The 115,343-nt window shown below is 59.1% G+C and carries 98 protein-coding genes and 1 pseudogene (1 of these 99 running past the window's edge); 55 read left to right on the top strand and 44 right to left on the bottom strand.

What is annotated here, in order from left to right; genetic code table 11:
- Nucleotides 1-2,075, bottom strand: a pseudogene (locus tag DFS28_RS25330) (hypothetical protein); the annotation flags it as partial.
- A 483-nt stretch (nt 2,076-2,558) separates the two neighbouring features.
- Here DFS28_RS25330 and DFS28_RS25335 point away from each other — a divergent pair.
- Complete coding sequence (locus DFS28_RS25335; protein ID WP_111451929.1) at nt 2,559-2,930, top strand: DUF6124 family protein; 372 nt, start codon at nt 2,559-2,561, stop codon at nt 2,928-2,930.
- A gap of 145 nt (nt 2,931-3,075) precedes the next feature.
- Here the strand turns inward: DFS28_RS25335 and DFS28_RS25340 are convergent, their stop codons facing one another.
- Nucleotides 3,076-3,435, bottom strand: coding sequence for a PilZ domain-containing protein (locus DFS28_RS25340; protein WP_074879553.1), 360 nt, complete (start codon nt 3,433-3,435; stop codon nt 3,076-3,078).
- Nucleotides 3,436-3,676: 241 nt separating this feature from the next.
- Nucleotides 3,677-4,054, bottom strand: a complete 378-nt coding sequence (locus DFS28_RS25345) for a tol-pal system YbgF family protein (RefSeq protein WP_111451930.1) — start codon at nt 4,052-4,054, stop codon at nt 3,677-3,679.
- Between the two features lie 157 nt (nt 4,055-4,211).
- Here DFS28_RS25345 and pyk point away from each other — a divergent pair, with 157 nt between their 5' ends.
- Nucleotides 4,212-5,663 (top strand): pyruvate kinase, encoded by a 1,452-nt coding sequence (gene pyk / locus DFS28_RS25350; RefSeq protein WP_111451931.1) that lies wholly within the window; start codon nt 4,212-4,214, stop codon nt 5,661-5,663.
- A gap of 284 nt (nt 5,664-5,947) precedes the next feature.
- Here pyk and DFS28_RS25365 read toward each other — a convergent pair whose 3' ends face one another.
- The 5 genes from DFS28_RS25365 to DFS28_RS25385 all read right to left on the bottom strand — a co-directional run bounded on the left by DFS28_RS25365 (nt 5,948) and on the right by DFS28_RS25385 (nt 11,648).
- Entirely contained in the window at nt 5,948-7,186 is a 1,239-nt protein-coding gene (locus tag DFS28_RS25365) for a hypothetical protein (RefSeq protein ID WP_111451933.1), read from the bottom strand.
- A 66-nt stretch (nt 7,187-7,252) separates the two neighbouring features.
- Nucleotides 7,253-8,518, bottom strand: a complete 1,266-nt coding sequence (locus DFS28_RS25370; protein WP_158539698.1) for a hypothetical protein — start codon at nt 8,516-8,518, stop codon at nt 7,253-7,255.
- A gap of 317 nt (nt 8,519-8,835) precedes the next feature.
- Nucleotides 8,836-9,585 (bottom strand): enoyl-CoA hydratase-related protein, encoded by a 750-nt coding sequence (locus DFS28_RS25375; RefSeq protein WP_111451935.1) that lies wholly within the window; start codon nt 9,583-9,585, stop codon nt 8,836-8,838.
- 28 nt (nt 9,586-9,613) lie between these two features.
- Entirely contained in the window at nt 9,614-10,549 is a 936-nt protein-coding gene (locus tag DFS28_RS25380) for an iron-sulfur-binding ferredoxin reductase (protein ID WP_111451936.1), read from the bottom strand.
- Nucleotides 10,542-11,648 carry a GGDEF domain-containing protein gene (locus DFS28_RS25385; protein ID WP_111451937.1) on the bottom strand — a complete coding sequence of 369 codons (1,107 nt, stop codon included), beginning with the start codon at nt 11,646-11,648 and terminating at the stop codon, nt 10,542-10,544. The genes DFS28_RS25380 and DFS28_RS25385 overlap by 8 nt, the downstream gene beginning before the upstream one ends.
- Before the next feature lie 469 nt (nt 11,649-12,117).
- Here DFS28_RS25385 and DFS28_RS25390 point away from each other — a divergent pair, with 469 nt between their 5' ends.
- The 8 genes from DFS28_RS25390 to DFS28_RS25425 all read left to right on the top strand — a co-directional run bounded on the left by DFS28_RS25390 (nt 12,118) and on the right by DFS28_RS25425 (nt 29,616).
- Nucleotides 12,118-13,641 (top strand): fumarate hydratase, encoded by a 1,524-nt coding sequence (locus DFS28_RS25390; protein WP_008156025.1) that lies wholly within the window; start codon nt 12,118-12,120, stop codon nt 13,639-13,641.
- 236 nt (nt 13,642-13,877) lie between these two features.
- A complete protein-coding gene (locus DFS28_RS25395; protein WP_111451938.1) occupies nt 13,878-18,413 on the top strand; it encodes a SpvB/TcaC N-terminal domain-containing protein in 4,536 nt (1,511 codons plus the stop codon).
- A complete protein-coding gene (locus DFS28_RS25400; RefSeq protein WP_111451939.1) occupies nt 18,410-21,202 on the top strand; it encodes an RHS repeat domain-containing protein in 2,793 nt (930 codons plus the stop codon). Before DFS28_RS25395 ends, DFS28_RS25400 begins: the two co-directional genes overlap by 4 nt.
- The gene (locus DFS28_RS25405) at nt 21,195-23,870 is read left to right on the top strand and encodes an RHS repeat-associated core domain-containing protein (protein ID WP_111451940.1); all 2,676 of its coding nucleotides are present in this window, start codon (nt 21,195-21,197) and stop codon (nt 23,868-23,870) included. Before DFS28_RS25400 ends, DFS28_RS25405 begins: the two co-directional genes overlap by 8 nt.
- Nucleotides 23,871-24,014: 144 nt before the next feature.
- The gene (locus DFS28_RS25410; protein ID WP_111451941.1) at nt 24,015-25,781 is read left to right on the top strand and encodes an ATP-binding protein; all 1,767 of its coding nucleotides are present in this window, start codon (nt 24,015-24,017) and stop codon (nt 25,779-25,781) included.
- Nucleotides 25,775-27,109 carry a sigma-54 dependent transcriptional regulator gene (locus tag DFS28_RS25415; RefSeq protein ID WP_111451942.1) on the top strand — a complete coding sequence of 445 codons (1,335 nt, stop codon included), beginning with the start codon at nt 25,775-25,777 and terminating at the stop codon, nt 27,107-27,109. The genes DFS28_RS25410 and DFS28_RS25415 overlap by 7 nt, the downstream gene beginning before the upstream one ends.
- A gap of 297 nt (nt 27,110-27,406) precedes the next feature.
- Nucleotides 27,407-28,726, top strand: coding sequence for an MFS transporter (locus DFS28_RS25420; protein ID WP_111451943.1), 1,320 nt, complete (start codon nt 27,407-27,409; stop codon nt 28,724-28,726).
- A 260-nt stretch (nt 28,727-28,986) separates the two neighbouring features.
- Nucleotides 28,987-29,616, top strand: a complete 630-nt coding sequence (locus tag DFS28_RS25425) for a flavin reductase family protein (RefSeq protein ID WP_111451944.1) — start codon at nt 28,987-28,989, stop codon at nt 29,614-29,616.
- Here DFS28_RS25425 and DFS28_RS25430 read toward each other — a convergent pair whose 3' ends face one another.
- Together DFS28_RS25430 and DFS28_RS25435 are read right to left on the bottom strand one after the other, a co-directional pair.
- Nucleotides 29,617-29,847 carry a hypothetical protein gene (locus DFS28_RS25430; RefSeq protein ID WP_033057544.1) on the bottom strand — a complete coding sequence of 77 codons (231 nt, stop codon included), beginning with the start codon at nt 29,845-29,847 and terminating at the stop codon, nt 29,617-29,619.
- Nucleotides 29,848-29,888: 41 nt separating this feature from the next.
- A complete protein-coding gene (locus DFS28_RS25435; RefSeq protein ID WP_111451945.1) occupies nt 29,889-30,242 on the bottom strand; it encodes a putative quinol monooxygenase in 354 nt (117 codons plus the stop codon).
- Between the two features lie 335 nt (nt 30,243-30,577).
- Between DFS28_RS25435 and DFS28_RS25440 the strand changes: the two genes are divergently transcribed.
- Complete coding sequence (locus DFS28_RS25440; protein ID WP_111451946.1) at nt 30,578-31,507, top strand: AraC family transcriptional regulator; 930 nt, start codon at nt 30,578-30,580, stop codon at nt 31,505-31,507.
- 142 nt (nt 31,508-31,649) lie between these two features.
- Here DFS28_RS25440 and DFS28_RS25445 read toward each other — a convergent pair whose 3' ends face one another.
- The 6 genes from DFS28_RS25445 to DFS28_RS25475 all read right to left on the bottom strand — a co-directional run bounded on the left by DFS28_RS25445 (nt 31,650) and on the right by DFS28_RS25475 (nt 39,075).
- Entirely contained in the window at nt 31,650-32,705 is a 1,056-nt protein-coding gene (locus DFS28_RS25445; RefSeq protein ID WP_111451947.1) for an ABC transporter ATP-binding protein, read from the bottom strand.
- A gap of 18 nt (nt 32,706-32,723) precedes the next feature.
- On the bottom strand, nt 32,724-33,572 hold the full coding sequence (locus DFS28_RS25450; protein WP_033057537.1) for an ABC transporter permease: 849 nt from the start codon (nt 33,570-33,572) through the stop codon (nt 32,724-32,726).
- On the bottom strand, nt 33,569-34,477 hold the full coding sequence (locus tag DFS28_RS25455; RefSeq protein ID WP_111451948.1) for an ABC transporter permease: 909 nt from the start codon (nt 34,475-34,477) through the stop codon (nt 33,569-33,571). Before DFS28_RS25455 ends, DFS28_RS25450 begins: the two co-directional genes overlap by 4 nt.
- Before the next feature lie 194 nt (nt 34,478-34,671).
- Entirely contained in the window at nt 34,672-35,775 is a 1,104-nt protein-coding gene (locus DFS28_RS25465; RefSeq protein WP_111451950.1) for an extracellular solute-binding protein, read from the bottom strand.
- 217 nt (nt 35,776-35,992) lie between these two features.
- The gene (locus DFS28_RS25470) at nt 35,993-37,441 is read right to left on the bottom strand and encodes an aldehyde dehydrogenase family protein (protein WP_111451951.1); all 1,449 of its coding nucleotides are present in this window, start codon (nt 37,439-37,441) and stop codon (nt 35,993-35,995) included.
- Entirely contained in the window at nt 37,438-39,075 is a 1,638-nt protein-coding gene (locus DFS28_RS25475; protein WP_111451952.1) for a 5-guanidino-2-oxopentanoate decarboxylase, read from the bottom strand. Before DFS28_RS25475 ends, DFS28_RS25470 begins: the two co-directional genes overlap by 4 nt.
- Nucleotides 39,076-39,234: 159 nt before the next feature.
- Between DFS28_RS25475 and DFS28_RS25480 the strand changes: the two genes are divergently transcribed.
- Nucleotides 39,235-40,116 carry a LysR substrate-binding domain-containing protein gene (locus tag DFS28_RS25480; RefSeq protein WP_111451953.1) on the top strand — a complete coding sequence of 294 codons (882 nt, stop codon included), beginning with the start codon at nt 39,235-39,237 and terminating at the stop codon, nt 40,114-40,116.
- 132 nt (nt 40,117-40,248) lie between these two features.
- Here the strand turns inward: DFS28_RS25480 and DFS28_RS25485 are convergent, their stop codons facing one another.
- Both DFS28_RS25485 and DFS28_RS25490 read right to left on the bottom strand, forming a co-directional pair.
- Complete coding sequence (locus DFS28_RS25485) at nt 40,249-40,863, bottom strand: NAD(P)-dependent oxidoreductase (protein ID WP_111451954.1); 615 nt, start codon at nt 40,861-40,863, stop codon at nt 40,249-40,251.
- A 269-nt stretch (nt 40,864-41,132) separates the two neighbouring features.
- Nucleotides 41,133-42,020 carry an MBL fold metallo-hydrolase gene (locus DFS28_RS25490; protein WP_111451955.1) on the bottom strand — a complete coding sequence of 296 codons (888 nt, stop codon included), beginning with the start codon at nt 42,018-42,020 and terminating at the stop codon, nt 41,133-41,135.
- Between the two features lie 114 nt (nt 42,021-42,134).
- Between DFS28_RS25490 and DFS28_RS25495 the strand changes: the two genes are divergently transcribed.
- Both DFS28_RS25495 and DFS28_RS25505 read left to right on the top strand, forming a co-directional pair.
- The gene (locus DFS28_RS25495) at nt 42,135-43,040 is read left to right on the top strand and encodes a LysR family transcriptional regulator (RefSeq protein ID WP_111451956.1); all 906 of its coding nucleotides are present in this window, start codon (nt 42,135-42,137) and stop codon (nt 43,038-43,040) included.
- Nucleotides 43,041-43,229: 189 nt separating this feature from the next.
- Nucleotides 43,230-43,451, top strand: a complete 222-nt coding sequence (locus tag DFS28_RS25505) for a hypothetical protein (protein ID WP_033053702.1) — start codon at nt 43,230-43,232, stop codon at nt 43,449-43,451.
- Nucleotides 43,452-43,460: 9 nt separating this feature from the next.
- Here DFS28_RS25505 and DFS28_RS25510 read toward each other — a convergent pair whose 3' ends face one another.
- Nucleotides 43,461-44,357 (bottom strand): helix-turn-helix domain-containing protein, encoded by an 897-nt coding sequence (locus tag DFS28_RS25510; RefSeq protein WP_111451957.1) that lies wholly within the window; start codon nt 44,355-44,357, stop codon nt 43,461-43,463.
- Between the two features lie 188 nt (nt 44,358-44,545).
- Between DFS28_RS25510 and pobA the strand changes: the two genes are divergently transcribed.
- Together pobA and DFS28_RS25520 are read left to right on the top strand one after the other, a co-directional pair.
- Entirely contained in the window at nt 44,546-45,730 is a 1,185-nt protein-coding gene (gene pobA / locus DFS28_RS25515; protein ID WP_178082234.1) for a 4-hydroxybenzoate 3-monooxygenase, read from the top strand.
- Nucleotides 45,731-45,810: 80 nt separating this feature from the next.
- Nucleotides 45,811-47,328 carry an MDR family MFS transporter gene (locus tag DFS28_RS25520; protein WP_111451959.1) on the top strand — a complete coding sequence of 506 codons (1,518 nt, stop codon included), beginning with the start codon at nt 45,811-45,813 and terminating at the stop codon, nt 47,326-47,328.
- Nucleotides 47,329-47,463: 135 nt separating this feature from the next.
- On the opposite strand, the gene DFS28_RS25525 is transcribed toward DFS28_RS25520, so the two are convergent.
- The 4 genes from DFS28_RS25525 to DFS28_RS25540 all read right to left on the bottom strand — a co-directional run bounded on the left by DFS28_RS25525 (nt 47,464) and on the right by DFS28_RS25540 (nt 51,589).
- The gene (locus DFS28_RS25525) at nt 47,464-48,312 is read right to left on the bottom strand and encodes a cache domain-containing protein (protein WP_111451960.1); all 849 of its coding nucleotides are present in this window, start codon (nt 48,310-48,312) and stop codon (nt 47,464-47,466) included.
- A gap of 332 nt (nt 48,313-48,644) precedes the next feature.
- Nucleotides 48,645-49,517: an ATPase gene (locus DFS28_RS25530; protein ID WP_111451961.1), complete on the bottom strand. Its 873-nt coding sequence runs from the start codon at nt 49,515-49,517 to the stop codon at nt 48,645-48,647.
- A gap of 118 nt (nt 49,518-49,635) precedes the next feature.
- A complete protein-coding gene (locus DFS28_RS25535; RefSeq protein ID WP_008156077.1) occupies nt 49,636-50,628 on the bottom strand; it encodes an NAD(P)-dependent oxidoreductase in 993 nt (330 codons plus the stop codon).
- Nucleotides 50,629-50,695: 67 nt separating this feature from the next.
- Complete coding sequence (locus tag DFS28_RS25540) at nt 50,696-51,589, bottom strand: LysR family transcriptional regulator ArgP (protein WP_076028448.1); 894 nt, start codon at nt 51,587-51,589, stop codon at nt 50,696-50,698.
- Nucleotides 51,590-51,685: 96 nt separating this feature from the next.
- Between DFS28_RS25540 and DFS28_RS25545 the strand changes: the two genes are divergently transcribed.
- From DFS28_RS25545 to DFS28_RS25555, 3 genes are all read left to right on the top strand, one after another.
- Entirely contained in the window at nt 51,686-52,087 is a 402-nt protein-coding gene (locus tag DFS28_RS25545; protein ID WP_111451962.1) for an ACT domain-containing protein, read from the top strand.
- Between the two features lie 7 nt (nt 52,088-52,094).
- The gene (locus tag DFS28_RS25550; protein ID WP_111451963.1) at nt 52,095-52,697 is read left to right on the top strand and encodes a LysE/ArgO family amino acid transporter; all 603 of its coding nucleotides are present in this window, start codon (nt 52,095-52,097) and stop codon (nt 52,695-52,697) included.
- A gap of 177 nt (nt 52,698-52,874) precedes the next feature.
- Nucleotides 52,875-53,471 (top strand): superoxide dismutase, encoded by a 597-nt coding sequence (locus tag DFS28_RS25555; protein WP_111451964.1) that lies wholly within the window; start codon nt 52,875-52,877, stop codon nt 53,469-53,471.
- A 170-nt stretch (nt 53,472-53,641) separates the two neighbouring features.
- Here DFS28_RS25555 and DFS28_RS25560 read toward each other — a convergent pair whose 3' ends face one another.
- Nucleotides 53,642-53,905, bottom strand: a complete 264-nt coding sequence (locus DFS28_RS25560) for a DUF6124 family protein (protein ID WP_111452037.1) — start codon at nt 53,903-53,905, stop codon at nt 53,642-53,644.
- 786 nt (nt 53,906-54,691) lie between these two features.
- Between DFS28_RS25560 and DFS28_RS25570 the strand changes: the two genes are divergently transcribed.
- From DFS28_RS25570 to DFS28_RS25605, 7 genes are all read left to right on the top strand, one after another.
- Nucleotides 54,692-56,743: a bifunctional diguanylate cyclase/phosphodiesterase gene (locus DFS28_RS25570; RefSeq protein ID WP_111451966.1), complete on the top strand. Its 2,052-nt coding sequence runs from the start codon at nt 54,692-54,694 to the stop codon at nt 56,741-56,743.
- Nucleotides 56,744-56,950: 207 nt separating this feature from the next.
- Nucleotides 56,951-58,297, top strand: coding sequence for an imelysin family protein (locus tag DFS28_RS25575; protein WP_111451967.1), 1,347 nt, complete (start codon nt 56,951-56,953; stop codon nt 58,295-58,297).
- A gap of 277 nt (nt 58,298-58,574) precedes the next feature.
- Nucleotides 58,575-60,002, top strand: a complete 1,428-nt coding sequence (locus DFS28_RS25580; RefSeq protein ID WP_111451968.1) for a di-heme oxidoredictase family protein — start codon at nt 58,575-58,577, stop codon at nt 60,000-60,002.
- 27 nt (nt 60,003-60,029) lie between these two features.
- Entirely contained in the window at nt 60,030-61,094 is a 1,065-nt protein-coding gene (locus tag DFS28_RS25585) for an imelysin family protein (protein WP_111451969.1), read from the top strand.
- Between the two features lie 14 nt (nt 61,095-61,108).
- Entirely contained in the window at nt 61,109-62,206 is a 1,098-nt protein-coding gene (locus DFS28_RS25590; protein ID WP_056741997.1) for a DUF1513 domain-containing protein, read from the top strand.
- A gap of 274 nt (nt 62,207-62,480) precedes the next feature.
- Nucleotides 62,481-63,629, top strand: a complete 1,149-nt coding sequence (locus tag DFS28_RS25600; RefSeq protein ID WP_111451971.1) for an efflux RND transporter periplasmic adaptor subunit — start codon at nt 62,481-62,483, stop codon at nt 63,627-63,629.
- A 13-nt stretch (nt 63,630-63,642) separates the two neighbouring features.
- Nucleotides 63,643-66,675, top strand: coding sequence for a multidrug efflux RND transporter permease subunit (locus tag DFS28_RS25605; protein ID WP_111451972.1), 3,033 nt, complete (start codon nt 63,643-63,645; stop codon nt 66,673-66,675).
- Nucleotides 66,676-66,853: 178 nt separating this feature from the next.
- Here the strand turns inward: DFS28_RS25605 and DFS28_RS25610 are convergent, their stop codons facing one another.
- The 5 genes from DFS28_RS25610 to colR all read right to left on the bottom strand — a co-directional run bounded on the left by DFS28_RS25610 (nt 66,854) and on the right by colR (nt 70,583).
- A complete protein-coding gene (locus DFS28_RS25610; RefSeq protein WP_111451973.1) occupies nt 66,854-67,081 on the bottom strand; it encodes a hypothetical protein in 228 nt (75 codons plus the stop codon).
- 2 nt (nt 67,082-67,083) lie between these two features.
- Nucleotides 67,084-67,797 carry a lipopolysaccharide kinase InaA family protein gene (locus DFS28_RS25615; protein ID WP_111451974.1) on the bottom strand — a complete coding sequence of 238 codons (714 nt, stop codon included), beginning with the start codon at nt 67,795-67,797 and terminating at the stop codon, nt 67,084-67,086.
- A gap of 4 nt (nt 67,798-67,801) precedes the next feature.
- A complete protein-coding gene (locus DFS28_RS25620) occupies nt 67,802-68,470 on the bottom strand; it encodes a class I SAM-dependent methyltransferase (RefSeq protein ID WP_111452038.1) in 669 nt (222 codons plus the stop codon).
- A 162-nt stretch (nt 68,471-68,632) separates the two neighbouring features.
- Nucleotides 68,633-69,910 (bottom strand): HAMP domain-containing sensor histidine kinase, encoded by a 1,278-nt coding sequence (locus DFS28_RS25625; protein ID WP_111451975.1) that lies wholly within the window; start codon nt 69,908-69,910, stop codon nt 68,633-68,635.
- Nucleotides 69,900-70,583, bottom strand: coding sequence for a two-component system response regulator ColR (gene colR, locus DFS28_RS25630; RefSeq protein ID WP_020799911.1), 684 nt, complete (start codon nt 70,581-70,583; stop codon nt 69,900-69,902). Before colR ends, DFS28_RS25625 begins: the two co-directional genes overlap by 11 nt.
- Nucleotides 70,584-70,787: 204 nt before the next feature.
- On the opposite strand from colR, the gene DFS28_RS25635 reads away from it, so the two are divergent.
- Together DFS28_RS25635 and DFS28_RS25640 are read left to right on the top strand one after the other, a co-directional pair.
- On the top strand, nt 70,788-72,737 hold the full coding sequence (locus DFS28_RS25635) for an LTA synthase family protein (RefSeq protein ID WP_111451976.1): 1,950 nt from the start codon (nt 70,788-70,790) through the stop codon (nt 72,735-72,737).
- A gap of 54 nt (nt 72,738-72,791) precedes the next feature.
- The gene (locus DFS28_RS25640; protein ID WP_111451977.1) at nt 72,792-73,535 is read left to right on the top strand and encodes a phosphatase PAP2 family protein; all 744 of its coding nucleotides are present in this window, start codon (nt 72,792-72,794) and stop codon (nt 73,533-73,535) included.
- A gap of 185 nt (nt 73,536-73,720) precedes the next feature.
- Here DFS28_RS25640 and groL read toward each other — a convergent pair whose 3' ends face one another.
- The 4 genes from groL to DFS28_RS25660 form a co-directional block, all read right to left on the bottom strand.
- A complete protein-coding gene (groL, locus tag DFS28_RS25645; protein WP_008155543.1) occupies nt 73,721-75,364 on the bottom strand; it encodes a chaperonin GroEL in 1,644 nt (547 codons plus the stop codon).
- 49 nt (nt 75,365-75,413) lie between these two features.
- Nucleotides 75,414-75,707 (bottom strand): co-chaperone GroES, encoded by a 294-nt coding sequence (locus DFS28_RS25650; RefSeq protein ID WP_008155545.1) that lies wholly within the window; start codon nt 75,705-75,707, stop codon nt 75,414-75,416.
- A 248-nt stretch (nt 75,708-75,955) separates the two neighbouring features.
- Entirely contained in the window at nt 75,956-76,432 is a 477-nt protein-coding gene (locus tag DFS28_RS25655) for an FxsA family protein (protein WP_008155548.1), read from the bottom strand.
- A gap of 66 nt (nt 76,433-76,498) precedes the next feature.
- Nucleotides 76,499-77,230 (bottom strand): HugZ family protein, encoded by a 732-nt coding sequence (locus DFS28_RS25660; protein WP_008155551.1) that lies wholly within the window; start codon nt 77,228-77,230, stop codon nt 76,499-76,501.
- Nucleotides 77,231-77,398: 168 nt separating this feature from the next.
- Between DFS28_RS25660 and DFS28_RS25665 the strand changes: the two genes are divergently transcribed.
- Nucleotides 77,399-78,157, top strand: coding sequence for an SDR family oxidoreductase (locus DFS28_RS25665; RefSeq protein ID WP_111451978.1), 759 nt, complete (start codon nt 77,399-77,401; stop codon nt 78,155-78,157).
- 161 nt (nt 78,158-78,318) lie between these two features.
- Here DFS28_RS25665 and apbC read toward each other — a convergent pair whose 3' ends face one another.
- Complete coding sequence (apbC, locus tag DFS28_RS25670; protein WP_111451979.1) at nt 78,319-79,413, bottom strand: iron-sulfur cluster carrier protein ApbC; 1,095 nt, start codon at nt 79,411-79,413, stop codon at nt 78,319-78,321.
- Nucleotides 79,414-79,780: 367 nt separating this feature from the next.
- On the opposite strand from apbC, the gene metG reads away from it, so the two are divergent.
- The 8 genes from metG to DFS28_RS25710 all read left to right on the top strand — a co-directional run bounded on the left by metG (nt 79,781) and on the right by DFS28_RS25710 (nt 86,668).
- Nucleotides 79,781-81,832: a methionine--tRNA ligase gene (gene metG / locus DFS28_RS25675; protein WP_046047100.1), complete on the top strand. Its 2,052-nt coding sequence runs from the start codon at nt 79,781-79,783 to the stop codon at nt 81,830-81,832.
- 142 nt (nt 81,833-81,974) lie between these two features.
- Nucleotides 81,975-82,544, top strand: a complete 570-nt coding sequence (locus DFS28_RS25680; protein ID WP_111451980.1) for an electron transport complex protein RnfA — start codon at nt 81,975-81,977, stop codon at nt 82,542-82,544.
- The gene (gene rsxB, locus DFS28_RS25685; protein ID WP_111451981.1) at nt 82,541-83,551 is read left to right on the top strand and encodes an electron transport complex subunit RsxB; all 1,011 of its coding nucleotides are present in this window, start codon (nt 82,541-82,543) and stop codon (nt 83,549-83,551) included. The genes DFS28_RS25680 and rsxB overlap by 4 nt, the downstream gene beginning before the upstream one ends.
- Nucleotides 83,538-84,530, top strand: a complete 993-nt coding sequence (locus DFS28_RS25690) for an RnfABCDGE type electron transport complex subunit D (RefSeq protein WP_111451982.1) — start codon at nt 83,538-83,540, stop codon at nt 84,528-84,530. The genes rsxB and DFS28_RS25690 overlap by 14 nt, the downstream gene beginning before the upstream one ends.
- The gene (locus DFS28_RS25695) at nt 84,527-85,138 is read left to right on the top strand and encodes an RnfABCDGE type electron transport complex subunit G (protein ID WP_111451983.1); all 612 of its coding nucleotides are present in this window, start codon (nt 84,527-84,529) and stop codon (nt 85,136-85,138) included. The genes DFS28_RS25690 and DFS28_RS25695 overlap by 4 nt, the downstream gene beginning before the upstream one ends.
- Nucleotides 85,131-85,718: an Rnf-Nqr domain containing protein gene (locus DFS28_RS25700; RefSeq protein WP_111451984.1), complete on the top strand. Its 588-nt coding sequence runs from the start codon at nt 85,131-85,133 to the stop codon at nt 85,716-85,718. Before DFS28_RS25695 ends, DFS28_RS25700 begins: the two co-directional genes overlap by 8 nt.
- Nucleotides 85,719-85,743: 25 nt before the next feature.
- Nucleotides 85,744-86,382 (top strand): endonuclease III, encoded by a 639-nt coding sequence (nth, locus tag DFS28_RS25705; RefSeq protein WP_111451985.1) that lies wholly within the window; start codon nt 85,744-85,746, stop codon nt 86,380-86,382.
- A 106-nt stretch (nt 86,383-86,488) separates the two neighbouring features.
- Nucleotides 86,489-86,668, top strand: a complete 180-nt coding sequence (locus tag DFS28_RS25710; RefSeq protein WP_007898493.1) for a PA3496 family putative envelope integrity protein — start codon at nt 86,489-86,491, stop codon at nt 86,666-86,668.
- Nucleotides 86,669-86,755: 87 nt separating this feature from the next.
- Here the strand turns inward: DFS28_RS25710 and DFS28_RS25715 are convergent, their stop codons facing one another.
- The gene (locus tag DFS28_RS25715) at nt 86,756-87,382 is read right to left on the bottom strand and encodes a response regulator transcription factor (protein WP_111451986.1); all 627 of its coding nucleotides are present in this window, start codon (nt 87,380-87,382) and stop codon (nt 86,756-86,758) included.
- 580 nt (nt 87,383-87,962) lie between these two features.
- On the opposite strand from DFS28_RS25715, the gene DFS28_RS25720 reads away from it, so the two are divergent.
- Entirely contained in the window at nt 87,963-88,595 is a 633-nt protein-coding gene (locus tag DFS28_RS25720) for a hypothetical protein (RefSeq protein WP_111451987.1), read from the top strand.
- 152 nt (nt 88,596-88,747) lie between these two features.
- Here DFS28_RS25720 and DFS28_RS25725 read toward each other — a convergent pair whose 3' ends face one another.
- Entirely contained in the window at nt 88,748-89,965 is a 1,218-nt protein-coding gene (locus DFS28_RS25725) for an argininosuccinate synthase (RefSeq protein WP_007898502.1), read from the bottom strand.
- Nucleotides 89,966-90,094: 129 nt separating this feature from the next.
- On the bottom strand, nt 90,095-91,003 hold the full coding sequence (locus DFS28_RS25730) for an OmpA family protein (protein ID WP_111451988.1): 909 nt from the start codon (nt 91,001-91,003) through the stop codon (nt 90,095-90,097).
- Nucleotides 91,004-91,162: 159 nt separating this feature from the next.
- Between DFS28_RS25730 and pyrC the strand changes: the two genes are divergently transcribed.
- Together pyrC and rnt are read left to right on the top strand one after the other, a co-directional pair.
- Nucleotides 91,163-92,209 carry a dihydroorotase gene (gene pyrC, locus DFS28_RS25735; protein ID WP_111451989.1) on the top strand — a complete coding sequence of 349 codons (1,047 nt, stop codon included), beginning with the start codon at nt 91,163-91,165 and terminating at the stop codon, nt 92,207-92,209.
- Nucleotides 92,206-92,883: a ribonuclease T gene (gene rnt, locus DFS28_RS25740; RefSeq protein WP_008155580.1), complete on the top strand. Its 678-nt coding sequence runs from the start codon at nt 92,206-92,208 to the stop codon at nt 92,881-92,883. The genes pyrC and rnt overlap by 4 nt, the downstream gene beginning before the upstream one ends.
- Nucleotides 92,884-92,958: 75 nt before the next feature.
- On the opposite strand, the gene DFS28_RS25745 is transcribed toward rnt, so the two are convergent.
- Complete coding sequence (locus DFS28_RS25745) at nt 92,959-93,561, bottom strand: peroxiredoxin (RefSeq protein ID WP_111451990.1); 603 nt, start codon at nt 93,559-93,561, stop codon at nt 92,959-92,961.
- Nucleotides 93,562-93,863: 302 nt separating this feature from the next.
- On the opposite strand from DFS28_RS25745, the gene DFS28_RS25750 reads away from it, so the two are divergent.
- Together DFS28_RS25750 and bfr are read left to right on the top strand one after the other, a co-directional pair.
- On the top strand, nt 93,864-94,082 hold the full coding sequence (locus tag DFS28_RS25750) for a bacterioferritin-associated ferredoxin (RefSeq protein ID WP_008155585.1): 219 nt from the start codon (nt 93,864-93,866) through the stop codon (nt 94,080-94,082).
- 198 nt (nt 94,083-94,280) lie between these two features.
- Nucleotides 94,281-94,754, top strand: coding sequence for a bacterioferritin (gene bfr, locus DFS28_RS25755; protein WP_008155586.1), 474 nt, complete (start codon nt 94,281-94,283; stop codon nt 94,752-94,754).
- A 175-nt stretch (nt 94,755-94,929) separates the two neighbouring features.
- Here the strand turns inward: bfr and grxD are convergent, their stop codons facing one another.
- The 3 genes from grxD to DFS28_RS25770 all read right to left on the bottom strand — a co-directional run bounded on the left by grxD (nt 94,930) and on the right by DFS28_RS25770 (nt 97,899).
- The gene (gene grxD / locus DFS28_RS25760) at nt 94,930-95,271 is read right to left on the bottom strand and encodes a Grx4 family monothiol glutaredoxin (protein WP_007943565.1); all 342 of its coding nucleotides are present in this window, start codon (nt 95,269-95,271) and stop codon (nt 94,930-94,932) included.
- A gap of 97 nt (nt 95,272-95,368) precedes the next feature.
- Nucleotides 95,369-97,474, bottom strand: coding sequence for a molybdopterin oxidoreductase family protein (locus DFS28_RS25765; protein ID WP_111451991.1), 2,106 nt, complete (start codon nt 97,472-97,474; stop codon nt 95,369-95,371).
- Between the two features lie 134 nt (nt 97,475-97,608).
- Nucleotides 97,609-97,899 (bottom strand): hypothetical protein, encoded by a 291-nt coding sequence (locus DFS28_RS25770; protein WP_111451992.1) that lies wholly within the window; start codon nt 97,897-97,899, stop codon nt 97,609-97,611.
- A gap of 417 nt (nt 97,900-98,316) precedes the next feature.
- Here DFS28_RS25770 and argF point away from each other — a divergent pair, with 417 nt between their 5' ends.
- Together argF and DFS28_RS25780 are read left to right on the top strand one after the other, a co-directional pair.
- Nucleotides 98,317-99,237 (top strand): ornithine carbamoyltransferase, encoded by a 921-nt coding sequence (gene argF, locus DFS28_RS25775; RefSeq protein WP_111451993.1) that lies wholly within the window; start codon nt 98,317-98,319, stop codon nt 99,235-99,237.
- Nucleotides 99,234-100,343, top strand: a complete 1,110-nt coding sequence (locus DFS28_RS25780; RefSeq protein WP_111451994.1) for an ABC transporter ATP-binding protein — start codon at nt 99,234-99,236, stop codon at nt 100,341-100,343. Before argF ends, DFS28_RS25780 begins: the two co-directional genes overlap by 4 nt.
- Before the next feature lie 111 nt (nt 100,344-100,454).
- On the opposite strand, the gene DFS28_RS25785 is transcribed toward DFS28_RS25780, so the two are convergent.
- Together DFS28_RS25785 and ybaK are read right to left on the bottom strand one after the other, a co-directional pair.
- Nucleotides 100,455-101,237: a PhzF family phenazine biosynthesis protein gene (locus DFS28_RS25785; protein WP_111451995.1), complete on the bottom strand. Its 783-nt coding sequence runs from the start codon at nt 101,235-101,237 to the stop codon at nt 100,455-100,457.
- A 106-nt stretch (nt 101,238-101,343) separates the two neighbouring features.
- A complete protein-coding gene (gene ybaK, locus DFS28_RS25790) occupies nt 101,344-101,814 on the bottom strand; it encodes a Cys-tRNA(Pro) deacylase (RefSeq protein WP_007971306.1) in 471 nt (156 codons plus the stop codon).
- A gap of 370 nt (nt 101,815-102,184) precedes the next feature.
- Between ybaK and DFS28_RS25795 the strand changes: the two genes are divergently transcribed.
- The 11 genes from DFS28_RS25795 to DFS28_RS25850 all read left to right on the top strand — a co-directional run bounded on the left by DFS28_RS25795 (nt 102,185) and on the right by DFS28_RS25850 (nt 114,900).
- Nucleotides 102,185-103,036, top strand: a complete 852-nt coding sequence (locus tag DFS28_RS25795; RefSeq protein WP_111451996.1) for an MIP/aquaporin family protein — start codon at nt 102,185-102,187, stop codon at nt 103,034-103,036.
- Nucleotides 103,037-103,113: 77 nt separating this feature from the next.
- A complete protein-coding gene (glpK, locus tag DFS28_RS25800) occupies nt 103,114-104,619 on the top strand; it encodes a glycerol kinase GlpK (protein WP_033057460.1) in 1,506 nt (501 codons plus the stop codon).
- A 96-nt stretch (nt 104,620-104,715) separates the two neighbouring features.
- Complete coding sequence (locus tag DFS28_RS25805; RefSeq protein ID WP_027922833.1) at nt 104,716-105,471, top strand: DeoR/GlpR family transcriptional regulator; 756 nt, start codon at nt 104,716-104,718, stop codon at nt 105,469-105,471.
- A 276-nt stretch (nt 105,472-105,747) separates the two neighbouring features.
- A complete protein-coding gene (gene glpD / locus DFS28_RS25810; RefSeq protein WP_111451997.1) occupies nt 105,748-107,286 on the top strand; it encodes a glycerol-3-phosphate dehydrogenase in 1,539 nt (512 codons plus the stop codon).
- Between the two features lie 465 nt (nt 107,287-107,751).
- Nucleotides 107,752-108,666: a glutamate/aspartate ABC transporter substrate-binding protein gene (locus DFS28_RS25815; protein ID WP_111451998.1), complete on the top strand. Its 915-nt coding sequence runs from the start codon at nt 107,752-107,754 to the stop codon at nt 108,664-108,666.
- Between the two features lie 193 nt (nt 108,667-108,859).
- A complete protein-coding gene (locus DFS28_RS25820; RefSeq protein ID WP_111451999.1) occupies nt 108,860-109,606 on the top strand; it encodes an amino acid ABC transporter permease in 747 nt (248 codons plus the stop codon).
- The gene (locus DFS28_RS25825) at nt 109,606-110,277 is read left to right on the top strand and encodes an ABC transporter permease subunit (protein WP_111452000.1); all 672 of its coding nucleotides are present in this window, start codon (nt 109,606-109,608) and stop codon (nt 110,275-110,277) included. Before DFS28_RS25820 ends, DFS28_RS25825 begins: the two co-directional genes overlap by 1 nt.
- Nucleotides 110,274-111,008 (top strand): amino acid ABC transporter ATP-binding protein, encoded by a 735-nt coding sequence (locus DFS28_RS25830; RefSeq protein WP_074874020.1) that lies wholly within the window; start codon nt 110,274-110,276, stop codon nt 111,006-111,008. The genes DFS28_RS25825 and DFS28_RS25830 overlap by 4 nt, the downstream gene beginning before the upstream one ends.
- Before the next feature lie 327 nt (nt 111,009-111,335).
- On the top strand, nt 111,336-113,237 hold the full coding sequence (locus DFS28_RS25840; RefSeq protein WP_111452002.1) for a sensor histidine kinase: 1,902 nt from the start codon (nt 111,336-111,338) through the stop codon (nt 113,235-113,237).
- A complete protein-coding gene (locus DFS28_RS25845; protein WP_008155247.1) occupies nt 113,234-114,562 on the top strand; it encodes a sigma-54 dependent transcriptional regulator in 1,329 nt (442 codons plus the stop codon). The genes DFS28_RS25840 and DFS28_RS25845 overlap by 4 nt, the downstream gene beginning before the upstream one ends.
- An 8-nt stretch (nt 114,563-114,570) precedes the next feature.
- A complete protein-coding gene (locus DFS28_RS25850; protein ID WP_178082235.1) occupies nt 114,571-114,900 on the top strand; it encodes a GlpM family protein in 330 nt (109 codons plus the stop codon).
- A gap of 122 nt (nt 114,901-115,022) precedes the next feature.
- Here DFS28_RS25850 and DFS28_RS25855 read toward each other — a convergent pair whose 3' ends face one another.
- Nucleotides 115,023-115,343 carry the end of a DsbA family oxidoreductase gene (locus DFS28_RS25855; protein WP_111452004.1) on the bottom strand. Its footprint extends 345 nt past the window's final position, so the window shows 321 of its 666 coding nt (coding positions 346-666); the start codon falls outside the window, past its right edge; the stop codon is at nt 115,023-115,025.

Consider the following 115,343-nt stretch of genomic DNA (forward strand, 5'->3'; position numbering starts at 1 on the left):
TCCGGTGCGGTAAACACCGGGGTGGGGAGGACGCGGTTGATCGAGAAGGACAGGATGGTCGACGGCGAATCCTGACCGGCCGCGTGCTGTGTGACTGTGAGCGTGTGGGTGATGTCGATCTCGAACGGCTCGGGACGCGTATACGTCCAGGTGTCACCTTGCACCACCGCGGGATAGACATTTGGATCGTCGCTGAATGTCAGATTGACCGTCGCCCCGGCCCAGCAGGTGCCATTGAAGATGGGCGTGTATTCGTTGTCGATCATCTCTGTGATGACCGGCGGGAGCAGAGGAATGGTCACCTCAAGGAAAAACCAATCGGAGAAGACCTGGCCCAGGCGTTGGCGCAGGTGAACCTCACGCTTCAACGTCGGCCCCCAGACCTCAGACGCCTGGCTTGACCATCGTCTGTTGGCCACCAACGCATCCGGTGCGGCCTTGCTCGCGCCACCAGGGTTGTACAATTCGACCGTGGCCCCGTTGTAGCCACGGCCGGTGAAGGTCGGCGTGTAATTCGCCACTGTATAAGTGACCTCGGTGGGTGCCGGTACCTTCCAGTCGTAGGTGAACGGGAAAGGCTTCGAAACGATCCAGCCACCGTCGCCATCAGACACTTTTTGTGTGGCCAAAAAGCTGTACAGGCCGGGCGGCCAATTGGTGGCGACCACCTGCCAGGCATTGTTGACAACCGTCACCGGGCCTAGCGATTGTCCACCTGGCCCGTTGGTTATAGCGATTTCGACTCTGGCGCCGTTGTGACCAACACCTGAGAACATAACGGTGTTGTCAGACGTTGCGGTGGGGATGACATCCGTCAGTTGGGGGGGGCGGATTTTGAACTGGCGCTCGAAGCCTCTCCCGGAAACCAAACCTGACGCTCCCCATCTTTGCTCCGCCACGAGGGAGACAGGGCCCGGCTCAAGTGTCACTCTCGCGGACCAGGTTTTACCACTTAGCGTCACAGCACTCTGCCCCACGCGCTCAGGTGACAGATCGATATAGATATCGACAGTGGAACCTGGCAAGTAATTATTACCGGTCACGTCAAACGACATGTCTTGCTCGATAGCGGGGCCGGTGATGGCCGGAACACCTAACACTTTAAAAGTCAGTAGGTCCGAACGGCCCATGCCGGCCAGTCCATTCCATTGAGCTCTTACACTCAACTCACCACTTTCCAGTGTTCCAACCATATCCTCTCTTAGTCTCAGGCTCCACTGCTGGCTGGATGGAACTTGAACTAAACTGGTAAGCATCTGCTGAGTACTGTCCGCTCTAATTACATGAACCATCACTCCAGGATTGCTCTCACCCCTGAAAACAATGTCCTTGCTGGGCACGATCTGAGCAGGCTGGGGTGAAGACAAGTCTATACCTCTGATTTTAAAAGGCCGGTTTAGACTATAACGCGAGATATAGAACGGCATCGATTGCCGAATGGCAATAGAATAATCACCATACGGCAAGCGCTGGTTAAGATCGAGGGCCCATCGATTTGAATTGGGCGTGATTTCCGCACTCAGTTGAATTGCCGAGGAACTCTTCATTACCCTGAGGATACTGCGCTCGCCGCCGGTCCCGGTAATCCTTGGCTTGCGATCTGCTATGACTTCATTTTGAGCCGGATAGGTAATAACTGGCTGATCACTAACGTATACAAATCTATGAATTTTTTCGGAGATCGTGTCATTAAATCGCCAGTACGCTTCATACAACCCATCCCCTGTAATAAAACTACTAACAGGATGGTGATTCCATTGTTCACCCGTATACCATTGTTCTTCAAAAGAACTTATCAAAACGTTGTTCACCATGTACTTCATCCAAACCTGGTGACGTCCCTTTTGCGCAACATTAAAAATAAAAACATTCGATCGATCGACAAACACACGATCATGAGGCCTATTGATCTCTAGTGGACCAACAAGAACTGATCCCGCGTCGTCGGCTGTCAAGTTGTTCGCGCCGGTTTGCTGTGCACTCTCAGTCAGAGGCTCTACAGAGTTGTCCGATTTCTCATCGGCAAAATCTTTCTCATGAGCAGCATCTGTGAAATCAACACTCTCATCTGACATGATCCAACTCCTGTATTTGGACGAAAACTCGGTCTGCCGCAACTTGACCTGCTGCTTTCTTTTACATCGATCAACGGGCGACCGACTACCTGTCAGATATGACAGTACCGACGAACGGCTACCCTACGCCTCGTCACTTTTCCTAATGTTTTAAACCCTTCAGTCCGCGGCTACAGCGCCTTGCGCCTTTGCCTACACATCCGCCAGAATCCGCCGGCTTGTGCGCCTTGGTATTGCCCCGTAACTTGATCCGCGTCGCTGCCAATCAGCGATCGGGTTTAGTCGCCCGGTAGGTAACATGAAGGTGCATAAGCGTCATTCAGTCGGGTATTCCCTATCCCCGCACTCAATGGTGGCTGTGCGCAGGGCGCCCTCGGGCGCGCCGGTTTTTTCATGTTCCTCCCGGTCGACTAACCTGCGTCCAGCCGCCACCCCTCGTTTAGTCGCGAGACGGTGGCAGCTTCACTAAAAGGAACAATGATCATGTTCAAGGCAACACCCAATCCCCCCGAAGCCGACCCGGTTTCCCCCTATTCCACCCTCGATTCAAAAAAGCTCAACGCCGCCGCCAACAAGGCGCTGGACCATTACCTCAAACCCCACATCAACCGCCTCCCTTCATCCCAGGACCGTGCCATGGAAATGTTCACCGTCGTCCCCGATGCAAACCCCGAAGCCCTGACCATCCAGACCTACGAAACCTTTTCCTCGGTCAGCATTCTGCTGCTCGACCTGGCCGAAAGCCTGGAGGACAAGCCGCGGCATCTGGCGATGGCGATTTATCAATTGAGTGAGTTGGGGTTGATGCTGGTGGAGCGGTCGCTGGCGAACGAGACGGCGATCAAGGTGACCTGAGCTTAAATATCAGGCGCCTGCGCTAACGCCTTCGCGGGCAAGCCCGCTCCCACAGGTTCGGTGGTGTACGCCAACATTTTGTTCGACGCGATCACTGTGGGAGCGGGCTTGCCCGCGAAGGCGCCAGTACAGGCACCGCAGGGCATCAAGCAGAAGCAGGCAGCGGCTGAAAACTGAAGTATTGCTTCAAGGCGCTGACCAGTTGCCCATACTCCGGCGGTGCCCGTTGCAGGCTGAACCCGGCGTCGTAATGGTGAGGGGTCGTGTCTTCATGACACCACAGACAACACCCCTGAAGATCGATGACCTGCATGCAGCCATCGCTGTCGGGGATTTTCAGGCGCAAATCGAAATCGGCGCCGATCATCATCGGCAGCTGGCTGATCAGCATCAGCCCGTCTTCGGACACATTGCCCAGAAAGCCGATGGGTTTGTCGGTGACGCTGTTGAACACTCTTAGAAAATACGGCAGTTGATGCCGCTCGATCCGGCGGTCAGTAAACATGCGCAAATGGCCCAGCAAGGCTCTTCAGCAGAGCCGCACTAATGCTTCGGAACGGGCCTGCTTCTCTTATATAGAAGCATGGGCGCGCTCTCCCCGATCCCGGTGCGACAGTCCATAACGCCGCTGCCGCTTACGCCTGCCGATCACAGGTGTTGCGTCGATCAGAGGCAAGGCTCTAAACCGATCTATTCGACTATAGCTCACCACCGCCGGTGAGCCAGCCTTTGAACGATCAGGACCATCAGAACTGCGTCGGGTGCACCACCGCAGCCGCGCTGCGCAGCGGATAGTGGCCCAGCGACTGCAAGGTTTCCAGGCGGGCGCGGGCGCGGTAGGCGTATTCACTTTGCGGGTACGAGGCGATGATGAACTGGTAGGTTTGCGCCGCATCGACAAACAGTTTCTGCCGTTCCAGGCACAAGCCGCGCATCATCGATGCTTCCGGCCACACGTAAGGCCGCGCTCGGCTGGCGCGTTCGACTTTGGACAGTTCGAGCATCACCTGCTCGCAATTGCCACGGTCGTAGGCGCTGTAGGCGTTATTCAAATGATGGTTCATCGACCAACGGGTGCAGCCCGTGACGCTGAGGGCAAGGGCGGCAATGAGCACGAATCGCATGGGGGTTCTCCTGTCTTGAGCTCTGTATCGACCCGTTGGCGGAAATCTTCAGGATTGTTCGTTTCAAGAAACAAACGAATAAGTAGTGCAAACGAACAATGACTACAACTTCGGACCATAGTAGCCTCACCCAGCGCTTGAACTCAGGAGTCTATGCATGTCCGTCCGTCGCACCAAAATCGTCGCTACCCTTGGCCCGGCCAGTAACTCGCCGGAAGTTCTCGAACAGCTGATTCTGGCTGGCCTGGACGTCGCCCGCCTGAACTTTTCCCATGGCACCCCCGACGAGCACAAGGCTCGCGCGAAGCTGGTGCGTGACCTCGCTGCCAAGCACGGCCGCTTCGTCGCTCTGCTGGGTGACCTGCAAGGCCCGAAAATCCGTATCGCCAAATTCGCCAACAAGAAGATCGAGCTGAAGATCGGTGATCAATTCACCTTCTCCACCAGCCATCCTCTGACCGAAGGCACCCAGACCGTCGTCGGCATCGACTACCCGGACCTGGTTAAAGACTGCGGCGTGGGCGACGAGCTGCTGCTCGACGACGGCCGTGTGGTGATGCGCGTTGATACCGCCAATGCCACCGAACTCAATTGCACCGTACTGATCGGCGGCCCGCTGTCCGACCATAAAGGCATCAACCGTCGCGGTGGCGGCCTGACCGCTCCGGCCCTGACTGAAAAAGACAAGGCGGATATCAAGCTCGCCGCGGAAATGCAGGTCGACTACCTCGCCGTGTCCTTCCCGCGTGACGCCGCCGACATGGAATACGCCCGTCAACTGCGCGACGAAGCCGGCGGTACTGCCTGGCTGGTGGCGAAGATCGAACGCGCTGAAGCCGTGGCCGACGACGAAACCCTCGACGCGCTGATCAAAGCCTCCGACGCCGTCATGGTGGCCCGTGGTGACCTGGGTGTGGAAATCGGCGACGCCGAGCTGGTGGGCATCCAGAAGAAAATCATTCTGCACGCACGCCGCCACAACAAGGCTGTGATCGTGGCGACCCAGATGATGGAGTCGATGATCCAGAACCCGATGCCGACTCGCGCCGAAGTGTCCGACGTAGCCAACGCCGTGCTCGACTACACCGACGCCGTGATGCTCTCGGCGGAAAGTGCTGCCGGCCTGTACCCGCTGGAAGCGGTGCAAGCCATGGCGCGCATCTGCATCGGCGCTGAAAAGCACCCGACCAGCAAGACCTCCAGCCACCGCATCGGCAAGGTCTTCGAAAGCTGCGACCAGAGCATCGCGTTGGCGGCCATGTACACCGCCAACCACTTCCCGGGCGTGAAGGCGATCATCGCCCTGACCGAAAGTGGCTACACGCCGTTGATCATGTCGCGCATCCGTTCCTCGATCCCGATCTACGCGTTCTCCCCGCACCGCGAAACCCAGGCCCGCGCGGCCATGTTCCGTGGCGTCTACACCGTACCGTTCGACCCGGCATCGCTGCCGCCTGAGCAAGTCAGCCAGGCCGCGATCGACGAGTTGCTCAAACGCGGTGTCGTCGAAAAAGGCGACTGGGTGATCCTGACCAAGGGCGACAGCTACCACACCATCGGCGGCACCAACGGGATGAAAATCCTGCACGTTGGCGACAAGATGGTCTGAGTGACCGGTTGCTGAAAAACAAAAGCCCCGCCATGTGAATGGTGGGGCTTTTTGGTTTCTGATCTGGAAGAGGTGTCGCCTTGATGGACGCCTTCGCGAGCAAGCCCGCTCCCACAGGGGGTTTGTGTACCCACAGATCCAGTGTGGGAGCGGGCTTGCTCGCGAAGGGGCCCGCCCAGTCACCGCAGAATCAATGCCGTTTGGCGAACCCGGTCAACGCCGCAATCACTTCCCCCGAGCGCAGCTGCTGGGTGATCTGTGCGCTCTCTTCTTCTATGGCCGGCTCATCCTGAATAACAACTGACCGTCACACGTTCACCGTTACCTTCAGTGGTACCGACGGTGATGATATTCGCGTCGTACTGTCGTAGCGTTGCCGCAGCGATAGATACCCTGGGTTCCCCTCGGATAACGCCCTCTTGTCCAAAACGGCTATCCAATTGTCCGGAGGGCAGGTAGCGGGCGATGGCATACCGGGTTATGCCTTCCGATGTTTGACCGCCGCCGACCAGTGTGAGGTGTTGATTCTGGACGATGACATCGCGCCACATCACATCCATTTGCGGGATGGATAGCAGGGCAGGCATTCCATTGTTGAACTGCGCATCCGGTTGGCCTTGGGCGTCGATAACCGATAGAAGCCCACGGCCGGTATACCACGCCCCGCCCAGATGTCCTGCGCCGACCGTTTTGCCGTCCTGGGTGAGGGCTATCGGTCCCAGATAAGTGTTTACCCCTGAAATCTCGACCGTGGCATAACCTAGCTCTCCGAATGTCGCGTCGATGCCCCCGTTTTCATGAATTCGTGTCATAAAACTGAACGTGTGTGTACGTATTCGCGTCGTACCGGCGACCAGGTAACGGCCATCGGCTTGCACGGCAACACCTTCAAGCGTCGTCAGCCCAGTGTCTTTGTAAGGGACAGGGACATAGCCTCGGCTATTAAATGTGGTGTCCAGCGAACCATCGGGTTCAAGTCGAATCAGCAATCCCTCGTATCGGTCGTTCAATATCCTTTGGGGGGTGAGTGTCAGGAGTATTTTATCGCCGGCCAACACCGTTGAATGGCGGCAGAATCCTGTTTGCAACTCGTCTTGTCCGGCAGGTTTGAGCTGGACGATTTGTTGTCCGTTCTGGCCAAAGGTCGTATCTGCACTGCCATTGCGATGGAACATGGCCAGTGCCGGGTACGTGCCCATTGATGTCGTCTTCTCTGCGACGAGTAGAATTCGACCATCGCGCAGCAGGTGCAGATCAGTCACCGGGGTGATCTCGTTATCCTGGCCGAACTCTCCAATGACGTATCCATCGATACCAAAGGTCATGTCTGGCGAGCCATCTGGCTGTAGACGAGCCAGCCCGAAGCCGGGACCAGTGCGAAATCCAACGATAATTTTATTGTCGGGTTGTATTTTTACGGTCTCGCCATAGCCCTCAACACTCAGGTAAATTCGGCCGCCATCGCCAAAGCCGGGATCTAGATCGCCAGAAGCGAAGGGTGACTGGTTGTGTACGTTGGACATGGTCCTGCTCTCCCGACTGAGGATGATGACAATCGTGCCCGAGCCCTTTCGGGCCCGGGTGAAGGGCTACGCCAGGTAACGCAGGATGGCTGATTTTTGCGATTGATCGTCAGCCGCGAGCAGCGTCTTATTGTCGGTCTGCAGCGTCATCGCAGTGACACCATCACCTTTGTCGAAACCGGTACGGGTCCAACCCGATCCGTTGAACACTGGATCCAGGGTGCCATTGCTCTGGAAACGAGCGACAACGCCGTCGAAGTGAATGGCGTCTGAACCCTGTATGGCTCCCGCCACGACGATCTTCCCGTCGGTTTGCATCGCAGCACCTACCCAGCCGGTCGGTTTGTCATCCAGTTGCGTGTAAACCGGGCGCGCGCCATTGAACTGGATGTTTGGACTTCCATCAGGCTCAAGACTCACCATCAAGCCTTCAGAGGGGCTGGAGATAACTTCGCCAATAGCGAGAATTCGTTGATTAGGTTGCATCGACATCTGTGTGAAGCGCAGGCGTTTGTCGTCAGAGGGAGAGGAAGCAACGAGAACGAAGCCGTCTTTACCAAAGGTGCGATCCAGGCTGCCGTCAGTGTTGTAACGAGCGACAAAAGCATTTTTTGATTGGTTAAAACTGCCACAGGCCAGGTACTGGCCGTCTGCTTGAAGCAATACATTGTCAATCAATACCGGCTGATCAGGTGCGTCAGGGTGGCTCAAGGTAATGTAGCCAACACCATTGAAACTCAGATCAAGTGAACCGTTGCTCTGGAGTCTGAAAATCGCTCCTACCCGGGGACGATAGGTGCATACCAGGATTTTACCGTCGGGAAGTACCTGGGCAATGTCTGATGCCGGGCTTGTCGGGGTCATTGCCGTTTGACCCGGTGGGTCAATGGCAGTGGCAAGCGGGGTGTCGATGATGACTTTCCCCCCAGTGCCAAAATCTGGATCAAGGCTGCCGTTGTGGTTGTAGCGGGCCAACGCCGGGACGTACGCGGGGTACTGATCTACACGGGTTGAGGCCTGAAGAAGAATGCTCCCGTTTTCAAGAAGGGTAATGGTATTGCCAGTTGAGTCGGGTTCACCTGCGAACGAGTCAATGACAAGACCATGGGTGCCGAATGTCGGGTCAGGCGATCCATCGGCATCAAGGCGTCCGAGCATGTACCCGGCCTGTTCGTTAGCGATGTAACTCCCGGTGAAATAGATTTTTCCATCGGTCGCCACAGTCAGTCCCTTGATGGTGACGCTTATCGCTGCGCCGAAGTCAAGGTGGACCTTGCCGTTTACCCCAAAGGCAGGATCGAGCGTGCCAGAGAGCAGGTCTTGTGCTGACATTGTGTTCTCCTTCAAATAATGAATGATCACCGGGGGGTTAAAGGACTGCGCCGGGTCAGAGCATCTGAACAGTGAAGGTGGGGGCCGTCTACTGTCAGACTTGACAGTAGACGGCCTGTGTTTTTTCAGTTTTTGGGCGCACATACGCAAAAAGCCCCGCCATGTGAATGGCGGGGCTTTTTAGTTTCTGATCCGTAAGAGGTGTCGTCTTGACGGACGCCTTCGCGAGCAAGCCCGCTCCCACATTGGATCTGTGGCGTTCGCCCCCCTGTGGGAGCGGGCTTGCTCGCGAAGGGGCCCGCCCAGTCACCGCAGAATCAATGCCGTTTGATGAAACCGGTCAACGCCGAAATCGCTTCCGCCGAGCGCAGCCGTTGGGTGAACTGTGCGCTCTCTTCTTCTATGGCCTTGCGCAGTTGTTCGCGGTCCGCGGCTTTCATCAATTGCTTGCTGATGCGCACCGCTTCCGGCGGCAGCGACTCGAAACGCAACGCCACCTCCCGCGCCTTGGCCAACGCCGCTTCGCCACTGTCCAGGGCTTCGGTCGCAATCCCCCACTGTGCCGCTTGTTCACCGCTGAAGCTTTCACCCAGCAGTAACAAATGCGCCGCTTTGGCCTGCCCGAGCAACCGCGGCAGGATCAGGCTGGAACCAAATTCCGGACATAACCCGAGATTCACGAACGGCATGCGCAGGCGCGCATCGCGGCTGACATACACCAGATCGCAATGCAGCAACATCGTCGTGCCAATGCCCACGGCTGCACCGGCCACGGCGGCGATCACCGGTTTACGGCATTCGAGCAAGGTGAGCATGAACTGAAACACCGGGCTGTCGAGGTTGCTCGGTGGTTGCTGGATGAAGTCGGCGATGTCGTTGCCGGCGGTGAAGCACTCGGTAGTCCCGGTGATCAGCACGGCATTGATTTCAGGGTCGGAATCCGCCAGTTTCAGCGCTTCGGCCAAGTGGCTGTACATGGCGCGGGTCAGGGCGTTTTTCTTGTCGGGGCGGTTGAGGCGCAGGGTCAGCAGGCCGCGCTCGCGTTCAAACTGGATGGCATCACTCATGGTCGGTCTCGCGTCTGAAAATCAGCGCTCAACCGCGCAGAACAAAGACGTCCGCCAGCAGTTGATTGCGCGGCAATCCCGCCAGGTACAAGCGCCGGGCAAAGGCGTCGACGCTGTCAGGGGCTCCGCAGAGTAAGGCCAGGGTTTGCCGTGAAACAAGCCGCAGTTGCGCCAAAGCCTCGGGCAACTCGGCCGCTGTCCACAGCTCAATGCTCAGGTTAGGGCGGCTGGCGGCCATGGCTTGCAGGGGTTTGGCCAGGTAATGCGCCTCGGCATCGTGGGCCAGGTGAATGACGCGAATGGCGCCTTGATGATCTTGCCGTAGCGCTTCCCGCAAGATACCGAACAATGGGCCCAACCCTGTGCCGGCGGCCAGCAGCCAAAGTGGTCGGGTGTTCCAGTCCGGGTCGTAATGCAAGGCCCCGCCGCGCAATTCGCCGAGGCGGATCGCATCACCGATTTTCAGCTGACGGGCCGCGTCGCTGAATTCCCCAGGCTGGCGACAATCGAGGTGGAACTCCAGAAAACGGTCTTCTTCCGGCAGGCTGGCCAATGAATACGGGCGCGCCACGTTGCCCGCCCATAACACCAGATGCTGCCCGGCGCTGTAGCGCAACGGACGCTCGGGGATCAGGCGCAAACGCAACACGCTGGCGCTCAACCAATCGACAGCCGCCACCTCGGCCGGGCGGCCGTCCTGTAGCGGATCGAACGTGTGGACTTGCAAGTCTTCGACCACCTGACACTGACACGCCAGGCGCCAGCCTTGCTGTCGTTGCTCTGCGCTGAGGGCATCGGGGCGGCTGTCGCTCGGCAGCCCTTGGACACATTGCACCAGACAGGCATGGCAACTGCCGGCGCGACAGCTGTAGGGCACCGACACGCCGTTCTGATTCAACGCATCGAGCAGGTTGCTGCCCGCCGCCACCGACCATTGGCGTTCGCCGACCCGTAACTCAGGCATCGACGTTCTCCCACGCGGCCGCGCAACGATTGCGGCCGTCACGCTTGGCGCGATAAAGCGCCTGATCGGCGCGCTGCAAGGCTTCGTCGAGATCATCGCCCACTTCGAGCAACGTCATGCCCGCCGACAAGCTGAGATGGGCGACGTCGAGTCCGATCAGTTGTACATCGGTGAACGCAATGCGCAGCCGCTCGCAGCAGGAGGTCAAGCGCTCGGGGTTGCAGTCGGGCAACAGCACGACGAATTCTTCGCCACCGTAACGGGCCAGAACATCGCCATCGCGCAAGCAGGCGGTGGCCACGGCGGCAAAGGCTTGCAGCACCTGATCACCGGCGGCATGGCCGTGCACGTCGTTGATGCGTTTGAAATGGTCGAGGTCGATCAGCGCAAGGCCATGCATGACATCGGCGTCCATGGCCCTCAGCTCCCGGGAGGCCAGGCGCAGGAAATGCCGGCGATTGAACAGCCCGGTCAGCTCGTCGGTGGCCACCAGGTCTTCGAGCTGGCGCATCATCCCGCGCAGGGTGTCCTGATGCGCCTGCAAGGCAAATCGACGCTGGCGCATGCGTTGACGGGAAGCCTGGACGTGACGGGCATAAAGCTCCAGCCAGACCAGCACGATGAGCAGCACGCACACCTGCAACGCGGCCAGTGCCGGGTCGGGCAACTGGAAGTGGTAGCCCTCCCACAGCGTGATCGCGCTGAAACTGACGAACACCAACAGCGCGCACCGCAAGAAGGCAAAGCGCGAAAGGTGAAACAAGCCGAACAGCAGAATCAGCACGTAGAACACCAGGAACGCGCCGCGTGCTTCGTCCAGATGGGCGATCAGCCAGGTTTGCCAACCCAGCCCCAGCAACACTTGCGCTTCGGTCAGGCTGGGATCGGAAAAACGCAGGTTGCAGCCGCTGTAAAACACCGCAAACAACGCGGCCTGGCTGATGACCACCAGCGCACTGCCGATGACCACGTTGGACAGGGATTCATCGTAATGACCGGTAAAAAATGCCAGCCACAACAGCAACAGAGCCAGGGCGTAGGTGCCGGCTGCGAGGGCGAAGCGTTTGAGCAACAAGCGCTGGATGGCGTTATGGGTCAATCGTTGACTCACCGTGCGAAGGGAGGCTGCTTGAGTGTCCTACTCTACAGACCGAACGCCACTTTAGTAGCGTGCCTGATAAATGACCATTCAATTTTTAGGGCGAAAAACTGGCGTCAAAGGCATGACCTTCGACTTTCCGCAAATTTACACACAAACCTTTGTGGGAGCGGGCTTGCTCGCGAAGGCGGCGTGTCATTCACATTAATGCTGGATGTGCCGATGCCTTCGCGAGCAAGCCCGCTCCCACCAAAAGCCCTGCCGCAGGTTTATTTGCATCGCCAGCCTATGCGACCAACGATTGACTACCGGCGGGTGTGCCCGGAACCGAGGCGCGTTATACTGCCGCGCCTTTTTAGCGTCGCGCCAGCAGCCCCGGCGTGCCTTGTAAAGGTGCTTGCAACCGACCGATGCACCCAAGCTGCAAGCACCTTATTGAATGTTCCCGTCTTTTAGAGGAGCGCGACTCATGACCGTGATCAAGCAAGACGACCTGATTCAGAGCGTTGCCGACGCCCTGCAGTTCATTTCCTATTACCACCCCGTTGACTTCATCCAGGCGATGCACGAAGCCTACCTGCGCGAAGAATCGCCAGCGGCCCGTGACAGCATGGCGCAAATCCTGATCAACTCGCGGATGTGCGCCACCGGCCACCGCCCGATCTGCCAGGACACCGGCATCGTTACCGTCTTCGTTCGCGTGGGCATGGACGTACGTTGGGATGGCGCCACCATGGGCCTGGACGACATGATCAACGAGGGCGTGCGCCGGGCTTACAACCTGCCGGAAAACGTTCTGCGTGCCTCGATCCTCGCCGACCCGGCGGGCGCTCGTAAAAACACCAAGGACAACACCCCGGCCGTTATCCACTACTCCATCGTTCCGGGTAACACCGTGGAAGTGGACGTGGCGGCCAAGGGCGGCGGTTCCGAGAACAAGTCGAAAATGGCCATGCTCAACCCGTCCGACTCGATCGTCGACTGGGTGCTGAAAACCGTTCCGGAAATGGGCGCCGGCTGGTGCCCACCGGGCATGCTCGGCATTGGCATCGGCGGCACCGCCGAGAAAGCCGCAGTGATGGCCAAGGAAGTGTTGATGGAATCCATCGACATTCACGAGCTGAAAAAGCGCGGCCCGTCCAACCGTATCGAAGAGATGCGCCTGGAGCTGTTCGAGAAGGTCAACCAACTGGGCATCGGCGCCCAGGGCCTGGGTGGCCTGACCACCGTGCTCGACGTAAAGATCATGGATTACCCGACCCACGCCGCTTCGTTGCCGGTGTGCATGATCCCCAACTGCGCCGCCACCCGTCACGCGCATTTCGTGCTCGACGGTTCCGGACCGGCCTCCCTGGAAGCGCCGCCGCTGGACGCCTACCCGGAAATCGTCTGGGAAGCCGGCCCGTCGGCCCGTCGCGTCAACCTTGATACCCTAACGCCTGAAGACGTGCAGAGCTGGAAGCCGGGCGAAACCGTCCTGCTCAACGGCAAGATGCTCACCGGTCGCGACGCGGCGCACAAGCGCATGGTCGAGATGCTGAACAAGGGTGAAACCCTGCCGGTGGACCTCAAGGGTCGCTTCATCTACTACGTCGGCCCGGTTGATCCGGTGCGCGAAGAAGTGGTGGGCCCTGCCGGTCCGACTACCGCGACGCGGATGGACAAGTTCACCCGTCAGATTCTCGAGCAAACCGGCCTGTTGGGCATGATCGGCAAATCCGAGCGCGGCCCGACTGCGATCGAAGCGATCAAGGACCACAAAGCCGTGTACCTGATGGCTGTTGGCGGCGCGGCTTATCTGGTGGCACAAGCCATCAAGAAATCCCGCGTGGTGGCTTTCGCCGAACTGGGCATGGAAGCGATCTACGAGTTCGACGTCAAGGACATGCCAGTGACTGTTGCAGTAGACAGCAAGGGTGAGTCGGTACACATCACCGGTCCTGCCATCTGGCAGAAAAAGATCAGTGAAAGCCTGGCGGTAGAAGTGCAGTAAACGCTTCAGCTTGCCTATACGGCCGGGTCGTCTTTCAGATGACCTGGCCGTTTTTTTTGCGCGCCACTTTTACCATTCGCTATAACGCACAGCGTTTTTCAACCTATTCGGTCTAGAAAACCCCGCCCTACCTGTCAGATGTGACAGGTCACACCTTCCTATGATTTTGTTAGCGTCGCTCTATCACGCGACTCCATTGCTATGGGAGAGCGCAAAGCCGATACAGGATCAGCCCCATGGAAGAGCAAGCGTCCCTGAGCATCACTGAACCCTCGATCGCCAAGAGTGCTTCCATTGCCACGATCGGCAAAAGCTGGGGTTCGGTCGGCGTAACGGGCAGTGCTTCATTCGAATTGCCGCTGCCCCTTTCAGCAGGGCGCGGTTTCGACCCCGCCATGGCGCTGGGCTATGACAGCCAGGGTGGTAACGGTCCGTTCGGCATTGGCTGGCGTTTGGGGACCAGTGCCATCACTCGCCGGACCAGCAAAGGCGTACCCGACTACCTCGCCACCGACATCATGGTCGGCCCAGGTGGCGAGGAGTTGATGCCCGAGCTGGATGACGAGGGCAAGCCAACGTCCAGAGAAGTAACCGAATATCGCGGTCTCCCCATTGGCAAGCACGACGTTGTGCGCTACTGGCCACGGGTCGAGAGTTCGTTCGATCTGATCGAGCTATGGCGTTCTGACGTCACCCCTCAAGGATTCTGGCTTGTGCATGGTGCCGACGGAAGCCTGCATCTTTATGGCAAAACTGCGGCATCGCGTCGGGCAGACCCTCAGGCCGAAGACCGGGTGGGCGCTTGGCTTCTGCAGGAAAGCATGAATGCTCATGGCGAGCACATTTGCTTCGAGTACAAGCCAGAAGAACCCCATGATCCAGACAATGCACATGACTACAGCGCTCAGCGTTACTTGCAGCGCGTGCTTTATGGCAATTTCGAGGCAAGCAGCCACTTGTATGGCTGGAACGTACTGAAGCTGGCGCCCCCTTCGTGGCATTTCCACCTGCTGTTCGACTACGGCGAACGCACCCTCGACCGGGAAAAGAAGCCGATCTACGGCCCGCCCTTCGATGCTCCCGGCGATGGTCATGGTGAGTGGCAATTGCGCAGCGATCCCTTCCACAGCTACACCTACGGATTTGAACTAGGGACCCGCCGCCGGTGCCATCAGGTCTTGATGTTTCATCACTTTCCAGAGCTGGGCGCAAAACCGGCGCTGGTTCGGCGATTGTTGCTCAAGTACCAGCCGACTGCGCTGGAGTACACCCAACTGTGTGAGGCGCACTATCAGTCATACGACGCCAGCGGCGCCGTGGAAAACATGCCGCCAGTTGAGTTCGACTATTCAGAGTTCGAACTGAACAAGCAGTCGAAACCGTTCCCGTTCGAAAACATGCCCGGTATCGAGGACGGAGCGCTCCACCAATGCGTTGATTTGTTCGGTGAAGGTGTGCCGGGTTTTCTCTGTCGTTACGACCAGAGCTGGTATTACCGCGAACCCTTGCGCGCGCTGACAGGGGCCGATGACATCCACTACGGTCCCTGGACAGAACTGTCCCGAATCCCCGTAGCCGATCGCAATCAACCGACCTATCAGGCGTTGACCGATATGACCGGCGACGGCCGGCTGGACTGGATTCTCGCGTCCCCCGGCATGAGCGGTTTCCACACCCTCAACCCCGATCGCAGCTGGTCAGGGTTCATTCCCTTTACAGCATTCCCGGTAGAGTTTTTCCAAACGCTTTCACAGTCTGGCGATTTGATGGGCGACGGGCTCAGTTCGATGGCGCTGATCGGCCCGCGCAGCGTGCGACTGTACGCCAATCGGCGTGAGGAAGGTTTCGCGCAGGGCCAGGATGTCGAGCACACACCGGACACCGATCGCCTGCCGCTGTTCAGCAACGCTCGCAGCGAACTGGTGTTGCTCGGCAATTTACTGGGCAGTGACATGACCGAGCTGTGCCGCATCCGGCACGATGAAATCAAATGCTGGCCGAACCTCGGGCACGGTCGGTTCGGCAAGGGTTTTGTCATGAGTGCCCTGCCCTTCGACTACGCCACATTCGACGCGGCGCGGGTGTGGATTGCCGATCTGGACGGCTCTGGTGCACCGGCACTGATTTATCTGAAGTCCGACTGTTTCGAGATCTATTTCAATCACGGCGGCAATGGTCTGGAGCAAACCCCCGTAACGGTCCCTTGGCCCGAAGGAATCCGCTACGACAACCTGTGCCAGGTCACCCTCGCCGACCTGCAAGGCCTGGGGTGCGCGAGCCTGATCTTGACCGTGCCGCACATGAAACCACGGCACTGGCGCTACGATTTCGTCAGCGCCAAGCCGTACATGCTGGTCGCCAGTAATAACAACATGGGCTGCAGCACCCAGGTGGTGTATCGCAGTTCGGCGCAGGAATGGCTGGATGAAAAAAATCGGATACTCAAGTTCAAACGTCTGCCGATTTCCTACTTGCCGTTCCCGGTGCCCGTGGTCAAGCAACAGAGCCAGCTCGATGAAATCACCGGCAACTGCCTGAACCAGTTTTTCCAGTATTTGCAGGGTTATTACGATGGCCGGAACCGCGAATTTCGCGGCTTTGGCCTGCTGCGTCAGACCGACAGCGAAACGGCCACACGGGCAGATGACACCGGTTTTACCGCCCCGGCGCTGGTCTGCACCTGGTTTCACACCGGACGGCAAATCGACCTGCCACGCGATGGCTATTTCAACCGTGACCCCGAAGCCTGTGATTTAAAACCCACACTGTTCTGCCAGTATCACCGCAACGACGCTTTCGATGAGCCGATCCCGCCAACCGATGAAGCCACCGCCCACGCCATCGCCCACGCCCTGGCCGGTTCGGTGTTGCGTGTGGAGACCTACGCCGCCGACGATGACCTGGCCATGGCGGTGCCGTTCGCGGTGGAGGAAAGCCGTTACAAGGTTCGCGAACTGCGCAAAAAGGCAGACCATGACGCGTACCCGGTCATGCTGCCCTTGCAACTGGAAACGATCAGCTACCAGTACGAACGCTTCGAGAATGACCCGCTGTGCCGACATGAAATCACCTTGAGCCACGACGAGTTCGGTCTGCCTGTGCATGCCATCACGGTCAGCTATGCGCGGCGCCAGACCGAGCAGGATGAACCGCCCTTTGACGACGTCGATGAGCAGAAATGGTGGCTTGATGCCCATGACCCGGCGCAACAGTCCTATTACCTGAACGAAACCCGCGCCGAGTTCATTCATTTGCAGGAGTTGGAGGACTGGCAAGGCTGGCGACTGGGTCTGCCCTATCTGCAACGGGGCAATGCGTTGGTACTGCCCAAGAAGCCAGCCGCCGGGGGACTCGCTCCCGCAGACATTTCTTATGAGGGCTTGCTCGAACTGTACGCCTCGCCCGAATGGGTGGCTCAGCGGCTACTGACCACGCAGTCGGTCTATCGCTACTTCAAGACTGACGACCGAACACTGCTTGCTGACGGCGAGGCGGATTTCGAGGCACTGCGGGCGCCGCTGGAAATTGCCCAACTGGACAAGACCGCACTGCAAGCCTATGACACGGTCGAGTCGCTGGATATTCGGGACGAACTGGAAAGAATCGGTTATTTGGCCATGCCTCTGGTGCTGGGCGTAGACCCAGAGGCAGACAAGGAAGAGGACAAGGAGAGAAACCTGTGGTCGTCGCGGTATGGTTTTGCCAAATACGGCAAGCTCGATAGCTTTTACAAAGTGATGGAGTACAACGAAACCCCCAGCTACGGCATCACGAAAGCCCAATACGACGCCTACTGTCTGCTGCCGAAAAGCATCACCCAGCCGGACGGATGCGAAGCCCGTTTCGAATATGACTATCACGCGCTGCAACTCATGCGCAGCTACGATGCCAATGACAATGTCGAGGAAGCCCTTTACGAGCCGTCCGGACAACCCCTTGCCATCAGTTTTTATGGCACTGAAGGCGGCGAAAAAGTTGGTTTTTGCCCCCTCGGCGAACAAGATCGTCCCGAGGACCATCGCCCGGGCCCTGCCATCGAAGATCCCAAAGGCGCCCTGCAAAAAGCAGCCAGCGTATTGCGCAAGGACCTGTTCAGCTGGATGGGCGAACTCCCCCCGTCCGTCAACCAGACACCTGACTGGCTGGCCACCTGGATCGCCCAGGGTTACGTGCTACCCAGCCTGCACATTTGCGCCAGCGCCCGCCGTCGCCTGTCCCGGCTCAAGTCCCTGACCGCGCCTGAACAAGCACTGCTCGACCTGATCCGCACGGTGCCCCGCGAACCGGTGCACAGCGTCGTCCTCACCGCCGACCGCTATTGGGATGATGAGCTGCAACAAATCCAGATCGTCAAAGTCTTTGTGGACGGTTTTGGCCGGACGCTGCAGACCAAACAGTTGGTCGAGCCAGGGCTGGCTTTTGTGGTGGAAAACGGTGAGCTGGTGATTGAAGACGGCAAGCCCAAGGTTGCGCATGCCGACCCACGCTGGCGCGTCAGCGAACGTGTGGAATACAACAACAAGGGGTTGGCCGTTCGGGCATTTCGCCCTTACTTCGCCGATGGACATTGCTATATCAATGACCATTCCTTCCGGGAGTTCGGCCATCACGATCAGAACTTTTACGACGTGCTGGGTCGCCTGTACAAAATCATCAACGCCAAAGGAGATGTCGCGCTCGAGATCATCCATCCCTGGTACACCACCAGCCTGGATTTCAACGACACCTACGTTGCGCCGCCTGAAGGTGAGCTGAAGGCAGGCAAGCCATGACGACCTCGGCTCATTGGCGCACCCCGAACCTGACGGTCATCGATAGTCGGGGCTTGTCGATTCGCCAGGTCGCGTACTTGCGCAAGGTCGCTGCCGCCCCCGTGGAAACCCTGATCGGCCGCCAGCGCTACGACGTTGCCGGGCGACTGCTGGAGCAATGGGATCCGCGACTGTTCGGTGTCGTCCCCAACATGGCTACGGTTTATCGCCTGTCCGGTGAGCCGTTGAAGGTCGATTCCGTCGACGCCGGTTGGCGTTTGAGCCTGCCCGGGCTGTCGGGGGAAGAGCTCCAGCGCTGGGACCAGCGTGGCAGTCATTGGCGCACCACCTACGACCGTCAGTTGCGTCCGATAGCCGTCGAGGAAAATGGCCAGCCGAACGTCGAAACCTTCTCCTATGCCGATGACTCCGCCGATCCCGCATTTAACCTGCGTGGCCAACTGACCGGGCAACTCGACCGCTCCGGCACCTTGAGTTTCGATAGTTACAGCCTGCTCGGACAACCTCTGCGCGAAACCCGAACCCTGCTCGAAGGCCAGCCCTACGTCAGCAGTCGCACCTTCAGCCCGCTGGGCACGGTGCTGAGCCAGACCGATGCCGGTGAGCACCAGCAACAGTCGCGTTACGACATCGCCGGGCAGCTCAAGCAGGTTCAGTTGCGGATCAAAGGCAGCCCCGACTGGCAGCCGATTCTGCAAGACGCGCAGTACAACGCCGCCGGCCAGATCATCGAACAACGCGCCGGCAACGAGGTGCTCAGCACCTGGACTTACGACCCGGCCGATGGGCGCCTGGCTACGCAACGAGCACAAAAAAACGCCGAGCTGGCGCTGCAGGACCTGCAATATTTCTACGATCGTGTCGGCAACATCACCCGCCTCGAAGACCACACCTTCCAGCCGATCTTTTTCGCCAACCAGCTGGTCGACGGCCACCGCGATTTCACCTATGACTCGCTGTACCGCCTGACCCGCGCCAGTGGTTACGACGATGCACCGCCGTCGGATGTACCGGGGCGGCCCCTGCCCGGGGATCCGAACAATCGCCTCAACTACACGCAACACTACGAGTACGACGCCGGTAACAACCTGATCGAGCTGCGGCACGTGCGGGCGGGTGCCTCACACACCCGCGCGATGTTCATCGACCCGGCCAGCAACCGCGGTGTGCGCTGGAAACCTGGAGACCCCGATCCAGTTTTCAACACCTTATTTGACCGCCACGGCAACCTCCAGGCCTTGCAACCGGGCCAAGCCTTGCAGTGGAACAGCCTCGATCAGCTGGAAGCGGTGACGCTGGTCAACCGCGATAACGGCCCCAATGACCAGGAGTTCTACCGCTACAGCCAGGGCGTGCGCGTGTACAAACGCCACGAAACCCACACCTCCTCGCTGACTCATTTCCAGGAAGTGATCTACCTCCCGGGCCTGGAAATCCGCACCCGCGACAACGGCGAAGAACTGCACGTGATCACCCTGCCCGGCGGGCACGGCAACGTGCGTTGCCTGCACTGGGTCAGCGGTCAACCCGCGACCATCGCTGCCGATCAAGTGCGCTACAGCCTCGATGACCACCTGGGTTCCTCCACGCTGGAACTCGACCAACAGGCGCAAGTGATCAGCCAGGAAGGTTACTACCCGTTCGGCGCCACGGCCTGGTATGCGCGGGGCAGTCAGGTGGACGCCGACTACAAAACCATCCGCTATTCGGGCAAGGAAATGGATGACAGCGGGTTGTATTACTACGGTGCGCGGTATTACGCGCCGTGGTTGCAGCGTTGGGTGAGTGCCGACCCAGTGCAGGCGGACGGGCTGAACAGATATGCCTACGTGCAGAACAACCCGATGCGCTATGTGGACTCTGACGGGAAAGCCAAAGCGGAAAGCGCGATCATGCTTTATTCAGGTTTTATTTCTACCGTCGGTGGACATGCCGAGCAGACACTCGGGCAACTCCACAACATCATCCATCAGAAGCACATCAAACGAAATCTGATGGCGAATCTGGCGGTCGAGGTAGTCAAAGGGGTCGCGGGCTATGAAACCGGACTCGCATACGGCAAGTTAGTTGACATCGCTGTTCCTGGTCTTCCTACCGAAATTCCATACTTAACGGCTGGGGGGTTGATCGGTGGCAACATCGCCGGAGATGAAACCGGCGCGAAGATAGACCCCATTGCAAACGCGCTCGCGGATAAAGTCGGGGTCAGCCTCGGCCCGCTCATACCACAAACCTCTAAGATGTCCGTCAAAGAGATTGATCGCCAGTTAGGCATCGCTGATGCCGTTAACGAAATCAACAGCTGGAAAGACGCAAAGAAAGAGCTGATCCACCCGGCGCTCAACGCAGTCCTCAACCCTGAATTTATAATGAACAGGGTAATGGCCTCGTGGATATCGCCCATCCCAGGCGCCATCAATATGTTTGCTCGCGCCGTGGAAGCCGAAGACATCAAGAACGGGCTCGATCCGGTCAAGATCGGCAAAATCGAGACTATGCTCAGCGACTGGAAAACGGCTGTCGAAGAGCGTTCGGAGTGGGCCGAATCGGCTTTCGACGCATTAGGTTCCGATGAACTCGGGCCATGGGTAACAGGTGGGGCGCCTATCACCCGGGCAGGCTTGCGCCAGCAAACCAGCGCCGTCCTTGCCGACATAAAACACGCTCAAGGAGGGATCGCCGCCTACAAAGAGATGGGTACTACGGATAATCAGTTTTTAAGGCGGCAAGCTCATCCGGCTTCCACAAATCACTCCAGGTTGTACAACTGGTGGACCAAAGGTGGATAGTTTTGTCCACCAGCGCACGCCCTCGCTCACTGTGCATGAAAGCCGGGGCCTGCCGGTCCGCCAGGTGGCTTATCTGCGCGTAGTCGCCGACGGCCCCGTGGAAACGCTCATTACCCGCCAACAGCACGATGGGGCCGGGCGACTGCTCGAGCAATGGGACCCGCGGCCGTTCGGTGTCGCTCCCAACCTGGCCACGGTCTATCGCCTGTCCGGCGAGCCGTTGAAGGTCGATTCCGTCGATGCCGGTTGGCGTTTGAGCCTGCCGGGGCTGGCGGGGGAAGAGCTCCAGCGCTGGGACCAACGTGGCAGTCATTGGCGCACCACCTACGACCGTCAGTTGCGTCCGATAGCCGTCGAGGAAAATGGCCAGCCGAACGTCGAAACCTTCTCCTATGCCGATGACTCCGCCGATCCTGCATTTAACCTGCGGGGCCAATTGACCGGGCAACTCGACCGCTCCGGCACCTTGAGTTTCGACAGCTACAGCCTGCTCGGACAACCCTTGCGCGAAACCCGAACCCTGGCCGAGAGCATCCCCTACCGCAGCAGCCGAATTTACAGCCCGCTGGGCACGGTGTTGAGCCAGACCGATGCCGGTGAGCACCAGCAACAGTCGCGCTACGACATCGCCGGGCAGCTCAAGCAGGTTGAACTGCGGATCAAAGGCAGCCCGAACTGGCAGTCGGTGCTCAAAGATGCGCAATACAACGCCGCTGGCCAGATCATCGAACAACGCGCTGGCAACGAGGTGCTCAGCACCTGGACTTACGACCCGGCCGATGGGCGCCTGGCTACGCAACGAGCACAAAAAAACGCCGAGCTGGCGCTGCAGGACCTGCAATATTTCTACGATCGTGTCGGCAACATCACCCGCCTCGAAGACCACACCTTCCAGCCGATCTTTTTCGCCAACCAGCTGGTCGACGGCCACCGCGATTTCACCTATGACTCGCTGTACCGCCTGACCCGCGCCAGCGGTTACGACGATGCGCCGCCGTCGGATGTTCCGGGCCGGCCCCTGCCTGGGGATCCGAACAATCGTCTCAATTACACGCAACACTACGAGTACGACGCCGGTAACAACCTGATCGAACTGCGGCACGTGCGGGCGGGTGCCTCACACACCCGCGGGATGTTCATCGACCCGGCCAGCAACCGCGGTGTGCGCTGGAAACCTGGAGACCCCGATCCAGTTTTCAACACCTTATTTGACCGCCACGGCAACCTCCAGGCCTTGCAACCGGGCCAAGCCTTGCAGTGGAACAGCCTCGATCAGCTGGAAGCGGTGACGCTGGTCAACCGCGATAACGGCCCCAATGACCAGGAGTTCTACCGCTACAGCCAGGGCGTGCGCGTGTACAAACGCCACGAAACCCACACATCCTCGCTGACTCATTTCCAGGAAGTGATCTACCTCCCGGGCCTGGAAATCCGCACCCGCGACAACGGCGAAGAACTGCACGTGATCACCCTGCCCGGCGGGCACGGCAGCGTGCGTTGCCTGCACTGGGTCAGCGGCCAACCGGCGAACATCGCCGCCGATCAAGTGCGCTACAGCCTCGATGACCACTTGGGTTCCTCCACGCTGGAACTCGATCAACAGGCGCAAGTGATCAGCCAGGAAGGTTATTACCCGTTCGGCGCCACAGCCTGGTATGCGCGGGGCAGCGCGGTGGACGTCGACTACAAAACCATCCGCTATTCCGGCAAGGAAATGGATGACAGCGGGCTGTATTACTACGGTGCGCGTTACTACGCGCCGTGGTTGCAGCGTTGGGTCAGTGCCGACCCGGCGGGGGCTGTGGATGGGCTGAACCTGTATGCGATGGTCGGCAACAACCCGCTTCTGTACATCGACAAGTCAGGCACATCAAAAGCGGTGTTTGAACTGGCGAAGGATTTCGTCGGCGTGCTCGGTAAAGCCAAAAACGCGGCCGACCAGATACACAACCTTGCCACTGAATTCGACGGCCTCGTTCCCGAAGGTGCCGATATTGCCGAGGTACGGCAGAACATGACGCTGGGTAAATTCCTTCTGTCCAAACACGGCGTCAAATCAATTTTGAAAGGTGCGATTGCGGGTAGCACAGTGGCCTCGGCGATCGGCAGTGTCGTCCCCGGTGTCGGCACCGGAATTGGCGCGGCGATCGGCATGTTTGTCGGCGCCATAGCGATGCCGCTACTGCGCTACTACTTTTTCAAGAAAGGCCTGAAGCTGGCAGAGACACTGCATACCCAGGAAATCAAAAATGGCCTGAACACAGCGGTCGACACCACGAATAAAGTGATCGACGGGGCAAAAAGCATTGCCAATGGTGGCCGAGACCTGATCGACAAAATCAAGAATTTCGCAGACACCATCAATGCCTATCCAACGCAAATGCAGGACCTGTTTTACAAGCAGCTGGAGGAACTCACCTCCGAAAGACAACGTGATGTGATGAAGCTGCTCAATAGCGGCATCGGTATCGATCCTTTTGCGGCAATCACTCAGGTACTGGAGACAGCCCAAACCATCGGTGAGAGGCCAACCGAGGCAGCGAGTGCAAGTCAGCGGCTGGCACAACTGGCTGACGAAGTCGCGAACCCTGTATCTGAGAAACCCATTCCCAAACCGAGGAAACTGATACAGAAGCTACAGCGAAGAAACAGCGAATCAATCGCATAGATCGGCACACCAGCGAGCTATTCGAATGAGTCTCGCTGCACCTCGTTGTAATGTGCGCAGCCTGACATGCCTGGCAAATACTGATTAGCCGCTGTCACTCCATGCTATGGTGCCGGCCCGACCTTCTATGCGTTTGCGACAAGCATGCTGCCGACCTCTCGTACCCTGCGTCTGACGTTGTATACCTTGCTGATCCTGGCCGGTGCCGCGCTGGCGGCAGTGCTTGCCATCCGCCACACCGAACGCCAGGCGCTGGTCGAAGACGCCGCCCGCGCCAATCAGCAATTGGCGCTCTACGCCAATTCCCTGCACACCCTGATCGACCGCTACCGCGCCCTGCCGGCAGTCCTTGCGCTGGACCCGGAGTTACGCGCCGCGCTCAAGGGTTCGGTATCCGCTGATCAGCAGGACGCACTGAACCGCAAACTGGAAAAGATCAACGGCGCTGCGCAATCCTCGACCCTGGAACTGCTCGACCACACCGGTCTGGCGGTGGCCGCCAGCAATTGGCGTTTGCCCAGCAGTTATGTCGGCCACAACTATGGTTTTCGCCCCTACTTCAGCGAGACACGCACCCAGGGCACCGGGCGTTTTTACGCGGTGGGCGTGACCAGCGGGATTCCCGGTTACTTCCTGTCCAGTGCAGTCACCGGCGACAACGGTCAGTTCCTCGGCGCGATGGTGGTGAAACTCGAGTTCCCGGAACTGGAGCGCGAGTGGCGTCAGGGCAGCGACACGTTGCTGGTCAGCGATGCACGCGGGATTATCTTCATCGCCAATCAGCCGGGCTGGCGCTATCGCCTGTTGAAACCGCTGAGTGACAGCGATCACGCCGAACTCAAGACCACCCGCCAATACGACAAACAACCGCTGACACCGCTCGAATATCAATCAGTGCGGCGCTTCGACGACAACAGTGATCTGACGCGGGTTGTGGGGCCTGACGGGACGGCGAATTACCTGTGGGAATCGCTACCGCTGAGCACTGAAGGCTGGACGTTGCACCTGCTGCGTCGCCCGCAAATCGCGTTCGAAGACAGGCGCAACGCCGGGCTCGCCGCTGCCGGGTTGTGGCTGGCCGTGGTGTTTCTGTTGCTGTTCCTCAATCAACGCTGGCGTCTGGCCAAGCTGCGCCAGCGCAGTCGTGAAGAACTCGAACAACTGGTGGAAGAGCGCACCCGCGACCTGCGCACCGCCCAGGACGGTCTGGTGCAGTCGGCCAAACTCGCCGCCCTCGGCCAGATGTCTGCCGCGCTGGCCCATGAAATCAATCAGCCGTTGACCGCCCAGCGCATGCAGCTTGCTACGCTGAGGCTGCTGCTCGATCACGGCCGGGTCGACGACGCTTACAAGGCACTCAAACCGGTGGATGACATGCTGACGCGCATGGCCGCCCTCACCGGCCACCTGAAAACCTTCGCCCGCAAAAGCCCCAGCGGTTTACGCGAACGCCTGGATTTGGCGGCGGTGGTCGATCAATCCTTGCAGTTGCTGGATGCGCGCCTGCGTGACGAGCGCATCAGCACCGTGCTGCACCTGACGCGCCCGGCCTGGGTGCGTGGCGATGCGATTCGCCTGGAGCAGGTGCTGATCAATTTGCTGCGCAATGCCCTGGACGCCATGCAGGACAAACCCTGCAAACGCCTGGAAATCCGTCTCGAAGCCGACGAACAACTCTGGCGCCTGACGGTTGCTGACAACGGTGGCGGCATTGCCCAAGAGCACTTGGCCAACGTGTTTGATCCGTTTTTCACCACCAAACCGGTGGGTGATGGCCTGGGCCTCGGGCTGGCCGTATCCTTTGCCATCGTTCACGAATCGGGCGGACGCCTGAGCGCCGACAATCATGCCAACGGCGCGGTGTTCACCGTGACCTTGCCCATCGACCTGGAGGCCCCTGGCTCATGCTGAATTCCGTGATGGTGGTCGACGACGAAAGCAGCATTCGCAGTGCCGTCGAACAATGGCTGAGCCTGTCGGGGTTCGAGGTGCAGTTATTCAGTCGCGCCGATGAATGCCTGGCGCAGCTGCCGAAGCATTTCCCCGGGGTGATCCTCAGCGACGTGCGCATGCCTGGCATGACCGGCCTGGAACTGCTGGCCGAGGTTCAGCGCCGCGATGCCGACTTGCCGGTGATTCTGCTGACCGGTCACGGCGATGTGCCGATGGCGGTCGAAGCGATGCGCGATGGCGCCTACGACTTCCTTGAAAAACCCTTCAGCCCCGAAACCCTGCTCGGCAGTCTGCGCCGTGCGCTGGACAAGCGGCGGCTGGTGCTGGAAAACCGCGCCCTGCATGAACAGGCGGACAACCGCGCCAAACTCGATGCGACACTGCTGGGCGTGTCCCGTGGTTTGCAGACGCTGCGTCGGCAAGTGCTGGACCTGGCGACGCTGCCGGTCAATGTGTTGATTCGCGGTGAAACCGGCAGCGGCAAGGAATTGGTTGCCCGTTGCCTGCACGACTTCGGCCCGCGGGCCGACAAACCGTTTGTGGCGTTGAACTGTGCGGCGATCCCCGAGCAGCTGTTCGAGGCCGAGCTGTTCGGTCACGAGAGCGGCGCGTTCACCGGCGCCTCGGGCAAACGCATCGGCAAGCTCGAATACGCCGATGGCGGCACGCTGTTTCTCGATGAAATCGAAAGCATGCCGCTGGCCCAACAGGTGAAATTGCTGCGGGTGTTGCAGGAGCAGAAGCTGGAGCGGTTGGGCTCCAATCAGAGTATTCGCGTGGATTTGCGGATCATCGCCGCAACCAAACCCGATTTGCTCGACGAAGCCCGGGCCGGACGCTTTCGCGAAGACCTGGCCTATCGATTGAACGTGGCCGAGTTGCGGCTGCCACCGTTACGCGAGCGGCGTGAAGACATTCCGTTGTTGTTCGAGTCGTTTGCACAAAATGCCGCCGAGCGTTTGGGCCGCACTTTTCCACCGCTGAGCGGCCCGCAGTTGAGCCATCTGTTGAGCCATGACTGGCCGGGCAATGTGCGCGAATTGGCGAACGTCGCTGAGCGGCAAGTGTTGGGCCTGGGCGAGCCTGAACCGGTGGGCATCGACCCGGGGCAATCGCTGGCGGCGCAGCAGGAAGCGTTTGAAGCGCATTGTTTGCGTGCGGCACTGACCCGACATAAGGGCGATGTGAAAGCGGTATTGGAAGAACTGCAACTGCCGCGCCGGACGTTCAATGAAAAGATGCAGCGCCATGGCCTGACCCGCGAGATGTTCCTGCAAGACAGCTGACTTTTGCGTTGCCTGACCAGGCCACTTCGCGAGCAAGCCCGCTCCCACATTTGAACTGTGTACACCGGACCATTGTGGGAGCGGGCTTGCTCGCGAAGAGGCCGGCACAGACAACGCACTTCATGCCCCATAAGCAATTTTCCGCTCACACACCCTCCAGCATAAGCGGATTTCCGCTCACTCAAGCTGCAAAACCCCTCTAAACCGGCCCTCCTCCCCTTGGCACATCTCCTGCTATAGCCCCAGCAGGCTGCGTTTCAACGCGCTCCACAAAAACAATTAAATGAAGGATCCGTCATGGATAACTCACAAACCCTGCCTCTTGGGTCGGCAGCTGCGCCTGCCAAAGAAAGAACCACTGCCAGTCGCATCAAATCGATCTTCAGCGGCTCTGTCGGCAACATGGTCGAGTGGTACGACTGGTATGTCTATGCCGCCTTCTCCCTGTACTTTGCCAAGGCCTTTTTCCCCAAAGGCGACACCACCGCGCAACTGCTGAACACCGCCGCGATCTTCGCCGTGGGCTTCCTGATGCGCCCGATCGGTGGCTGGCTGATGGGCCTCTACGCCGACAAGGCCGGTCGCAAGAAAGCGCTGATGGCTTCGGTGTATCTGATGTGTTTCGGCTCGCTGCTGATTGCCCTGAGCCCGGGTTATGAAACCATCGGCATTGGCGCACCGATCCTGCTGATTTTCGCCCGCCTGCTGCAGGGCCTGTCGGTCGGTGGCGAGTACGGCACCTCGGCGACGTACCTCAGCGAGATGGCGACCAAGGATCGTCGCGGCTTCTACTCCAGCTTCCAGTACGTGACCCTGATCTCCGGCCAGCTCATCGCGTTGGCAGTACTGATCGTGCTGCAACAGACCCTGACCACCGAGCAGCTGTATGCCTGGGGCTGGCGCATCCCGTTCGCCATTGGCGCGCTGTGTGCCGTGGTCGCGCTGTACCTGCGTCGTGGCATGGAAGAAACCGAGTCGTTCACCAAGAAAGAGAAGGCCAAGGAAAGCGCGATGCGCACCTTGTTGCGCCATCCGAAGGAACTGATGACCGTGGTCGGCCTGACCATGGGCGGCACCCTGGCGTTCTACACCTACACCACGTACATGCAGAAATACCTGGTGAACACCGTCGGCATGAGCATCTCCGACTCCACCACTATTTCGGCTGCCACGCTGTTCCTGTTCATGTGCCTGCAACCAATCATTGGCGGGCTCTCGGATAAAGTCGGTCGCCGGCCAATCCTGATTGCCTTTGGTGTTCTCGGGACGCTGTTCACCGTGCCGATCCTGACCACCCTGCACACCGTGCAGACCTGGTGGGGCGCGTTCTTCCTGATCATGGCAGCGCTGATCATCGTCAGCGGCTACACCTCGATCAACGCGGTGGTCAAAGCCGAACTGTTCCCGACCGAAATCCGTGCACTGGGCGTCGGCCTGCCGTACGCGCTGACCGTGTCGATCTTCGGCGGCACCGCTGAATACATCGCACTGTGGTTCAAGAGCATCGGCATGGAAACCGGTTACTACTGGTATGTCACCGCCTGTATTGCCGTGTCGTTGCTGGTCTATGTGACCATGAAAGACACCCGCAAGCATTCGCGGATCGAGACGGACTGAGTCCGCCCGCGCAATAAAAACAGGGGCAGACCTTAACCGGTCTGCCCCTTTTTTATTTGCCTCAACCCAAACCCTGTGGGAGCGGGCTTGCTCGCGAAAGCGGTTTAACAGGCAATGTATTTGTTGGATGTGACACCGCTTTCGCGAGCAAGCCCGCTCCCACGGGGTTCTGGGTCGATCCCGGATTTGGATCTCCTGCTGGAAATTATCGGCTCGTCCTTGCACCATGGCGTCTCCCGAGAGCTCCTGGAATTTACGCCATGCCCGACGACATCCATTTCTACGAACCCGCCAACGGCCACGGTCTGCCGCATGACCCGTTCAACGCCATCGTCGGCCCGCGTCCCATTGGCTGGATTTCCTCTCAGGATGCCGATGGCCGCTTGAACCTGGCGCCCTACAGCTTCTTCAACGCCTTCAACTACATTCCGCCGATCATTGGTTTTTCCAGTGTCGGGCGCAAAGACAGCCTGAATAACATCGAGCGCACCGGCGAGTTCGCCTGGAACCTGGCGACCCGTCCGCTGGCCGAGCAGATGAACCAGTGCTCTGCGATGGTCGGGTCTGAGGTCAACGAGTTCGAGTTGTCCGGGCTAACCCCGGCAGCGTCGAAAATCATTCAGGTGCCGCGCGTCGCCGAAAGTCCGGTGTCCTTCGAGTGCAAGGTCACGCAGATCATTCAGTTGCAGCGGGCGAACGGCGAAGTGGTGCCGAGCTGGCTGATTCTCGGCGAAGTGGTCGCCGTGCATATCGCCAAGTGGCTGTTGAAGGATGGGGTGTACGACACCGCCGCGGCAGAACCGATTCTGCGCGGCGGCGGGCCAGCGGATTATTTCCAGCTGGGGCCTGAGGCGTTGTTCAAGATGTATCGCCCGGGGGCGAAAAGGTAATTACCAGATCAGGTCGCCGTCTTCGCTGACATCTTTGAGGTGGGTCAGTTGCAGCGCGGCGGCTTCATCGGCCTCGCGGGCAGTTTTGAAGGTCTGCTCTTCGAGCAGCTTGTGAAAGCGCGGTGCGCCCGAACCACCGATGGCCTTGGTGGCAATCGCGGCGTTATAACCGCCCTCACGGGGTACTACGGCCGATACGGCTTCGAAGGTTTCAAAGGCTTTGCGTGCCATGTCGCGGATCCTGCTGAATGGAGAATTGAGCCATTAAACCCTCAACCCGCCATTTTGTGTACCCACGACTGGGACTGCCCCTGCGCCTGGGCAGCCGACACGTCCTTGAAGGTATGAAAATCCAGGCTGTTGACCACCAGGTCTTGCACCAACCCGGCAAAAATCTGCATGGCCGGGGTGCTGAAGTAAGCGGTCATGGCCTGCTGGTTCATCCAGAAACCGGACACCAGCCACAACTCCGGATCGCACTGCGAATGTTGCAGGGTAAAACTCAGGCAACCCGGTGCGCTACGGGACGGCTCGATCAAGGCGCTGAGGCGCGCACCGAGTTCCGCCGAACGCCCGGCGCGGGCGCGGACAAAGGCCATATGACTGACGGGGATCTGCGTAGACATGTTCAACCCTCCCAGGTACTCGAGTGGCAGCCGTGGGACGGGCTGCGACAGGATCAAAGGTTAAGCGCGCCGGTGGAAGCGCGGTTAGTCGATTCCTGCCGGCTTATTGCACAATCCTGCGCGGCTTCTCGAAAAACCTGTAACAACCTGTAAAAGCTTTGGTGCCAATGAAACAGGGCTTTCAAGCAAGTTTTCCTTGGGTTGGCCTGTCATAGAGGCGCCGTCAATTCACTCCGTGCAGAATCAGGCAAGGTTGAGGCAGGATGTGTCTACCGCTTCGTCTTGCACAAACTTATGCTCACCTCATTACTGACGCCCCACCGAGGATGCCTTGCATGTCGTCGCTCGATCATTTTCAAGCCCCGCTGGACGCCGACATGGAGAAACAGCGCGCGGAACTGGCCGCTATCATTCGCCATAACACGGCGGAGGATGGCACTTATGCCACTGCCGTCGGCTCGCTCTTCATGTCTCGCCATAGCCAGTCCCATGAGTTTGCCCCGGTACTGGCGCAACCCGCGCTGTGCATCATGGCGCAGGGCCGTAAAGAGGTCAGGCTGGCCGATGAATACTTCAATTACGATCCGCTGAACTACCTGGTGGTCTCCGTCTCGATGCCATTGAGCGGACGCGTGGTGAACGTCACGTCTGAAGAACCGATCCTCGCGGTGCGGCTGGATATCGACCCGGCGGAAATCTCCGCGCTGATTGCCGATGCCGGTCCTCTCGGTGTGCCCACCCGGCCGACGGGGCGCGGCTTGTACGTCGAACGGATCGACACCGCGATGCTCGACGCTGTGCTGCGTCTGGCACGTTTGCTGGATGCGCCGAAAGACATCGCCATGCTCGCGCCGTTGATTCGCCGGGAGATTCTTTATCGGTTGTTACGCAGTCAGCAGGGCCATCGGCTGTACGAAATCGCTATCGCCAACAGCCAAAGCCATCGCATCAGCCAGGCGATCAAGTGGCTCAATGGCAACTATGAACAGCCGTTGCGCATCGATGATCTGGCGAAGGAAGTGAACCTGAGCGTGTCGACGTTGCATCATCGGTTCAAGGCGATGACAGCGATGAGTCCGTTGCAGTATCAGAAGCAACTGCGCCTGCAAGAAGCGCGGCGGTTGATGCTGGCGGAAGGCTTGGAGGCTTCGGCGGCGGGGTATCGGGTGGGGTATGAAAGCCCTTCGCAATTCAGCCGTGAGTACAGCCGGTTGTTTGGGGCTCCGCCGTTACGGGATTTGGCGCGGTTGCGGTTGTCGGTTTGATCTGGTTTCTGCGGTGCGGCTACTGACGCCTTCGCGAGCAAGCCCGCTCCCACATTAGACCGAGTTGTTCATAAGAACGCGGTCAACTGTGGGAGCGGGCTTGCTCGCGAAGGGGCCAGTACAGTCAATCCACCTCTAGGAGTCAGGCGCCGAGTACGCGGCACGCCTCAGCCGGCAATGTCACTGACACGGGGTTGCCAATGCTCAACCCAAAACCCTGACACGGCGTACTCAACGCCGTAAACGACACCCCGGAACACTCCACGGTCGTTTCAATCGTCGCGCCAATATCACGCACAAACGTCACCTTACCGAGCAACCGATTCCCCGCCGTCGCCTGTGGATGCGACAGTTGCAGGTCCTCAGGGCGAATCAGCATCTTCACCTTCTCACCGACCACAATGCTGCTGCAGATCGGCACTTCCAGCGCATCGCCACCCGGCAACCCGATCTTGCCGTTGCCCAACGCGGTGGCCGGGAAAATGTTGCCCGAGCCAATAAAGTCCGCAACAAACTCGTTCGCTGGGTGACGATAAATCTCAATCGGAGTGCCCACTTGCTGCACCCGATGTTCACCCAACACCACAACGATATCCGCCATGGTCATGGCTTCACGCTGGTCGTGCGTCACCATGATGGTGGTGATGTTCAAGCGTTGTTGCAGCTGACGGATTTCCACCTGCATCGATTCGCGCAGCTTGGCGTCGAGCGCCGACAGCGGCTCATCCAGCAGCAGGATTTTCGGCCGCGAGGCAATCGCCCGGGCAATCGCAACGCGCTGACGTTGACCACCGGAGAGTTTGGCCACCGGGCGATCAATCATCTCGCTCAGTTGAATCAGCTCGAGCAACTCCACCACCCGCGCCTGCTGATCAGCTTTGCTGACGCCACGCAGTTTCAGCGGATAGGCGATGTTCTCCCCCACTGTCATGTGCGGGAACAGCGCCAGGGATTGAAACACCATGCCGAAATTACGTTGATGCGCCGGCGTGTGGCCGATGTCTTCACCGTCCAGGCGAATCTCGCCGCCGCTCAGGGTTTCGAGCCCTGCAATCATTCGCAGCAAGGTGGTTTTGCCGCAGCCCGACGGGCCGAGGAAACACACCAGTTTGCCTTCAGGCAAATGCAGGTTTACATCCTTTACCGCGCAGGCCGAGCCGTAATGTTTCTCGACGTTTTCCAGAATCAGACCAGTCATTTGAATCACCTCAAGAAATCAGAACGAAACGCCGCCTTCGCCAACCAACTTTTCCAGCGCCCAAATGAGCACGAAGTCGATCAGCACGATCAGCACGGCAAACGAAAATACGGTTGGGTCGAGCGAAGACACGGTGCGGCTGTACATCCAGATCGGCACGGTCATGACGTCGATGGTGTAGAGGAAGTAGGTCACGGTGAATTCGTTGAACGAGACGATGAACGCCAGCAGCATCCCCGCCAGAATCCCCGACTTCATCAACGGCACCACAACATCGATAATCGCCCGGGTCGGTGAAGCACCCAGCATCTGCGCGGCTTCTTCGACTTCGCTGCCGATGGAGAGCATCGCGGCGGTGCAGTTTTTCACCACGAACGGCAGCGCCAGAATCACGTGGGCAATCACCAGCCGCGACGTTGTGATTTGAAAGGGCAGGCTGTCAAACACCAGCAATAACGCCAGCCCCAACACCACCATCGGGAACACCAATGGCAGCGACATCAGTTGCAGCGCCACGGCTTTGCCGCGGAACTCGCAACGGGTCAGCGCGTAAGCTGCCGGCACCGCCACAATCGTGGCAAACACCATGGTCAGGCACGCCACCATCAGGCTGGTGGTCATGGCTTTGCCGAGGCTCAGCACATCGCTTGCATCCGGCGACACGAAGGTGTGCCAGGCGGCCTTGTACCATTGCAGGCTGTAGCTGCTCGGCGGGAAGTCGAGGTTCGACGCACCGCTGAACGACATCACAATCATGGTCAGGATCGGCAACACCGCCAGCAGCAGGATGAAGCCCGAGAGGATGCCGGCAAACTTGCCGGTCTCGCCGGGCAGCAGCCCATAACGTTTCTTGATCAGGGTGCTCATTGGGAAGCCTCCAGCATGCGCCGACGACGGCCAGTGATGTATTCGGACAAGGTCATGATTGCGAGCGTAGTGACAATCAGCACCACACCGGCAGCAGAGGCGGCGGGCCAGTTCATCAGCGGGGCGATCTGGTCATGGACCATCACGGCCAGCATCGGCACGCGTCGGCCACCGAGCAGCAAGGGCACCACGAAGCTGCTGGCGTTGTAGGCGAATACCAACGTCGCACCGGTAATGATCCCCGGCATGCTCATCGGCAGCACCACTTGGCGGAACACCTGCAAACGGCTGGCACCCAGGGTTGCAGCGGCTTCTTCATAAGTCCGGGCGACACCGCGCATGGCGCTGGCAATCGGCAGCACAGCCAACGGGAACGCGGTTTGCACCAGGCCCATCAGCACGCCGTTCTGGTTGTAGAGCAGCATGATCGGACGCTTGATCAAGCCCAGGCCCATCAGCGCCTGATTGAGCATCCCGCCAGGTCCCAGAATCACCAGCCAGCCATAGCTTTGCAGCAACAGGTTGACCAGCAATGGCAGCAGCACCGCGGCGAGGAAGATCCGCCGCACGAACGGTGAGGTCAGCCGCGACATGGTGTAGGCCACCGGGATCGCTAACACGACCGCGATCACCGCGCTGATCAGCGCCAGGCGCAGGGTCAGCAGCAGGGATTTGAGGTAATACGGTTCCAGCAGCTGGGCGTAACTGGCCAGGCTGAACCCGGTCCATTCCGCGCCTTTGGTGCCCACGCTCATGCGCAGTACCAGCAGGCTGGCGGCGATCAGTACGCCCAGAAACAGCATCGACGGCGAGAGGAAAATCCAGGCACGCGTCGTCGGCGAAACACCCCGATTGGTGCGCACTGCAGCGGCGACGACCGGATGAGTCAGAGGTTGGTGTTCCATAGCAAGGGTCTCGTCAATGGAAAGCAGCTGACAAACACAAGACTTGAAGCAACGACGGTCTAATGTGGGAGCGGGCTTGCTCGCGAAGAGGCCATGTCAGTCGACATCAATGTTGAATGTCACACCGCATTCGCGAGCAAGCCCGCTCCCACATTTGATTTGTGGTGCTCTTGGGGCCTGTGGTCGTCACTCGATCAGGAAGAAAAGATTTCCGTGTAACGACGAATCCATTGGTCATGCACGGTGGCCAGGAAGGCGTTGTCGTGCATGATCGCCTTCTCGGCAATCTGCTCAGGCGTGAGGATGAACGGGCTCTTGCGCGCTTCGGCGGAGATGATCGCCTTGGCGTTGACCGGACCGTTGTAGATGTCCTCAGCCATCTTGCCCTGCACCAACGGGTCCAGAGAGTGGTTGATGAAGGCGTAGGCCATGTCGGTGTCGCCCGGACGGTTCTTCGGCATCACCGATTGCATCAAGTCAGTGTAGAAACCTTCCTTCATGCCAAAGGTTGCACTCAGACCGTAGGCCGGATCGCGGATCTGTTTCGGGAAGAATGCCGGCGCGTACAGGCCGCCCATGTCCAACGAGCCGGTGCGGAACAGTTCGGCGATCTGGTTCGGGTTTTCACCCAGGGTCACTACGCGATCTTTCAGCTCGGCGAGTTTCTTGAAGCCCGGTTCGATGTTGTGTTCGTCACCACCGGCCAGTTTGGCGGCGATGATGATCAGGTCCATGGCCTCGGTCCAGTTTGGCGGCGGTAGGAAGATGTTTGGTGCCAGGTCCGCGTCCCACAGGGCGGCGTAGCTGTCCGGCGCTTCTTTCTGAGTGCGCGTGCTGTAGACCAGGCTGTTGCACCAGAGCAAGTAACCGATGCCGTGGCCATTGGCGCCGGTGCGGTATTTCTCCGGCACGTCAACCAGGTTGGGAATGCGGTTGAGGTCAGGTTTTTCCAGCAGGTTGGCGGCGGCCAGACCTTCGGCACCGACGCCTGCCAGGGTGATGATGTCGTACTGTGGACGATCACCGCCGGCCTTGAGTTTGGCGACCATTTCCGAGGTGCTGCCGGTGCGGTCAGCGATGACCTTGCAGCCGTACTTGTCTTCGAAGGTCGCGGCGATATTACGCAGGGCTGCCAAGCCGGTGTCATCGGACCAGGTCAGCAAACGCAGGGTCTTGCCCGCAAAACGTGTGTCGCTGGCATTGGCCTTGATGAACGGCATGCTCATGGCGGCCGCGGCCACCGAGGCTACGCCTACGGTCTTGATGAATTGACGTCTGTTCAGATCATGTTCGCCCATTACGGACTCCCTTTGTTTTTGTAGGTATAAGGCAGGTCAAAACTGTTGCATCCGCGCGACCGATTCAGCATTAGCCCCCGTATTTTCGGGGGTTTGGCTGAGCCAGCGAGTTCATCCTGAGGTCGTGTAAAACACCTGACTATCGATAAAAACTCATCGAAGCCATGACGCCAGCGCATGCCTCATCACGAGGCATGCGCTCACCTTTTTCGTGCCGTCAGACAGCCCGAATCACGTGTTTGATTTCCTGGAAAGCCTGCAAGCCCCATGGCCCCAACTCGCGGCCGATGCTGCTCTGTTTGTAGCCACCCCAAGCGGTCTGCGGGAAGATCACTTGCGGCGCGTTGATCCACACAAGCCCCGCCTGCAAGGCGTTGGCGACCCGATCTGCCGCTTCGGCATCGCGGGTGACCACGCTGGCCACCAGGCCGAACTGGCTGTCATTGGCCAGGGCAATCGCCTCGTCTTCGCTGGCAAAACTGCGCACGCAGATCACCGGGCCGAAGATCTCTTCACACCACAGCGCACTGCCGAGGGGCACTTCGGTGAAAATCGTCGGCTGCAAAAAATAGCCTCGCGACAGGTCTGCCGGACGATTGCCGCCGCAAACCAGTTTGGCGCCAGCACTCAAACCGCGATCAATATGACCAAGCACGCGCTGGTATTGCGCTTGGTTGACCAGTGCGCCCATTTCCACGTTCGGGTCGAACGGGTCAGCCACGCGAATGGCTTCGGCGCGGGCCTTCAAACGGATGAGGAATTCGTCCGCCAGTTCATCGGCGACCAGCACGCGGCTGGTGGCCGAACACATCTGCCCGGCGTTGAAGAAACCGCCGCCACAGGCCACTTCCACAGCCAGCTCGATGTCAGCGTCTTTGAGCACCAGCAGCGAGGATTTGCCGCCCAGTTCCAGGCTCACGCCCTTTACGGTTTCTGCGGCACGTTGCATGACTTGAACACCGACCGCGTTGCTGCCGGTGAAGGAAATCTTGGCGATGCGCGGGTCGGCCGACAACGGCGCACCGACCGCCAGGCCCGTGCCGCAGACCAGGTTGAACACGCCCTTGGGCAGGCCGGCCTCGGCGATGATCGTCGCCAGCTCCAGTTCCGGCAGCGGCGTCACTTCTGACGGCTTGAGCACCACGCAGCAACCGGCAGCCAGGGCCGGGGCGAGTTTCCAGGCGGTGGTAACCATCGGGAAGTTCCACGGCACGATCAGGCCGACGACACCGCACGGCTCGCGGCGCACACGAGCGCTGAAGTCGTCGGTTGGCAGCTCGACGTTGCTGTCTTGCTTGGCATCGAGGCCTTCGGCTAAACCTGCGTAGTACTCAAAGGTGGCGATCACGTCGTCGACGTCGATGGCCGCTTCGAACAGCGGTTTGCCGTTGTTGCTCGATTGCAGATGCATCAACTGTTCGCGACCGGCCTGCACACCCGCAGCGATTTTGCGCAGGATCGCGCCGCGCTCGGCGCCGGTGGTTGTCGACCATTCCTTGAAGGCGTTGGTCGCTGCAGTAACGGCGTGCTCGACTGCGCGTTCATCCCCGCCGTTCACGGTGGTCAACAGGGCTTCGGTCGCCGGGTTGATTACGCGCAGGTGTTCGTTGCCCGCGGACCATTGGCCGTTGATGTACAGGCCATCAAGAGTGGTTGGAAAACTCATTTCGACACCGCCTTCATCCAAACAGTCTGATCGATTTCAATCAGGGTCGGCCCCTGGCGATCGGTGGCAGCGCGCAGTGCGCTGCGCAGTTGCTCGACACCGCAGACGGCTTCGGCCGCACAGCCCAGCGCCTTGGCCACACCGATGAAGTCCGGGGTGTAGATGTCCACGCCGACCGGCTCGATGGCGCGGTTGACCATGTATTTCTTGATCTCTTCGTAGCCCTGGTTATTCCACAGCAGGACGATCACCGGCGTGCGCGCTTCAACGGCGCTGGCCAGTTCCGGCAGGGTAAATTGCAGGCCGCCGTCGCCGATCAGGCACACCACCGGAGGACGCACGCCGTTTTCAACACTGCCGCCGAGCCAGGCGCCAATCGCTGCCGGCAAGGCGTAACCGAGGGTGCCGTAACCGGTGGACGAGTTGAACCAGCGACGCGGGCGCTCCGGGTTGAACGTCAGGTTGCCGGTGTACACCGGTTGGGTCGAATCGCCAACGAAGACTGCGTTTGGCAGTTCGTGCAGAACCGTTTCCAGGAAACGGGTCTGGGCCAGGGTCGGCGCATCCCAGGTGGCGGCCAGTTCGTCGCGCAAGCGTGCGGCACGGACCTGGCCCCAATCGTTGCGGCGCTCGGCCAGCGAGTGGTGGGACAGTTCGCTCAGCAAGGCTTGGGCGGCGTTGCGCGAGTCGGCTACCAATGCGACTTTCGGCGGGTAGTTGCGCACGGTCTGGTCAGGGTCGATGTCCACACGCAGGAGCACGCCAGGAATCTCGAAACCGCCGGCGAAGGTGATGTCGTAATCGGTTTCGGCCAGTTCGGTGCCGATCGCCAGCACCACGTCGGCTTCAGCCACCAAAGCGCGAGTCGCGACCAGACTTTGGGTCGAGCCGATCAGCAACGGGTGATTGGATTCGAGCATGCCTTTGGCATTGATGGTCAGGGCCACCGGGGCGTCCAGCCGTTCGGCCAGTTCAGTCAATTCGGCGGCCGCATCGACGGCGCCGCCACCGGCGAGAATCAGTGGACGCTTGGCACCGGCCAGCAGCGCGGTCATGCGGCTGATTGCGCTCGGCGAGGCACCGGCGCGGTCGATGTTCACGGGTACGCTGGCGAGCAGGTCATCGGCCTCTTCTACCAGCACGTCCAACGGAATTTCGATATGCACAGGACGCGGACGGCCGGCCTGGAACAGTGCAAAAGCGCGAGCCAGGACGCCCGGCAATTCAGCCGCCGACATCAAGGTGTGGGAGAACGCTGCAACACCGCCGACCAATGCGCTCTGGTTCGGCAGCTCGTGCAGCTTGCCGCGACCGCCGCCCAACTGGCTGCGCGATTGCACGCTGGAGATCACCAGCATCGGGATCGAGTCGGCGTAGGCCTGGCCCATGGCGGTGGTGATGTTGGTCATGCCAGGGCCGGTGATGATGAAGCACACACCCGGTTTGCCGCTGGTGCGAGCGTAACCGTCGGCCATGAAACCGGCGCCCTGTTCATGACGCGGAGTGACGTGGTTGATGCTCGAACGGGCCAGCCCGCGATACAGCTCCACGGTGTGAACCCCGGGAATGCCGAACACCTGCTCAACTCCGTAATCTTCGAGTAACTTGACCAATACTTCGCCGCACGTCGCCATGTCTTTGCCCTTTTTGTTCGTTTGAGACGCCGGACCTGCGCAGTGTTTATGATGAGTGGGCAGGTCCAGGGATGGCCTCATTGGAACGGGCGACACGTAGCCGCAACAATGGATAAAAAGTCATACTAGCCATGTCCTCACGTCATACCTTGGATCCCAATGAAACGATTGCCTCCCCTGCCGGCGCTGCACACTTTTCTGATTACCGCGCAGTGCTGCAACTTCACCCGTGCTGCCGAACAGCTGTACATCACCCAAGGTGCGGTGAGTCGGCAGATCGCCGGGCTGGAAGAACATCTGGGTTATGAACTGTTCATTCGCCAGGCCCGCGGCCTTGACCTGACGGCCGAAGGACGGGAATGGCTGCCACGGGTCCAGCAGATTTTCGGCTTGATCGACGAAGCCGTGGAGCAGATCGGCGAGAAGCGCGAAACCCTGCAACTCAAGGCCCCGACGTGTGTCATGCGCTGGCTGTTGCCACGGCTGGTGCAGTGGCAACGGGAGCGCCCGGATGTGCCGGTGCAATTGACCACCACGGTCAAGCACGGTGTGGATTTTCATCGCGAGCAGTTCGATGCGGCGGTGATGTACGGCGCACCACCGGACAGCGCGCTGGCCTCTTTTCATTTGTTCGATGAGCAATTGACGCCGGTCTGCTCCAAACCTCTGCTGGAAGGTCCAGTGCCGCTGATGACGCCGCAGGATCTGGAACAGCACATGCTGCTGCACCCGACACGGGATGAACGGGACTGGAAGGCCTGGCTGGCCACTGCGGATATTCGCTTGAGCAATGTCGGCAAGGGTCAGCATTTCGAAACGCTGGACCTGGCGATGTCGATGGCGTCCCAAGGGACAGGCGTAGCGATCGGGGATTGGTCGTTGATCGGCGATGATTTGAGTGCCGGGCGGCTGGTCATGCCGTTTGAATTGAAGGTGAAAACCGGGTTGGCGTATTACCTGGTTTTCCCCGAGAAACCCGGGCCTTCGCCGAAGTTGCGCGAATTGATGGGGTGGTTGGTGGAGCAGGCTCAGGCGCGCTAATGCTCTGAAGGCTTGGCGCGTAACCCTGTGGGAGCGAGCCTGCTCGCGAAGGCGTCCAGACAGTCGACATCTATGTTGAATGTAAGTCCGTCTTCGCGAGCAGGCTCGCTCCCACATTAGTTTTCAGTGGAGTCAGTATCCGACTGTAAACCGCTGCCGAGAATGCTTCGGCGCTTCCACTTCATCGATCATCGCAATCGCATAATCGGCAAAAGTGATCCAGCTCCGCCCTTCGCTACTCACCAGCAAATCATCCTTGCCAACCCGAAACATCCCGGTGCGCTCACCTTCGACAAACTCTGCCGACGGCGACACAAAGGTCCAGTCCAGCTGTTTTTCCTGCCGCAAGTTTTCCAGGAACAGCGCACCGGCACTGGCCTCAGCCTTGTACGCCGGCGGAAACCCTTCGCTGTCGATGACGCGGGTTCCGTCCGGCAGCAACAGCGAACCGGCACCGCCCACCACCAGCAGACGATTCACACCGGCCTGTTTCACCGGCCCGATCACGGCGCTGGCAGGAAGGGTCGCGAAGTGCGCAGCGCTGATCACCACGTCATGACCAGCGACTGCCGCTTGCAACGCTTCGGCATCGAGGGCATCGACATTCTTGGCGACCACACCGACACGCTGACCGATCTTCGAAGTGTCGCGGGCGATCGCGGTAACGCTGTGACCACGACGCAGGGCTTCTTCCAGCAGTTGGCTACCGGCACGACCGGTGGCACCAATGATTGCGATTTTGCTCATGACATTCTCCAGTTGGATTTTGGTGAATCAGTACAAATCTGGATGATGAAAGGACTTTGTGGTGAAGGGCTCTATCTGTGGAAAGGGAATTTATCTGTGGCGAGGGGATTTATCCCCGTTGGACTGCGCAGCAGTCCCAAGCGTTGACGACTGCATCGCAGCCGAACGGGGATAAATCCCCTCGCCACAGGAAAGCCCTACAGCCACAGACAAGTCCAACAGCCACAGACAAGTCCAACAGCAACAAGTTAATCCCCTCGCCACATGACTCATTCACCCCATTTCATCTCGCCCTTGGCGACTTTGGCGCTGAGTTCAAGCGAGCTTTCTTCACCCAGCATCGGGTAGCGTTTTTTCATCGCGGCGATCAGCGCGGCAGCGTCTTTTGCCTTGGCGGTTTCTTCGTCGAAGGCCTTGATGTAATCGGCGGTGAACTGCACGGCGGCCAGCGAACGGGCGCTCTCACCGAGGTAATGACCCGGCACGATGGTTTTCGGTTTCAGGGTTTCGATGGAATGCAGCGTAGTCAGCCAATCGGCATGGGACTGCGGCGTCTGGGTGTCGGCCATCCACACGTGAATGTTTTCTGCGACGACAACGCCACCGACCACAGCCTTGATCGACGGAATCCAGACGAAGCTGCGATCCGGCTGCTTGCCGTCCAGCCCCACCACCTGCAACTTCTGCCCTTCAAGCATCAGGGTGTCGCCCTTGAGTACATCCGGCACCATGGTTTTGGCTGGCACGTCGGCGCCCATTTTCGGCCCCCAGAACGCCAGTTTGCCGTCGACGGTTTTCTGGATGTGGTCCACGGTCGGCTGCGAGGCGAGCACTTTGGCGTTGGGGAATGCGGCGGTCAGGGTGTCGAGGCCGAAGTAGTAATCCGGGTCACCGTGGCTGATGTAGATGGTGGTCAGTTGCTTGCCGCTGGCGCGGATCTTTTCGACCACTTGCTCGGCCTGGGATTTGCCAAATTGGGCATCCACCAAAATCGCATCTTTCTCGCCGCTGACCAACACCGAGGTCACCGGGAAGATCGCCTTGTCGCCCGGGTTGTAGACGTCCAGGGTCAGGGTCGATGCAGCCGCTGCGTGGGCGGCGAAACCGAGGGTGGCGGTGGCTAGCAAAATACGTTTAAGCGAGGTGAAGCCGATCATCTGTTGCTCCGGTGTCCGAATGCCGTGCTTGGCGATGGGACAGAGCTTAGTTGCATGACTCAGTACAAAAAATGCGATGCTGGAACATAGTTTGTTTCTGAAAGCGGGCAAATCATGGATCGTCTACAAGCAATGCGGGTGTTCGTCACGGTGGTTGACCTCGGCAGCCAGTCGGCCGCCGCCGATCACCTGGACCTATCACGGCCAGTGGTTTCGCGCTATCTGGCGGAGCTGGAGGATTGGGTCGGCGCACGCCTGATGCATCGCACCACGCGCAAGCTGAGCCTGACCGCCGCCGGCAGTGAAATCCTGCCTCGATGTCGGCAGATGCTCGACCTGTCCACAGACATGCAGGCCGCCGTCAGCGAGCCGGACGAAGCGCCGCGCGGGCTGCTGCGGATCAGCGTCAGCACTTCGTTCGGTCAGGCACAGCTGGCGGATGCCATGGCCGCTTACGTCAAACGTTATCCCGGCGTCAGCATCGACCTGCAGATGCTCGACCGCACGGTGAACCTGGTGGATGAGCGCATCGATCTGGCGATCCGCACCAGCAACGACCTGGACCCGAACCTGATCGCGCGACGGCTGACGGTCTGCCGCTCGGTGATCTGCGCCTCCCCCGCTTATCTGCTCGAACACCCGACACCGCTGCGGGTCGAAGACCTGAGCCAGCACAATTGCCTGACCCACTCCTACTTCGGCAAAAGCCTCTGGCATTTCGAGGAGGACGGTGAGCAGGTGTCAGTGCCGGTGCAGGGCAACATCAGCGCCAACGAAGCCAGCACGTTGGCGCGCGCGGCGATGGCCGGCGCCGGGGTGGCGATGCTCCCCAGTTATCAGGCCGGCGTGCATATCCACAGCGGCGAACTGATCCGCCTGCTGCCCCACGCCGAACCCCGGCAGATGAACATTTACGCGGTGTATGCCTCACGCAAACACATGCCGGCGGCGTTGCGCAGCATGCTGGATTTTCTGGTGCTCAGATTCCCCGAGGAGCCGGAGTGGGATATCGGCCTGTAACCGAATCAAAATGTGGGAGCGGGCTTGCTCGCGAAAGCGGTCGATCATTCAACAATGATGGCGACTGACCCACCGCATTCGCGAGCAAGTCGGATCGCCGCACCGCCGCTCCCACAGGGGTTCATCAGTGCTCTGAATGTCGGGGTACATACGCAAGCCGCGTTGCTGGCAACTCACTGGCGCTGACCTATGCTGAAAGTAGTACCGAAGGGTATTCGTTCAGAGGTCAACGCCATGAACATCAAAACAAGAAGATACCTCGCGATTTTCATCACCTGCGCGGCCACGCTCGCGCTGTATGGCACCGCGGCCTGGCGCGTTGAGCAGTTGCGACAAGTACCCCGTGAATACGCAAGCTGCAACTTCGAACGCTGCATTCCCCACAACGCAACCCTCAATGCCCTCAAGTAACGAAGGGGATCAGGCCTCGTTATCCTGATCGGCCTTCAAGCGGTCGCGAAATGCCTTGGGCGAGATCCCCACTCGACGCCGGAACAGGCGCGTGAAGTTGGTCGGATCAGAGAACCCCAACACGTCGGACATTTCATAAATGGTCATGCTGGTGTAGGTCAGCAAGCGCTTGGCCTCCAGCAATTGACGTTCGTGCATGATCTGCAACGCCGGTTGTCCCGCCAGCTCACGGCAGGTGCCGTTGAGGTGGGACACGGAAATCCCCAGCCGATGCGCCAGGTCTTCGACCTTGACGTGCTGGCGATAGGTCTCTTCCACCAGCTGGATAAAACCGTTGAGGTATTCCCGGGCACGCTGCGGACGCTGGCTGGCGTTGCGGCGGGAAATCACCTGGCGGCTGATCCACACCATGATCACGCTGACCAGCGAATGCATGAGCATTTCGCGAGCTGGCTGGTGGCCGGTGTATTCGTCTTGCAGCGCTGAAAACAGACTGTTGAGGTATTCGCCTTCCTTGCCCGCCGGATAACTCTCGGCCTGGGCCAGTGCGTTCACCGAGTTGCCCAGTTGCGCCTGAAGATGAGCAACCAGCGGTGCGGCAAGGGTCACGACAAACCCTTCGACGTCCTCGGAAAACCGATAGCCATGCACCGATAACGGCGGCAAAACGAGAATCGCCGGCTCGGTCAGCTGCGTACGTTTGCCTTCGATTTCAAGCTCTGCCTGACCTTTGAATACGAAGAGCAACTGGCACAAGTCGGCGTGGCGGTGGGGTTTGATTTCCCATTGGTGTTCGCGGCTGCGTTTGGAAATGGTTTCACAGTGCAGCAAGTCCGGGGTCGGCCAATCCAGGCTTTCACCGTAGAGCTTGAACACTGGAATCGAAGGTAGGTCAGGCTTGTTCATCACTTCAATCCAGGCCTCGGGGGTAGGCGGGCGATAATCGCACCGATTGGCAAAATGTACAGGTATCGGCTCAGTTTTCCCCTTCAATTGACAGACTCGCGAGAGAAAAATGCAAGCACTCGATCCATAAAAATTATTCACCGGCCCTGGTCGTGTGAAGCTTGCGAGTCATAAAAACAATGAAAATGCTGAAAACCCAAATCGCCATCATCGGCGCCGGTCCGTCCGGTTTATTGCTCGGCCAATTGCTGCACAACGCCGGCATCGACACCCTCATTCTCGAACGCCAGACTCCGGATTATGTGCTCGGACGAATCCGTGCCGGCGTCCTCGAACAAGGCATGGTAGAGCTGTTGCGTCAGGCCGGGGTGGGTCAGCGCATGGACGCCGAAGGGCTGGTCCACACAGGCTTCGAACTGGCCCTCGACGGACGCCGCGTACACATCGATCTGCACGCCCTGACCGGTGGCAAAACGGTGATGATCTACGGTCAGACCGAGGTCACCCGCGACCTGATGGCCGCTCGTCGGGAGGCCGGTGCGCAGACGATTTACGAGGCACGCAACGTCGTTCCTCACGGGATGAAAACCGAAGAGCCGTTCGTGACTTTTGAGAAGGACGGCGAGCTGTATCGACTCGATTGCGACTACATCGCCGGGTGCGACGGTTTCCATGGCGTGGCCCGGCAGTCGATTCCCGCCGAGTGCCTGAAAGTGTTCGAGCGGGTCTATCCGTTTGGCTGGCTCGGCATCCTCGCTGACACGCCGCCAGTGCACGAAGAGCTGGTTTACGCCCGGCATGAGCGCGGTTTTGCCCTGTGCAGCATGCGTTCGGCCACCCGCACTCGCTATTACCTCCAGGTGCCGGCCGACGAGCACATAGAGAACTGGTCTGATCAGCGCTTCTGGAATGAACTCAAATCCCGTCTGCCTGGCGCCTTGGCAGCGTCGTTGATCACGGGGCCTTCCATCGAAAAAAGCATCGCGCCGTTACGCAGTTTTGTCGTCGAACCGATGCAGTACGGGCGGATGTTTCTGGTCGGCGACGCCGCGCACATCGTCCCGCCCACCGGCGCCAAGGGCCTGAACCTGGCGGCCAGCGACGTCAGCACGCTGTTCAACATTCTGCTGAAGGTTTACCGGGAAGGCCGTGTGGATTTGCTGGAGAAATACTCCGAGGTCTGCCTGCGTCGGGTATGGAAAGCCGAACGGTTTTCCTGGTGGATGACCTCGATGCTGCACCGTTTCGATGAACACGACGCCTTCAGCCAGCGGATTGCCGAGTCAGAACTGGAGTACTTCGTCGACTCCGAGGCCGGTCGAAAAACCATTGCAGAAAATTACGTCGGCCTTCCATACGAGGCTATCGAATAGCCTGCTACCGACTTACACTGGCGAGCATCCCCGCTCGCCTTGCTCCTTGCGGGTCAATCACTGTCCGCAGGTTCAAACCCGTGACCAATCTCAACCAGCCTGAAACGCCCAAACCGGCCATTCGCAGCGTGTTGATCGCCCTGATGCTGGCAATCTTTCTGGGCGCGCTGGACCAGACCATCGTCGCCGTGTCGATGCCGGCCATTTCCGCACAATTCAAGGACGTCAGCCTGCTGGCCTGGGTAATTTCCGGCTACATGGTGGCGATGACGGTGGCCGTGCCGATCTACGGCAAATTGGGCGATCTGTACGGTCGCCGCACGTTGATGCTGTTTGGCATGGGGTTGTTCACGGTCGCTTCGTTTTTCTGCGGCATGGCCCAGAGCATGGAGCAGCTGGTGCTGGCGCGGATTCTTCAGGGCATCGGTGCTGGCGGGATGATTTCGGTCAGCCAGGCGATCATTGGCGACATCGTGCCGCCCCGGGAGCGCGGCCGCTATCAAGGCTATTTCAGCAGCATGTACGCCGTGGCCAGCGTGGCCGGCCCGGTACTCGGCGGTTACATGACCGAGTACCTGTCATGGCGCTGGGTGTTCTTGATCAACCTGCCGTTGGGCCTCGGTGCCTGGCTGGTGGCCAATCGAACGCTGGTGGGTTTGCCAGTGCCGCAACGCAAACCAATCATCGATTACCTCGGCACGGTGCTGATGATCATCGGCTTGACCGCCTTGTTGCTGGGCATCACTCAAGTCGGCCAGGGCCATTCATGGCGCAGTGCCGACGTGCTGGGCCTGCTCGGTTGTGCAGTGTTGGTATTGGCGCTGTTCGTCTGGCATGAACGCCGGGCGCGGGAGCCGCTGCTGCCGATGCATTTGTTCGCCAATCGCAATGCGATCCTATGCTGGTGCACGATCTTCTTCACCAGTTTCCAGGCGATCTCGCTGATTGTGTTGATGCCGCTGCGCTTCCAGAGCGTGACCGGCGCCGGGGCCGACAGCGCCGCGCTGCACCTGTTGCCGCTGGCGATGGGTTTGCCGATTGGCGCGTATTTCGCCGGCCGCCGAACCTCGGTGACCGGGCGCTACAAACCCATGATTCTGACCGGCGCCCTGCTCATGCCGATCTCGATTCTCGGCATGGCGTTCAGTCCTCCCCAGGCATTGGTGCTCAGTAGTCTGTTCATGTTGCTCAGCGGGATCGCTAGCGGCATGCAGTTCCCGACGTCCCTGGTCGGAACGCAGAACGCGGTGGCACAACGGGACATCGGTGTCGCCACCAGCACCACCAACCTGTTCCGTTCACTGGGTGGCGCCGTGGGTGTGGCATTGATGTCGGCACTGCTGCTGGCGTTGTTGCAGGACTCAAGTTTTGCCCACCTGGCCGGCTCTTCGATGATTGCCGAGGGCAGTTCTGGGAATGTCTTGCTCGATGGTTTAAACGCTGCGCCGGGGGATGCGCAGAATGCCTTGCGCGCTGAGCTGCTGCTGACGTTCCGGCATTTGCTGATGGTCAGTGCGGCGGTGTCGCTGTTGGGGCTGGCGGCGGCGGTTGCCATGCCGGATAGGGTATTGCGTGGGCGCGAGGATAAGGTTCGGTAGAAGGACCGAGTCGGCTGCAATCGCGAGCAGGCTCGCTCCCACATTGGATCTGCGTCATACACAAATGCTGTGATCACTGGAGATCTACTGTGGGAGCGAGCCTGCTCGCGATTACGGTGTGTCAGGCACCACTATTCAAGGGCTGTAATACCCGACAGCCACCAGAAAATGCCCGACCTTTTTCAGGTAGGCATGTTTGTCCTCAACCTTCCCAGTCACCGGGTTTTTCCAGCGGTACTCGTATTCGCCATCGTCCTGCCTGGCCATCAGCGCCAGGATCGGCTCCCCAACCGGCTTGCCTTCCGGATCCTTGATCTTGCTGAAATCGGTATTGATCAACCGCAGGTTGGTGCCATGGGCGACATAACGCTGGTTATCCAGGTCGACGACGAAGACGTACAGGTCATCCTGCAAGTAACCGCCCTTGAGGGAGTTGATGGCCGTGAGCGTGCCCTTCTCGTCCTTGGCCAGATCGGCCGCCGCTTTGTTCAGCAACGCCATCGCCTGTTCCGCTGAGGCCCGTGGCAAGTAGTAACCGACCGCCAGGATCCGCTGACCGACGCGCTGGTAGAACACATGCTTGCGTTCGACCTTGCCGTCGGACCAGTTCTGCCAGCGATATTCGGCTTGCTGGATGCCATTGCCCTCCGGCACTTTCAAGGCGTCTTTGAAGGCTTTCTGCAAATCCGGCCCGAGCACATCGGACACATCACGGCCAATCAACGCCGAAGACGGCCCGCCGCTGGCGAGCATCACGCCTTTGGTGTCGACCACGAACACGTAACGATCCTTGTCGACAAACTCGCCCTGACGGCTGAAAGCAGCGAAGGCCTTGTCGCCATGGTCGTGGTAGTACGCCAGGGCTTTTTCCAGCAAGGCTTTGGCCGCCTGGCTGTCGTCCTTTTCCGTGCCGGCAGCTTGAACCTGGCCCAGACACAGCAAAAGCATCACGCCCAGCAAGGCTAACCTATGCAAAAACCCCATTGCGCATCCCTCGTTCTTGTTGGTGTTTCAAGAGCGTAGCCGGCTTGGGGATATGTATGAATATTCAGGAAAGCACAGAACATGATCATGCAGCCTGCGGGGCGGGGCGGGGTGAGGTGTGGTGTGGTGTGGTGTGGTGTGGTGAGGGGATTGTGGCGAGGGGATTTATCCCCGTTGGGCTGCGAAGCGGCCCCTGTTTTTCCAGCCACCCCGCGTCCAATGGACTACGACGGCTTCGCCGCCGAACGGGGATAAATCCCCTCGCCACAACCCCCTCTTCTCACCTCACCTCACCTCAGCTGCTAAAGCAGCTTGGTATAGCTGGTTGGTTCTTACGGCCTTGCGCGCAGCTGCTGCTGCAGATTCTGGATCTGCGCCTGAAGGGAGTTGATGGTGCGGGTGACCTGGCTACGGAAGGCGTCGAATTCGGCGGTATTGGTCCCGCCTGACGTCGCTGCCGAGCGATTGTCCTGTTGGCTTTTGAGGATAATGACTTCCTGCTCCAGGCGCTCGATGGCGGCGCTCGGGTTGCCTTGTTTCTTCAGGGCAACGATGTCGGAGCCAAGGCTTTTAAGTTGCGCGTCGAATTTGTCTGTGTCCGTCAGGTTGCTTTTCAGCACGGCTACATCGCTGTTCAAGACTTTGACCTGAGCCTGCAATTGAATGGTGGCGGTCTGTTGTTCGCTACCTTGCCCGGTTATCTGCGCCAGGCGCTTATCCAGCTCGGTGGTCTGTGCACTCATCTGCGCCAGGCGCTTGTCCAGATCGGTGGTCTGGCCGACAACGCCCTGCTGTTGTTTGCTTTGATCCTGGAGTTTGCTTTCCAGCTGTTTGATTTGCAGCTTCAAGGCTTCGCTGTCGCTGTTGACGTTGGTCTGACTGGCGACAACCTTGCCGGAAATGTCCTGCAAGCGCCCCGCCGCTTCTTCACTGATACGCGCGAAACTTTCCTGGGTCGCCACCAATTGCTGTTCCATCAGCGAGAGCTGCTGGAAGCTCCACCAGGCCAGGCCTGCAAACGCGAAGAACAAGGCGCCGACCAGCGCCCACAGCGGGCCGGTGCTCGGACTTTTGACTTTGACGACTGGCGTGGTCCGCGAATGCACGGAGGTGCGAGCGGTGGTCGGAAAATCATCGTCGTCGAGGCTGTCGGCACGCAGGCTAGGCAGATCGAAGTCGTCGTTGGCATCGTTACGCATGGACATTGAGTCAACCTTTGTGGAACGCGGTGATGGCTTGATGCGGCGCAGTATAACCCCCACTGCCGCATCGATTGACCCTCAACCCCGAACTCGGTTCAGTGTGGCGGCGCTAACCCGTGCGTCAGCGAATGTCCTGGGCCTTCCACCAGCCGCAGAATTCATCGAGGGCGGTCCAGAGACTGACTTTGGGATCGTAGTCCAGATAATGCCGGGCGCGGCTGATGTCCAGGGTGAAATTTTTGTTCATCACCTGCATGCCCAGGCGCGACAGGGTCGGCTCGGGACGACCTGGCCACAGTTTGCACACGCCCTCATTGAGCGCCGCCACGGTGTAGGCCAAACCGTAGGAACGGTGGCGCGTGACCTGTGGGACATCCATCTTGCGCATCACGTAATTGACCACGTCCCACAACGGCACCGGCGTGCCGTTGCTGATGTTGTAGGCCTTGCCCAACGCCGAACCGCTGGCCAGCAAACTGCTGAGCAATGCTTCGTTGAGGTTTTGCACGCTGGTGAAATCAACCTTGTTCAGGCCGTTGCCGATGATCGCGAGCCGTCCTTTGCGCTGCATTTTCAGCAGCCGCGGAAAAATGCTCATGTCGCCAGCCCCCGTCACGAAACGCGGGCGCAGGGCCAGGGTTTCGAGGCCGAACTCCTGAGCGCCGAAAACCTTTTGCTCGGCCAGGTATTTGGTCGCGGCGTAGGGATGCTTGAAGCGCTTGGGCACCTGTTCTTCGGTCAGCCCCAGGTGATCGCGGCCATCAAAGTAGATCGACGGCGACGACAAATGCACCAGTCGCCGAACCCGCTGTTTCAGACAGGCCTCGACCACGTTTTCGGTGACCTGCACGTTGCCTTGATGGAAATCCTGATAACGCCCCCACAAACCGACCGCACCGGCGCAATGCACCACGGCTTCAACGTCTGAGCACAGGTCACGTGCCAGTTCGGGGTCGCTCAAGTCACCCTGGATGAACTCGGCGCCACGGCGCACCAGATGCTCCACACTTTCGGCCCGGCGACCGTTGACCCGCACGTCCAGGCCCTGCTCCAGGGCAAAACGCGCAAAGCGCCCGCCGATGAAGCCGCTTGCGCCGGTAACCAGAATCTTCATGAATTGCTCCGAATATTTCGTTTTGCGTTTTGCATTTGCGTAAAGCGTAAGGTCTTGACGCTGCCCGTCAGTCCAACGGCACCAGCCATTGCTTCGACGAACGCACCAACTGATCGGTGAGTAACCCCAGCAACTGACCGCCATTGCGCCAATGATGCCAGTACAGCGGCACATCGATCGGCTTATCGGGCAAAAGCTCTACCAATACACCGCGCTCCAATTGCTCGCGCACCTGCAGTTCAGGCACCAGACCCCAACCGAGTCCCGCTTCCGTGAGACGGATGAAGCCTTCGGACGAGGGGCATAGATGGTGTTCGAATCCGCCATCGACGCCGAGGGACGCGAGGTAGCGATGCTGTAGGAAATCATCCGGGCCAAACACCAGCGCGGGCGTTTTCGACAACAGATCGGCGCGCACACCTTCAGGAAAATGCCGGGCGATAAATGCCGGGCTGGCCAACGCACGGTAGCGCATGGCCCCCAGCAAAACGCTGCGTGCGCCGGCCACCGGTCGCTCGCTGGCGCAGATGCACGCGGCCACTTCGCCAGCGCGCATGCGTTTGAGGCCCACCGTCTGGTCTTCGACGACCAGATCCAGCAGCAGGTGTTGCTCGGCGCAGAAATCACTGACGGCTGCGGCCCACCACGTGGCGAGGCTGTCGGCATTCAAGGCGATGCGCAGACGTTCCGGCAGACCTTCTTCATCGAGTGCCGGCACCAGTGTTTGCAGGTCCCGTTCAAGTAAACGCACCTGCTGCACATGGTTGAGCAGCCGTCGGCCGATTTCGGTCGGAGCCGGCGGTGTCACCCGCACCAGCACCGGTTGGCCGACCCGCGCCTCCAATAATTTGATGCGCTGGGAGATCGCCGATTGCGACAAGCCAAGCACCTGAGCCGCACGTTCGAACCCGGCCTGCTCGACCACCGCGGCCAGAGCAGAAAGCAATTTATAGTCGAACATCAGTTTTCCTAATGAGCGATCAGCATGATTGGTTTTTCTTATACAGCCTGACACCGGAGAATGGCCAGCAAGAACTCTTCAACAAGGATCATCGACATGGCTGGCGAAACTTCATTGGCAACCCTGCTGCGCAGCATGAGCCCGCAACTCAATGTCGGCGAATACGTGTTCTGCACCCTGCGCGACGGCAAGTTGCCGGCAGGCCTGGAGATCGTCGGCAGTTTCCGCGAACAGGAAGGTCTGACGGTGATTCTGGAACGTTCCCACGCCGAGAAGGCCGGTTTCAGTTTCGATTACGTCGCGGCGTGGATCACCTTGAACGTGCATTCGGCCCTCGAAGCCGTCGGCCTGACCGCCGCGTTCGCCACGGCATTAGGCCAGGCTGGCATCAGTTGCAACGTGATCGCCGGCTATTACCACGACCATTTATTCGTCGGCCAGGCCGATGCTGAACGCGCCCTGCACGTATTGCGGGATCTGACGGCCAACGCGGAGTAAACATCTTATGTGGCAAAGCTATGTGAACGGCCTGTTGGTGGCCGCGGGGCTGATCATGGCGATCGGTACTCAAAATGCGTTCGTTTTGGCTCAGAGTCTGAGACGTGAACATCACCTGCCGGTGGCGGCGCTCTGCGTCACCTGCGATGCATTATTGGTCGCTGCCGGCGTATTCGGCCTGGCGACGGTGCTGGCGCAGAACCCGACGCTTTTAGCGGTTGCCCGTTGGGGTGGCGCCGTATTTCTGATTTGGTATGGCAGCCAGGCACTGCGCCGGGCCTGCTCGAAACAGAGCCTGCAACAAGGTGAAAACCAGACCGTGCGCTCATTGCGAGCGGTGCTGCTCAGTGCGTTGGCCGTAACGCTGCTTAACCCGCACGTCTATCTGGATACCGTGTTGCTGATTGGCTCCCTCGGCGCCCAACAAACCGAGCCCGGCGCTTATGTCGTGGGCGCGGCCAGTGCGTCGTTGCTGTGGTTTTTCACCCTGGCGCTCGGCGCGGCGTGGTTGGCGCCATGGTTGGCGCGGCCGAGTACCTGGAGAATTCTCGACCTGCTCGTGGCCGTAATGATGTTCACAGTGGCGGCCCAACTAATCACCAGCGCCTGATTTATTCCAAAAGGCTCTGGAACCTCTATCCCACACAGTTGTTGCGTGGTTATGCCGCACCCCCGGTGCTATGATCCGGTCCGATGCGCCGCAAAGAGTACAAACTCCCCGGCGCTTGTCTGGCCGCCCGTGATCGGCCTTGCGCTCACCGCAACTGACCTGATTAGGAGAATCATCATGGCTTTCGAATTGCCGCCGCTGCCTTACGCACACGATGCCCTGCAGCCGCACATTTCCAAGGAAACTCTGGAATACCACCACGACAAGCACCACAACACCTATGTCGTGAACCTGAACAACCTGGTGCCAGGCACCGAGTTCGAAGGCAAGACTCTGGAAGAAATCGTCAAATCTTCCTCGGGCGGTATCTTCAACAACGCCGCTCAGGTCTGGAACCACACCTTCTACTGGAACTGCCTGGCGCCAAACGCCGGCGGTCAACCAACCGGCGCACTGGCTGAAGCTATCAACGCAGCCTTCGGTTCGTTCGACAAGTTCAAGGAAGAATTCAGCAAGACTTCCATCGGTACCTTCGGTTCCGGTTGGGGCTGGCTGGTGAAAAAGGCTGACGGTTCCCTGGGCCTGGCCAGCACCATCGGCGCCGGCAACCCGCTGACCAACGGCGACACCCCGCTGTTGACCTGCGACGTCTGGGAACACGCTTACTACATCGACTACCGCAACCTTCGTCCAAAATACGTCGAAGCGTTCTGGAACCTGGTCAACTGGAAATTCGTGGCTGAGCAGTTCGAAGGCAAAACCTTCACCGCTTAAGATCGACGCCAGTCAAAAAAACCCGGCTTTGCCGGGTTTTTTTATGGGCAAGGGGGAAATGTGGTGCCTGGGCGGCCGCCTTCGCGAGCAAGCCCGCTCCCACAAGGACACCACTGTACCTGTGGGAGCGAGCCTGCTCGCGATGAACGATAACGCGGTCAGCCTACGGACTACTGCGGGTCGACGTTATCCAGCGCCCGATTAACGGCTAAGTCCGCCAACATGACGATCTGCGCAATGGCCAACGCCGTACTGCGCTGGGAGCCGGTCAGGTAGGTGGCGAAATCACTGGCCAGAACACTTGCCGAGGCCAATGACTCACAGGCGTGGGCCAGGAGGGATTCGGTATCCATGTCGGGGGCGATCATGAACATGGTGTTGGGACTGTAGGGTTTGGTGGTGTTGAAGGGGGGATCGGGGATTAATTTATCCAAGGGAATGCCTATGACGTTGGGTGCCATTCCCTCGCCGTTTCTCACGCGACGAAGAGGTGGCAGCTATGTGCGAGGTGAGAAACCGGTCATAGACACCCGGCCAGACCGAAGTCTGCCCGCACACAGCCGCCATAACGCATATGCAGCAGATAAACTGGCGGCAATTATGCGGATACTGGCGCTGGATGACTATGACTTGCCGGGTTCTCACACCCGATCGCTGATTTTTTCAGCGACAGCCAAAAGGTAATTGAACCCGCTTCCTACGGGCAACCTGAAAACCTCGTGGGAAAGGTCTGGTTTTTTTACCGCTGTTTAAACGAACGCATCCGTTGCCTGTGCGGCCGCCATCGCGAGCAGGCTCGCTCCCACAGGGATTGGATGTTTGGCAGTAAAAGATTGGTCGGCTGTCAGGCCGCCTTCGCGAGCAAGCCCGCTCCCACAGGGGGGATCGGCGTTCGCCTTTCGCCCCTTACCACTCAACAGGTACATCCGCAAAAACCAGGCCGATTTCCCACGATGAAACCAGCCTTCAGCCCTTGCCCCAACGCCACAGCCGTCTAACATCAACCAAACGGAAAATATGTCCAAATTCCCCTCAAGTTGAAGGCCCCAACAACCGACACAGTACAAATGGCGCAAATAGTCCAAATAGTCAAAACGCCAGCATTTCGGGCCAAGCTACAGGCAAAACCCCATGTGATTGATTGTCCCTTTGACTGCCATCACCGGATTGCCAATACTCAGGCAACTTGACGCTACCCGCACGGAACAAGGAATGACTCTTTGAAGCTGGAACTCAAGAACAGCTTGTCGGTGAAGTTGCTCCGGGTCGTGCTCCTGTCGGCATTGATCGTTGGCGTGGTCTTGAGCTGCGCGCAGATCGTTTTCGATGCCTATAAAACACGCCAGGCCGTGGCCAGCGATGCCCAACGCATCCTCGACATGTTCCGCGACCCCTCGACCCAGGCCGTCTACAGCCTGGACCGGGAAATGGGTATGCAAGTGATCGAAGGCCTGTTTCAGGACGACGCTGTGCGCAAGGCCTCCATTGGCCATCCCAACGAAGCCATGCTCGCGCAAAAGACCCGCGAGCTGCAGCATTCCGACAGTCGCTGGCTGACCGACCTGATCCTCGGCAAGGAACGCACCTTCACCACCCAGCTGGTGGGTCGCGGCCCTTACAGCGAATATTACGGCGACCTGAGCATCACCCTCGACACCGCCACCTACGGCCAGGGTTTCATCGTCAGTTCAGTGATCATCTTCATCTCCGGCGTGTTGCGTGCAATGGCCATGGGACTGGTGCTGTACCTGGTCTATCACTGGCTGCTGACCAAGCCGCTGTCGCGGATCATCGAACACCTCACGGAAATCAATCCGGATCGCCCCAGCGCACACAAAATCCCGCTGCTCAAGGGGCACGAAAAGAACGAACTGGGAATCTGGATCAACACCGCCAACCAGTTGCTTGAGTCCATCGAGCGCAACACCCATTTGCGCCACGAAGCGGAAAACAGCCTGCTACGCATGGCCCAGTACGACTTCCTCACCGGCCTGCCGAACCGCCAGCAATTACAGCAGCAACTGGACAAAATCCTGGTAGACGCCGGCAAGTTGCAACGTCGGGTCGCGGTATTGGTGGTCGGCCTGGACGACTTCAAGGGCATCAACGAACAATTCAGCTACCAGACCGGCGACCAACTGCTGCTGGCCCTGGCCGATCGCCTGCGAGCTCACAGCGGACGCCTTGGCGCCCTCGCCCGCCTCGGCGGCGACCAGTTTGCCCTGGTCCAGGCCGACATCGAACAACCCTACGAAGCGGCCGAACTGGCCCAAAGCATTCTCGATGACCTGGAAGCGGCTTTTGCCCTCGATCATCAGGAGATTCGCCTGCGCGCCACCATCGGCATCACCCTGTTCCCCGAGGACGGTGACAGCACCGAGAAACTGCTGCAAAAAGCCGAGCAGACCATGACCCTGGCCAAGACTCGCTCGCGCAACCGTTATCAGTTCTATATCGCCAGCGTCGACACCGAGATGCGCCGCCGTCGCGAGCTGGAAAAAGACCTGCGCGACGCTCTGGTCCGTGGTCAGTTCTACCTCGTCTACCAGCCGCAGATCAGCTATCGCGATCACCGGGTGGTGGGTGTCGAGGCGCTGATTCGCTGGCAGCATCCCGAGCACGGGCTGGTTCCGCCGGACTTGTTCATCCCCCTGGCGGAGCAGAACGGCACCATCATCGCCATCGGCGAATGGGTGCTGGATCAGGCGTGCAAGCAATTGCGCGAGTGGCATGACCTGGGTTTCGTCGACCTGCGCATGGCGGTGAATCTGTCCACGGTGCAGTTGCACCACGCCGAGTTGCCACGGGTGGTTAACAACCTGCTGCAGATGTACCGCCTGCCACCGCGCAGCCTGGAGCTGGAAGTCACCGAAACCGGCCTGATGGAAGACATCAGCACGGCCGCCCAGCACCTGCTGAGCCTGCGTCGCTCCGGTGCGCTGATCGCGATCGACGACTTCGGCACCGGTTACTCGTCATTGAGCTATCTGAAAAGCCTGCCGCTGGACAAGATCAAGATCGACAAGAGCTTCGTTCAGGACCTGCTCGATGACGACGACGACGCGACCATCGTTCGGGCCATCATCCAGCTGGGCAAGAGCCTGGGCATGCAGGTGATTGCCGAAGGCGTGGAAACCCCCGAGCAAGAGGCCTACATCATTTCCGAGGGCTGTCACGAAGGTCAGGGCTATCTCTACAGCAAGCCGCTGCCGGCGCGGGAGTTGAGCGCGTATCTGAAACAGGCCCAGCGCAGTAACGCGGCTATTTTGTAAAAAATCAAAAGATCGCAGCCTCGTTTAACTCTGTAGCAGCTGTCGAGTGAAACGAGGCTGCGTGCTCTTGATCCACGACACAACTCCCCCTGAATAAGAAATATTTCCAGGTACAACCCTTTACAGATAATGCGAAAGATTTGCATTATGTCGCAGTTTTGCGCGCTTGCTGCGCCTTTCCACCCCTCTCGAAGCAGGATGTTCGCCATGATTCGTATGCCTCTGGCTACCGCCAGTCTGTTGGCCATCGCTATTTCCCTCGCCGGTTGTGGCGAAGGCAAAGACAAAGCTGTCGCTGCGCAAGCACCGACGCCGGCCACCAGCACCACGGCCCCGGCTGTTGCACCCGCCGCTGCCAGCAAAGTCGACGAGGCCGCCGCCAAAGCCGTTGTCGCGCATTACGCCGACATCGTCTTCGCCGTCTACAGCGATGCCGAATCTACCGCGAAGACCCTGCAAACCGCCGTTGACGCCTTCCTCGCCAAGCCGAACGCCGACACCCTGAAAGCGGCCAAGGCTGCCTGGGTCGCTGCCCGCGTTCCTTATCTGCAGAGCGAAGTGTTCCGCTTCGGCAATACCATCATCGACGACTGGGAAGGTCAGGTGAACTCTTGGCCGCTGGACGAAGGCCTGATCGACTACGTCGACAAATCCTACGAGCACGCACTGGGTAACCCGGGCGCCACGGCCAACATCATCGCCAACACCCAGGTTCAGGTCGGCGAAGACAAGGTCGACGTGAAAGATATCACCCCGGCAAAACTTGCCAGCCTGAACGAGCTGGGTGGTTCCGAGGCCAACGTCGCCACCGGCTACCACGCTATCGAATTCCTGCTCTGGGGCCAGGACTTGAACGGCACCGGCCCTGGCGCCGGCAACCGTCCAGCTTCCGATTACCTGGAAGGCAAAGGCGCCACCGGCGGTCATAACGATCGTCGTCGCGCTTATCTGAAGTCCGTGACCCAACTGCTGGTCAGCGACCTGGAAGAAATGGTCGGTAACTGGAAGCCGAACGTGGCCGACAACTACCGCGCCACCCTGGAAGCCGAGCCAGCTGAATCCGGCCTGCGCAAAATGCTGTTCGGCATGGGCAGCCTGTCCCTGGGCGAACTGGCGGGCGAGCGCATGAAGGTTTCCCTGGAAGCGAACTCCCCGGAAGACGAACAGGATTGCTTCAGCGACAACACCCACAACTCGCACTTCTACGATGCCAAAGGCATTCGTAACGTGTACCTGGGCGAATACACCCGCGTCGACGGCACCAAAATGACTGGCGCCAGCCTGTCGTCCCTGGTGGCCAAAGCCGACCCGGCTGCCGACACCGCGCTCAAAGCCGACCTGGCCGCCACCGAAGCCAAAATCCAGATCATGGTCGATCACGCCAACAAGGGTGAGCACTATGACCAATTGATCGCCGCCGGCAACACCGCTGGCAACCAGATCGTCCGTGACGCTATCGCTTCGCTGGTCAAGCAGACCGGTTCGATCGAAGCCGCCGCTGGCAAACTGGGCATCAGCGACCTGAACCCGGACAACGCTGATCACGAGTTCTGATCAACGCTGGCTGAATAAAAAGGCGATCTTCGGGTCGCCTTTTTATTGGCCCTAACGCAGATCAAAATGTGGGAGCGGGCTTGCTCGCGAAAGCGGTTTTACATTCAACATTGATGTTGGCTGACAGTCCGCCTTCGCGAGCAAGCCCGCTCCCACAGGGGATCACCGTTTCAAGTAAACCCTGCGCCACATCAACCAAACGATAATTCCTCTTATTCAATCTCCCCTGCCCTGTTAGACTTTGCGCCCTTGTTTTGCTCGTCTTGCAGGATGTCTGATGCCCTCGCTGCCTCTTCGCTTGTCCGCACTGTTTCTGGCCCTGGGCCTGAGTGCCTGCGATGACGCCCCGCGTTTTACCCAAGCCGAACCTGGTGAAGCCCGGTCCGGTGGCAGCGCAACCGTGCGCAAGACCGATCAGAACGCATTTTCCCTGCCGTCTGCCAACCTGCCGCCGTCACGGCGCGTGGACTTCAGTGTCGGCAACAGCTTTTTCCGTAGTCCCTGGGTGATCGCCCCGTCGACCACCACCGCCCGGGATGGCCTCGGGCCGTTGTTCAACACCAACGCGTGCCAGGGCTGCCACATCAAGGACGGCCGCGGTCATCCGCCCGCGCCTGATGCGCAGAACGCCGTGTCGATGCTGGTACGCCTGTCGATACCCGATGCGCCGGCCTATGCCAAGGTCATCGAGCAGCTCGGTGTCGTCCCGGAACCGGTCTACGGCGGACAATTGCAGGACATGTCCGTGCCAGGTGTCGTGCCGGAAGGCAAAGTGCGCGTCGATTACACGCCCGTTCCGATTCGCTTCAAGGACGGTACCGAAGTCGAGTTGCGCAAGCCGACGTTGCAGATCACCCAGCTCGGCTACGGCCCGATGCACCCTGACACGCGTTTCTCGGCCAGGGTCGCGCCGCCAATGATTGGCCTGGGCCTGCTCGAAGCGATCCCCGACGAGGCGATCCTGGCCAATGCCGACGCTCAGGCAAAAGCGAAGAACGGGATCGCCGGACGCCCGAACCGGGTCTGGGATGACGCGCAGCAAAAAACCGTTCTCGGGCGATTCGGCTGGAAGGCCGGCCAACCCAACCTCAATCAACAGAACGTTCATGCGTTCTCCGGCGACATGGGCCTCACCACCCGTCTGCGCCCCGTCGATGACTGCACCGACGCGCAAGCCGCTTGCAAGCAAGCGCCCAACGGCAATGGCGCGCAGGGCGAACCGGAAGTCAGCGACAACATCCTGCGTCTGGTGCTGTTCTACAGCCGTAACCTCGCCGTCCCGGCTCGCCGCGATGTCAGCACCCCCGAGGTGCTGGCCGGCAAGACTCTGTTTTTCCAGGCCGGATGCCAGTCCTGCCACACCCCGAAATACACCACCGCCGCCAACGCCGCTGAACCTGAACTGGCCAATCAAGTGATTCGCCCTTACAGCGATCTGCTGCTGCATGACATGGGCGACGGTCTGGCCGACCACCGTAGCGAATTCCAGGCCAGTGGCCGCGACTGGCGCACCCCGCCGTTGTGGGGCATCGGCCTGACGCAGGCGGTCAGTGGCCACACCCAGTTTTTGCACGATGGCCGCGCCCGCAATCTGCTCGAAGCCGTGCTCTGGCATGGCGGCGAAGCCGCAGCGGCGCAGCAACAGGTTTTGTCTTTCAATGCCGAGCAGCGCGCTGCGTTGCTGGCGTTCTTGAATTCTCTTTAATACCTATTCCTTAAGCGGGAGCCCGACATGTTCCGTCCCAAATTGTTGTTCACCAGCCTCGCCGCGCTAGCCTTGGGCGCCTGTTCGCCTCAGGATCCGCAGGCCGTCACTTCGGCGGCGATCGCCAAGTCGGTGATCCTGCCGACCTACACGCGCTGGGTTGAAGCCGACCGCCAACTGGCCGTCAGCGCTCTGGCCTACTGCGAAGGCAAGGAAAACCTCGACACCGCCCGCGCCGACTTCCTGCATGCGCAGAAAGCCTGGGCCGAGCTGCAACCGTTGCTGATCGGGCCGCTGGCCGAAGGCAATCGCGCCTGGCAGGTGCAGTTCTGGCCGGACAAGAAAAACCTCGTCGGCCGTCAGGTCGAGCAACTGGTCACCGCACAGCCGCAGATCGATGCCGCTGCCCTGGCCAAATCCAGCGTTGTGGTTCAAGGCCTTTCCGCCTACGAATACATCCTGTTCGACAGCAAGCCTGATGTGGCCAACGCTGAACAGAAAGCCAAGTACTGCCCGCTGCTGATCGCGATCGGCGAGCGTCAGAAACAACTGGCCGAAGAGATTCTGAAAAGCTGGAACAACACCGACGGCATGCTCGCGCAGTTGAGCAAATTCCCGAACCAGCGCTACGCCGATTCCCACGAAGCCATCGCCGATCTGCTGCGTGTGCAAGTCACCGCCCTCGACAGCCTGAAGAAAAAACTCGGCACGCCGATGGGCCGTCAGACGAAGGGTGTGCCGCAACCGTTCCAGGCCGATGCATGGCGCAGCCAGTCGTCCCTGACTGGCCTGGAAGCCAGCCTCGCCGCCGCCAAAACAGTGTGGGAAGGCGTCGACAACAAAGGCCTGCGGGGTCTGTTGCCGAAAGAGCAGAAACCATTGGCCGACAAGATCGACGCCGCTTACGCCGCGTCCCTGACGCTGTTCGCCAGCAACCAGCGCTCGCTGACCGAGATGCTCAACGACGATGCCGGTCGCCAGCAACTCAACGACCTCTACGACAGCCTCAACGCCGTCCACCGCCTGCACGAAGGCGAACTGGCCAAGGCGCTGGGCATCCAACTGGGCTTCAACGCCAACGACGGTGACTGATGAGGGCAAGTTCCATGCTGCGACGCCAGGCTCTGACGTTAGGTAGTTTGCTGCTCGGTGCGGTGACACTGGGCGGCTGGACGCTGTTCAAGCAGAAGGACAAAAGCCCGCTACTGCTCTCGGCGCGGGACGATACCGATGGCAAGCATTACGCCGTCGGTTACCGGCTGGACGGCACCCGGGTGTTTGCCACCCAGGTCGGCCAGCGCTGCCACGACATCATCAACCACCCGACGCTGCCGATTGCGCTGTTCGTCGCCCGTCGTCCTGGCACCGAGAGTTACCTGATCGACCTGCGCGACGGCACGCTGCTGCAAACCGTGACCTCGCTGCCGAACCGGCATTTCTACGGTCACGCGGTGATTCACAAGAGCGGCGACTGGCTGTACGCCACCGAGAACGACACCTCCGATCCGGGTCGCGGCTTGCTCGGTGTGTATAAGTTCGAAGGCGAGCGGCTGGTACACAGCGGCGAGATTTCCACCCATGGCGTCGGCCCGCATCAGGTGTCGTGGATGCCCGATGGCGAAACCCTGGTAGTGGCCAACGGCGGCATTCGCACCGAGGCCGAAAGCCGCGTCGAGATGAACCTCAACGCCATGGAACCGAGCCTGGTGCTGATGCAACGCGACGGCACCCTGCTGAGCAAGGAAACCCTCGCCCAGCAGATGAACAGCGTGCGTCATTTGGGAATTGCCAGCGACGGCACCATCGTCGCCGGCCAGCAGTTCATGGGGCCCTCTCACGAGTCGTCGGAGCTGCTGGCGATCAAGCGTCCCGGCCAGCCGTTCGTAGCCTTCCCTGTGCCTGAACATCAATTGCAGGCCATGGGGCATTACACCGCCAGCGTCGCGGTGCACAGCGAACTGCGCCTGGTGGCGTTGACCGCGCCACGGGGCAATCGCTTTTTCATCTGGGACCTGGACAGCGGTGAAGTGCGCCTGGACGCGCCGCTTCCCGATTGCGCCGGGGTCGGCGCGGTAGCCGACGGCTTTGTCGTGACCTCGGGTCAGGGGCGCTGCCGGTTCTACGACTGCCGCCAGACAAGCCTTGTTGCAAAACCCCTAGATCTACCCGCAGGGCTCTGGGACAACCACCTTCATCTCATCTGACTTCTATGCTCCCTGTGGCGAGGGGGCTTGCCCCCGTTGGGTCGCGAAGCGGCCCCAAAACCTGCAACACCGGTGAATCAGACACACCGCATGCAATGGTTTTACGACTGCTTCGCAGCCGAACGGGGGCAAGCCCCCTCGCCACAGGTTTGTGTTCAATCCATTCCGCGCAGACATGCTGGCCTCCCTGTAAGTTCTGCCAGTTGGAATCAAGCTCCCACTCGGAGTAATGTGCCCGACTGAGTCACCTGATTTTCTCCAAGGAAGTGGAAATATGCTGCGTCGCCGCATGCTGATCATGTTGGGTGTTGTTTTGCTGATCGTGCTGGTCCTGGCCGGTTACAAAGCCTTCTCCATCTATACGATGATTCAGGGTTTTGCTGTGCCGAAACCAGCGATCAGTGTCGCCGTGGCCACTGCCACCGAACGGCCGTGGCAAGCTCGCCTGCCCACCGTCGGCACCCTGAAGGCGTTGCAAGGCGTGGACCTGAGCCTGGAGACCGACGGCACCGTCATCGATTTGCAGTTCGAGTCAGGGCAGAAGGTCAAGGTCGGCCAACCGCTGCTTGTGCTTGATAGCGTGGTAGAAACCGCCCTGCTCGAAACCGCGGAGGCCGACCTGGGGCTGGCGCAGCTCGATTACGGTCGCGGCAGTCAACTGGTGGGCAGCCAGGCCATTTCCAAAGGCGAATTCGACCGGCTCTCTGCCGTGTTGAAAAAGAGCCGGGCCACGGTGAATCAGCTCAAGGCGGCGCTGGCCAAAAAACGCTTGCTCGCACCGTTCAGCGGGACCATCGGCATTCGTCAGGTGGACATCGGTGACTATCTCGCCAGCGGCACCATGATTGCCACCCTGCAAGACCTCAGCAGCCTCTATGTAGACTTCTTCGTGCCCGAGCAGTCGGTACCGAAGATCGCCCTCGGCCAACCGGTGCAGATCGTTGTCGCGGCCTACCCGACACAAACCTTTCCCGGCACCATCAGCGCGATCAACCCAAAAGTCGAAAACAGCACGCGTAACGTCCAGGTCCGCGCGACCCTGGCCAACCCTGACGGCAAACTGCTGCCGGGAATGTTCGCCAGCCTGCAAGTGTTGTTGCCCGACCCGCAGCCGCGCATCGTCGTGCCGGAAAGCGCGATCACTTACACGCTGTACGGCAACTCGGTCTATGTCGTCGCGCAGAAAAAAGCCGAAGACGGCAGCCTGGAAAAAGACGACAAGGGCCAACCGATCCTGATCGCCGAACGGCGTTTCATCGAAACCGGCGAGCGCCGCGATGGGCAAGTGATGATCACCAAAGGTGTGCAGAACGGCGAAAAAGTGGTCACGGCCGGCCAGATCAAACTGGACAACGGCGTACACATTGCGATCAGCGACGACAAGACCTTAGCCGAGAAGAACAGCCCGCCGCGCGCGGACTGATCAAGGAATCCCCATGGCTTTTACCGACCCGTTCATCCGCCGCCCGGTGCTCGCCACCGTGGTCAGCCTGTTGATTGTGCTGCTGGGCTTCCAGGCCTGGAGCAAATTGCCGCTGCGCCAATATCCACAAATGGAAAACGCCCTGATCACGGTGACCACCGCTTATCCCGGGGCCAACGCCGAAACCATTCAGGGCTACATCACCCAACCGATGCAGCAAAGTCTGGCCAGCGCCGAGGGCATCGACTACATGACCTCGGTCAGTCGCCAGAACTTCTCGGTGATTTCGATCTACGCGCGCATCGGCTCCAACAGCGACCGCTTGTTCACCGAACTGCTGGCCAAAGCCAACGAGGTAAAAAACCAGCTGCCTCAGGACGCCGAAGACCCGGTGCTGAGCAAGGAAGCCGCCGACGCCTCGGCATTGATGTACATCAGCTTCTTCAGCAAGGAGCTGAGCAACCCGCAAATTACCGACTACCTGTCGCGGGTGATCCAGCCAAAACTGGCGACCCTGCCGGGCATGGCTGAAGCCGAGATTCTCGGCAACCAGGTATTTGCCATGCGCCTGTGGCTGGACCCGGTCAAGCTGGCCGGTTTCGGCCTGAGTGCCAGCGACGTGACCGATGCCGTGCGCAAATACAACTTCCTCTCCGCCGCCGGCGAAGTGAAAGGCGAGTACGTCGTCACCAGCATCAACGCCAATACCGAGCTCAAGTCCGCCGAAGCCTTTGCCGCGATTCCGCTCAAGGTCGAGGGCGACAGTCGCGTGCTGCTCAGCGATGTGGCGCGGGTTGAAATGGGGGCGGAAAACTACAATTCGATCAGCTCCTTCGGCGGCACCCCTTCGGTGTACATCGGCATCAAGGCCACACCCGGCGCCAACCCGCTGGACGTGATCAAGGAAGTGCGCAAGATCATGCCGGACCTGGAAGCCCAGCTGCCGCCGAACCTCAAAGGTGAAATCGCCTACGACGCTACGCTGTTTATCCAAGCCTCGATCAACGAGGTGATCAAAACATTGTTCGAAGCAGTGCTGATCGTCATCGTGGTGGTGTTCCTGTTCCTCGGCGCACTGCGTTCGGTGGTGATCCCGGTCGTCACCATCCCGCTGTCGATGATCGGCGTGATGTTCTTCATGCAGATGATGGGCTACTCGATCAATCTGTTGACGTTGCTGGCGATGGTATTGGCCATCGGTCTGGTGGTGGACGATGCCATTGTGGTGGTGGAAAACATCCACCGGCACATCGAAGAAGGCAAGACGCCGCTGGATGCGGCCATCGAAGGCGCCCGGGAAATCGCCATGCCGGTGGTCTCGATGACCATCACCCTGGCGGCGGTCTATGCGCCGATCGGCTTCCTGACGGGGCTCACGGGGGCGCTGTTCAAGGAGTTCGCCCTGACCCTGGCCGGCGCGGTGGTGATCTCCGGCATCGTCGCCCTGACCCTGTCGCCAATGATGTGCGCCCTCCTGCTGCGTCACGACGAAAATCCCAGCGGTCTGGCCCATCGCCTGGACCTGATTTTCGAAGGCCTCAAGCGCCGTTACCAAAGCATACTCCACGGTACCCTCAACACCCGGCCGGTGGTGCTGGTGTTCGCGGTGATCGTGCTGTGCCTGATTCCGGTGCTGCTCAAATTCACCAAGTCGGAACTGGCGCCGGATGAGGACCAGGGCATCATTTTCATGATGGCCAACGCCCCGCAACCGGCCAACCTCGACTACCTGAGCGCCTACACTGACGAGTTCGTCACGATCTTCAAGACGTTTCCCGAGTACTACTCGTCGTTCCAGATCAATGGCTTCAACGGCGTGCAATCGGGGATCGGCGGCTTCCTGCTCAAGCCGTGGAACGAACGCAGCCGCACGCAAATGCAGATCCTGCCCGAGGTACAGGCCAAACTGGAGAGCATTTCCGGTTTGCAAATCTTCGGCTTCAACCTGCCTTCCCTGCCCGGTACCGGCGAGGGGCTGCCGTTTCAGTTCGTCATCAACTCCGCCAAGGATTACGAGTCGCTGCTGCAAGTGACCGACCGGGTGAAAAAGCGGGCAATGGAATCCGGCAAGTTCGCCTTCGTCGACGTCGACCTGGCCTTCGACAAACCGGAAGTGGTGGTGGATATCGACCGCGCCAAGGCCGCACAGATGGGTGTTTCCATGCAGGACCTGGGCGGGACGCTCGCGACATTGCTGGGGGAGTCGGAGATCAACCGTTTCACCATTGAAGGTCGCAGCTACAAAGTCATCGCGCAGGTCGAACGGCCCTTCCGGGATAACCCCGACTGGCTGAACAATTATTACGTCAAGAACACCCAAGGCGAACTGCTGGCCCTGTCGACCCTGATCACCGTGACCGACCGGGCGCGTCCACGGCAGTTGAACCAGTTCCAGCAACTCAACTCGGCCATCCTGTCCGGGGTGCCGCTGGTCAGCATGGGTGAAGCCATCGACACCGTGCGCCAGATCGCCCGGGAAGAGGCGCCGGTGGGTTATGCCTTCGACTATGCCGGCGCATCACGGCAATACGTCCAGGAAGGCAGTGCGCTGTGGGTCACCTTCGCCTTGGCGCTGGCGATCATTTTCCTGGTGTTGGCGGCCCAGTTCGAAAGCTTCCGCGATCCACTGGTGATTCTGGTGACCGTACCTTTGTCGATCTGTGGCGCGCTGATCCCGCTGTTCCTGGGTTGGTCGAGCATGAACATCTACACCCAGGTCGGCCTGGTGACGTTGATCGGGCTGATCAGCAAGCACGGAATCCTGATCGTCGAATTTGCCAACCAGTTACGCAAGGACAAAGGCCTGACGACGCGCGAGGCCGTGGAGGAAGCGGCGGCCATTCGTCTGCGTCCGGTGTTGATGACCACCGCTGCGATGGTGTTCGGTATGGTGCCGTTGATCATCGCCACGGGGGCGGGCGCCGTCAGCCGGTTCGACATCGGCATGGTGATCGCCACGGGGATGTCGATCGGGACGTTGTTTACGTTGTTTGTGCTGCCGTGCGTGTACACGCTTTTGGCAAAACCCGATAAACCCTCACGCTAAGATCGTTCCCACGCTCTGCGTGGGAATGCCTCTACGGACGCTCTGCGTTCGGCTTTGAGGGGACGCGGAGCGTCCCAGGCTGCATTCCCACGCAGAGCGTGGGAACGATCGGAGCTCTGTAGGTGGGAATAAAAAAGGCCTCGCATTTGCGAGGCCTTTTATTTGGGCTTCAATCTGTTCAACTTTGTGGCCTCAATCCTTGAGAAAGTCCGAACATGAACAGCAATAAATCATGATCGGGTTGGGATGCCACGGATGCCTTCGCAACGCGTGGCAACGGACAGTGCGCGTCGCCATTCACTGAACTGAGGACTTGCGTGCGGGGCTGCTCCCAAGCCGCCACCGCCAGAGAAGCAACTGCCAAGGCACCTAATAAAAATACACCTCGTGCAATTTCGAGTTTCATTGCTATAAACCCTTGATAGCGCTGCCAAACGCCGTCCTATAAAAGTAGACGAGTTTCTGCCAGTCCGTCGTGCTGAACGACGAGTGGCGACGCAATTGCTTCATGTCATGAGTCGCCGCTTGCCGGGCGGTCAAACGCTGCCGGCCTTTCTCCAGATCGATCAAGGCCACTTCAACTTTGCAAGCCTCGCCTTCGCCGGTGATGCCCACGAATACGTGCTTGAAGTAGAGGCAGCCGTGCTGCCAGCGGCCCTTGTGCATCCGGGCCAGGCTCTCGGCCAGTTCCTTCAACACTCGATCATGCACAGCCTCACCGTGACGCTCGCGACCGCCGCCAGCGTACCAGTGTTCGATTTCCTCGAAGCCGTCCAGCGCCTTGGTGATCAGCAATGCGCGCCATTTATGCACCGGATCGCGCTGTGCACCGCAGAAAACGAGTTCCGGAACGCGAACGTCGAGCTGGTTCAGGCCGATGAGCGCATCGCGCTCGCGCAATACTGTCGGCCGACCGAATGGATGCAGCAAGCTGCGATAGATATGCCCGGTCTGACGTTTAACGTAAAGCAGCTGTCCACTGCTGCTCACGACGCGCTGCACGCCGCTTTCTCCACCGCGACGGACGTTGGGTTCTTCGACCCATTCACCGCGCTGATTCCAGAAATAGTCGAAGCGATCCTGAGGAGCGACGTCCGTTTCTGCTGCACACTGCACTGCCATTCTGTTACCTCTTGCGTAATACGTAGACCCGCCACATGGCATAGAGCGGTAAAAAGTCCAGTTGTTCCTGAATGAGAAAACCCGCCTGCTCAAATTCCTTTTCAACCGTAGCAGCCGGTAACACAAAGCGATTTTGGTAACCTCCCTGCTCACGGGTTTTCTCGAGGCGCTTGCGTTTCCACGCTTTGAAATTGCCGTCCACCCATAGGGAAAGGATCACGCTATCACGTGTGACACGCTCGAATTCACGCAAAATGGCCAGTCGGTGCTCGGCTTCACCGATGTGATGGAGCAAACGCATGCAGAAAATGTTGTCGACGGCGTTATCAGGCAAGGCGATGTCGAATGCAGAAGTGTGCAAGGGTTGTACCCGTTTCACCACCTCGGCAGGTTGCGCCTTCATGGCAATCTTCAGCATGGATTCGGAGTTGTCGGCGCCAATGATCGCACGATTGGTTTTTTCCGCCAGCAATGGCCAGAAACGTCCCGCACCACAGGGCAAATCGAGGATCAGCCCAGGGTCACCGGCCAGTGCCAGCGCCTTGCGTGCCAGTTGCTCGTCACGCCAGTGGGACAGGCGGCGGCCAAGGCCATCCTTGTGTTTACGCAGGTATTGTTGAGCGTGTTGATCGTCGTATTTTTCGGAAAATTCAAGTTTGACCGGGCCGTCCATCATCAAGATTTCCTGAGTTGCTGATGGCTCTCACGATAGGTAGCACCGTGTCAGCGACAGGTCATACCGTTGTGAAAAATATGTCATGTAAAACCGCGAATTGTTTCGAGGACTTACAAGATGAAAACGAATGCTCCGGATAAATGCGTTTCAACAAGGCGATCAGTTGTTCGTTGACAACTCCACCTGAAAACGACAGCCGTTGGGTTCCATGTTCGTCAGGCTGACGCTCCAACCCTGGTTTTCACAGATCCGCTGCACCAGCGACAACCCCAGGCCCAGGCCTTCGCCGCGTTTCTCGCTGCCCCGCACAAAGGGCTCGAACATTGCCTCGCGTTTGTCCTCGGGAATGCCCACGCCACTGTCCTCGACCATGAAACCGGTGGCCGTCAGCGTCAGGCGAATAAACCCGTGCTCGGTGTAATGCAGCGCATTACGCAGCAGGTTGCCCATAACCGCGTGCAGAAGGGTTGCGTTGTAGCTCGTGTTGGCCGGATTTCCCGGTTCAAAGATCAGCTCCAGCCCCTTGGTCTCGATCGGCTCGCGCCACTGATTGAGCAGTCCATCGGCGACCTGGTTCAGGGTCTGCTGGGGCGACATGCTGGCGTCTTCACGTTGTGCGCGGGCCAACATCAGAAAGGTTTGCACCAGCTCGCGCATCTCTTCACAGGCGCGGGCGATTCGCTCGACCTGAGCACGTCCACGCTGATCAATGCCGGAGTTTTCCAGCAACAGCTCGCAGGAACTGGCCAGCACCATCAAGGGCGTGCGCAGCTCGTGGCTGACGTCACTGGTGAACAACCGTTCGCGGGTCAACGCCTGGCGCAAGCGCCCGAGGGTGGCGTCGAAGGCCACGGCCAACTCGCCCACCTCATCAGCGGCGTAATCCGGCGCCAGGGGTGGCGCCAGACCTAACAATTGGTCACGGTGACGGACCTGGCGGGCCAGTCGCACCACCGGCGCCATCACTTTGCGCGCGAGTATCCAGCCGAGAAACACCGCCAATGCCAGACTCAGGACGAAGCCCACCAGCACCACGGCAAACAGCACCCGTTCACGCTCTTCGAAATCGCTCTGATCCTGCAACAGTACATAACGCCGGCCGTCGACGACTTCGACCATCGCGTGATACGACAGCTGTTCGCGAAACACTTCGTGAAAGCCCGGGTCCAGGTGCCGCAAGTCCTTGGGGAGATTGAAATCTCCCGGCCCGCCACTGAAATAGAACAGCTGGTCCGGCTCAGGGCGATGGCTCCAGTCCGTGACACTGTCCATGAGCAACAGCCGTTGTAAATCGCCCCCCAGTCCTGCCGAAATCAGTTTTTCTTCCACCAGGTGCACAGTCGCCACAATGCCCATGGCAAAGGTTCCCGCGACCAGTGCGCTCATCAACGCAAAGGCGATGATGATCCGTTGAGCAAGGCTCTGCTTAAACTCCATCACGGCCCTCGGCCAAGCGATAACCCACACCGTGCACGGTTTGCAGCAACGGTTTGGCGAACGGCTTGTCGATCACCTGGCGCAATTGATGGACGTGGCTGCGCAGACTGTCGCTGTCAGGGCAGTCATCCCCCCACAGCGCCTCTTCGAGAATCTCGCGGCGCAGTACGTGCGGACTTTTCTGCATCAGCACGGCCAGCAACTTCAGGCCCACCGGGTTGAGTTTGAGCAGGCGACCTTCGCGGGTGACTTCCAGGGTGTCGAGGTCGTAGCTCAAATCGCCAACCTGCAACGTACGGCGTCCACCGCCCTGGGTACGACGCATGACCGCCTCGATGCGCGCCGCCAATTCAGACAGGGCAAAGGGTTTGATCAGGTAATCATCAGCGCCGGATTTGAAACCTTGCAGCCGGTCGTCCAATTGATCGCGGGCGGTGAGCATGATCACCGGCGTGTCGCGGCGCGCGTCTTCGCGCAGGCGTTTGCACAGGGTGTAACCGTCGATGCCTGGCAACATGATGTCGAGCACGATCAAGTCGTAATGCTCGGTGGCGGCCAAGTGCAAGCCTGACAAACCGTCCTGCGCGCAATCCACGGTATAACCCTTGAGCCCCAGGTAATCGGCCAGGTTGGCCAGGATATCGCGGTTGTCTTCAACCAATAGAATTCGCATGGTTATCTCCTGCGTACACAGTAACGGCCGTCTTGGCCCGCGCAGCTTAAGGCCAAGTGTGGCTCAGGGCTAGGATTACGGTACCTGGAATCAATCCGCTCAACCAAATGTTAGGCTTAACAAGTTTTTCACTATCGATTCACAAGCCAACTACAGTGGCGGGGCGAAAATCCCACGCATTTGTTGTTAAGGAATGTACACACAATGGACTTCTTCAAGACCGCGCCAATGCGCCTTCTCCTGCTCGTGACCGGCGCATGGCTGGTCATTTTCTTGCTGACCCGCACGGTGCTGCTGCTCACCCATCTGGACGAGGCCGGTAGCGGATTTCTGTCAGTGTTTGGCATCGGCCTGCTGTACGACCTGGGCTTCATTGCCTATGCAGCGCTGCCGATGGGCCTCTACTTGTCGCTCTGCCCACCGGCCTTGTGGCGTCGCCGTGGCCACCGCTGGCTCCTTCAGGGGCTGCTGACCGTCAGCCTGTTCGCCATGTTGTTCACTTCCGTGGCCGAATGGCTGTTTTGGGATGAGTTTGGTGTGCGATTCAACTTCATCGCCGTCGATTACCTGGTGTATTCCGATGAAGTGCTGAACAACCTCCTTGAGTCCTACCCGATCGGCACACTGCTGAGCATCCTTGCCGTGTTGGCCATCGCCCTGAGCTTTGCATTGCGCAAACCGTTCAATGCCGCGCTGGACGCACCATTGCCGCCATTGCGCGGGCGCCTGCTGAATGCGCTGGGCCTGTTGATTGTCGCAGGCCTGAGCTTGCAACTGCTCAGCCAGGATTCGCCGCGCGCCCAGGGCGGTAACGCCTATCAAAACGAACTGGCGAGCAATGGGCCCTATCAGTTCTTCGCTGCATTCCGTAACAACGAACTGGATTACCCGCAGTTCTACAGCAGCCTGCCGCCGGCAATTGTTGCTCAGCAGATTCGTGCCGAACTGAGTGAACCCAACGCGAATTTCATCGGCGAGGATCCACAGGACATTCGCCGGATGATCGACAACCCGGGCACTGTGCGCAAACCCAACATTGTGCTGGTGACGATTGAAAGCTTCAGCGCCAAGTACATGGGCAGTAACGGCGACGCCCGTAACCTGACACCCAATCTCGATGCCTTGCGCAAACAGAGCCTGTACTTCAATAACTTCTACGCCACCGGCACCCGCACCGATCGCGGCCTCGAGGCCATTACCCTGGCGATCCCGCCAACTCCAGGGCGTTCGATCGTCAAGCGTGTGGGGCGTGAAAGCGGTTTCGCCAGCCTCGGCCAGCAACTCAGCGCCGTGGGTTACGACAGCGTGTTCGTCTATGGCGGACGCGGTTACTTCGACAATATGAACGCGTTCTTCAGTGGCAACGGTTACCGGGTGGTGGACCAGAGCAGCGTCGATGAATCAGAGATCCATTTTAAAAATGCCTGGGGCATGGCTGACGAAGACCTCTACAAGCAAACCCTCAAACTGGCCGACGCTGACTACGCGAAACAGCAGCCGTTTCTGCTGCAATTGATGACCACCTCCAACCATCGTCCTTATACCTACCCGGACAACCGGATCGACATCAAATCCGGCAACGGTCGCGACGGTGCGGTGAAGTACACCGACTATGCCATTGGTCAGTTCCTCGATCAGGCGCGCCAAAAGCCGTGGTTTGACAATACAATCTTCGTCTTCGTCGCCGACCACACGGCCGGCAGCGCCGGCAAGGAAGACTTGCCGATCAGCAACTATCAGATTCCGCTGTTCATCTATGCACCGAAGCTGATCGATGCACGGGAAACCGCGCAACTGGCCAGCCAGATCGACCTGGCGCCGACCTTGCTCGGTTTGCTGAACCTGGATTATCAATCGACCTTCTTCGGCCGCAACTTGCTGCAGGACAATCCACTGCCGCCCCGCGTGGTCGTTGGTAATTACCAGCATCTGGGCTTGTTCGACGGTAAGAATTTGGCGATCCTGAGCCCTCGCCAAGGGCTGCGGCGCCATGATGATGCACTGACCGAAAGCCGCGAATCCCGGGCCACCGCCAGCGATCCATTGATTGTCCGGGCTATTACCTATTACCAAACCGCCAGTTATGGCTTCAAGCAACAGCTGCTTGGCTGGAAGACGCCCATGGAGGGCACCGACCAAGTCAGCGCACATTAATCGAATCGCCCCGGGCTGATGCCCCGGGGCTTTTTCCTTAGTTCAGGATCCTCCATGTCATCAATTGCTGTCCGCCCCGCCTCCCGACCGCTCAATTTCTGGGTGTGCCTGGGCGTTCCCGTCTTCGCGGCAATCGTTCTGGTGCTGCTCGAACTGACGTCCCTGGACATGGACCTTGCCAAACTGCTCTATGACCCGATCACGGGGGAATTCATCGGGCGGCACAGTTACTTCCTGGAAGACATCCTGCATGACCGCGCCAAGCAGGTGGTCATCGCCTTCTCGGTGTTGGCCATCTTCGGTTTCATCGCCTCCTTTTTCATGGACCGGCTCAAACCGATCAAACGGGAACTGGGCTGTCTGGTGCTGTCTTTGGCGCTGGCAACCTCCTTTGTCACGCCAGTCAAGGCGGTGACGGCCGTTCAATGCCCGTGGAGCCTTGAGCAGTTTGGCGGTCACGAAACCTATAGCGAACTGCTCAGCCCTCGCCCGCATACCGATAAACCCGGCCGTTGCTGGCCCGGCGGTCATGCGGCAACCGGTTTCACACTGTTTGCGCTGTTCTTTGTCCTGCGTGACCGTCGTCCGCGCCTGGCGCGCAAGGCATTTGTGTTCGCTTTCGCCTTGGGCACGGTGTTTTCCATCAGCCGGATGATGCAGGGCGCGCACTTCTTTTCGCACAACGTGTGGACGGCGATTTTCTGCTGGCTGATTTGTCTGGGGGCGTATTACTACATCCTGTATCGCCCAGCCTCGAAGGCTGATCGAGAGTCCGAAGCCCAACCTGTCAATGCCTGAAACATTGCGTAGAACCTGTAGGAGCAAAGCTTGCTCGCGATGAACGATAACGCGGTGTAACTGATACACCGCGGCGCCTGAATCGCGAGCAAGCTATGCTCCTACGGGACAGGGTAAATTCCGGGCAATAAAAAACCCCGCCTGCTTAGCGCAGGCGGGGTTTTTTCGTACAGGGTAAGGCTGGCTTACATCATGCCGCCCATGCCGCCCATACCGCCCATGTCTGGCATGCCGCCGCCAGCTGGACCGTCTTCCTTGATCTCAGCGATCATGGCTTCGGTGGTGATCATCAGGCTGGCAATCGACGAAGCCGCTTGCAGAGCCGAACGAGTCACTTTAGCCGGGTCCAGGATACCCATTTCGATCATGTCGCCGTATTCGCCGGTAGCAGCGTTGTAACCGTAGTTACCCGAACCCTGCTTGACCTTGTCGACTACTACGCTTGGCTCGTCACCGGAGTTGGCAACGATCTGACGCAGTGGCGCTTCAACAGCGCGACGCAGCAACTGGATGCCAACGTTCTGGTCATCGTTGTCGCCTTTCAGCTCGGAGATAGCCTGCAGAGCGCGAACCAGTGCCACGCCGCCGCCAGGTACCACGCCTTCTTCAACGGCTGCACGGGTAGCGTGCAGGGCGTCTTCAACGCGGGCTTTCTTCTCTTTCATTTCAACTTCGGAACCAGCGCCAACCTTGATCACTGCAACGCCGCCGGACAGTTTGGCCAGACGCTCTTGCAGTTTTTCACGGTCGTAGTCGGACGAAGTGTCGGCCACTTGCTGACGGATCTGCAGAACGCGAGCCTGGATGTCAGCCTCAACGCCGGCACCGTCGATCACGGTGGTGTTTTCTTTGGACAGGATCACGCGCTTGGCATTACCCAGGTGTTCCAGGGTAGTGCTTTCCAGGCTCAGACCGATCTCTTCGGAGATAACGGTACCGCCAGTCAGAACAGCGATGTCCTGCAGCATGGCCTTGCGACGGTCGCCGAAGCCTGGAGCCTTGACGGCTGCGACTTTAACGATGCCACGCATGTTGTTCACAACCAGAGTCGCCAGGGCTTCGCCTTCAACGTCTTCGGCCACGATCAGCAGTGGACGGCCGGCTTTGGCAACGGCTTCCAGTACTGGCAGCATTTCGCGGATGTTCGAGATCTTTTTGTCGACCAGCAGGATCAGCGGACCGTCCAGCTCGGCAGTCATGGTCTCTGGCTTGTTGACGAAGTACGGGGACAGGTAGCCACGGTCGAACTGCATGCCTTCAACAACCGACAGTTCGTTTTCCAGGCCCGAGCCTTCTTCAACGGTGATCACGCCTTCTTTACCGACTTTTTCCATGGCTTCGGCAATGATGTCGCCGATGGAGCTGTCGGAGTTGGCCGAGATGGTGCCGACCTGAGCGATGGCCTTGGTGTCAGCGCAAGGCTTGGACAGGGCTTTGAGCTCTTTGACGATAGCGATGGTCGCTTTGTCGATGCCGCGCTTCAGGTCCATCGGGTTCATGCCGGCAGCGACGGCTTTCAGGCCTTCGTTGACGATCGATTGAGCCAGAACGGTAGCGGTGGTGGTGCCGTCGCCTGCGTCATCGTTGGCACGGGAGGCAACGTCTTTGACCAGCTGCGCGCCCATGTTTTCGAAGCGATCTTTCAGCTCGATTTCTTTGGCAACGGACACGCCGTCCTTGGTGATGGTCGGAGCGCCGAAGCTCTTCTCGATGATCACGTTACGGCCTTTAGGGCCCAGGGTCGCTTTTACTGCGTCAGCCAGGACGTTGACACCGGCGAGCATTTTCTTGCGGGCGGAATCGCCGAATTTAACTTCTTTAGCAGCCATGATCGATATTCCTTAAATACTTTGTAGTAGCGGGAAAATGAGCGGGGAATCAGCCTTCGATAACGGCGAGGATTTCGCTCTCGCCAATTACCAGCAGGTCTTCGCCGTCGACTTTCACGGTGTTGCTGCCGGAGTACGGGCCGAACACAACCTTGTCACCCACTTTCACAGCCAGTGCACGCACTTCACCGTTTTCCAGTGCTTTGCCTGGACCTACGGCGAGAACTTCACCCTGGTTTGGCTTTTCAGCAGCCGAACCTGGCAGGACGATACCGCCAGCGGTTTTCTTTTCTTCTTCGCTGCGACGGACGACGACGCGGTCATGCAGAGGACGAAGCTTCATTGTCGATCTCTCCTAATTGTGGTTTTCATCGGCCGGTGTATTCCCGGCGGGTTTAACAAATCCGGCGGTGCCGGGTGCGGTTCGTCGAGCGAACCGCGGAAGTCTGTCTGGCGCAATCGCCAGAAACCTTGCGGTGACCGTTACATAAGGGCGCATAAGCTTATTACAAGGGCGAGGAAGCAAATTTTTTCAGGTTGCTGCCCCACAAACGAACACGGCACCCGAAGGTGCCGTGCCGGTGGTGCGGACTACTTGGTATCGCGGTGTTCGAATTCGCCTTCGATCACATTGGGTTCACGGCCCAGCGGCTCGCGTGGAGCAGGACCGCCACGTGGCTGAAGGTCGTCGGCGAATGCACGCTGACGGATGGCCGCCTCTTCGGCACGCTGGCGCATTTTATTGGCCAACAGTCGACGAGAGATCGGCAGCAACATGATCAGACCCAGCACGTCAGTGACGAAACCCGGCAGGATCAACAGACCACCCGCCAGCGCCAGCATCAAACCTTCGAGCATGGTCTGTGCCGGCAACTCGCCGCGGTTCAGGCTTTCACGCGCACGCAATGCAGTTGCCAGACCAGCGATACGCAGCACAAACACGCCGAGCATCGAGCCGAGAATGACCAGCAGCAGGGCCGGGAAAAACCCGATCGCCCCGCTGACCTTGACGAATACGAACAGCTCCAACACCGGAAACAGTACAAAGAGCAATAAAAAAGGGCGCATCAAATGGTTCCTCAACGCAAGAATGCCTTGCCAGTCTTCCCTAGATGACGTCGCCGATTCGTGAATTCAAGCATCGGCCACTTCATTTTTCGGCCAATGTTCGGCGTGAGCCAGGAAAACCAAGGCTTCGCGCACTTGTGTCGGCGTATTACACGGCGCTTGAAACCGCAACCAATAGAGCCCCTGACCAATGCGCAGGTGCATGCCTTCGGTGTCGATACCCGCCAGTTGCGCCGGCTCGGTTTTCGGCAGGCCCGCCAGTTCGACGTAATGGGCGATGGCTTTGGCGTGATCGGCATTCATGTGCTCGACCATGCTTGCTTCGGCTTTTCCGGCGAACGGGTTGGCCAGCGTTAACTGATCGACCCAGTGAATCGCACCGAAACCGCCGATGTAACGGTGACGTACCGGTTTGAGCACCCAGAAATCGAAATCGTGGGCCTTGTGGTAGCTCTGCGAATCCGGGAAATAGCGGTAGTAACGCTCAGCCGCCGCTTCGATGGCTGACTCGTCCTCGAGCTTTTCTGCTTCGGCGAGATAGGTCAGGCGACCAACGGCTTGCACATCTTCGGCCCCGCGCTCACCCACAAACAGTGAGCATTTTGGATCTTTCTGCAGGTTGTGGGTGTGCTGGGCAATGCGGCTGATAAGGATCAGCGGCCAACCCTGTTCGTCCAGACAGTACGGAACCACGGAGCCAAACGGGAAACCGGGCATCGCCTTGGAGTGCGTCGAGAGCACTCCACGGTATTCCTTGAGAAGCAATTCTCGGGCATTCTTGGCCGCTTCAACGCTCAATTTATGACTCCTTATTAGAATCCGTCAAAAAAACGGACAGGCGCCTGGGGATAAGTTCCAGCACGCTATCGGGGCAGTTCTCATGTGCAGCCAGGCCATCAGGTGCAGATCGAGAGGCTACTCTCTAAAAGGAAACCACTCCTCTGACCTGCTATTGGGGGCATGCGAATGCAACTCACTGACAAAGTAATCATTATCACCGGCGGTTGCCAGGGTTTAGGGCGTTCCATGGCCGAGTATTTCGCCGGTAAAGGCGCGAAGCTGGCGCTGGTGGACCTGAACCAGGAAAAGCTCGACGACACCGTCGCCGCTTGCAAGGCTAAAGGCGTCGAGGCTCGCGCTTATCTGTGCAATGTCGCCAATGAGGAGCAAGTGACCCATATGGCCGCCCAGGTGGCCGAAGACTTCGGTGCGATCCATGGCCTGATCAACAACGCCGGGATCCTGCGCGATGGCTTGCTCATCAAGGTCAAGGACGGCGAGATGACCAAGATGAGTCTGGCCCAGTGGCAGTCGGTCATCGACGTCAATCTGACCGGCGTATTCCTGTGCACCCGTGAAGTCGCGGCCAAAATGATCGAGCTGAACAACAGCGGCACGATCATTAATATCTCGTCGATCTCCCGTGCTGGCAACGCAGGCCAGACCAACTACTCCGCCGCCAAGGCCGGTGTCGCCGCGATGACCGTGACCTGGGCGAAGGAATTGGCACGCTACGGTATTCGTGTGGCAGGCATTGCACCGGGTTTTATCGAAACCGAAATGACGCTGAGCATGAAGCCTGAGGCGCTGGAGAAGATAACGTCGGTGATTCCACTCAAGCGCATGGGCACGCCTGAAGAGATTGCCCATTCGGCGGCGTACATCTTCGAGAACGACTACATCAATGGTCGGATTCTGGAGCTGGATGGCGGGTTGCGGATCTAAATCCCGACACAAAACAACTGTGGGAGCGGCTGTGGCGAGGGGATTTATCCCCGTTGGACTGCGAAGCAGGCCCAGTTTTTTGGGGGCGGCTGCGCCACCCAACGGGGATAAATCCCCTCGCCACAGCCCGCTCCCACAGGGGATTGCATTGCTTCAGCGAATCAATCGTCGCTGATGGTGATGTTCGGCATGGCCGGCGTCGCCGCTTCCTGCAACACGATCCGCGCGCCGACATGGCGGGCCAGTTCCTGGTAAACCATTGCAATCGGGCTGTCAGGCTCGGCGATTACCGTTGGCTTGCCGCCGTCGGCCTGTTCGCGGATGGCCATCGCCAGCGGCAACGAAGCCAGCAGCTCGACGCCGTACTGGTTGGCCAGCTTCACACCACCGCCCTCACCGAACAGATGCTCGGCATGCCCGCAGTTGGAGCAGATGTGCACGGCCATGTTTTCCACCACGCCCAGTACCGGGATGTTGACCTTGCGGAACATCTCCACGCCCTTGCGTGCGTCCAGCAATGCCAGGTCTTGCGGCGTGGTAACGATCACCGCGCCGGCCACCGGGACTTTCTGCGCCAGGGTCAGCTGGATGTCGCCGGTGCCTGGTGGCATGTCGATGACCAGGTAATCCAGGTCGCCCCAGGCGGTTTGAGTGACCAGTTGCAACAAGGCGCCGGAAACCATCGGTCCGCGCCAGACCATCGGCGTGTTGTCATCGGTCAGGAACGCCATGGACATGACTTCGACACCGTGGGACTCGATCGGAATAAACCACTTCTGATCCTTGACCTGGGGCCGGGTGCCTTCAGGGATACCGAACATGATGCCCTGACTCGGTCCGTAAATGTCCGCGTCGAGAATCCCGACCTTGGCACCTTCGCGGGCCAGGGCCAACGCCAGGTTGGCGGCGGTGGTTGATTTGCCCACGCCACCCTTGCCGGACGCCACGGCCACCACGTTCTTGACGTTGGCCAGCCCCGGGATCTGCGCTTGAGCCTTGTGCGCGGCAATGACACTGGTGATCTCGACGTGCGCGATGGTCACGCCGTCCAGCCCTTCAATGGCCATTTGCAGTAACTGCGCCCAGCCACTCTTGAACAGGCCGGCAGCGTAACCCAGCTCCAGCTGGACGCTGACGCGATCACCCTGGATATCGATGCCGCGCACGCACCCGGCGCTGACCGGGTCCTGGTTCAAATAAGGGTCGGTGTATTGGCGAAGGACGGCTTCCACCGCTGCGCGATTGACGGCGCTCATGGGCAACTCCGATAGCAAGACTGGAAAATCAGGCGGGTATCCTACGCCGGACACACATTTGTGGCGAACAGATTACTGTGGCTGGAGAGCTTGCCTGTGGCGAGGGGATTTATCCCCGTTCGACTGCGCAGCAGTCGTAAAACCATCGAACACAATGTGCCGATATGCCGATGTAGACCATTTTGGGGGCGGCTTCGCCACCCAACGGGGATAAATCCCCTCGCCACAGATAAATCCCCTCACCAGAGATAAATCCCCTCGCCACAAAAGCACGTTTGTAACAATAAGCCCTTGGGCCGCGGGGGTGAAAAATATGCGCTGGCGCTTTATAGTGGCCGACCTCCGTTTCATCAAGTAGCCGAGCCCCATGTCCGAGCCACGCAAGATCCTCGTCACCAGCGCCCTGCCCTATGCCAATGGTTCGATCCATCTTGGCCACATGCTGGAATACATCCAGACCGATATGTGGGTGCGCTTCCAGAAGCACCGCGGCAATCAATGCATTTATGTCTGCGCCGACGACGCCCACGGTTCGGCCATCATGCTGCGCGCGGAAAAGGAAGGCATCACCCCGGAACAACTGATCGCCAACGTCCAGGCTGAACACAGCGCCGACTTTGCCGAGTTCCTGGTGGACTTCGACAACTTCCACTCCACTCACGCCGAAGAAAACCGTGAGCTGTCGAGCCAGATCTACCTGAAGCTGCGCGACGCCGGGCACATCGCCCAGCGCTCGATCACGCAATATTTCGACCCGGAAAAGAAAATGTTCCTGGCCGACCGCTTCATCAAGGGCACCTGCCCGAAATGCGGCACCGAAGACCAATACGGCGACAACTGCGAAAAATGCGGTGCGACCTACGCGCCGACCGACCTGAAGGATCCGAAGTCGGCGATCTCTGGCGCCACGCCGGTGCTCAAGGATTCCCAGCACTTCTTCTTCAAGCTGCCGGACTTCCAGGAAATGCTGCAAGCCTGGACCCGCAGCGGCACCCTGCAAGAAGCCGTGGCGAACAAAATCGCCGAATGGCTGGACGCCGGCCTGCAACAGTGGGACATCTCCCGCGATGCGCCGTACTTCGGTTTCGAAATCCCCGACGAGCCGGGCAAATACTTCTACGTCTGGCTCGACGCGCCGATCGGCTACATGGCCAGCTTCAAGAACCTTTGCGACCGCACGCCTACACTTGATTTCGACGCGTTCTGGGGCAAAGATTCCACCGCCGAGCTGTACCATTTCATCGGCAAGGACATCGTCAACTTCCACGCCCTGTTCTGGCCAGCCATGCTCGAAGGCGCCGGTTTCCGTAAACCGACCGGTATCAACGTACACGGCTACCTGACCGTTAACGGTCAGAAAATGTCGAAATCCCGCGGCACCTTCATCAAGGCCCGGACCTATCTCGACCACCTGTCGCCGGAATACCTGCGCTACTACTACGCGGCGAAGCTGAGCCGTGGCGTCGATGACCTCGACCTGAACCTCGAAGATTTCGTGCAGAAGGTCAACTCCGACCTGGTCGGCAAAGTCGTCAACATCGCCAGCCGTTGCGCCGGTTTCATCCACAAAGGCAACGCCGGTGTACTGGTGGCGGGCAATGCCGCGCCGGAACTGACCGAAGCGTTCCTGGCCGCAGCGCCGAGCATCGCCGAAGCCTACGAGGCTCGTGACTTCGCCCGTGCCATGCGCGAGATCATGGGCCTGGCCGACCGTGCCAATGCCTGGATCGCCGACAAGGCGCCATGGTCGCTGAACAAACAGGAAGGCAAGCAAGACGAAGTCCAGGCCATCTGCGCCCTGGGCGTCAACCTGTTCCGCCAGCTGGTGATCTTCCTCAAGCCGGTGCTGCCGCTGCTGGCCGCCGATGCCGAGGCGTTCCTGAACGTCGCGCCGCTGACCTGGAACGACCACGCGACCTTGCTCAGCAACCATCAGCTGAACGAGTTCAAACCGTTGATGACCCGTATCGACCCGGTAAAAGTGCAAGCCATGAGCGACGCCTCGAAAGAAGACCTCACCGCCAGCGCTACCGACACCGGCGACGCTGCACCTGCCGGCAATGGCGAACTGGCCAAGGATCCGCTGTCGCCGGAAATCGAGTTCGATGCCTTTGCCGCTGTCGACCTGCGCGTCGCCCTGATCCTCAAGGCCGAACACGTGGAAGGCGCTGACAAGCTGCTACGTCTGACCCTCGACATCGGTGACGAGCAACGCAACGTGTTCTCCGGGATCAAGAGCGCTTATCCGGATCCGTCCAAGCTCAATGGTCGCCTGACCATGATGATCGCCAACCTCAAGCCGCGGAAAATGAAGTTCGGTATATCCGAAGGCATGGTGATGGCGGCCGGCCCTGGCGGTGAGGAAATCTACCTGCTCAGCCCTGACAGCGGCGCCAAGCCTGGTCAGCGCATCAAGTAAGGTTCTGCAGTAAACCGATCCCACAGTCGCGCCTGGCGCGACTGTGGGATTTTCATGTCTGGCCCACCCTCCGTCCTTGCCGGATAATGCCTAAGCTTTTTAGACCGCTCCGTTAAAAAGCCCCGTTCTTGCCGGCACGATCATGACCGAAATTGTTCTTACGCTTATCAGCACTGCCCTGATCAACAACCTCGTGTTGCACTGGCCGCTGGGCGTCGATCCGCTGCTGGGCAACGAGCATCGACAAGTCCACGCGTTGGGCCTTGCGACGACGTGTTTGATGCTGATCGTCGGCACGCTGGGCTACTCGGCCTACCGTTGGTTGCTGGTCCCGCTGGAGCTGACGTCGCTGCGCCTTTTCGTGTTCCTGCCATTAAGCGTTCTGCTGATTGGCCCGCTGCTGAAAGTGCTTTCCCGGTTACTTCCAAAGCTTGCGTTCGATGGCCTCTGGCCCCTGCTGCTGGGCAATGCTGGCGTACTCGGGCTGACGCTGCTCAACGCTCAGGACGACAAAGGCTTCTTCCACGCCCTGGCCCTGAGCCTGGGCGCCGGGCTGGGATTCTGGCTGGTACTGAGCCTGTTCAGCGACTTGCGCCAACGCACCCTCGAAAATGATATCCCCCTGCCCTTTCGCGGTCTGCCCATCGACCTGATCGGCGCCGGACTGATTGCAGTGGCCTTTCTCGGATTCAGCGGACTGATCAAAACATGAGTCTGATTCAACGCATCGATGCCCTCTTGCCGCAGACCCAATGCGGCAAGTGCGGCCACCCCGGATGCAAACCGTACGCCGAAGGCATTGCCAGCGGCGAACCGATCAACAAGTGCCCGCCGGGCGGCAGCGAAACCATCGCGGCCCTGGCCGAGCTGCTGAAAGTGCCGGTGCTGGAACTGGACGTCAGTCGCGGTTCGGCCCCGGCGCAGATCGCCTATATTCGTGAAGCTGAGTGTATTGGTTGCACCAAGTGCATCCAGGCCTGCCCGGTGGATGCCATTGTCGGCGCGGCGAAACTGATGCACACGGTGATCATCGACGAATGCACCGGTTGCGACTTGTGCGTAGCGCCCTGCCCGGTGGATTGCATCGAAATGCGGCCGTTGCCGCTGGACACTGTGCTGCCGGTTGTCGGCGGCCTGGCGTTCAGCCTTGAGGAACAACGCGCCCGGGCGGCCAAGCGCGATCACGCACGGCGCCGATTCGAACAGCGCAACGCTCGCCTGCATCGCGAAGAAGAACAGAAAATCGCCGAACGTCAGGCCCGGGCCCAGCGCACCGTCCAGCACAGTGAGGTCGCAACGCTCGATCCGGTTCAGGCCGCTCTTGAGCGCGTCCGCGCACAGAAGGCAGCCAATGCCGATGCGGCGTTGAAAAAGGCCAAGATCGATCTGGCGATGAGTCGGGCGCAACTGAACAAGTCACTCAAGGCGTTCGGGCATCCGCCGACCTTCGAACAGCAGTCGCAACTGATTGTCTTGCAACAGCAATTCGAGGCTTGCGAACAGGCGTTGGCGCAACTGGAAAGCACTGCACCACCAGTCGCAGCACCCGTCGTTCCGGCGAAAAATGCACAGCTGAATCGGGCAAAGATCCAGTTGGCCATGCGCCGCGCCGAACTCAAGAAAGCCCAGGCCAGCGAAGCGCCGGCGGAGCAGATTGAAGCCCTGGAACTCGCGGTAATTGAAGCCGAGCGTCAGGTAGATGCCTATGCCGCCCCTTGAATCGGTCGACGAGCGCCTTCAGCAGGCCATGAAGCTGGTATTGCTGGCCACCGTGCCGGGGATGTTGGTGTTTTTCTGGCTGTATGGCTGGGGCGTGTTGATCAACCTGATTCTGACGTGTGTTAGCGCACTGGCCGTTGAAGCGGCCGTGTTGCGCTTGCGCGAGCAACCGCTCAAGCCGACCTTGAGCGACGGCAGCGCACTGGTCAGCGCGACGCTGTTGGCGCTGGCCTTGCCGCCTTATTGCCCGTGGTGGCTGACGGTCTGTGCCGCAGCGTTCGCGATGGTGTTCGGCAAACACCTGTATGGCGGCGTTGGCAAGAACCCGTTCAACCCGGCAATGCTGGGCTTCGCCCTGGTGCTGGTGACCTTTCCCCAACAGATGACCCACTGGCCGTCGTCCCATGGACTGGACCTGCTCGGCGGTTTGCAGCAGGTGTTTGGGTTCAGCCTCAGCCAGACTCCGGATGCGTGGGTCCAGGCCACAGCGCTGGACAGCCTGCGGATCAACAAAAGCCTGACCATGGACGAACTGTTTGCCGCTAACCCGGCCTTCGGTCATTTCGGCGGCCGAGGCATGGAATGGGTCAACCTGGCCTTTCTGGCGGGCGGCGCATTTTTGCTGCAACGGCGGGTGTTCAGCTGGCATGCGCCGGTCGGCATGCTGGCCAGCCTGTTCATCATCAGCCTGCTGTGCTGGAACGGCTCGGGCTCCGACTCCCATGGCTCGCCGCTGTTTCATCTGCTCACTGGCGCGAGCATGCTGGGCGCATTCTTCATCGTCACGGAACCGGTGTCCGGCGCAAAAAGCCCCGGCGCGCGACTGCTGTTCGGCGCGGGCGTCGGGCTGCTGACGTACTTGATTCGTACCTGGGGAGGTTATCCGGACGGCGTCGCCTTTGCCGTGCTGTTGATGAACCTCTGTGTGCCGGCGCTGGAGCGGTTTGCCGCCTCCAGACAGGAACGGGGGACGCCATGAGCCGAGCGTCGAGCGTTGTGATCCTGGTGGTGCTGGCAGGCCTGGGGATTGGCGCGACTTACCTCGTGCAGCACACCAGCGCGCCGCGCATTGCGGCCGAACAGCGTCTGATCGACAGTCGTAACCTGCTGGACCTGCTTCCTGCTGAAAGCTACGACAATCAGCCACTGGAACAACCACTCGCCCTCGAAAACACTGGGTTAGCCAATAGCACGCTGCTGGGTGGCTATCTGGCAACCAAGACAGGCCAGACCAGCGCCGTGTTGCTGCGCAGCCAGACCCTGGGTTACGAGGGTTCCATCGAATTGCTGATCGCCATCGGCGCAAACGGCAAGGTACTGGGCGTAAAAACGCTCAAGCAATCGGAAACTCCGGGACTGGGCGGTCGACTCGCCGACTGGCCCAATGCCTGGCTTCAGGCTTTTTCCGGAAAGTCCCGAACCGAACCTGCCGACAATGGCTGGGCCTTGAAAAAGGATCAGGGGCAATTCGATCAAATGGCGGGGGCGACCATTACTTCGAGAGCGGTCATCAGCGCCATCCATGACGCGTTGCGCTATTTCGACGAACATCAGCAACAGTTGATCGGGAGCAGCGCTCATGAATAAGTCATCGATGCTGCAGCATTCGCTGATGCTTGCACCACTGATCGGTGCCACGGATTCATTGGTGTCCGCTCTGGGCTTGTGGCTGATGTTTATCGTGGTGATCAGTGCCTTTGGAGTGAGCATGGGCGCCCTGCGATCCCGACTTGTCCCAGAGACACGTTTGCTTGCCAGCGTCCTGCTGGCGGCCACACTGACCAGTTGCACGGAACTCGCCGTGCAAATCTGGTCGCTGCAATGGCACCAACAGGTAGGGTTCTATGCAGGACTGATTGCCTTGCAATGTGTTGTGCTGGAACACACCGGTTTTCTACAGAGCGCCTGGCGTGATCGCCTGCGCCTGTGTGGCCTGTTCGGTGCGTTGATGGCGGGCCTTGGCGTGCTGCGCGAATTCATCGGCAACGGAACATTCGGCAGCCATCTGCCATGGCTGGCGGGCACTGCGCAAGCGGACTGGCAAGGCTGGGTGCTGGCGACCGACGGTGGCTTGCGCCTGGCCACCCTGGCCCCTGGTGGATTCATTCTGCTGGGACTGCTGATCGCCGCACGTCAGGCCTGGACCCGCTCGACGCCCTCACACTGACCGCCTTCGAGGAAATGCACTGCCCATGAATGCCGCAAAACGTCTGGAAATTTTTCGCCGATTTCACGAAGACAACCCGGAACCGAAGACCGAACTGGCCTACTCCTCGCCGTTCGAATTGCTGATCTCCGTGATTCTCTCGGCGCAGTCGACCGATGTCGGCGTTAACAAGGCCACCGCGAAACTCTATCCGGTGGCCAATACACCGGCGGCGATTTATGCCTTGGGTGTCGAGGGACTGTCGGAATACATCAAGACCATCGGCCTGTTCAACAGCAAAGCGAAAAACGTGATCGAGACCTGTCGCTTACTGATGGAACGTCATGGAGGCGAAGTCCCGCAAACCCGTGAAGAGCTGGAAGCGTTACCCGGCGTCGGCCGCAAGACTGCCAACGTGGTGCTCAATACCGCATTCCGTCAGCTGACCATGGCCGTGGACACGCATATTTTCCGGGTCAGCAACCGTACCGGCATTGCTCCCGGCAAAAATGTGGTCGAGGTTGAGCAAAAATTGATTAAGTTCGTGCCGAAGGAATATCTGCTGGATGCCCATCACTGGCTGATCCTCCACGGACGCTACGTTTGCCTGGCCCGCAAACCTCGTTGCGGCAGCTGTCGGATCGAAGACTTGTGCGAATACAAGCAAAAAACGTCGGACGATTGAGGCGCTATTAGGTTTTTCAATTTATCGATTGAAAAAATCTTTTTTACCCGCCGGGAGATTATCGATATAAGGAGCGCCAAAGGCAGCCTTAGCCTGGAGTAACACTATGAGCACTGGCAAAGAGCAATTGGACGTAGAAGACGACTTCACCCCTGTTGAGGCTGATGATGCTGAACCAGTGGTTGAAGTGGCGAAGACCAACCTGAGCAAACGCCGTACCATCGACAATCTGCTGGAGGAGCGCCGACTGCAAAAGCAATTGGCCGATTACGATTTTGACCTATGACACCTAAAAGCCTCCCGAAACGGAGGCTTTTTACTGAGTGCCGCTTGATGCCCCCCGCTCATCGCACCTCGTCAAACGCCGAGACAGTCACACCAGACCATTGCGTTGAGCCAATTCGATCAGGTCGACCAGGGAGCGGGCATTGAGTTTCAACAACAGACGCGTCTTGTAAGTACTGACAGTCTTATTGCTGAGGAACATTCCATCGGCAATCTCCTTGTTGGTCTTGCCTCGGGCCAATTGCTGCAAGACCATCATTTCCCGTCCCGACAGCCGATCCACCATATCGGCTTCACTGGCGTTCCCCAAACTGGAACGTACGGTATGCAAGGCTTGATTCGGAAAGTAACTGTAGCCCGACAATACTGCCTTTATTGCACTGAGCAACTCGGTGAGATCCTGTTGCTTACAAACATACCCTGCAGCACCCGTTTGCATGCAACGCATAGAGAAATGCCCGGGTGCCTGAGAAGTTAGTATCAGTACTTTCATGGGCATTGCTGTCGATGTCAGGCGCGCAATGACTTCCAGCCCATCGAGTTTTGGTATTCCGATATCCAGGATAACAATATCCGGCATATGCTCACGGGCAAGTTGCAACGCATCCACGCCATTATCTGTCTCTGCAACAACCTCGTAGCCGTGACGTTCCATTAGCATACGTACCGCAAGACGAATGACGGGGTGATCATCCACGATCAGCACTTTATTCATGGGCAAGTCCAATTTTCGCTGTTCGAATTTTTAGAGCCCGCACGATAGCCTAGTCGTTTCACCCATGGCATGCCGCCCCCCTCGGCCACCCACACCGAGAGACATTCCCTACAGACATTAGAGAATAGTCTTACAAAACTCCCAAAAATACCGAGAGGGTAAAAATTTTATCGACCTGAAAACATTTCGATTATCCGAAGTTTTTTGTTTCTGTTTACAACCAGAAAACCAAATAGCAGGGATCGTCGCAAGACGATCCAACGAATACTGACTATTGAGCTACCCTTAAAAGTAACTGACATTTACCACTTGAAAGCCCCATACCACAAACACCGGACATCAAGATTGTAATAAAAAATCACACCAAGCAACACCTCACCAACAAACTCAACCCATCACCACTTAAAACCCATCAACAGAGGTACCCGCCACACACTCAATACCGTTACTATCAAACCTTCGAAATCCAAAACTTAAAAAGGAGTGCCACACCAATATAAACACCGACTACTTAGTTATTAAAATCAAAACCAAAAACACTAATCATTCGAGAAAAGACAATACTTTATGAGCAAAAAACATGAACAAACAAAAGAAAAAAATTATCAACCCCATGACCGTCATTGCGATATTTGCCGCTATTTCTGAAACATCGGCCGCCGTCTCACTGCCCTTTCTCGACAACAAGGAGCGGGAGCTCTATGTCTGGTTCCTGATTAGTTTCCCTTTTTATTTGCTTTTTCTTTTCTTCGCCACACTCAATTTCAACTACCGGTCGCTGTATGCACCATCCGATTACGGCAAGGGAAAGCATTTTATAAAAGTGATGGACAACGCTGAACGCGGTCAGCGGCCCGATAACCTGAAGGACCCTCCCGCCAGGATCAGTATTCAGACGGGCCTCTCGGCTCTACAGCACGTTTGCATGGCCGACCAGCTAAAAAACCTGCACATCGTCGATGCGCGGTGGCTACACAAGAAAATGGAGTTCGGCGCCTGGATTGAAAAAAACCGGCACCCACAGGGAAGCCCCGCACAAGTGATCGTATTTCTCACCTGTACCGATTCGGAGGCACTACTGAAGGAAAGCGCAAGCAAGCAATCAAAACAGGCAAAGAATCGCAACGGCCCAACGCTTTGCATTGCTTACAATTTGAATTCACACGGTCTGACGATTCTTGATCACTCTTTTTACCTGACATGCAGCAGGTAACGCTTGAAGAGCATTCAGAAGAGGAAACAGTAGGAAGGTATTACAGATACAAAAAAAGCGCTGATAACACGATGTCCGGCAGGAAAACTCCCCCTATTCAGAAATTGTGGCCTTGTCACCGATAAGGCCACAACTCTACGGTTTCAAAGATCTCAGAAAAGCTTCCGGCCTTTGTTCGCCGCAATACGCATGCGCAACGCGTTGAGCTTGATGAAGCCCGCCGCGTCGGCCTGGTTGTAGGCGCCGCCATCTTCTTCGAAGGTCGCGATATTGGCATCGAACAACGATTCGTCGGACTTGCGACCGGTGACGATCACGTTGCCCTTGTACAGCTTCAGGCGCACAACGCCGTTCACGTGGGCCTGGGACGCGTCGATCATCTGTTGCAGCATCAGACGCTCAGGGCTCCACCAGTAACCGGTGTAGATCAGGCTGGCGTATTTAGGCATCAGCTCGTCTTTGAGGTGAGCCACTTCGCGGTCCAGGGTGATCGATTCGATCGCACGGTGGGCGCGCAGCATGATGGTGCCGCCTGGGGTTTCGTAGCAGCCACGGGACTTCATGCCCACGTAACGGTTCTCAACGATGTCGAGACGGCCGATACCGTGTTCGCCACCGATACGGTTCAGGGTCGCCAGCACGGTAGCCGGGGTCATTTCGACGCCGTCCAGTGCAACGATATCGCCGTTGCGGTAGGTCAGTTCCAGGTATTGCGCTTTATCTGGAGCCTTCTCCGGGGAGACGGTCCATTTCCACATGTCTTCTTCGTGCTCGGTCCAGGTGTCTTCCAGCACGCCGCCTTCATAGGAGATGTGCAGCAGGTTGGCATCCATCGAGTACGGGGATTTTTTCTTGCCGTGACGCTCGATCGGGATGTTGTGCTTTTCAGCATAATCCATCAGCTTTTCACGGGAGAGCAGGTCCCATTCGCGCCACGGAGCGATCACTTTCACACCTGGCTTCAAGGCGTAGGCGCCCAGTTCGAAACGAACCTGGTCGTTGCCCTTGCCGGTGGCGCCGTGGGAAATGGCGTCAGCGCCGGTTTCGTTGGCGATTTCGATCAGGCGCTTGGCGATCAACGGACGAGCGATGGAAGTACCCAGCAGGTACTCGCCTTCGTAAACGGTGTTGGCGCGGAACATCGGGAAAACGAAATCGCGCACGAATTCTTCGCGCAAGTCGTCGATGTAGATCTCTTTCACGCCCATGGCTTGTGCCTTGGCGCGTGCAGGTTCGACTTCTTCGCCCTGACCCAGGTCAGCGGTGAAGGTCACGACTTCACAGTTATAAGTATCCTGCAGCCACTTGAGGATCACCGAAGTGTCCAGGCCGCCGGAATACGCCAGAACGACCTTGTTTACGTCCGCCATGCCATCACTCCACGGGGTTCTACGGAAAGCCGTCAAGTCTACCGGTCATGCAGGATAATTTACAGAGGCGCGACAGCTTATGACGACGAAGCGACAGATTATGTCGAGTGAGCGACGAAAACAGCGGGTTCAGGAGGTCGATGCGGCGCTCGCCGAAGCAGTGGCCTGAGGAACCGGCTTTTCGGTGGGCGCAACGCGCGCGAGGTGCACATTGACCCGACGGTTCTTCGCCCGGTTGGCGGAATTGGTATTGGGCACCAATGGATAACGCTCGCCGTGAAAGCGCACGGTGATCTGCGATTCCTGAATGCCGTTGGCCTTGAAGAACTCCATGACGGCCAGGGCCCGACGCCGCGACAGGTCACGGTTGGTCAGGCGGTTGCCGCTGTTATCGGAGTGGCCATCGAGTTCGATGTGGTTGACCGTCGGATCAGCCTTCATGAACTCCAGCATCACTTGTAATTGCGCCTTGGCCTGCGCGTCGAGTTCGATGCCTTCGCCGGGGAAGCCGATCTGCGATTGCTTGACCTGCTCGAAATTCTTCGGCAGCAGCTTCGCCACGCAGCCCTGATAGTCGTTAAATGCCTTGCTGAACTTGACTGGCAACAGACGCACTTCCGACACCCGGCCATCGCCCGAGTCATGTCGAACGACCGGACTGCGGCCATCCATCAGGCCACTGATCAAGCGGCCCGCCTGAACTTGCGAACTGTTGAACAACACATTGCCGCTGCCGATTCGCACAGAACCGAGGTTGATGTCGCCACGCCCCGGCTGCCAGGGTGCAGCCGCCGCCAGCAAGGTGGCCGAACCGCCGCCGATCATCGAGTTATAGGCCTTCAGACGGAACGTCGCTTGCTCGCCAGCGCGACGCACGAATTCACCCGAACCAAAATCGGTGATCGGCTGAGCCAGGCGGCACTCGAACTTGTCTCCTTCGACCGTCCACTCGATGCTCTCCAGACGGGTCTGGAAAGTGAGCGCCATCGCAGGAAGGCTGGCAAACACGCTGAGCAAGGCTAAATAACGCTGGCGCACGGGAGGCTCCACTGGCTTCTACAACAAAAAGACCGACACACAGATGTTTACGGCATACCTGTTGGATATCGGAAGCTTCCTGCAAAACTTGATAGCGAGTGCCTGGAAGAGTCTTTTCCGGTAGCATTCCCCTCAGTTTGACCCGCCTGGAATCCCCTCATGTCCGACCGCCTGACCCTGCTGCGTCCCGACGACTGGCATATTCATCTTCGCGATGGTGCTGTGTTGCCCAATACAGTCGCGGATGTCGCGCGCACCTTTGGTCGCGCGATCATCATGCCCAACCTGGTACCTCCGGTGCGTAACACCGCTGAAGCCGACGGCTATCGCCAGCGGATTCTCGCTGCACGCCCGGCTGGCAGCCGCTTCGAACCGTTGATGGTGCTGTACCTGACCGACCGCACCCAGCCCGAAGAAATTCGCGAGGCCAAGGCCAGCGGCTTCATTCACGCCGCCAAGCTGTACCCGGCCGGCGCGACCACCAACTCGGACTCTGGCGTCACCAGCATCGACAAGATTTTCCCTGCACTTGAGGCCATGGCCGAAGTCGGGATGCCCTTGTTGGTTCACGGTGAAGTCACCCGTGGCGATGTCGACGTGTTCGATCGCGAAAAAATCTTTATCGATGAGCACATGCGTCGTGTGGTCGAGCGCTTCCCGAGCCTCAAAGTGGTGTTCGAACACATCACTACTGCCGACGCCGTGCAGTTCGTCAACGAGGCTTCGGCCAATGTTGGCGCGACCATCACCGCGCATCACCTGCTGTACAACCGCAACCACATGCTGGTGGGCGGGATTCGGCCGCACTTCTACTGCCTGCCAATCCTCAAGCGCAACACCCATCAGGAAGCCCTGCTCGACGCCGCCACCAGCGGCAGCGACAAGTTCTTCCTCGGCACCGACTCGGCGCCCCATGCCCAGCACGCCAAAGAAGCCGCTTGCGGCTGTGCCGGTTGCTACACCGCTTATGCAGCGATCGAGATGTATGCCGAAGCCTTCGAACAGCGCAACGCGCTGGACAAGCTCGAAGCCTTCGCCAGCCTGAACGGCCCGCGTTTCTACGGCCTGCCGGTAAACACCGATCGCATCACCCTGGTCCGCGATGAGTGGACCGCCCCAACCAGCCTGCCATTTGGCGAGCTGACCGTAATCCCGCTGCGCGCCGGTGAAAAACTGCGCTGGCGCCTGCTGGAGGAACACGCGTGAGTGAAGACCATTTCGATGACGAACAGGACGGTCAAGGCGGCGGAGGTGGTTCGCGCCACCCGATGGCTGAGCGCTTCCGTGGATACCTGCCAGTCGTTGTCGACGTTGAAACCGGTGGTTTCAACTCTGCCACTGACGCCTTGCTGGAAATTGCCGCAACCACTATCGCAATGGATGAAAAAGGGTTTGTGTATCCCGATCACACCTATTTCTTCCGCGTCGAGCCTTTTGAAGGCGCGAACATTGAAGCGGCCGCGCTGGAATTCACCGGGATCAAACTCGATCACCCGCTGCGTATGGCGGTGAGCGAAGAAACGGCCCTGACCGATATCTTCCGCGGCATCCGCAAGGCCCTGAAAGCCAATGGCTGCAAACGGGCGATTCTGGTCGGGCACAACAGCAGCTTCGATCTGGGTTTCCTCAACGCCGCTGTCGCGCGTCTGGACATGAAACGCAACCCGTTTCATCCGTTCTCGAGCTTCGATACCGCGACCCTGGCCGGTCTGGCTTACGGTCAAACCGTACTGGCCAAGGCTTGCCAGGCAGCAGACATCGACTTTGACGGTCGCGAGGCTCACTCGGCGCGCTACGACACCGAGAAGACGGCCGAGCTGTTCTGCGGCATCGTCAATCGCTGGAAACAAATGGGCGGCTGGGAAGACTTCAACGACTGATCCCGGTCGCTGGACTTACCCCGCCCATAAAAAAACCGGCCTCAACGGCCGGTTTTTTTATGCCTCAAACGTGCCTTACAGCGCAGCAGCGTGCTCGGTCAGGTAAGCCGCAACACCTTCGGTGGAAGCGGTCATGCCTTTGTCGCCTTTTTTCCAGTTGGCAGGGCAGACTTCACCATGCTCTTCGTGGAATTGCAGAGCGTCGACCAGACGAACCAGCTCTTCGATGTTACGGCCCAGCGGCAGGTCGTTGATGATCTGCGAGCGGACAACGCCTTTGTCGTCGATCAGGAACGCACCACGGAAAGCTACGCCGTCAGCGGACTGAACGTCGTAAGCCTTCATGATTTCCTGCTTGATATCGGCAGCCATGGTGTAACGGACCTGGCCGATACCACCATTGTTGACCGGGGTGTTGCGCCAGGCGTTGTGGGTGAAGTGCGAGTCGATCGAAACGGCGACCACTTCAACGTTGCGTGCCTTGAAGTCAGACATGCGGTTGTCCAGAGCGATCAGCTCGGACGGGCAAACGAAGGTGAAGTCCAGTGGGTAGAAGAACACCAGGCCGTATTTGCCTTTGATGGCCGACGACAGGGTGAAGCTGTCTACGATTTCGCCATTGCCAAGTACAGCCGGTACGGTGAAGTCAGGGGCTTGTTTGCCTACGAGTACGCTCATTGGATATCTCCTGGTGTAAAAACGTGAAGTTCCGGGTTTGCGCCAGCCTGCCACCTTCAGGCGACAGCCCTGTGACACGAACCCGCTTCATAAGGACCGGCCATCATACACTGCGTTTTTACCCTGTCCTTAACGGTTTTTTTGACAGGGGAAATGCAGTCGACGGGTTGTCCTCGTGATCGAAGCTGAGAGGAAACCGTTCGTCAGCCCTGATCAAAGCTTTCAGAAACCACTTTGACAATCATTCTCGTTAACATTAAGATCCATCGCAATTGAGTCACAACCAGCGACGGTTTTCACTTATGTATGTTTGCCTCTGCACTGGCGTCACCGACGGTCAAATCCGCGAAGCGATCTATGAAGGTTGCTGCAGCTATAAGGAAGTCCGTCAGGCCACCGGCGTAGCTAGCCAATGCGGTAAATGTGCCTGCCTTGCCAAGGAAGTGGTCCGCGAAACCCTGACCAAACTGCAATCGGCCCAGGCCGCGATTCCCTACCCTGTAGAATTTACTGCCGCGTAATTAACGTATTTCAAAGAACCGGACTTGATGTCCGGTTTTTTTATGTCTGAAAATCAATCGCTTACGCGCTAGACGCGGAACACAAACATTCTTATTCAGATTAATTTTCACTTAAGTTTCAATAACTTAGGTTTGACACTCTTAATGTCGCGGCTCAGACTCTGCCTTATTGACAGCTACTTAGGGCAGGACCCCATCATGAAAGGCGACGTTACAGTCATCCAGCATCTCAACAAAATCCTTGCCAATGAACTGGTCGCGATCAATCAATACTTCCTGCATGCACGCATGTACGAAGATTGGGGCCTGAATAAGCTCGGCAAGCACGAATACCACGAATCCATCGACGAGATGAAGCACGCGGACAAGCTGATCAAGCGCATCCTGTTCCTTGAAGGCCTGCCGAACGTCCAGGACCTGGGCAAGCTGCAAATCGGCGAACACACCCAGGAAATGCTTGAGTGCGACCTGCGTATCGAACGCACCGGTCACGCCGATCTCAAAGTGGCTATCGCTCATTGCGAAACCGTTGGTGACTTCGGCAGCCGTGAATTGCTCGAAGATATTCTTGAATCCGAAGAAGAACATATCGACTGGCTGGAAACCCAACTGGGTCTGATCGATAAAGTCGGTCTTGAGAATTATCTGCAATCGCAGATGGGCGAAGAGTAAGTTAGCGCCCGCTAAACTCGAGACAATAAAAAGCCCCGCATTCTTTTAAGAGGCGGGGCTTTTTAATGCCTGCTCTTTTAGGAGCATGGCTTGCCAGCGATGAACGATGACGCGGTGTTCTTGCTAAACCGCGGCGCCTGCATCGCGAGCAAGCTCGGCTCCTGCAAAGACCGAATCAGGCTTCGGTCTTGTTGGCAGCAGCAGCTTCGACAGCAGCCTTGATGGTGGTCTGCAGCGAACCGTCTGCAGCCATCTCGGTCATGATGTCGCTACCGCCGACCAGCTCACCGCCCACCCACAGCTGCGGGAAGGTTGGCCAGTTGGCGTATTTTGGCAGGTTGGCGCGGATTTCCGGGTTCTGCAGGATGTCCACGTACGCAAACTTTTCACCACATGCCATCACGGCCTGCGCGGCTTTCGCGGAGAAGCCGCACTGCGGGGCATTCGGCGAACCTTTCATGTAAAGCAGAATGGTGTTGTTAGCAATCTGCTCTTTAATCGTTTCGATGATATCCATGGAGCACCTCGGCTGAACTTTCCGACTCAGGGGTCGGCACGGTGGCGCATTGTAACGGAAACCCGAGCGCCATGCTCGGTCTCCCCGACAGACTCAGTCAAGCCGCCGCCACGGTCACTGGCACGCCATTCAACGCCGCATTGCCCGACAACTCATCGAGCAGACATTCGTCGGTCAGGTCATTGGCGCTGGAGCCCGGCTGACCACTGGCAATGGTCATCTGCACGCCTGGCCGCGCATGGCCCCAACCGTGCGGAAGGCTGACCACGCCTTTCATCATATCCAGACTGCCGAGCACTTCAACTTCAATCACACCGACCCGCGAACTGACCCGCACGCGCTGCCCGTCGTTGAGCCCACGGCTGGCCAGGTCATCCGGGTGCATCAGCAATTGATGGCGCGGCTTGCCCTTTACCAGGCGGTGATAGTTATGCATCCACGAGTTGTTACTGCGCACATGACGGCGGCCAATCATCAGCAATTCATCGGCCGCCGGTGCTTGCAGGGCTGCAAAACGCGCCAGGTCAGCAAGGATCGCTGGCGGCGCAGCCTGGACGCGCTGGTTTTCGGTTTTCAGGCGAGGCGTCAGGTTGGATTTCAGCGCCCCGAGATCGACACCATGCGGGTGATCGAACAAGGTCGCCAGTGATAATTTCTGTTCTGAAGTATCGCCATACAACCCCATCCGCAAGCCACGGTCGATCATCTGCGCTGGCGGGATCGTTGGTTTCAGTTCCTTACCGGTCTTTGCCGCAAACGCCTTGGCCAGCCCTACGAAAATCTCCCAGTCATGCAACGCACCTTCAGGTTTGGCCAGGATCGCGCGATTGAACCGAGTGACGTTACGCACCGCGAACATATTGAACGTCGTGTCGTAATGATCGTTTTCCAGGGCCGATGTGGACGGCAGGATCAGGTCGGCATACCGCGTGGTTTCATTGATGTACAGGTCGATGCTGACCATGAACTCCAATCCGTCCAGCGCCTGTTCCAGCTGTCGGCCATTGGGCGTCGACAGCACCGGGTTACCCGCCACGGTAATCAGCGCACGAACCTGCCCTTCCCCTTCGGTAAGCATCTCTTCGGCGAGCGCCGAGACCGGCAGTTCGCCACCGTATTCAGGACGCCCGGAGACCCGGCTCTGCCACAAATTGAAATGCCCACCTGAGGTGGAAGCCACCAAGTCCACCGCCGGTTCGGTGCACAACGCCCCTCCCACGCGATCGAGATTACCGGTGACCAGGTTGATCAGTTGCACAACCCAATGACACAAGGTGCCGAACGCCTGGGTCGAAACGCCCATGCGGCCGTAGCAGACCGCTGTCGGCGCCGCCGCAAAGTCCCGCGCCAGTCGGCGGATCTGTTCGGCGGGCACCGCGCACAGTGGGCTCATGGCCTCGGCGGTGAAATTCGCGACCGCCTCGCGCACCTCATTCAGACCGTCCACCGGCAAATGACTGTCGCGGGTCAGGCCTTCAGCGAACAAGGTATTGAGCAGTCCGAACAACAACGCCGCATCGCCACCGGGGCGCACGAACAAATGCTGGTCGGCAATCGCCGCGGTTTCGCTGCGGCGCGGATCGACCACCACCACTTTGCCGCCGCGGGCCTGAATGGCCTTCAAGCGCTTCTCCACATCCGGCACGGTCATGATGCTGCCGTTGGAGGCCAGCGGATTGCCGCCTAGGATCAGCATGAAATCGGTGTGATCGATGTCCGGGATTGGCAACAGCAAACCGTGGCCGTACATCAAATGGCTGGTCAGGTGATGGGGCAACTGGTCGACCGAGGTCGCGGAAAACCGGTTGCGGGTTTTCAACAGGCCGAGAAAGTAATTGCTGTGGGTCATCAGCCCGTAGTTGTGCACGCTGGGGTTGCCTTGATAGACCGCCACCGCGTTCTGTCCGTGACGCTCCTGAATCGCCGCCAGACGTTCGGCGACAAGGTTGAAGGCGTCTTCCCACTCGATGGGCTGCCATTCACTGCCGACCCGCAGCATCGGCTGACGCAGACGATCCGGATCGTTCTGAATATCTTGCAGGGCGACGGCCTTGGGGCAGATATGCCCCCGGCTGAAGGTATCCTGAGCGTCACCCTTGATCGACGTGATCTGCACCGCGCCTTCGACCTCGGTGGTTTCGATGGTCAGGCCGCAAATGGCTTCACACAGGTGGCACGCACGGTGATGGAGAGTCTTGGTCATGGCCAGTCTCTGTCTTGTTCTGGGCGGGCAATATCGGCCGCGGGAACAAAACTATGGCGCCTGATCCACTGCTGCGCCAGCGACGTTCGTCTTGTGAATCGGCGGCCATCAGGCCAGCCGATGACCGCAGGGGATCAGTTGGGCGGCAGCTTCGGCGGCGCCTGCAACTGGATCTCCTGGATGGTTTCGATCTGCTCTTGAGCGAGATGAACACCGGTGAGTTCGCCGATCAGCCGCCAGTGCTCGTCGAGCCCGGTGCTGATGGTTGCCATGCGGTCGATCATCCGCCGGCCGGCGGCCTTGGTCACTTCGTCTTCACTGCGCATCAACTCGAAGGACATCGAGGTCATGGACGCGGTGAGGTGGGTCAGCGAGCGAGCCGTGAGGCCGAGTAATTCCATTAACTGTCGTTCTTTCGATTCCATTCCGAAGGCTTCCTGCGTCGTTCGTGCGTTAGTTATAACCCGCCACTTTGCTTTAGCAAATGTTTCAGACCAGACACATCGATCGATCCCGAGCACAAATGCTTCAAATGACAGGCCAGAAACCGACCGCGGCTATGCCGTCTGCGCCCCGTTTGATTGCAAAGCCCCGTGACCCCAGTGTACAAATGACCGGCTGCTGTCAGGAAACAGGCTTCAAAAGCGCTACTGCGGTCATCCCGTAGCCCCTCTGAAATCCCCTAAAAACCGTAGCCCTATTGGTAAGACGCGACATTTAATTATAAGATCGCGCCTTCCCCTATTTCGTCGCCCCGTGCGGCTTACGCCGCAGGTCTCGCCCGTTTTTCAGTTAAACAAGGCTTTGAGTATCTGCGGTCTGTTGCAAAAAGGTAGTCAATGATGAGCGCAAGGCACTTTCTCTCCCTGATGGATTGCACGCCCGAAGAGCTGGTCAGCGTGATCCGTCGAGGCGTTGAGCTCAAAGACCTGCGTAACCGCGGCGTACTGTTCGAGCCTCTGAAAAACCGCGTGCTCGGGATGATTTTCGAGAAGTCCTCGACCCGCACCCGTATTTCGTTCGAAGCCGGCATGATCCAGCTCGGTGGCCAGGCGATCTTCCTGTCGCCGCGCGACACCCAACTGGGCCGTGGCGAGCCGATCGGCGACGGCGCGATCGTCATGTCGAGCATGCTCGACGCCGTGATGATCCGCACCTTTGCCCACAGCACCCTGACCGAGTTCGCCGCCAACTCCCGCGTGCCCGTGATCAACGGCCTGTCCGATGACCTGCACCCGTGCCAGTTGCTGGCCGACATGCAGACGTTCCTCGAACACCGCGGTTCGATCCAGGGCAAAACCGTGGCCTGGATCGGCGACGGCAACAACATGTGCAACAGCTATATAGAAGCGGCGATCCAGTTCGACTTCCAGTTGCGCGTCGCGTGCCCGGAAGGCTTTGAACCCAACCCTGAATTCGTGGCCAAGGCCGGCGATCGGGTCACCATCGTCCGCGATCCGAAGGATGCCGTACGCGGCGCCCACCTGGTCAGCACCGACGTCTGGACCTCTATGGGCCAGGAAGAGGAAACCGCCAAGCGCCTGAAACTGTTCGCGCCGTTTCAGGTCAACCGCGCCCTGCTCGACCTGGCCGCACCGGACGTGCTGTTCATGCACTGCCTGCCGGCCCACCGTGGCGAGGAAATCAGCGTCGACCTGCTCGATGACCAGCGCTCCGTCGCGTGGGATCAAGCCGAAAACCGTCTTCACGCACAAAAGGCCCTGCTCGAGTTTCTCGTCGAACCGGCGTACCACCACGCATGAGCCATCCATTACTGCTGAACCTGCGTAGCCTCGCCTGCGGCTATCAAGACCAGCGCGTCGTGCAGAACCTCAACCTGCATTTGAATGCCGGCGACATTGGTTGCCTGCTGGGCTCTTCGGGTTGCGGCAAAACCACCACGCTACGGGCGATTGCCGGTTTCGAGCCGGTACACGAAGGTGAAATCCAGTTGGCGGGCGAGACCATCTCCCGCGCCGGTTTCACCCTCGCCCCGGAGAAGCGCCGGATCGGCATGGTGTTCCAGGATTACGCACTGTTTCCGCACTTGAGCGTGGCCGAGAACATCGCCTTCGGGATCCGCAAGCACCCGCAAAAGGATCGCGTCACCGAAGAGCTGCTGGAACTGGTCAACCTGAAAAACCTCGGTAAGCGCTTCCCCCATGAGCTGTCCGGTGGTCAACAGCAGCGCGTCGCACTGGCCCGCGCCCTGGCGCCGGAACCTCAACTGCTACTGCTCGACGAACCCTTTTCCAACCTTGATGGCGAGCTGCGACGCAAGCTCAGCCATGAGGTGCGCGACATCCTCAAGGCCCGTGGCACCAGCGCGATTCTGGTAACGCATGACCAGGAAGAAGCGTTCGCAGTGAGTGATCATGTGGGGGTTTTCAAGGAAGGTCGCCTGGAGCAGTGGGACACGCCTTACAACCTGTATCACGAACCGCTGACGCCGTATGTCGCCAGTTTCATCGGTCAGGGTTATTTCATTCGCGGTCAGCTGAGCAGCCCCGAGTCGGTGCAGACCGAGTTGGGTGAGTTACGCGGTAATCGTGCCTACACCTGGCCGGTTGGCGGTGCGGTGGATGTATTGTTGCGTCCGGACGATATCGTTTATGCACCGGACAGCACGTTGAAGGCGCGGATTGTCGGCAAGTCTTTCCAGGGTGCGTCCACCTTGTATCGCTTGCAGTTGCCGACCGGTGCACAGCTGGAATCGATTTTCCCGAGCCATGCCGATCATCAGGTGGGTTCAGAGGTCGGCATTCGTGTCGCGGCTGAACACCTGGTGCTGTTTCAGGCGTCGGGCAGTACGGCGGCGCAGATTCCGGTCGTCGAGTCCGGTGTGCGCCGTTACAGCAGCGCCCACTGACACTCCGTTTCTGTAGGAGCAAAGCTTGCTCGCGATAGCATCACCGCGGTTTAGCTGATGCACCGCGTCATCGTTCATCGCGAGCGAGCTTTGCTCCTACAAAGATCAGCATCAACCCAGCATCAGCGTTCCGCTCGCAACGAGCGTCGCATTCCCGCCGATTTTTACCCGATCCCCTTCCAGCCGACAGAACAACTCCCCGCCTCGAGCCGAACGCTGACAAGCCGTCAGGCTCAACTTGCCCAAGCGTTTCGACCAGTACGGGATCAGGCTGCAATGAGTCGACCCCGTCACCGGGTCTTCGTTGATGCCGATCGCCGGCGCGAAGTAGCGGGAAACGAAATCATGCTGGCTGCCCTTGGCCGTGACGATTGCCCCCGGCCACGGCAGTTTCGCGAGTGCCGCCATGTCCGGCTGACACTCGAGCACCGCCTGCTCGGATTCCAGCACCACGAACAACTCGTTCGACCCCAGCACATCAACCGCTTCCACACCCAGCGCGCGCTCGACATCCAGGGTCACACCCACTTCCGACGCAATGAGCGCCGGAAAATCCAGCCACAAGCGCTCGCCTTCACGGCTCACGCTTAGCAGGCCGGACTTGCAGATGAAGTCCAGCCGCTCGACTGGTTCCTTATAGATTTCAAACAGCACGTAAGCGCTGGCCAGGGTCGCATGACCGCACAACGGCACTTCGGTGGTCGGGGTAAACCAGCGGATGTGCCAGCCCAGCCCTTCGCGCACCACGAAAGCGGTTTCGGCGAGGTTGTGCTCGGCGGCGATCTTCTGCATCAACTCATCGGCAAGCCAGGCATCGAGGCGATAGACCATCGCCGGGTTGCCACTGAACGGCCGATCACTGAACGCATCGACCTGATGAAACTCAAGCTGCATAACCTTCTCCCTTTGTCAGACCTCCGAGCATGAAGCTGCCGACACCCCGGCACCAGTGACAGAGCCCATACATTTTCACCATACAGCGCCGGGCTGATAGTCCGCGTCAGGCGCGGCCGATATCGGCGAACTTCGCCTGGGTATGTTCGGCCAGCACCGCGGGTGCCAATTCGACTTCCAACCCTCGTCGCCCCGCGCTGACAAAAATGCTGGCAAAGGGCTGAGCTGAATTATCGATAAACGTGCGCAAGCGCTTTTTCTGTCCCAGCGGGCTGATGCCGCCCAGCAGGTATCCGGTGGATCGTTGCGCAGCGGCAGGATCGGCCATTTCGACTTTTTTCACGCCAGCGGCATGAGCCAGGCCTTTCAAGTCCAGACTTCCGACGACCGGCACGACGGCCACCAACAATTCACCTTTTTCGCTGGCCGCCAGCAAGGTCTTGAACACCTGCGCCGGATCCAGCCCCAGCTTCTCCGCGGCCTCCAGCCCGTAGGACGCTGCCTTCGGATCATGTTCGTAACTGTGCACGCGATGTTCGGCACGAACTTTTTTCAACAAATCCAATGCGGGGGTCATGACAGCTCCAGACTGGGCGGCAGTAGAAAAATACTGCGCTGGATTCTAGGCCATTGCTCCATAAAAGGCTCTATTGCGGCGTTATTTCAAAGGCTTGGCGGCGCCTTATGCCGTTCGTCCACCTTCGGTCTGCCGCGTGAACGATGCGGTCATTCATGTGACTAATAGTTCGATTGTGACTGACGGTTCACTTTCGACCTTTGACAGCAGCGTTTCTTGTCTATATTTTTTCGAATCTGAATACTGCACGAATGTACCTATCGCAGCACCCAGCAGCAGGCCGAGAACAGGATGGGGATCCTGTCTCGGTGAAAATCGCGCTTTGACCATGATGCAAAAGCGCCAGACAACAACAAAAATGAGGTTTTCGATGACAACTGCTTTACAACAACCGTCGCTCTCAAGCCAATGCATGGCCGAATTCCTGGGCACTGCGCTGCTGATCTTTTTTGGTACAGGTTGCGTTGCCGCGCTCAAGGTCGCGGGTGCCAGCTTCGGCCTTTGGGAAATCAGCATCATCTGGGGGGTCGGCGTGAGCATGGCGATCTACCTGACCGCCGGCGTTTCCGGGGCTCATCTCAATCCCGCCGTCAGCATTGCCCTGAGCATTTTCGCTGACTTCGAAAAGCGCAAACTGCCTTTCTATATTCTCGCCCAGATCGCTGGGGCCTTCTGTGGAGCGTTGTTGGTTTACACGCTGTACAGCAATTTATTCTTCGATTACGAACAAACTCACCATATGGTTCGTGGTACTCAGGCCAGCCTCGAATTGGCGTCGGTGTTTTCCACCTTCCCCAACCCGGTCTTGTCCACGGCACAAGCCTTCCTGGTTGAAGTGATCATCACCGCCATCCTGATGGGCGTGATCATGTCCCTGACCGACGACAACAATGGCTTGCCAAAGGGTCCGCTCGCTCCGCTGCTGATCGGCCTGCTGATTGCCGTGATTGGCAGCTCGATGGGGCCGCTGACCGGTTTTGCGATGAACCCGGCGCGCGACTTCGGTCCTAAACTGATGACTTTCTTCGCTGGCTGGGGTGAAATTTCCTTCACCGGCGGGCGCGATATCCCGTATTTCCTGATTCCGATTTTTGCACCGATTGTCGGTGCCTGCCTCGGTGCTGCAGCGTATCGCGGGCTGATTGCCCGTCATCTGCCCAGCGCCCTACCTGCTACAAAGGAAGCAGTACCGGCCATTGACGGCAAACCAAGAACTTCTTGATACCGTTGGCGCGTGATCCTGCCCATCAGATCACGCGCCGGACCTCACTCCCCCTTTTTTCGTCCAAGGCAATCGACATGACCGACACTCAGAACAAGAACTACATCATTGCCCTCGATCAGGGTACGACCAGCTCCCGCGCGATCATTTTCGACCGCGACGCGAACGTGGTCTGCACCGCCCAGCGCGAATTCGCACAGCATTACCCGCAAGCCGGCTGGGTTGAACACGACCCGATGGAAATCTTCGCCACCCAAAGCGCCGTGATGGTCGAGGCCCTGGCTCAAGCCGGCCTGCATCACGACCAGGTCGCCGCCATCGGCATCACCAACCAGCGCGAAACCACCGTGGTCTGGGACAAGACCACCGGCCGCCCGATCTACAACGCGATCGTCTGGCAGTGCCGCCGCAGCACCGAGATCTGCCAGCAACTCAAGCGCGACGGTCACGAGCAATACATCAGCGACACCACCGGCCTGGTCACCGACCCGTACTTCTCCGGCACCAAGCTCAAGTGGATCCTCGACAACGTCGAAGGCAGCCGCGAACGCGCGCGCAAAGGCGAACTGTTGTTCGGCACCATCGACAGCTGGCTGATCTGGAAATTTACCGGCGGCAAAGTGCACGTCACCGACTACACCAACGCCTCGCGCACCATGCTCTTCAACATCCACACGCTTGAGTGGGACGCGAAGATGCTGGAGGTGCTGGATATTCCGCGCGAGATGCTGCCGGAAGTTAAATCCTCGTCTGAAATCTACGGCCACACCAAAAGCGGCATCGCCATCGGCGGTATCGCGGGTGACCAGCAAGCGGCCCTGTTCGGCCAGATGTGCGTCGAGCCAGGCCAGGCGAAAAACACCTACGGCACCGGCTGCTTCCTGCTGATGAACACCGGCGACAAAGCGGTGAAATCCAAGCACGGCATGTTGACTACCATCGCTTGCGGCCCGCGCGGCGAAGTGGCTTACGCGCTGGAAGGTGCTGTGTTCAACGGTGGTTCCACCGTTCAATGGCTGCGTGATGAACTGAAAATCATCAACGACGCCCACGACACTGAATACTTTGCCAACAAGGTCAAGGACAGCAACGGCGTGTACCTGGTACCCGCCTTCACCGGCCTGGGCGCTCCGTACTGGGACCCGTATGCCCGCGGCGCATTGTTCGGCCTGACTCGCGGCGTACGCGTGGATCACATCATTCGTGCAGCCCTGGAGTCGATTGCCTACCAGACCCGCGACGTTCTCGATGCCATGCAACAGGACTCCGGCGAACGCTTGAAATCCCTGCGTGTCGACGGCGGCGCAGTCGCGAACAACTTCCTGATGCAGTTCCAGGCCGACATCCTCGGCACTCAGGTCGAGCGTCCGCAAATGCGCGAAACCACCGCACTGGGCGCGGCTTACCTGGCCGGTCTGGCGTGTGGCTTCTGGGGCAGCCTGGACGAGTTGCGCGGCAAGGCTGTGATCGAGCGCGAATTCGAACCGACCCTGGACGAAACCGCGAAGGAAAAACTCTACGCCGGCTGGAAAAAAGCCGTCAGCCGCACCCGCGATTGGGAACCGCATGAAGGCGCTGAATAAGCCGAGCTGAATAGTCGTATCTGCATGTAACTGGCAGGGAGCAGATTCCTGCGGCATCATGGGCAAATTTTTGCACGGCAGCCCAAAGGAAGCCCCATGAATCTGCCTCCCCGTCAGCAGCAAATCCTCGAACTGGTCCGCGAACGCGGCTATGTCAGCATTGAGGAAATGGCTACGCTGTTCGTCGTTACACCGCAAACCATCCGCCGCGATATCAATCAGCTCGCGGAAGCTAATTTGTTGCGTCGCTACCACGGCGGCGCAGCCTACGATTCCAGCGTCGAAAACACCGCCTACGCCATGCGTGCCGATCAGATGCGCGATGAAAAGCAGCGTATCGGTGAAGCCATTGCGGCTCAAATCCCCGATCACGCCTCGCTGTTCATCAATATCGGCACCACCACCGAATCCATCGCCCGGGCGCTGCTCAATCACAATCACCTGAAGATCATCACCAACAACCTGCATGTGGCTTCGATGCTCAGCGCCAAGGACGACTTCGATGTCCTGCTGACCGGTGGCAACGTGCGGCGCGACGGTGGTGTGGTCGGTCAGGCCAGTGTCGACTTCATTAACCAGTTCAAGGTTGATTTCGCCTTGGTCGGCATCAGCGGTATCGATGAAGACGGCAGTCTGCTGGACTTCGATTACCAGGAAGTTCGGGTGTCCCAGGCGATCATCGCCAATGCCCGAAAGGTCATCCTCGCGGCGGACTCCAGCAAATTCGGGCGCAACGCCATGATTCGCCTGGGGCCGATCAGTTTGATTGATTGCCTGGTGACCGATCAGCAGCCTGTGCCGGCGTTGGCGCAGTTGTTGAGTCAGCACAAGATTCGGCTAGAAGTCGTTTAACCGCGAAAGCGGTTAAATAACCTGTAGGAGCACGGCTTGCCGGCGATGGCGGCCTCGAGTATGCCATCGCGGGCAAGCCATGCTCCTACAGAAGTCGCGGCAAATCTCCCCTCTTCACTCTCTCGATGTTCGAAAATTTTCCTTTCACGGCCTTTCGATCAGTATTTTCAATCGAAGTTAACTGGCTGTGGGCGACTTTATGGGCTACCATTTTCGCAAATGAACATTAATGTTCGAATTCCAATACCGAAAATCATAAAAGCCCGAGGCTAGCCGATGCCCACTTCTACCTTGCCTACGCCCCCTCTCGCTGAGATCTACGATATCGCCGTCATCGGTGGCGGGATCAATGGCGTGGGGATCGCAGCGGATGCCGCCGGTCGCGGTCTTTCGGTGTTTCTATGCGAAAAAGACGACTTGGCCAGCCACACCTCGTCAGCCAGCAGCAAGCTGATCCACGGCGGCTTGCGCTACCTTGAACATTACGAATTCCGCCTGGTGCGCGAAGCCCTGGCCGAACGCGAAGTGCTGCTGGCCAAGGCCCCGCACATCGTCAAGCAGATGCGCTTCGTGCTGCCGCACCGTCCACATCTGCGTCCAGCCTGGATGATCCGCGCCGGTCTGTTCCTTTATGACCACCTTGGCAAGCGGGAAAAACTCGAAGGCTCGAAAAGCGTGAAGTTCGGCCCGGACAGCCCGCTGAAAAGCGAAATCACCAAAGGCTTCGAATACTCCGATTGCTGGGTTGACGATGCCCGACTGGTGGTGCTGAACGCCATGGCCGCCCGCGAAAAAGGCGCCCACGTTCACACCCAGACTCGCTGCGTCAGCGCCCGCCGCACCAAGGGAATGTGGCACCTGCATCTGGAACGCGCCGATGGCAGTCTGTTTTCGATCCGCGCCAAGGCACTGGTAAACGCCGCCGGCCCTTGGGTCGCCAAGTTCATTCGTGACGACCTGAAGATGGAATCGCCGTACGGCATCCGCCTGATCCAGGGCAGCCACCTGATCGTGCCGAAACTGTACGAAGGCGAACACGCGCACATTCTGCAAAACGAAGATCAGCGCATCGTGTTCACCATTCCGTACCTGAACCACTTCACCCTGATCGGCACCACCGATCGCGAGTACACCGGCGATCCGGCTGCAGTGGCGATCACTGAAAGCGAAATCGATTACCTGTTGAAAGTGGTCAATTCCCATTTCAAGAAACGCATCAGCCGCGACGACATCCTGCACAGCTATTCCGGCGTTCGTCCGCTGTGCAACGACGAATCCGATAACCCGTCGGCTGTCACTCGCGACTACACCCTGGCGTTGTCGGGCACCGGCGAAGAAGCGCCGCTGTTGTCGGTGTTCGGCGGCAAGCTGACCACCTACCGCAAACTGGCCGAGTCGGCGCTGGCGCAACTGGCTCCGTACTTCAAAGACATCAAGCCGAGCTGGACCGCCAGCGCTCCCCTGCCGGGCGGCGAAGACATGACCACCCCGCAAGCCTTGTGCGCCTTGATCCGCGACAAGTTCGACTGGGTGCCGACCGAAATCGCCCGCCGCTGGGCCACCACCTACGGCAGCCGCACCTGGCGCATGCTCGAAGGCGTGCAGAATCTCGGCGATATGGGCGAACACATCGGCGGCGGGCTCTACACCCGTGAAGTCGATTACCTGTGCAGCGAAGAATGGGCAACCACCGCGCACGACATTCTGTGGCGCCGCAGCAAGCTGGGCTTGTTCACCACGCCGGAGGAACAGCAGAAACTGACGGATTACCTGAGCAAGGTCGAGCAGAACCGCAGCAAGATCGAAGCGGCCTGATCCCTCATCCGCTTAAACGAAAGCCCCTGAATCTCACGATTCAGGGGTTTTTTGCATTCTGCCAAACATTACATATCTCCTGTGGGAGCGAGCCGGCTCCGGGCGGCGTTCCGACGATAGCGGAATGTCAGGCAACATCAATCTTGAATGTGCCGACCTCATCGCGAGCAGGCTCACTCCCACAGGGGATAGGTGCTATACGAGAGATTGCATTCGGTTTTCCGAACGCGACCAGTCGGTCGATTCGGTTAACCGGACTCCCCAACATCAAAAACCTCGCCATAAATATTTAATCCCCTTATAAATCAACAGGTTGACCTATTCAGCCTGGCCTGGCACGAGTCATGCTCTACACTCTTGGACGAATGACAGCTGTGCCAACCCTTCAGGAGCCGGCAAGCATTCGAAGCACAAAAAAGAGCCGATGAACTGGCTCCATATAAAAACAATGTCGAGGAAAATTTGATGCGCATCGTTCCCCATCTCCTGGGCGCAGCCATTGCTGCCGCTCTGATCAGCACTCCAGTTTTCGCCGCCGAACTCACCGGCACCCTGAAGAAGATCAAAGAGTCCGGCGTTATCACCCTCGGGCATCGTGACGCTTCCATTCCGTTTTCCTACATCGCGGACGCTTCCGGCAAACCGGTTGGCTACTCCCACGATATCCAGCTGAAAATCGTTGAAGCCATCAAAAAAGACCTGGACATGCCGAACCTCCAGGTCAAATACAACCTCGTGACTTCGCAAACCCGTATCCCGCTGGTGCAGAACGGCACCGTGGACGTCGAGTGCGGCTCCACTACCAACAACGTCGAACGTCAGCAGCAAGTTGACTTCTCCGTCGGCATCTTCGAAATCGGCACCAAGCTGCTGTCCAAGAAAGATTCGCCTTACAAGGACTTCCCGGACCTGAAAGGCAAGAACGTCGTGACCACCGCTGGCACCACGTCCGAGCGCATCCTCAAGTCGATGAACGCCGACAAGCAAATGGGCATGAACGTCATCTCCGCCAAAGACCACGGCGAGTCGTTCAACATGCTGGAAAGCGGCCGCGCCGTGGCTTTCATGATGGACGACGCCTTGCTGGCCGGTGAAATGGCCAAGGCCAAGAAGCCAACCGATTGGGCCGTGACCGGTACTGCACAGTCCTACGAAATCTACGGCTGCATGGTCCGCAAGGGCGACGCACCATTCAAGAAAGCTGTGGATGACGCAATCATCGCGACCTACAAGTCCGGCGAGATCAACAAGATCTACGAAAAATGGTTCATGCAGCCAATCCCGCCAAAAAATCTGAACCTCATGTTCCCGATGAGCGACGAGCTCAAGGCCCTGATCGCCAATCCGACCGATAAAGCGGCTGACGAAAAGAAATCCTGATTTCTGACTAACCTTATCTCCTGAAAGGGCCACTGCCCTTTCGGGGGATAGTCACTCCCTGCTGGCATTTTTGGAAACACTCGAACCGGTGGCTGTCGAGCCGCTCGTGTGTGCCTGATCTTTACGATCAGGGCGGGAACGGAGCTTCCCCAGGCGGGCACTTGTACATCGATCGATCTGAGGGGAGACCCTAATGAATTACAACTGGGACTGGGGCGTGTTCTTCAAGTCCACCGGAGTGGGCAGCGAGACGTATCTCGACTGGTACGCCTCCGGTTTGGGCTGGACCATCGCCATCGCCGTCGTGGCCTGGATCGTTGCCCTGCTGCTGGGCTCGATGCTGGGCGTCATGCGCACCGTGCCGAACCGCATCGTATCGGGCATTGCGACCTGTTACGTCGAACTCTTCCGTAACGTGCCACTGCTGGTTCAGCTGTTCATCTGGTACTTCCTGGTGCCCGACCTGCTGCCTCAGAACCTGCAAGACTGGTACAAGCAGGACCTGAACCCGACCACCTCGGCTTACCTCAGCGTCGTCGTCTGCCTGGGCCTGTTCACCGCCGCTCGTGTTTGCGAACAAGTGCGTACCGGTATCCAGGCGCTGCCTCGCGGCCAGGAATCCGCCGCTCGCGCCATGGGCTTCAAACTGCCGCAAATCTACTGGAACGTGCTGCTGCCCCAGGCTTACCGGATCATCATTCCGCCGCTCACCTCGGAATTCCTGAACGTGTTCAAGAACTCTTCCGTGGCGTCGCTGATCGGCCTGATGGAGTTGCTCGCGCAGACCAAACAAACCGCCGAGTTCTCCGCCAACCTGTTCGAAGCCTTCACCCTGGCAACGCTGATCTACTTCACCCTGAACATGGGCCTGATGCTGCTGATGCGCATGGTCGAGAAGAAAGTCGCCGTACCGGGCCTGATCTCCGTAGGGGGTAAATGATGGAATTCGACTTCTCGGGCATCATCCCGTCCCTGCCGGGCTTGTGGAACGGCATGGTCATGACCCTGCAACTGATGGCGCTTGGCGTCGGCGGCGGGATCATCCTCGGCACGATCCTGGCGCTGATGCGCCTGTCCCACAGCAAACTGCTGTCGAACATTGCCGGCGCCTACGTTAACTACTTCCGCTCGATTCCACTGCTGCTGGTGATCACCTGGTTCTACCTGGCGGTGCCGTTCGTTCTGCGCTGGATCACCGGCGAGGACACCCCGATCGGCGCGTTCGCCTCGTGCATCGTGGCGTTCATGATGTTCGAAGCGGCGTACTTCTGCGAAATCGTCCGGGCCGGCGTCCAGTCGATTTCCAAGGGTCAGATGGGTGCAGCCCAAGCCCTGGGCATGACGTATGGCCAGATGATGCGGTTGATCATCCTGCCGCAAGCGTTCCGCAAGATGACCCCGCTGCTGCTGCAACAGAGCATCATCCTGTTTCAGGACACCTCGCTGGTCTACGCGGTTGGTCTGGTGGACTTCCTCAACGCCTCCCGTGCCAGTGGCGACATCATCGGTCGCTCCAACGAGTTCCTGATCTTTGCAGGTCTCACGTACTTCACAATCAGCTTTGCCGCCTCGCTGCTGGTCAAGCGTCTGCAAAAAAGGTTTGCCGTATGATCTCTATCAAGAATGTCAACAAGTGGTATGGCGACTTCCAGGTACTGACTGACTGCAGCACCGAGGTCAAAAAAGGCGAAGTGATTGTGGTGTGCGGGCCGTCCGGCTCCGGCAAATCCACCCTGATCAAATGCGTCAATGCCCTGGAACCGTTCCAGAAAGGCGACGTAGTGGTTGATGGCACGTCCATCGCCGACCCGAAGACCGACCTGCCGAAACTGCGTTCGCGCGTGGGCATGGTGTTCCAGCATTTCGAACTGTTCCCGCACCTGACCATCACCGAAAACCTGACCATCGCGCAGATCAAGGTGTTGGGCCGCAGCAAGGAAGAAGCCACCAAGAAAGGCCTGCAACTGCTTGAGCGCGTCGGGCTGTCCGCCCATGCGCACAAGCATCCGGGTCAGCTCTCCGGTGGTCAGCAACAGCGCGTGGCGATTGCCCGTGCGCTGGCGATGGACCCGATCGTCATGTTGTTCGACGAACCGACTTCGGCGCTGGACCCTGAAATGGTCAACGAAGTACTCGACGTGATGGTGCAACTGGCCCACGAAGGCATGACCATGATGTGCGTGACCCACGAAATGGGCTTCGCCCGTAAAGTGGCGGACCGGGTGATCTTCATGGACCAGGGCAAGATCATCGAAGACTGCAAGAAAGAGGAGTTCTTCGGCGACATCAATGCCCGCGCCGAGCGTACGCAGCACTTCCTCGCCAAGATTCTGCAGCACTAAGAAAGGCACCGCTCCCCAAATGTGGGAGCGGGCTTTTGTGATGAGGGATTTTTGGGGGGGGGTGAGTGGTTCTGTGGTGAGTGGGGATTCTGTGGCGAGGGGATTTATCCCCGTTCGGCTGCGCAGCAGTCGTCAACCCATCGCATACGGTTTGACTTTGAAGTGCTGGGGCCGCTTCGCAGCCCAACGGGGATAAATCCCCTCGCCACAGAACCCTCTCACCACAGGCCCCCCTCACCATTAAAGCCCCTCACCACAAAAGCCCGCTCCCACAGGGGCCGGTGGTGGTCTGGAGATTTGTGTTGTGGTTGACCCAAGGCATCTGTGATGAAATGCGACACCAATCTCTATCGCGCCGCGCCGCCATCACTCGCCGTGAAACCCCGTCTGATTCGCCATCTGTTCCTGCCGCCGCTGGTCATCGCCCTGATGATCGGATTGGGTTACCTCGGCTTCTGGGTCAGTGAACACTACGGGATTCGCAGCCTCAGCGAGAACGGCCAGCGTCAACTGGAACTGCACGCCCGCGCCGTCGAGAGCGAGATCAGCAAGTACACCTACCTGCCCAGCCTGCTGGAACTCGAATCCAGCGTTTCGACGCTGTTGGCCGACCCGTCGCCAGAACACCGACAGACGGTCAATGAATACCTCGAAGGCCTGAACCGGCGCAGCCGCAGTCGGGCTATCTACGTGATGGACACCACTGGCCGGGTCATGGCCACCAGTAACTGGCGCGATGTCGACAGTTACCTGGGCGAAGACCTGTCCTTTCGCGCCTATTTCCAGAATGCCGTGCGCGGTCAGCCGGGGCGCTTCTATGGCATCGGCAGCACCAACGGCGAGCCCGGTTATTACCTGGCTCATGGCCTGGAAGAACACGGCAAGATCATTGGCGTCGCGGTGGTCAAGGTCCGCCTGGAAGCCATGGAAGAACGCTGGCAGCGCGCGCGGCTGGAAGCGTTTGTCAGCGATGAAAACAGCATCATCATTCTTTCCAGCGATCCGGCACGGCGCCTGAAATCGGTTGTACCGCTGAGCGACGAGACCAAGGAAAAACTGGCCCGCAGCCTTCAGTACTACTGGTTCCCACTGAACGAACTGCAACCGCTGGCCCGTGAACAACTGGCCGAAGGCGAGGAAAAACTGACCTTCCCCGCCAACAGCGAAGTGGAATCCGATGAAGAGGACATCAGCTACCTCTCGCAAACCCGGCCATTGAGCGATACCCCGTGGAATTTCACCCTGCTCACCCCCCTGCAGGATTTGCGTCGCGAAGCGATCAATCAGGGGATTCTGGTGGCGGTGGCATTTGCCCTCGTGGCGTTCCTGCTGATCGCCTGGAACGAGCGGCGCAAGGTCATTGCCACGCGCCTCGCCGCCCGGGAAGCCTTGCAGGAAGCCAACAATCAACTGGAGCGTCGGATTACCGAACGCACCACCGACCTGCGCGCCAGCAACGAACGGCTCAAGGGCCAGATCCGCGAACGACGTGTGGCTGAAGAGACGCTACGTCGTGCCCAGGATGAACTGGTGCAGGCCGGTAAACTCGCGGCCATCGGCCAGATGTCCACCAGCATCGCCCACGAATTGAACCAGCCACTGGCGGCGTTGCGGACCTTGTCCGGCAACACCGTACGGTTTCTGGAACGTGGTCAACTGGACGTTGCCAGCACCAACCTCAAGACCATCAACGAATTGATCGACCGCATGGGCCGGATCACCGCGAGCCTGCGTTCGTTCGCTCGCCGCGGAGACGACAAAGGTCAGGCCAGCCTCGGCAAAGGGGTGGATGCAGCCTTGCAGCTGCTCGGTGGGCGCGTGGAAAGCGCGCATCTGCACCTGCACCGAGACTTCGCCGATGTGCAGGTGCAGATTGACCAGACCCGTCTGGAGCAGATTCTGGTCAACCTGATCGGCAACGCCCTCGACGCCATGCAGGCACAGCCGCAGCCAGCACTGTGGCTCGAAGGCGAAGAGTACGATGGCAAATATCGCCTTCGTGTACGCGACAACGGCCACGGCATCGACGCCGAAGCGCGCAAGCATTTGTTCGAACCGTTCTTCACCACCAAACCCGGCGAACAGGGCCTGGGCCTTGGCCTGACCCTTTCCGCCAGCCTGGCCGCCGCCACCGGAGGGCACCTGGGTGTCGAGCACCCGGCCAATGGTGGTACCACTTTCGTCCTCAGTTTACCGTTGGTAAGCCCCACTCACGCCGAGCCAATATGAACAACGACCTTAGTGTGCTGATCGTCGAAGACGACCCCCATGTGCTGCTCGGCTGCCAACAGGCGCTGACCCTGGAAGACATTCCCTGCGTGGGCGTCGGCAGCGCCGAAGAAGCGCTGGAGCGGGTCGGCGACAACTTCGCCGGCATCGTCATCAGCGACATCCGCCTGCCGGGCATCGACGGTCTGGAATTGCTGACCCGTCTCAAGGCCCGCGACCGCAGCCTGCCGGTGGTGCTGATCACCGGTCACGGCGACATCTCCATGGCCGTCGGCGCAATGCAGAAAGGCGCCTATGACTTCATGGAGAAACCTTTCTCCCCCGAGCGTCTGGTCGATGTAGCACGCCGTGCGCTGGAGCAACGCAGCCTGGCGCGGGAAGTCTCTTCGTTGCGTCGGCAACTGGCGGAACGGGATTCCCTCGAAGGCCGGATCATCGGCCGCTCGCCCGCCATGCAGAACCTGCGGGAACTGATCGCCAACGTCGCCGATACGTCGGCCAACGTGCTGATCGAAGGCGAAACCGGCACCGGTAAAGAGTTGGTTGCGCGTTGCCTGCACGACTTCAGTCGGCGGCACACCAAGCAGTTCGTCGCGCTGAACTGCGGTGGCCTGCCGGAGAACCTGTTCGAAAGCGAAATCTTCGGCCATGAAGCCAACGCCTTCACCGGCGCCGGCAAGCGCCGGATCGGCAAGATCGAACACGCCGACGGCGGCACGCTGTTCCTCGACGAAGTGGAAAGCATGCCGCTACCGCTGCAAATCAAGCTGCTGCGGGTGTTGCAGGAACGCACCCTGGAACGCCTCGGGTCGAACCAGAGCGTGGCGGTGGATTGCCGGGTGATCGCGGCGACCAAGTCCGATCTGGACGAGTCGAGCAAGGCGGGCGAGTTTCGCAGCGACTTGTATTACCGCTTGAACGTGGTGACCCTCGAATTGCCACCGCTGCGCGAACGCCGCGAAGACATCCTGCAATTGTTCGAGCACTTTCTGCAGCAGTCGTCCCTGCGCTTCGACCGTGCCGTGCCGGACCTGGACAACCAGACCCTGTCGAACCTGATGAGCCACGACTGGCCGGGCAACGTACGCGAACTGCGCAACGTCGCCGAGCGTTTTGCCCTCGGTCTGCCGGCCTTCAAGAAATCCGGCGCCAGCGGCAGCAATCAGGGCCTGGCCTTCGCCGAAGCGGTAGAAGCGTTTGAACGCAACCTGCTGAGCGACGCTTTGCAGCGCAGTGGCGGCAATCTGACCCAGGCCAGTCTGGAACTCGGGATGGCCAAGACCACGCTGTTCGACAAAGTGAAGAAGTACGGGCTGAGCCACTGATGGACCTGATCCTCAAAGCAACCCTGGGCGCAGCCGTGGTGGTGATCCTCGCCGCACTGGCCAAGACCAAAAACTATTACATCGCAGGATTGGTGCCGCTGTTTCCGACCTTTGCGCTGATTGCGCATTACATTGTCGGCAAGGGGCGCTCGCTGGAGGATTTGAAGACCACCATCGTGTTTGGGATGTGGTCGATCATTCCTTACTTCATCTACCTGGCGACGTTGTATGTGATGGTGGACCGGATGCGGCTGGAGGCTTCGCTCGCTGTGGCGGCGGTGGCTTGGTTGATGGCGGCTACGGTGCTGGTTTCGGTTTGGGTTCACTTCCAGAATTGAGCGCAAATCACTGTGGGAGCGAGCCTGCTCGCGAAGGCGGTGTTTCAGTCAACATTAATGCCAGCTGACACTCCCTCTTCGCGAGCAGGCTCGCTCCCACAGTGACCGCGCATGCCACAGGATCAGCTCACCGTACCGCCCTTCGCTTCACTAATGATCTGCCGAATCGCCCCGACAAACGTCTCCACCGGCTGACCGCCACTGACGGCGTATTGTCCGTTGAACACCACCGTTGGCACCGAATTGACGCCTCGCGACAGCCACACCTGCTCTTCTTCGAGAACCTCTTTGGCGAACTCGTCCGACGCCAGAATCGCCTCGGCTCGCGACCGGTCCAGCCCCACGCTTCCGGCGATCTGCGCCAACTGCCCAGGGTCGGACGGATTGCCGCCCTCGGTGAAATACGCCTTGAACAGCGCCTCTTTCAGATTGAACTGCAACCC

Source organism: Pseudomonas sp. 478 (genome assembly GCF_003254125.1).
GTDB lineage: Bacteria > Pseudomonadota > Gammaproteobacteria > Pseudomonadales > Pseudomonadaceae > Aquipseudomonas.

Excerpts from the sequence above, each read along its gene's own strand:
- pyrC (WP_111451989.1), top strand. The coding sequence starts at position 91,163 with ATGTCCGACCGCCTGACCCTGCTGCGTCCCGACGACTGGCATATTCAT.
- DFS28_RS25770 (WP_111451992.1), bottom strand. The coding sequence starts at position 97,899 with ATGGAATCGAAAGAACGACAGTTAATGGAATTACTCGGCCTCACGGCT.
- DFS28_RS25820 (WP_111451999.1), top strand. The coding sequence starts at position 108,860 with ATGAATTACAACTGGGACTGGGGCGTGTTCTTCAAGTCCACCGGAGTG.
- DFS28_RS25845 (WP_008155247.1), top strand. The coding sequence starts at position 113,234 with ATGAACAACGACCTTAGTGTGCTGATCGTCGAAGACGACCCCCATGTG.
- DFS28_RS25395 (WP_111451938.1), top strand. The coding sequence starts at position 13,878 with ATGGAAGAGCAAGCGTCCCTGAGCATCACTGAACCCTCGATCGCCAAG.
- DFS28_RS25420 (WP_111451943.1), top strand. The coding sequence starts at position 27,407 with ATGGATAACTCACAAACCCTGCCTCTTGGGTCGGCAGCTGCGCCTGCC.
- DFS28_RS25390 (WP_008156025.1), top strand. The coding sequence starts at position 12,118 with ATGACCGTGATCAAGCAAGACGACCTGATTCAGAGCGTTGCCGACGCC.
- DFS28_RS25375 (WP_111451935.1), bottom strand. The coding sequence starts at position 9,585 with ATGAGTGATGCCATCCAGTTTGAACGCGAGCGCGGCCTGCTGACCCTG.
- ybaK (WP_007971306.1), bottom strand. The coding sequence starts at position 101,814 with ATGACCCCCGCATTGGATTTGTTGAAAAAAGTTCGTGCCGAACATCGC.
- apbC (WP_111451979.1), bottom strand. The coding sequence starts at position 79,413 with ATGAGCGCCGTCAATCGCGCAGCGGTGGAAGCCGTCCTTCGCCAATAC.
- DFS28_RS25600 (WP_111451971.1), top strand. The coding sequence starts at position 62,481 with ATGCTGCGTCGCCGCATGCTGATCATGTTGGGTGTTGTTTTGCTGATC.
- DFS28_RS25765 (WP_111451991.1), bottom strand. The coding sequence starts at position 97,474 with ATGACCAAGACTCTCCATCACCGTGCGTGCCACCTGTGTGAAGCCATT.
- DFS28_RS25725 (WP_007898502.1), bottom strand. The coding sequence starts at position 89,965 with ATGGCGGACGTAAACAAGGTCGTTCTGGCGTATTCCGGCGGCCTGGAC.
- DFS28_RS25695 (WP_111451983.1), top strand. The coding sequence starts at position 84,527 with ATGAGCCGAGCGTCGAGCGTTGTGATCCTGGTGGTGCTGGCAGGCCTG.
- DFS28_RS25805 (WP_027922833.1), top strand. The coding sequence starts at position 104,716 with ATGAATCTGCCTCCCCGTCAGCAGCAAATCCTCGAACTGGTCCGCGAA.
- glpD (WP_111451997.1), top strand. The coding sequence starts at position 105,748 with ATGCCCACTTCTACCTTGCCTACGCCCCCTCTCGCTGAGATCTACGAT.
- DFS28_RS25490 (WP_111451955.1), bottom strand. The coding sequence starts at position 42,020 with ATGATCGGCTTCACCTCGCTTAAACGTATTTTGCTAGCCACCGCCACC.
- DFS28_RS25370 (WP_158539698.1), bottom strand. The coding sequence starts at position 8,518 with ATGTCAGCACAAGACCTGCTCTCTGGCACGCTCGATCCTGCCTTTGGG.
- DFS28_RS25340 (WP_074879553.1), bottom strand. The coding sequence starts at position 3,435 with ATGTTTACTGACCGCCGGATCGAGCGGCATCAACTGCCGTATTTTCTA.
- DFS28_RS25465 (WP_111451950.1), bottom strand. The coding sequence starts at position 35,775 with ATGGGCGAACATGATCTGAACAGACGTCAATTCATCAAGACCGTAGGC.
- DFS28_RS25345 (WP_111451930.1), bottom strand. The coding sequence starts at position 4,054 with ATGCGATTCGTGCTCATTGCCGCCCTTGCCCTCAGCGTCACGGGCTGC.
- DFS28_RS25380 (WP_111451936.1), bottom strand. The coding sequence starts at position 10,549 with ATGCCTGAGTTACGGGTCGGCGAACGCCAATGGTCGGTGGCGGCGGGC.
- DFS28_RS25480 (WP_111451953.1), top strand. The coding sequence starts at position 39,235 with ATGAAACGATTGCCTCCCCTGCCGGCGCTGCACACTTTTCTGATTACC.
- DFS28_RS25785 (WP_111451995.1), bottom strand. The coding sequence starts at position 101,237 with ATGCAGCTTGAGTTTCATCAGGTCGATGCGTTCAGTGATCGGCCGTTC.
- DFS28_RS25505 (WP_033053702.1), top strand. The coding sequence starts at position 43,230 with ATGCTGAAAGTAGTACCGAAGGGTATTCGTTCAGAGGTCAACGCCATG.
- bfr (WP_008155586.1), top strand. The coding sequence starts at position 94,281 with ATGAAAGGCGACGTTACAGTCATCCAGCATCTCAACAAAATCCTTGCC.
- DFS28_RS25455 (WP_111451948.1), bottom strand. The coding sequence starts at position 34,477 with ATGGAACACCAACCTCTGACTCATCCGGTCGTCGCCGCTGCAGTGCGC.
- glpK (WP_033057460.1), top strand. The coding sequence starts at position 103,114 with ATGACCGACACTCAGAACAAGAACTACATCATTGCCCTCGATCAGGGT.
- DFS28_RS25410 (WP_111451941.1), top strand. The coding sequence starts at position 24,015 with ATGCTGCCGACCTCTCGTACCCTGCGTCTGACGTTGTATACCTTGCTG.
- DFS28_RS25425 (WP_111451944.1), top strand. The coding sequence starts at position 28,987 with ATGCCCGACGACATCCATTTCTACGAACCCGCCAACGGCCACGGTCTG.
- DFS28_RS25525 (WP_111451960.1), bottom strand. The coding sequence starts at position 48,312 with ATGGGGTTTTTGCATAGGTTAGCCTTGCTGGGCGTGATGCTTTTGCTG.
- DFS28_RS25635 (WP_111451976.1), top strand. The coding sequence starts at position 70,788 with ATGGACTTCTTCAAGACCGCGCCAATGCGCCTTCTCCTGCTCGTGACC.
- grxD (WP_007943565.1), bottom strand. The coding sequence starts at position 95,271 with ATGGATATCATCGAAACGATTAAAGAGCAGATTGCTAACAACACCATT.
- DFS28_RS25750 (WP_008155585.1), top strand. The coding sequence starts at position 93,864 with ATGTATGTTTGCCTCTGCACTGGCGTCACCGACGGTCAAATCCGCGAA.
- DFS28_RS25590 (WP_056741997.1), top strand. The coding sequence starts at position 61,109 with ATGCTGCGACGCCAGGCTCTGACGTTAGGTAGTTTGCTGCTCGGTGCG.
- DFS28_RS25530 (WP_111451961.1), bottom strand. The coding sequence starts at position 49,517 with ATGTCCATGCGTAACGATGCCAACGACGACTTCGATCTGCCTAGCCTG.
- DFS28_RS25575 (WP_111451967.1), top strand. The coding sequence starts at position 56,951 with ATGATTCGTATGCCTCTGGCTACCGCCAGTCTGTTGGCCATCGCTATT.
- DFS28_RS25615 (WP_111451974.1), bottom strand. The coding sequence starts at position 67,797 with ATGGCAGTGCAGTGTGCAGCAGAAACGGACGTCGCTCCTCAGGATCGC.
- metG (WP_046047100.1), top strand. The coding sequence starts at position 79,781 with ATGTCCGAGCCACGCAAGATCCTCGTCACCAGCGCCCTGCCCTATGCC.
- DFS28_RS25665 (WP_111451978.1), top strand. The coding sequence starts at position 77,399 with ATGCAACTCACTGACAAAGTAATCATTATCACCGGCGGTTGCCAGGGT.
- DFS28_RS25690 (WP_111451982.1), top strand. The coding sequence starts at position 83,538 with ATGCCGCCCCTTGAATCGGTCGACGAGCGCCTTCAGCAGGCCATGAAG.
- DFS28_RS25625 (WP_111451975.1), bottom strand. The coding sequence starts at position 69,910 with ATGGAGTTTAAGCAGAGCCTTGCTCAACGGATCATCATCGCCTTTGCG.
- DFS28_RS25545 (WP_111451962.1), top strand. The coding sequence starts at position 51,686 with ATGGCTGGCGAAACTTCATTGGCAACCCTGCTGCGCAGCATGAGCCCG.
- DFS28_RS25435 (WP_111451945.1), bottom strand. The coding sequence starts at position 30,242 with ATGTCTACGCAGATCCCCGTCAGTCATATGGCCTTTGTCCGCGCCCGC.
- DFS28_RS25470 (WP_111451951.1), bottom strand. The coding sequence starts at position 37,441 with ATGAGTTTTCCAACCACTCTTGATGGCCTGTACATCAACGGCCAATGG.
- DFS28_RS25540 (WP_076028448.1), bottom strand. The coding sequence starts at position 51,589 with ATGTTCGACTATAAATTGCTTTCTGCTCTGGCCGCGGTGGTCGAGCAG.
- argF (WP_111451993.1), top strand. The coding sequence starts at position 98,317 with ATGAGCGCAAGGCACTTTCTCTCCCTGATGGATTGCACGCCCGAAGAG.
- pyk (WP_111451931.1), top strand. The coding sequence starts at position 4,212 with ATGTCCGTCCGTCGCACCAAAATCGTCGCTACCCTTGGCCCGGCCAGT.
- DFS28_RS25655 (WP_008155548.1), bottom strand. The coding sequence starts at position 76,432 with ATGCGCCCTTTTTTATTGCTCTTTGTACTGTTTCCGGTGTTGGAGCTG.
- DFS28_RS25700 (WP_111451984.1), top strand. The coding sequence starts at position 85,131 with ATGAATAAGTCATCGATGCTGCAGCATTCGCTGATGCTTGCACCACTG.
- DFS28_RS25495 (WP_111451956.1), top strand. The coding sequence starts at position 42,135 with ATGGATCGTCTACAAGCAATGCGGGTGTTCGTCACGGTGGTTGACCTC.
- colR (WP_020799911.1), bottom strand. The coding sequence starts at position 70,583 with ATGCGAATTCTATTGGTTGAAGACAACCGCGATATCCTGGCCAACCTG.
- DFS28_RS25745 (WP_111451990.1), bottom strand. The coding sequence starts at position 93,561 with ATGAGCGTACTCGTAGGCAAACAAGCCCCTGACTTCACCGTACCGGCT.
- DFS28_RS25680 (WP_111451980.1), top strand. The coding sequence starts at position 81,975 with ATGACCGAAATTGTTCTTACGCTTATCAGCACTGCCCTGATCAACAAC.
- DFS28_RS25475 (WP_111451952.1), bottom strand. The coding sequence starts at position 39,075 with ATGGCGACGTGCGGCGAAGTATTGGTCAAGTTACTCGAAGATTACGGA.
- DFS28_RS25795 (WP_111451996.1), top strand. The coding sequence starts at position 102,185 with ATGACAACTGCTTTACAACAACCGTCGCTCTCAAGCCAATGCATGGCC.
- DFS28_RS25555 (WP_111451964.1), top strand. The coding sequence starts at position 52,875 with ATGGCTTTCGAATTGCCGCCGCTGCCTTACGCACACGATGCCCTGCAG.
- DFS28_RS25620 (WP_111452038.1), bottom strand. The coding sequence starts at position 68,470 with ATGGACGGCCCGGTCAAACTTGAATTTTCCGAAAAATACGACGATCAA.
- DFS28_RS25550 (WP_111451963.1), top strand. The coding sequence starts at position 52,095 with ATGTGGCAAAGCTATGTGAACGGCCTGTTGGTGGCCGCGGGGCTGATC.
- nth (WP_111451985.1), top strand. The coding sequence starts at position 85,744 with ATGAATGCCGCAAAACGTCTGGAAATTTTTCGCCGATTTCACGAAGAC.
- DFS28_RS25450 (WP_033057537.1), bottom strand. The coding sequence starts at position 33,572 with ATGAGCACCCTGATCAAGAAACGTTATGGGCTGCTGCCCGGCGAGACC.
- DFS28_RS25585 (WP_111451969.1), top strand. The coding sequence starts at position 60,030 with ATGTTCCGTCCCAAATTGTTGTTCACCAGCCTCGCCGCGCTAGCCTTG.
- DFS28_RS25400 (WP_111451939.1), top strand. The coding sequence starts at position 18,410 with ATGACGACCTCGGCTCATTGGCGCACCCCGAACCTGACGGTCATCGAT.
- DFS28_RS25335 (WP_111451929.1), top strand. The coding sequence starts at position 2,559 with ATGTTCAAGGCAACACCCAATCCCCCCGAAGCCGACCCGGTTTCCCCC.
- DFS28_RS25640 (WP_111451977.1), top strand. The coding sequence starts at position 72,792 with ATGTCATCAATTGCTGTCCGCCCCGCCTCCCGACCGCTCAATTTCTGG.
- DFS28_RS25830 (WP_074874020.1), top strand. The coding sequence starts at position 110,274 with ATGATCTCTATCAAGAATGTCAACAAGTGGTATGGCGACTTCCAGGTA.
- DFS28_RS25720 (WP_111451987.1), top strand. The coding sequence starts at position 87,963 with ATGAACAAACAAAAGAAAAAAATTATCAACCCCATGACCGTCATTGCG.
- DFS28_RS25440 (WP_111451946.1), top strand. The coding sequence starts at position 30,578 with ATGTCGTCGCTCGATCATTTTCAAGCCCCGCTGGACGCCGACATGGAG.
- DFS28_RS25605 (WP_111451972.1), top strand. The coding sequence starts at position 63,643 with ATGGCTTTTACCGACCCGTTCATCCGCCGCCCGGTGCTCGCCACCGTG.
- DFS28_RS25715 (WP_111451986.1), bottom strand. The coding sequence starts at position 87,382 with ATGAATAAAGTGCTGATCGTGGATGATCACCCCGTCATTCGTCTTGCG.
- DFS28_RS25430 (WP_033057544.1), bottom strand. The coding sequence starts at position 29,847 with ATGGCACGCAAAGCCTTTGAAACCTTCGAAGCCGTATCGGCCGTAGTA.
- DFS28_RS25510 (WP_111451957.1), bottom strand. The coding sequence starts at position 44,357 with ATGAACAAGCCTGACCTACCTTCGATTCCAGTGTTCAAGCTCTACGGT.
- DFS28_RS25710 (WP_007898493.1), top strand. The coding sequence starts at position 86,489 with ATGAGCACTGGCAAAGAGCAATTGGACGTAGAAGACGACTTCACCCCT.
- DFS28_RS25840 (WP_111452002.1), top strand. The coding sequence starts at position 111,336 with ATGAAATGCGACACCAATCTCTATCGCGCCGCGCCGCCATCACTCGCC.
- DFS28_RS25415 (WP_111451942.1), top strand. The coding sequence starts at position 25,775 with ATGCTGAATTCCGTGATGGTGGTCGACGACGAAAGCAGCATTCGCAGT.
- DFS28_RS25365 (WP_111451933.1), bottom strand. The coding sequence starts at position 7,186 with ATGTCCAACGTACACAACCAGTCACCCTTCGCTTCTGGCGATCTAGAT.
- groL (WP_008155543.1), bottom strand. The coding sequence starts at position 75,364 with ATGGCTGCTAAAGAAGTTAAATTCGGCGATTCCGCCCGCAAGAAAATG.
- DFS28_RS25445 (WP_111451947.1), bottom strand. The coding sequence starts at position 32,705 with ATGACTGGTCTGATTCTGGAAAACGTCGAGAAACATTACGGCTCGGCC.
- DFS28_RS25825 (WP_111452000.1), top strand. The coding sequence starts at position 109,606 with ATGGAATTCGACTTCTCGGGCATCATCCCGTCCCTGCCGGGCTTGTGG.
- DFS28_RS25610 (WP_111451973.1), bottom strand. The coding sequence starts at position 67,081 with ATGAAACTCGAAATTGCACGAGGTGTATTTTTATTAGGTGCCTTGGCA.
- DFS28_RS25580 (WP_111451968.1), top strand. The coding sequence starts at position 58,575 with ATGCCCTCGCTGCCTCTTCGCTTGTCCGCACTGTTTCTGGCCCTGGGC.
- DFS28_RS25815 (WP_111451998.1), top strand. The coding sequence starts at position 107,752 with ATGCGCATCGTTCCCCATCTCCTGGGCGCAGCCATTGCTGCCGCTCTG.
- DFS28_RS25780 (WP_111451994.1), top strand. The coding sequence starts at position 99,234 with ATGAGCCATCCATTACTGCTGAACCTGCGTAGCCTCGCCTGCGGCTAT.
- DFS28_RS25485 (WP_111451954.1), bottom strand. The coding sequence starts at position 40,863 with ATGAGCAAAATCGCAATCATTGGTGCCACCGGTCGTGCCGGTAGCCAA.
- rsxB (WP_111451981.1), top strand. The coding sequence starts at position 82,541 with ATGAGTCTGATTCAACGCATCGATGCCCTCTTGCCGCAGACCCAATGC.
- DFS28_RS25650 (WP_008155545.1), bottom strand. The coding sequence starts at position 75,707 with ATGAAGCTTCGTCCTCTGCATGACCGCGTCGTCGTCCGTCGCAGCGAA.
- DFS28_RS25535 (WP_008156077.1), bottom strand. The coding sequence starts at position 50,628 with ATGAAGATTCTGGTTACCGGCGCAAGCGGCTTCATCGGCGGGCGCTTT.